Below are 113,888 nucleotides of genomic sequence, written 5' to 3'. Positions count from 1 at the left end.
CCGCGAGGTGTCGCGCCGCAAGGGCTACCTCCTGGACCCCGCCGACGACAATGTGCTCAGCTTCCTCACGCTGCCCCAGCTGCGTGAGCTGATGGTCCAGCACTGGCCGTGCTTCGAGCCCTACTTCGACGACCGCCGCGAGGTCGAGCTGGCCCTCGACGAGCTCGAGGTGACCCGGAACGTGGTCTCGCGCAACCGGGCGCTGTCGCGCACCGTGCTGGACCAGTCCGAGCGGGCCTCCGCCCGGCTGCTGGAGATCCTCGGCGGTGGCGGGGGCGTGCCCTCCGCGCACCGGCTGCCGGTCGACGCGGTGGAGGACCTGGTGGGGGACCGGTACGCCGACGTCGTCTCCGTCCACCCCGACCGGGTGCGGCTGCAACGGCAGTTGCCGGCCGAGGACCTCTTCGGCGGGGCGCGGCGCCTCGACGCCATCGGCATAGGGCTGAACCTCCTCGTGCAGAACTTCTCCGGGCGGCGGCTCGTGCGGCTCGCCGAGTCCGGCTGCCGGATACGCCTGCTGTTCCTGAACCCGGCGAGCAGTGCCGTCAAACGGCGCGAAAGGGAACTGGGGATCAAAAAGGGAGAATTGAGCCGTTCGGTGGAGATGAACATCCTCCACATGCGGCGGGTGCGCTCGAAACTGCGCGATCCGGGGGCCTTCCAGATCCAGGTCTTCGACGAGACGCCGCGCTTCACCGCCTACCTCGTCGACGGTGACGGACCCGACGGGGTGGGCGTCGTCCAGTCCTATCTGCGCCGGGCCCGCGGCATGGAGGTGCCGGTGCTGGTGCTGCGGGGCGGCAGACGACCGGTGGTCACGGCCGGGGCCGAGAGCGACCACGGCCTGTTCGAGACCTACCGCGAGGAGTTCGAGTCGGTCTGGGCCGACTCCCGTCCGGTGTCGTGAGAGCGGGATCCGAGCGGCGTTGTCAGTGGTGCGTGGGAGGGTGATAACCCACGGGGGGAGTGCACCGCACGGTGGTCGCACCATGGCATCGCGAGGAGGAGCAGCATGGGCTGGCACGGGGAGACGCTCGTCGGCTTCGATCTGGAGACGACGGGCACGGAGCCGCTGGAAGCGCGCATCGTGACGGCCGCGGTGGTGGAGGTGCGGGGCGGGGAGACGGTGGCGCGCCGCGACTGGCTGGCCGATCCCGGCATCAGGATCCCGGCGCAGGCCACGGCGATCCACGGGATCAGCAACGAGCGGGCCATGGCGGAGGGGCGCCCGGTCCGTGAGGTCGCCGACGAGCTCGCCGACACCCTCGTCGGCTACTGGAACCGCGGCGTGCCGGTCGTGGCGTACAACGCCGCCTTCGACCTGACGCTGCTCAGCGCCGAGTTGCGGCGGCACGGGCTGCCGGAGCTGAGCGAACGGCTGGGCGGCGCGCCGATCGGCCCGGTCGTCGACCCCTACACCATCGACCGCGCCGTCGACCGGTACCGCCGGGGCAAGCGGAACCTGGAGGCGGTCTGTGCGGAGTACGGCGTCGTGCTCGACGGCGCCCACCAGGCGGCCGCCGACGCGCTGGCTGCCGTGCTGGTCGCCTGCGCGATAGCGGAGCGGCACTCCGCGGTGGCGGCGCTGACCCCCGTGGAGCTGCACCAGCGCCAGGTGGTGTGGTACGCCCGGTGGGCGGCGGACTTCCAGAACTTCCTGCGCCGCAAGGGCACTCCGGACGCCGTCATAGACCCGGCCTGGCCGCTGCGGGGGCTCGCCCCGACGACCGCACCCGCGGCGGGCTGACCCCACCGCGCGCCGCCGGGCCCGGCGGCCGGCGCGGGAGGTCAGAAGGGGTACCAGCGGACCCGCGGGTCGCCGTCCCGCAGCGAGGCCACCCGGCGGCGGAACTCCACCAGCGCCTTGGGGTTCGACGGGGCGTGCTGGGCCACCCAGGCGCAGCTCGCCGTCTCCCGCGCGCCACGCAGCACTTCGCAGCCCTCCCACTCGCGCACGTCCCAGCCGTACGCCTCGGTGAACGCGTCATGGGCCGCCGGGTCCAGGCCGTAGCGGTCCCGGGAGAGCGCGAGCACCACCAGGTCGTGCTCGCGCAGGTCCGCCGAGAACGTCTCCAGGTCGACCAGCACCGGGCCGTCCGGCCCGACGTGCACGTTGCGCGGCAAAGCGTCGCCGTGCACCGGACCGGGCGTCAGGTGCGGGGTCAGGGCGCCCGCCGCCCGGGCGAACCCGTCGCGGCGCTCGCGCAGGAACGCCGCGTCCGCCGGGTCGATCGCCTCGCCCGCCAGCCGCAGCCACCGCTCCACACCGCCCAGCAGGTCGCGCGGCGGCAGCGGGAAGGGCGGCCGCGGCAGCGCGTGCACGCGGCGCAGCAGCGGGGCGAGGTCACGGGGTTCCGGCGGGCGCACGGCGTCGGGCAGCCGGTGCCACACGGTGAGCGGGTGGCCCTCCACCAACCGGGGCTCGGGCTCGGCCGCCCGTACGGCGGGGACCCCGGTCTCCTCCAGCCAGGAGGCCACGGCCACCTCCCGCTCGGCCCGCTCCAGCAGGTCGGCGTCCCGGCCAATCTTCACCACCAGGTCGCCGACGGCGAAGACGGCGTTCTCGCCGAGCGCCAGCAGGGCGGCGCCCCGCCCCGGTCCGCTCCCGGCCCCGCCCGTCAGGCCGGCGGCGTCCAGGACCTCCCGCGCCCGCGCCTCGTCCATCACGTCCGTCCTTCCGTACCCGTACCCGCGCCGATCCGTCGGCGTGCCGATCCGCTGTCCCGCTGTCCCGCTGTCCCGCTGTCCGCGCCGATCCGGTCCCGATCCCGGTCCCGTCCCGATCCCGGTCCCGTCCCGGTCCGGTCCCGTCCCGGTCCGCTCCCGTCCCGGGTCCGGCCAAGTCTCGCATCCGGGCGGGTGGCCTTGACGAACCGACGACCCGTCAGGACGATGACGCCAGGCCGGCCCGACGTCGCAAAGGGGACTGTCCGTGACATTGCTGACCACGGCGCGGCGGTCCGGTGAAAACGCCGGAGGACCGGCACACCGTCCGGCACACCGGCACCGGCCCACCGATCACGGGGCCTGGTTCCTCGTGCTGCCCGCGCTGATCCCGATCCTCCTGCTCAGCGTCGGCCCCCTGCTCTACGGCGTCGTCCTGGCCTTCACCGACGCGCAGTCGGGACGCACCAGGGCCACCCAGTGGGTGGGCACCCTCAACTTCCGGGACCTGCTGCACGACACGCTGTTCTGGGAGTCGTTCCGCATCGGCCTGGTGTGGGCGGTCGGTGTCACCGTCCCCCAGTTCCTCCTGGCCCTGGGCCTCGCCCTGCTGCTCGACCAGGGACTCCGCCTCCGCTGGCTCGCGCGCGCCCTGGCGATCATCCCCTGGGCGATGCCCGAGGTCGTCGTCGGCATCATGTGGCGGCTCGTCTACCACCCCGACGCCGGCATCCTCAACGAGACGCTGCGCGACCTGGGCCTCGGCGGCGGCCGTGACTGGCTCAGCGGCCTCGCCACCGCGCTGCCCGCCGTGGTCCTGGTCGGTGTGTGGGCCGGCATGCCCCAGACCACCGTCGCCCTCCTCGCCGGGCTGCAGAACACCCCGCGCGAGCTGCACGAGGCCGCAGCCCTCGACGGCGCCGGCGCCTGGCGCCGGTTCCGCACCGTCACCTGGCCCGCACTCCGGCCCGTCGCCCTCGCCATCACCGCGCTCAACTTCATCTGGAACATCAACGCCTTCGCGCTGGTGTACGTGCTCACCGGCGGCGGACCCGGCGGCCGCACCCGGCTGCCCATGCTGTTCGCGTACGAGGAGGCGTTCCGTTACGGGCAGTTCGGTTACGCGGCGGCGATGGGCTGCGTGCTGGTCGCCGTCATCTCCGTACTTCTCGCCGTCCACCTGGCGAGCCGGCTGAGGGGGGACGAATGAGCGGCCCGCGCACCCGGGGCGCGGTGCGGGCGGGACAGTACCTCGCGCTCCTCGCGTACCTGGCCTTCCTCGCCCTGCCCTTCCTGTGGCTGATCTCCACCGCCTTCAAACCGGCCCCGGAGCTCGGCTCCCTGCACCCCACCTGGATCCCCGAGGACCCCACCGTGGCCAACTTCCGGCAGGCCTTCGCGGAGCAGCCGCTGCTGCGGGCCGCCGCCAACAGCCTGGCCGCCGCCCTCGCCGCCGCGGTGACCGCCGTGGTCGTCGCCACCCCCATGGCCTATGTGACGGCCCGCCGGCGGGGCCGGCTGTCGGCCGCCACCACCGGCTGGGTGGTGGTCAGCCAGGCCTTCCCGTTCGTCCTGGTGATCATTCCACTCTTCCTCGTCCTGAAGAACCTCCAGCTGATCAACACCCTGACCGGCCTGGTCCTGGTGTACGTCGTCTGGTCGCTGCCGTTCGCGCTGTGGATGCTGACCGGTTACGTACGGGCCCTCCCGGCCGAACTGGAGGAGGCCGCCGCCGTCGACGGCGCCGGCCGGCTCCGTACGCTCCTCTCCGTGACCGCGCCGCTGCTGGCACCGGGCATCGTCGCCACCGCGCTCTTCGCGTTCATCACCGCCTGGAACGAGTTCTTCTTCGCGCTCGTCCTGCTCAAGACCCCGGAGAAGCAGACCTTGCCCGTCGTCCTCACCCACTTCCTCGGCGCGGAGGGCGTCGCGGACCTCGGCCCGCTGGCCGCCGCGGCCTTTCTCGCCACCCTCCCCTCGCTCGTCGTCTTCGCGCTCATCCAGAGGCGGATCACCGGCGGCATGCTCTCCGGGGCGGTGAAGTCCTGATGCGCGCCCGCCCGGCCGTCGTCCTGGCCGTCGTCCTCGCCCTGCTGGTGGCCGGCTGCGCCGGTGGTGGCGGAGGAGGCGGGGAGGGCGGGACCGTGCTGCGGTTCCAGTCCCTGGCCTGGCAGAAGGAGTCGGTCGACGCCAACAAGGAACTGGTCGCGGAGTGGAACGCCGCCCACCCCGGCATCCGGGTCGAATACGTGCAGGGCAGCTGGGACAGCGTCCACGACCAGCTCCTCACCTCCTTCGAGGGCGGCGAGGCGCCCGACATCATCCACGACGCCTCCGACGACCTCGCCGACTTCGCGTACGGCGGCTACCTCGCCGACCTGCGCCCGCTGCTGTCCGGCCGGCTCAGGGCCGACATCCCGGAAGCGAGCTGGCGGACGACCACCTTCGGCGAGGGCGTGTACGGCGTGCCCTTCCTCCAGGAACCGCGCGTCATCATCGCCAACAGGAAAATCCTCGAATCCTCCGGCGTCCGCGTGCCCACCCCGGCCCGCCCGTGGACCTGGCCCGAGTTCCGGCAGGTCGCCAAGGAGCTGACGGCGACGATGGGGGAGGGGAGGTACGGCGTTGCCTGGCCGTTGCGGGAACCGGTCTCCGTCTCCCTCAACCTGGGTCTGTCCGCGGGTGGCCGGCTCTTCCACCGGGGCGGCGACGGCAGGGTGGAGGTCCGGTTCGGGGACGGTGACGCGACCGTGCCCGCCACCGTCAACGCCCAGGTGAACACCGACCGCAGCGCCCCGCGCACCACCCTCGGCATGGGCGGTTCCGACACGCTCCCGGGATTCTTCGGAGGCATGTACGCGATGGTCCCGCTGGGGTTCTCCTACCGTCAGCAGATCGTGCGGCAGGCACCGGAGGGATTCGAGTGGGTGGTGCTGCCGGCCCCGGCGGGCGACGGGGGCCTGGCGCAGGGCGTCAGCCCGCAGACCCTGTCGATCGCCGAGGACAGCCCTCACAAGGAGGAGGCCGCCCGCTTCATCGACTTCCTCCTCCAGCCGGACAACATGGTGCGGCTCGCCCGCGGCGACTGGATGCTGCCGACCGGCACGGAGGCGCTGAAGGACCCGTCGCTGCGCACCACCGAGCACGGCTGGGCCACGGGTGCCGCGCTGGCGGCGAGCCTCCGGCCCGCCCCCGCGCAGTCGGTGCGCGGTTATCCGGAGTGGAAGGACAAGGTGGCCACACCGGCGTACCAGGAGTACTACAGCGGCGCCATCGACGCCGCGGAGCTGGAGAAACGCCTCGTCGAGGACGGCAACCTGGTGCTGGCGCGCTACCAGCGCTGACCCGCGCGCCGACCGGCCCCGGCCGGCACGTCCGGGACCGGCCCTGCGGGTCGAGCGGCGTGCCCTGGGACGCCCGCACCCCGACGTGCCACGCCGTCACGGCCCGCGTCCTGGCCGTACCGCGGATCGTCACATGGCATGGTCATTTGCGCCGTGCCACGCCGGGTTGCCGTGATCCTTCCGGCGTGAGCGATTTGTTATTAAGGAAGTTTGTTGAGTAAGTCATAGCTGTGTGAAGGCCTTGATCTGCGCGCATCAATCGACCAGGGTTTCGAACAGCCCCGGAGGATTTCCCGTCCGGAGGCGAACCCCCCACACAATTGATGACGAGGAGTCCCCTCTTCATGACAACTCACATGCGCACGGCCGCGGTTCGGCTCACCGCCGCCACGGCGGTCGTCGTCGGCCTCACCGCCTTCGGCACGGCCCACGCCGGAACCGCGCCCGCCCCGGCACCCGCCGAAGGGACGGTGTACGGCCTCGGTGCCGAAGGCGCCGTCTCCGGCAGCTACCTCGTCCTGCTGGACGAGAAGGCGGACAAGGCGAAGCTCGCCCGGGAGTACGGCGGCACGCTCAGGCGCACCTACACCTCGGCCCTCAACGGCTTCTCCGCGAGCGGTCTCTCGCATACCGAGGCCAAGCGCCTGGCGGCCGACCCGGCCGTCGCGAAGGTCGTGCAGAACAAGAAGTTCACCATCAACGCCACCCAGGACGACCCGCCCTCCTGGGGCCTCGACCGCGTCGACCAGGCCGACACCGCCGGCGACAGCGCGTACACCTACCCCGACAACGCGGGCGAGGGCGTGACCGCGTACGTCATCGACACCGGCGTACGCGTCGGGCACAAGGACTTCGAGGGCCGGGCCGTCTCCGGGTTCGACGCCATCGACAACGACGACGACGCGAGCGACGGCAACGGCCACGGCACCCACGTCGCCGGCACCATCGCCGGTGCCGCGCACGGCGTCGCCAAGAAGGCGAGGATCGTCGCCGTCCGCGTGCTGGACGACAACGGCTCCGGCACCACCGAGCAGGTCGTCGCGGGCATCGACTGGGTCACCAAGAACCACCGGGGCCCGTCCGTCGCCAACATGAGCCTGGGCGGCGGCGTCGACCCGGCCCTCGACGCGGCCGTCAGCAAGGCCATCGCCTCCGGGGTCACCTTCGCCGTCGCCGCCGGCAACGAGTCGAGCGACGCCGGACAGAGCTCCCCGGCCCGGGTCCCGGAGGCCCTCACCGTCGCCTCCTCCACCAAGGACGACCAGCAGTCCGGCTTCTCCAACCACGGCTCCGTGGTGGACCTCTACGCCCCCGGTTCGGACATCACCTCGGCGTGGAACGACAGCGACGAGGGCACCAAGACCATATCCGGCACCTCCATGGCCACGCCCCACGTCGCCGGCGCCGCTGCCGTCTACCTGGCCGGTCACCAGGACGCCACCCCGGAGCAGGTCGCCAGGGCCCTCACCGACGGCGCCACCGCCGACAAGATCTCCAACCCCACCCAGGGGACGGCGAACAAGCTGCTGAAGATCGTCGAGTAGGACGCGCGGCACCCCGACCGGCGACCGCCGTGCCCTCCCCCACGGGGCACGGCGGTCGTCATATGGTGTGACCATGACGACCAGGTACGCCGCCCTGCTGCGCGGCATCAACGTCGGCGGACACAAGAAGGTCCCGATGGCGCGGCTGCGCACGGTGCTGACCGAACTCGGCCACGGCGACGTCACGACGTACCTGCAGAGCGGCAACGCGGCCTTCACCAACGCGTCCGGCGCCGACGAGGACGTCCTGGCGGAGGAACTGGAGAAGGCGATCGAGCGGCACTTCGGCTTCCGCGTCGACTGCCTGGTGCGCGGCGGCCCCTACCTGCGCGCCGTCGCCGACGCCTGCCCGTTCCCCGCCGCCGGCCTGGAGGCCAGGCAGCTCCACGTCACCTACTTCTCCGAGCCCGTGACCCCCGACAGGTTCGCGGGTCTGGACCCGGCCGCCTTCCTCCCCGAGGAGTTCAGACTCGGCGACCGTGCCCTGTACCTGTACGCCCCCGAGGGCCTGGGACGCTCCAAGCTCGCCGAGGCCCTGGCACGCCCCGCCCTCACCAAGGGCGTCATCGCCACCACCCGCAACTGGAACACCGTCGTCAAGCTGGTGGAGATGACCCGCGACTGAGCGGACGGCGCGGACGGCGCGGACGGCCGCCACGCCTCGGCGCGGACGGCGCCAGGGCGCGGGCCGCTCAGGCCGCCGCGGACAGGGCGACGCCTGCCTCGTCGTACCGCGCCAGCAGCAGCCGCGCCAGCTCCGGCGCGGCTCCCAGCACGTCACCCAGGACGTCAGCGCCGGCCGCGCCCTCGGCTATGCGGTCCGGCAGGCGGCCCGGCGCGATGACGTACGGCGCGACCGCCACCCGGCGTACCCCGTCCTGACGAAGGGCGCGCACGGCGTCCTGCGTACGGGGAAGGGACGCGGAGGCGAACGCAGGCCGCACGGCGCACCAACCGGTGTGCCGCAGCTCCCGCGCCATTTCAGCGATCACTGCGATCGCCTCCGGGTCGGATGAGCCCGCCGAGGCCAGGACGACCCCGGTCGAGCGCTTGTCGGCGGGCGTCAGGCCCGCCTCGTACAACCGCCGCTCCAGCGCCGCGACCAGCAGCGGCGAGGGGCCCAGCACCGGTGCCTGCCGGACGCGCAGGCACGACGGGGCCTCCCTCAGGACGGCGGGGATGTCCGCCTTGGCGTGGAAGGCGCGGGTCAGCAGCAGCGGGAGGGCCACCACGTCACGCACGCCCTCCGCCGCCAGCCGCTCCAGGACGGCCGGCACCGACGGCACGTTGAAGTCCAGGAACGCCGTCTCCACCCGCACACCGGGGCGCACGCCCCCCGACCGCCGCACCAGGGCGTGCACGGTCGCGGCGTGCCGCGGGTCGCGGCTGCCGTGGGCGATCACGAGCAGGACAGGACGGGTCATGGCACGACGCTCAGCTCTTGACGAGGAGACCGCGACGGCGCAGCACCGCGCGCTCCAGGGGGCTGAAGATCAGCAGGTCGATGGCGATGCCGACGATCAGGATCAGCAGGATCGCCAGGAAGATGCCCGGCATGTCGATGTTGTTGCGGCCGTTCTCCAGCAACTGTCCGAGCCCAAGGCCGAGTTCGGGCGAGGACGCGATGATCTCGGCGGCCATCAGCGAGCGCCACGAGAACGCCCACCCCTGCTTCAGACCTGCCAGGTAGCCCGGCAGCGCGGCCGGCATCACGATGTGCCAGGCGCCCCGCAACCCGTTCGCGCCGAGCGTCCGGCCGGCCCGCAGGAACAGCGGCGGAACCTGGTCCACCCCGGACACCAGGCCGTTGGCGATCGACGGCACGGCACCCAGCAGGATCACCGCGTACATCATCGAGTCGTTGAGGCCAAGCCAGAGCACGGCCGGCGCCACCCAGGCCACCGACGGCAGCGACTGAAGACCCGACAGGATCGGGCCGATCGCCGCCCGGACGAACCGCACCCGGGCCACCAGCAGACCCAGCGGCGTACCGATGGCCAGCGCCATCACGAAGCCGAGCAGCGCCCGGGACACACTGGTCCACAGCACCCCCAGCAGCGTGCCCTCCAGCCACATGGTGGTCAGGCTGTCCCACACGGCGGCGGGCGGCGGAAGCTTGTACTCGTCGGTGATTTTCGCCCAGACGAGGACCTGCCACACCACCAGCACCAGCGCGACGGCGACCAGCGGCGGCAGGACCTTGCGGCCCAGCACCTCCCGCACCGGCGTCCTGCGCACCTGCACCGAGTCCAGCGCGTCCAGCCCCGCCTCCAGGCCGGCCAGGTCGTCCGTCTTCGCGACGGCCTCGGTCGTCGTATCAGTGCTGGCCATGACGGCGGATCTCCCCACGCAGTTCTTCGGTGATCTCGACGGACAGCTCCGCCACCGCGGCGTCCTCGATACGGCGCGGGTGGGGGATGCCGATCTCCCACTGGCGGGCGATCCGCCCCGGCCGGGAGGACAGCAGCACCACGCGCTCGGCCAGCCGCACCGCCTCGCGCACGTTGTGCGTCACGAACAGCACCGACAGCTTCGTCTCGCGCCAGATGCGCGTCAGCTCGTCGTGCAGCACGTCACGGGTGATCGCGTCCAGCGCCGCGAACGGCTCGTCCATCAGCAGCAGGTCGCTGTCCTGCGCCAGCGCCCGGGCCAGGGCGACGCGCTGGCGCATGCCGCCCGACAGCTCGTGCACCCGCTTGCCGTACGCGCCGCTGAGCCGCACCAGCTCCAGCAGCCGCTCCGCCTCGCCCCGCCGCTCGTTCTTCGCCACGCCCCGCAGCCGCAGCGCCAGCTCGATGTTCTTCCCGGCCGTCAGCCAGGGGAACAGGGCGTGCTCCTGGAACATCAGCGCCGGCCGGCCGCCGGGGGTCTCGATGGACCCCACGGTCGGCCGGTCGAGACCCGCGACCAGGTTCAGGAGCGTGGACTTGCCGCACCCCGAGGCCCCCAGGAGGGTGACGAACTCGCCCGGAGCGACATCGAGCGAGATGTCGTCGAGCACGAGTTGCTGTCCGGTCGGTCCGGCGAAGGACTTCGAGACGTGGTCGATCCGGGCCGCGTGGCTCACCGCGACGCGGTCCTCGGCCTCGGCGAAGGTCGTGGCCATGGTCGTCACCTCCTGGGAACGGGGAACTGGGCTGCTGCGCGGGTTACTTGACGCCGAGACCGGCGTCGGCGACCTCGGGCTTGCCCTCGGCCTTCAGGACCTTGTTGAGCGGCCCCAGGTCGTAGATGCCTTTCAGGTCCGGCTTCTCCAGGAGCCCGGCGGCCACCGCGTGGTCGGCCTGCGCCTGCAGCGTCGCGGCCAGTGGGTCGTCGATGAACTGGATCGACGGCCACGCCGGGTCGATGACCTTGTCACCCAGCGGCTTGCCGGTCAGCGCCTTCAGCTTGGCGTTGGCGGAGTCCTTGGCCTTGTCGGGGTTGGCGTTGATCCACGCGTTGGTCCGCACCGAACCGCGCAGCACCGCCTCGACGACGTCCGGGTGTTCCCTGAGGAACTTCTGCGACACGATGATGTTCGTGATCACGAACTTCTTGTCAGGCCACAGCGTCGACTCGTCGAGGAGTACCTTGGCGCCCTCGCTGACCAGCTTCGACGCCGTCGGCTCCGGAACCCAGGCGCCGTCGATCGACCCGGACTTGTAGGCGTCGGGAGCGATCTTGTTCTCGGTGCGGACCACCGAGACGTCGCCCTGGCCGCTCTCGGCGTCGACCTGCCAGCCCCGGTCCTTGATCCAGTTGAGGAACGCGACGTCCTGCGTGTTGCCGTGCTGCGGGGTGGCGATCCGCTTGCCCTTGAGGTCGTCCAGGGTCTTGATCTTCTCCGGGTTCACCACCAGCTTCACACCGCCGGAAGCGGAACCGCCGATGATCCGCAGGTTCTCGCCCTTGGACTTGACGTACCCGTTGATCGCCGGGGAGGGGCCGATGAAGCCGATGTCGATCGAGTCGGCGTTGAGCGCCTCGATCTCGGAGGGGCCGGCGTTGAAGGTCGACACCTGGAGCTCGGTGCCGCCCAGCTCCTTCTGGATGATGCCTTCCTGGTCGCCCACCAGGGCGGTGGCGTGGGTGAGGTTGGGGAAGTACCCGAGTCTCACCCGGTCGGCGGAGAGCTTCTCGCCCTGGGCCGCCACCTTCTTCTCGTCGTCGGTGGCCTTGGAGCCGTAGCCGCAGGAGGCGAGCGCGCCGATCAGCAGCGGCAGGGCCGCGGCGGCGGCGAGGGAGCGGCGCAGGGTGGAACGGGAGGCAGGCACGGAGGTGTTTCCCCTCGGTTCAGGGTCTTCGGAATCTTCGTCGGTGATGCGCGTGGCGCGGGTACGGCTCGGGGAGGGCGCACGTCAGGTGCGCGGGCGTCAGCCGGCACATCGCGCCACCCCTCCGGTCCCCGCGCCGAGGGCGCCGCTGCCGATCCGGCCGCCCTCCTTCGCGAAGGTCGCGTAGACATCGGTCGTCGTCATCAGAAGTCCCAGCCCTCGTCGTCCTGCTCGGCGGCGGGGGCCTTGGTGACGGAGGCGAAGGCGTCGCCCGCCATGCCGGCCGCCAGCGTGGTGCCGTCGGCCGGGTCGATCAGCAGGAAGGAGCCGGTGCGCCGCGAGTCGGCGTACGTGTCGAGGGCCAGCGGCTCGGCGGTGCGCACCACGACACGTCCTATGTCGTTGGCGACCAGCTGCCCGGGCGCCGGGTGCTGGGACAGGTCATCCAGCGTCAGCCGGGACGGGATGTCCTTCACGATCGCCTTGACCGTACGGGTGGTGTGCTTCAGCAGCACCCGCCGGCCCACCGCCAGCGGCTGGTCCGCCACGTGGCACACCGTCGCCACGACGTCCCGCGTCGTCGCCGGGGCGTCACCGGCCGGGGCGATCAGGTCGCCGCGCGAGATGTCGATGTCGTCGGCCAGCCGGATCGTCACCGACTGCGGCGCCCAGGCGATGTCCACGCTCGCACCGAGCGCGTCGATCGCCGTGATGGTGCTGGTCCGGCCGGACGGCAGCACGGTGACGGTCTCGCCGACACGGAAGGCGCCGGCGGCGATCTGGCCCGCGTACCCCCGGTAGTCCGGGTGCTCGGCGGTCTGGGGCCGGATCACGTACTGCACCGGGAAGCGGGCGTGGCACGCGGTCAGGTCGTGGCTGACCGGCACGGTCTCCAGGTGCTCCAGGACCGTGGGGCCGCCGTACCAGTCCATGTTGGCGGAGGGCTCCACCACGTTGTCGCCCGCCAGCGCCGAGATCGGGATGGCGGTGATCTCGGGGACGCCCAGCTCCGAGGCGTAGGTGGTGAACTCCTCGGCGATGGCGGCGAAGACCGGCTCCGCGTAGTCGACGAGGTCCATCTTGTTGACGGCCAGCACCACGTGCGGGACCCGCAGCAGCGCGGCCACCGCGGCGTGCCGGCGGGTCTGCTCGACCACGCCGTTGCGGGCGTCGACCAGGACCACGGCCAGCTCGGCGGTGGACGCGCCGGTGACCATGTTGCGGGTGTACTGCACATGGCCGGGCGTGTCGGCCAGGATGAACCGGCGCCGGGGCGTGGCGAAGTAGCGGTAGGCGACGTCGATGGTGATGCCCTGCTCCCGCTCGGCCCGCAGACCGTCGGTGAGCAGCGCCAGGTCGGGTGCGTCCTGGCCGCGGCTCAGGGACGCGGCCTCGACGGCCTCAAGCTGGTCGGCCAGCACCGACTTGGAGTCGTGCAGCAGCCGGCCCACCAGTGTGGACTTGCCGTCGTCGACGGAGCCGGCGGTCGCGAAACGCAGCAGGGTGGTGGCCGACGGGTCGGCGAGCTGCTCGCTCGTGGTGCTCATGTCTAGAAGTACCCTTCGCGCTTGCGGTCTTCCATCGCGGCCTCGGACAGCTTGTCGTCGGCGCGGGTGGCGCCCCGCTCGGTGAGCCGGGAGGCGGCGATCTCGGCGATCACGGCCTGGAGCGTGGTGGCCTCGGAGTCGACGGCGCCGGTGCAGGACATGTCGCCGACCGTGCGGTAGCGGATCAGCCGCTTCTCCACCGGCTCGGAGTCCTTCGGGCCGCCCCACTCGCCGGCCGTCAGCCACATGCCGTTGCGGGAGAACACCTCACGCTCGTGCGCGAAGTAGATCTGCGGCAGCTCGATGCCCTCGCGCTCGATGTACTGCCACACGTCCAGCTCGGTCCAGTTGGACAGCGGGAACACCCGCACGTGCTCACCGGGGGCGTGCCGGCCGTTGTACAGCTGCCACAGCTCGGGGCGCTGACGGCGCGGGTCCCACTGCGAGAACTCGTCGCGCAGCGAGAACACCCGCTCCTTCGCCCGCGCCTTCTCCTCGTCGCGCCGCCCGCCGCCGAACACGGCGTCGAAGCGGTGCTGCTGGATGGCCTCGGTCAGCGGCACGGTCTGCAGCGGGTTGCGGGTGCCGTCCGGGCGCTCCCGGAGGACCCCGCGGTCGATGTAGTCCTGCACGGACGCCACGCGCAGGCGCAGCCCGTACTTCTCGACCGTGCGGTCGCGGTACTCGATGACCTCGGGGAAGTTGTGCCCGGTGTCGACGTGCAGCAGGGAGAACGGCACCGCGGCCGGCGCGAACGCCTTCAGCGCCAGGTGCAGCATCACGATCGAGTCCTTGCCGCCGGAGAACAGGATCACCGGCCGCTCGAACTCGCCCGCCACCTCGCGGAAGATGTGCACCGCCTCGGACTCCAGCGAGTCCAGGTGCGACAGCGCGAACGGGGTGTCGGTGTCGTGGATGTCGGTGACGGTGGTCGTCATGCTGCATCCCCTTCGTGAGCTTCTCGGTCTGCGGGGCGGGAAGGCGCGGGCATCGTCGCTGTCTGCGGCACGGCGGCCGCCCGTGCGGCGCTCACAGGAGTCCCCTCTCGGCGAGCAGGGCGTGCACGGCCGCTGCGGACTCCCGCACGGTCTGGTTCTGGGACTCGATCCGCAGGTCCGGGCTCGCCGGCTCCTCGTACGGGTCGTCCACGCCGGTCAGCCCGCTGATCTCGCCCGCGGCCTGCTTGGCGTACAGCCCCTTCACGTCGCGTACGGAGCACACCTCCACCGGGGTGGCGACGTGCACCTCGATGTACGGGGTGCCTTCCCGCTGGTGACGCTTGCGCACGGCCTCCCGGCTGTCCGCGTACGGAGCGATGACCGGCACCAGGACATGCACCCCGTTGGACGCCAGCAGCTCGGCGACGAAGCCGATCCGCTGCACGTTGGTGTGGCGGTCCTCGCGGCTGAACCCGAGGCCCGCCGAGAGGAACTCGCGGATCTCGTCGCCGTCGAGCACCTCGGCCCGGCGGCCGTCGGCGCGCAGCAGGTCCGCCAGTTCGCGGGCGATCGTGGTCTTGCCGGCGCTCGGCAGCCCGGTGAGCCAGATGGTGGCCCCAGTCACGTTCTCTTCTCCCACAGTCGTCATCAGCCGTGCAGCCCGCACTCGGTCTTCGCCCGGCCCGCCCAGCGGCCGGCCCGTGCGTCCTCTCCCTCCAGCACCCGGCGGGTGCAGGGCGCGCAGCCGACGGAGGCGTACCCGTCCATCAGCAGCGGGTTGGTCAGGACGCCGTGCTCGGTGACGTACGCGTCGACGTCGTCCTGCGTCCAGCGGGCGATCGGCGAGACCTTGACCTTCCGCCGCTTCTCGTCCCAGCCGACCACCGGGGTGTTCGCCCGGGTCGGGGACTCGTCGCGGCGCAGCCCGGTCGCCCATGCGTCGTAGCCGGTCAGGCCCTCTTCCAGGGGCTTGACCTTGCGCAGCGCGCAGCACAGGTCGGGGTTGCGTTCGTGCAGCCTCGGGCCGTACTCGGCATCCTGCTCGGCCACCGTCCGCCGCGGGGTCAGCGTGATGACGTTGACGTCCATCACGGCGTCGACCGCGTCACGGGTTCCGATGGTCTCGGGGAAGTGGTAGCCGGTGTCGAGGAAGACGACGTCCACACCGGGCATGACCCGCGAGGCGAGGTGGGCGACCACCGCGTCCTCCATGGAGGAGGTGACGCAGAAGCGCGGGCCGAAGGTGTCGGTGGCCCACTTCAGGATCTCCAGGGCGGACGCCTCCTCGAGGTCCCGCCCGGCCCGCTCGGCGAGCGCCTTCAGCTCCTCCGTGCTCTGAACCGTCGTCATATCGCTTCCCCTCCACCGTCGTCGCGTCGGAGCCCGCGGGCCAGCAGCCCGAGGAACTTCAGCTGGAAGGCCCGGTTGCACGCCCCGCATTCCCAGGCGCCGTGACCCTGCTCCCCGGGACGCAGGTCCTCGTCGCCGCAGTACGGGCAGTGGAACGGCGCCGCACGCTCGCTCATGACAGCGCCTCCTCGGATGCGCGGGCCGCCCAGGAGGCGAAGCGCTCGCCGTCCTCACGCTGCTCCTGGAAGCGTGTGAGGACCCGCTCGATGTAGTCGGGCAGCTCGGTGGCGGTGACCTTCAGGCCGCGCACCTTGCGGCCGAAGCCCGCCTCCAGGCCGAGGGCGCCGCCCAGGTGCACCTGGTAGCCCTCCACCTGGTTGCCGGCGCCGTCGAGCACCAGCTGGCCCTTGAGACCGATGTCCGCCACCTGGATGCGCGCGCAGGCGTTGGGGCAGCCGTTGATGTTGATGGTGATCGGCTCGTCGAAGTCCGGGATGCGGCGCTCCAGCTCGTCGATGAGGGACGCGCCGCGCGCCTTGGTCTCCACGATCGCCAGCTTGCAGAACTCGATGCCGGTGCAGGCCATCGTGCCGCGCCGGAACGGCGACGGCCTGACCTGGAGGTCCAGCGCCTCCAGCCCCGCCACCAGCGATTCGACCTGGGCCTCGTCGACGTCCAGGACGAGCATCTTCTGCTCGGCGGTGGTCCGCAGCCGGCCGGAGCCGTGCGCCTCGGCCACCTCGGCGATCTTCGTGAGCGTGGCGCCGTCGACGCGGCCGACGCGCGGCGCGAAGCCGACGTAGAACCGGCCGTCCTTCTGCCGGTGCACGCCCACGTGGTCGCGCCACTGCTGTACGGGCTGCTCGGGCGCGGGGCCGTCGACCAGCGGGCGCTTGAGGTACTCGTCCTCCAGCACCTTGCGGAACTTCTCCGCGCCCCAGTCGGCCAGCAGGAACTTCAGCCGGGCGCGGTTGCGCAGCCGGCGGTAGCCGTAGTCGCGGAAGATCGAGATGACGCCCTCGTACACGTCCGCGACCTCGTCGAGCGGGACCCAGGCGCCGAGCCGCACACCGATCTTGGGGTTGGTGGACAGTCCGCCGCCGACCCACAGGTCGAAGCCGGGGCCGTGCTCCGGGTGGTTCACGCCGACGAAGGCGATGTCGTTGATCTCGTGCGCCACGTCGAGCAGCGGGGAGCCGGAGATGGCCGACTTGAACTTGCGGGGCAGGTTGGAGAATTCCTTGTTGCCGATGATCCGGCGGTGGATCTCCTCCAGGGCGGGGGTGCCGTCGATGATCTCGTCCTCGGCGATCCCGGCCACCGGGGAGCCGAGGATGACGCGCGGGGTGTCGCCGCACGCCTCGGTGGTGGACAGGCCCACGGCCTCCAGCCGGTTCCAGATCTCGGGCACGTCCTCGATCCGGATCCAGTGGTACTGCACGTTCTGCCGGTCGGTGATGTCCGCGGTGCCGCGCGCGAACTCCTGCGAGATCTCCCCGATGACCCGGAGCTGTCCGGTGGTCAGCCGGCCGCCGTCGATGCGGACGCGCAGCATGAAGAACTCGTCGTCCAGCTCCTCCGGCTCCAGGATCGCGGTCTTGCCGCCGTCGATCCCGGGCTTGCGCTGGGTGTAGAGGCCCCACCAGCGCATCCGGCCCCGGAGGTCGTTGGGGTCGATCGAGTCGAAGCCGGCCTTGGAGTAGATCGTCTCAATGCGTGTCCGTACGTTGAGACCGTCGTCGTCCTTCTTGAACTGCTCGTTGCCGTTGAGGGGCGTGAAGTGGCCCACGGCCCACTGGCCTTCGCCACGGTGACGCCCGGTCTTGCGACGGGCGGTGGCGGAGGCGGGCTTCTCAGGGGTGGCGGCCATGACGATACGTCCTTCGGGACTGCAGGAGGGCGGCTCTGACCTGCACACTCGCGCGCTGAGCAGGGGGTGGCGCGGCGGTGCGCTGGGGGTTCAGAAGTTCGGGGAATCGCGGTGGTGCTGGGCTGGTCAGCTCACCGGACAGATGGCGCTGGACATGCGGCCGAGGTCGACGTGCCGCCGACTCACCAAGGCAATTCCAGCTCGAGACATGACGGAAGCGTGCCATGGGACTTTGGACCCAGTCCAGGTTCGTCCGCGATATGGACATCGGTGTCCCGCATCGTGGACACTTGTGGCGTGGGTCACGTCAAAGGGCTCGTCCGTCCCCCGCCGGCCGCTCGGGCGGGGGCGGCGTGCGCGGGGCGTTCAGCGTACGTCCGCGCCGGGCCACGGGCCGGGGGCGGCCGTCTCCGGCTCCTCCGTCACCGCGGTGTCGAAGAGCCTGAAGCCGCGCCGCTGATAGTTCCCCATCGCGTGCTCCCCGTCCAGGGAGCAGGTGTGCAGCCACACCCGCTTCGTCGGGGCCCGTCCCGGCCAGCGCTCGGCCAGGTCCCAGGCGCGCGCCGTGCCGTACGCCAGCAGGTGCCCGCCGATGCCCCGCCCCCGGAACGCCGGTATCAGCCCGAAGTAGACGATCTCCACGACCCCGTCCTCCTGAGGGTCCAGCTCGACGTACCCCGCCGGCGTCCCCCGGTCGTACGCCACCCAGATCTCCGCCCCGGGCCGCTCGACGATCTCCCGCCACTGGGCGTACGTGAGCCCCAGCCGGTCCGTCCAGCGGATGTCGCCGCCCACCGCCGTATAGAGGAAGCGGCCGAACTCCGGGGAGGGCACCTCCGCGCGGACGATCCGCACGTCACCGGAGGGCGCGGCGGCGGGGCGCAGGTCGTCGGGGGAGGTCTGTTCGAGGGACCAGGTGGTCACGGTGATGCTCATACGCCCAAGCGAACCACGCGCCCGCTCGTGGCGATGGCCGGCCCACCCGACCCCGGCCGGCCCACCTGCCCGGTACCGCCCACCTGCCCGGCCGGCCCACCCGACCCCACCCCGCACCGGTGGCCGGCTACCCCGTCCGCCCCCCGCCCCGGGAGGCGCGCACCGCAGGGGCCGTGGAGTGGGGGAGCAGGTCGGCCGGGTCCCCGGGGCGGACCACCGTCACCTCCACCCCCTCGCGGAACCGGTAGGGGCGGTGCTCCAGCACCCCCGCCAGGGTGCGGCGCACGCGGGACATCTCAGCCCGGACCGTCACCGCCCGCGTCCGGTCCCCGAACACGTCGTACGCCAGCTCCGCCGCCGTCCGGCCGTCCCGGTGCAGCGCCAGCACGTACAGCAGCTCGGTGTGGCGCGGGCTCAGCTCCTGCGCCCAGCTGCCCGCCGCCCCCGACACCTCCAGCGACCAGCGGCGCGGCCGGCTCACGTCCAGCACCACCCGGCTCGACGCCGCCGCCGCCCGCGCCTCCTCGTCCACCACCCGCAACAGCCACCCGCCCGGCAGCGGCTCCGCCTCGCACATGCCCAGCGACGGCAGCCACGTCCGGCCCGCCCGGAACGACGCCGGCAGCGGCAGCCGGTCCACCGGCGGCATCCCGGTCACGCCGGCCAGCCAGCCGTGCGCGTCCACCGCCAGCGCCCGGCCCCCCACCCGGCACAGGATCGGCGCCGCGACGGCCCGCAACCGCGCCAGCTCCGCGAAGTGCCGGTTGCGCAACTCCGCCTCCGCCAGCCTCGCGACCGAGCGCACCAGCATCAGCGTCGCCGGGTGCATCGTGGCCAGCGGTCCGCTCACGTCCACCGCGCCGAGCAGCTTCCCGTCCCGTGGGTCGCTGATCGGAGCGCCCGCGCACGTCCAGGAGTGGTGCGTCGAGACGAAGTGCTCCGCCGAGTGCACCTGCACCGGGCGCCGCGCCACCAGCGCGGTGCCCACCCCGTTCGTCCCGACCGTGGCCTCCGCCCAGTCCGCCCCCGGCTCGAACCCGTGGCCGTCCGCCTTGCGCAGCACGCTCGCGCTGCCCTCCCGCCACAGCACACGCCCCTCGGCGTCCGCCACGACCATGATGTGGCGCACCGCGTCGGACGCGGCCGAGCACGACACCAGCCCCTCCCGCAGCACCGGCAGCAGCTCCAGCAGCGGCGAGGCGGCCCGGCGCCGCTCCAGCTCCCCGGGCGCCAGCAGCCCCGAACGGTGGTCCCTGTCCGGATCCACACCCTTGCGCAGCATCCGCTGCCACGACTCACCTATGTCGGCGCGCGGCGCCAGCGGTGACCGGCCGCCCTTCAGCGCCGCCTCCCGCACGCCCTTGAGCAGCAGCGCCGCCTCGCGCGTGTCCATGGCGGCGAGCCGCGTCATGTCCACTGTGGCCTGACGCACCGGTCCTCCCCGCTGCCGCCCCACCTGGTGGCTGGTACGTGTCACCCCATCCTCCCCTGCCCGCCGGCGACGCGCCGTCGGCATCGCCCACAACGGTGCAACCCTTTGCAACTCTCGCGAACGGCCCCGCCACCGTACGAAAGTGGTACGGCGACGGGATGGTGCCGTGTCGGCGCAGCACCATCCCAGCCGCTCCCGGGCGCGGGCCGATCGGACACACGGCCCGCGCCCACTCGCCTTCCGGGCCCGGTTCGCCCCCGGGGGGCCCCGGCCCGCCGGGCGAGTCCTGCCCGGCGGGCCCCCCGGCGAGCCCCCCCCGGGCGGGTCCTGCCGTGTCAGACGACCGCCCGCGCCCGCTCCACGATTCCCCCCAGGTCCAGGGTGTGCGGCAGCGTCCCGAACGCCGCCCCCCAGTCGCCGCCCAGCCGCGACGCGCAGAACGCGTCCGCCACCGCCGACGGTGCCCACCGCACCAGCAGCGACCCCTGGAGCACCAGCGCCATCCGCTCCACCAGCCGCCGCGCCCGCGCCTCGACCCCGTCCAGGTCGGCCAGCTCGGCCAGCAGGTCCTTGATCGCCCCGTCCAGCCGGTGGTCCGCGCCCCGCGCCTTGCCGACCTCCTCCAGGAAGGCGTTCAGCGCGAGCGGCTCCCGCTGGAGCGCCCGCAGCACGTCCAGCGCCTGGACGTTGCCCGAACCCTCCCAGATCGAGTTCAGCGGCGACTCGCGCAGCAGCCGGGGCATGCCGGACTCCTCCACGTACCCGTTGCCGCCCAGGCACTCCAGCGCCTCCGCCGTCACCGGCGTGCACCGCTTGGTCACCCAGTACTTCGCCGCCGGGACCGCCAGCCGCAGGAACGCCCGCTCCCGCTCGTCGTCGGTGTCGTACGCCGCCGCCAGCCGCATCGCCAGCGTCGTCGCCGCCTCCGACTCCAGCGCCAGGTCGGCCAGGACGTTGCGCATCAGCGGCTTGTCGATCAGCGCGCCGCCGAACGCGCGCCGGTACGCGGCGTGGTGCGCCGCCTGCGCCACCGCCTGCCGCATCAGCGCCGCCGAGCCGACCACGCAGTCCAGCCGGGTCGCCGCCACCATCCCGATGATGGTGCGCACCCCGCGGCCCTCGTCACCCACCCGGCGGGCCCACGTGCCGTCGAACTCGACCTCGCTCGACGCGTTCGACCGGTTGCCGAGCTTGTCCTTCAGCCGCTGGATCCGGAACACATTGCGGTCGCCGTCCTCCAGGACCCGTGGCACCAGGAAGCAGGTCAGTCCTCCGGGGGCCTGCGCCAGCACCAGGAAGGCGTCGGACATGGGCGCCGAGCAGAACCACTTGTGGCCCGTCAGGACGTACTCGCCGTCCGCCTCCAGGGGGGTCGCGGCCGTCGTGTTCGCCCGTACGTCACTGCCACCCTGCTTCTCCGTCATACCCATGCCGAAGAGCACACCGGTCTTGTCGGCGGCCGGGCGCGTCGTCTCCTCGCCCTCGTAGATCCGCGAGGTCAGCTTCGGCTCCCACTCGGCGGCGAGGGCGGGGTCGGTGCGCAGCGCCGGGACGGCGGCGTGCGTCATCGACAGCGGGCAGCCGTGCCCCGCCTCGGTCTGCGTCCACACCAGGAACCCGGCGGCGCGCCGCACATGGCCGCCCGGCCGGCCCCACGCGTCGGTCAGCCCGTTGGTCACCGCGTGGCCGAGCAGCCGGTGCCAGGCCGGGTGGAAGTCGACCTGGTCGATCCGGTGGCCGTACCGGTCGTGGGTGCGCAGCCCGGGCGGGTTCTCGTTGGCGAGGAACCCCCACTCCTGCGCCTGGACGGAGCCCGCCGTGGTGCCCAGCGAGGACAGCTCCCGGCGGGCCTCGTCGCGGAGATCGAGCGGAAGGTGACGCTCCACGGCCTCGGTCAGCGCATGATCGGCGGTGAAGACGTCGTACCCGACCAGGGGCGGAGGCTGGTTGGTCACTGTGTGGGTGGTGGTCGCCATGCGGATACGGTAAGGAGGTGCAGGCAGCAAATGAAACACCCCCGGGACCTCCTCGGTCACACGGCAGACTCCACCGGGCCCGGGCCCTCTATCGCAACGTGTCCAAGCGGAGGATGGCCTGGCTGCTCCTGAAGGACACCGTCAACTCGTGCATCGAGTACCGGATCCTCGGTCTCGCGGCCGAGGCGGCGTTCTTCACCCTCCTGTCGCTGCCGCCCCTGATGCTCGGCCTGCTGGGCCTCCTCGGCTACATCGACGACTGGACCGACACCACCACCGTCGCCTCCATCGAGCGCAACATCCTCGGGGCGGTCGGCACGGTCCTGTCGGACCGGGGCGTCAACGACATCGCGAGGCCGCTGCTGGCGGACGTCACCCACGGCGGCCGTCCCGACCTCATCTCGATCGGTTTCGCGATCGCGCTGTGGTCCGGTTCGCGGGCGGTGAACGTCTTCATCGACACCATCACGGTGATGTACGGGCTGGACGGCCACCGGGGGATCGTCGCCACCCGGCTGCTGGCCTTCCTGCTCTACATCGTCGCCCTGCTCATCGGCGCGGTCGTGCTGCCCTTGGCGGTGGTCGGTCCCGACCGGGTGGTCGAGTTCGTGCCCTGGGGCACCGAGGTCGTCTCCGTCCTGTACTGGCCGGTCGTGATCCTGCTGTCGATCGCCTTCCTGACGACCCTGTACCACGTGTCGGTCCCGGTGCGCTCCCCATGGGTCGAGGACGTCCCCGGCGCGCTGGTCGCCCTCGCCATGTGGGTGCTCGGCAGCTTCCTGCTGCGCATCTACCTCACCAGTACCGTCGAGGGCCCGACGATCTACGGCTCGCTCGCCGCGCCCATCGCGGTCCTGCTCTGGATCGGTATCTCGGCGTTCGCGGTGCTGGTGGGCGCGGCGGTCAACGCCGCGATCGACCGCGTCTGGCCGTCGGTCGCCACCGCCGCCGCCCGCGCCGAGAACGAGCGCGCCCGCACCGCCGAGGCGGCGGCCCTGGTCGCACGGGCGAAGGCGGCGGTCGAGGGCCTGGACGACCTGGACCCGGACATGCCCTCGGAGTTCCCGGAGCGCTGGTCGCGGTTCCTGCCCCCGGACGACGTGAAGTCGCGGCTGCACTCAGCGAAGGACAAGGAACGCGAGAAGGAGCGCGAGCGCGCCAGGGACCGGGAGAAGGACCGTGAGCGCGCCGAGGACCGGGACGGGCAGCGGGACCGGGACGGCGGGGGCCAAGGGCGGAACGGGGACCGGGGCGGCGGGGGCCCGGTGTAGACGGGGCGCCGCGCGGCCGGTTCTCCCCGGGGCGCCGCCCGCGCCGTGGGCGACACCGACGGCATGCGGAACATCCCGGTCGTCGACGGCCCCACGGTCCGCGAGGTCCTCGACGTCTCGTTCGGCGCCGCGCGTACGGGACGATGCCCCCGTTCCATACGGCTCGGGGGCACCGCCGCCGGCCACCGAGGAGCGATCCCGGGCGCCGTGCGGCCCGCCCCGCCCTCCCGGCGTGGGCGTCCCGGCGGCGCGCCGCACCGGCGTCCCGGCGGCGCGGTCGGCGAACCGCGATAAATCATTGGCGCGTTCGCCGGGTGCCCCCCTAGAGTGGGGTCGTTCCGCGGGGACCGCGGAGCCGTGAGACGTCGAACCACGAGTGCAGGAGAGGGAGGTGTGACCGATGGCTGTCATTGCGATGGGCGCTGCCCGCGTCACGACGATCCTCCACTCCACCTCCGTGGCCACCGGCTGACACATCGCCCGTAGCGGGCGCCGTCCGGGGCCACCCTCGGAAGGGTTCCCCCTTGTCTCTCGCTTCTTCTTCCTCGTCCTCCCCGTTCACCTCGTCCGTCCCGTCCTCCTCGTCCCACGCGCACGTCCTGTCCGCGTACGGCTGGGACGGCGGCTGGGAGGCGGAGTTCGCCGCGTACGCGGACCAGGGCCTCGTCCCCGGGCGGGTCGTCCGCGTCGACCGCGGCCAGTGCGACGTCGTCACCGCGGACGGCGTCGTCCGCGCCGACACCGCGTTCGTGACCCCGCACGACCCGCTGCGGGTCATCTGCACCGGCGACTGGGCCGCCGTCGAGACCGTCGGCACGCCCCGCTACGTCCGGGCGTACCTGCCACGCCGGACCGCTTTCGTACGGTCCACCTCCTCCACGCGCTCCGAAGGCCAGATCCTCGCCGCCAACGTCGACCACGCGATCATCGCCGTCCCGCTCGCCGTCGAGCTGGACCTCGGACGGATCGAACGGTTCCTCGCCCTCGCCTGGGAGTCGGGCGCCCAGCCGCTCGTCGTCCTCACCAAGGCGGACCTCGTGCCCGACCCGGTCGGCCTGTCCTACCTGGTCCAGGACGTCGAGACGGCCGCGCCCGGCGTGCAGGTGCTGCCGGTGAGCGCCACCGGCGGCGAAGGAGTCGACGTGCTCGCCGCCGTCGTCTCCGGTGGTACGAGCGTGCTGCTCGGCACCTCGGGCGCCGGCAAGTCGACCCTCGCCAACGCCCTGCTCGGCGAGGAGGTCATGGCCGTCCAGGCCACCCGCGACGTCGACGGCAAGGGCCGGCACACCACCACCACCCGCAACCTCCTCGTCCTGCCGGGCGGCGGCGTCCTGATCGACACTCCCGGGCTGCGGGGAGTCGGCCTGTGGGACGCCGAAGCCGGAGTCGGCCAGGTCTTCTCCGAGATCGAGGCGCTGGCGGAGGACTGCCGCTTCCACGACTGCGCCCACCTCGCGGAGCCCGGCTGCGCGGTGCTCGCCGCCATCGAGGACGGCTCACTGCCGCAGCGGCGCCTCGACAGCTACCGCAAGCTGCTGCGCGAGAACCAGCGGATCGTCGCCAAGACCGACGCCCGCCTGCGGTCCGAGATCCTCAAGGACTGGAAGCGCAAGTCCGCCGCGGGCCGCGCGGCCCTGGAGGCCAAGCGCGGCGGACGCAACCGCTGAGCGGCACGCGGACCCGCCCCCGGCCGGTGCGCCCCCGCCCTGCGGAGCGGGGGCGCACCGGCCGGGGGCCCGCCGTGCGGGACGGATCCGCGCGAGCGCGGGCGCGGGGGAGGCGCCCCTGCCGTCGCGGTCGCCGGGCGAGTGCGGTCGCCGGCCCCCGGCGCCCGGCTCTCCAGGCGACACCGCGCGCCGGGTCGTGGTCGGCGGGTGGGCGCTGCAGGGGGCCGGAACCGCGGTGTCCGAAAACCGCCAGCAGCGCGACCGCCCGAGCGCCGAGACTGGTGCCGTGATGGACGAGGACACCAGGTACCGCGCGGTCAGCAGCCGGGACGCGCGGTTCGACGGCGAATTCTTCTTCGCCGTCGGTACCACCGGCATCTACTGCCGGCCCAGCTGCCCGGCGGTCACGCCCAAGCGGTGCAACGTGACGTTCTTCGCCACCGCGGCGGCGGCCCAGCGGCACGGCTACCGGGCCTGCCGGCGGTGCAGGCCGGACGCGGTGCCCGGCTCCGCGGCCTGGAACGTCCGCGCCGACGTCGTCGCCCGCGCGATGCGCATGATCGGCGACGGGGTGGTGGACCGCGAGGGCGTGCCGGGGCTGGCTCGACGGCTCGGCTACAGCGCACGGCAGGTGCAGCGGCAGCTCACCGCGGAACTCGGCGCCGGTCCTGTCGCGCTGGCCCGCGCGCAGCGCGCCCACACCGCGCGGGTGCTGCTCCAGACGACCCGGCTGCCGGTCACGGAGATCGCCTTCGCCGCCGGGTTCGCCAGCGTCCGACAGTTCAACGACACCATCCGGCGGATCTACGCGCGGACGCCGAGCGGACTGCGCGCCGAGGCGGGGGGGCGCACGGGCGGTGGCGTCGGAGGGATCGCGCTGCGGCTGGCCTACCGGGGCGCGTACGCGCGGCGCGAGGTCTTCGACCTGCTGGCCGGCGAGGCCGTCGCGCGGATCGAGGAGGTCGCCGGGCCGACCGGCGCCCGTACCTACCGCCGCACGCTGCGGCTGCCGCACGGACCCGGCATCGTCGCCGTCGGCGAGCGGTCGCCGGGACCGTGGCTGGAGGCCCGGCTGCACCTGGGCGACCTGCGGGACCTCACCACCGCCGTCCAGCGGCTGCGGCGCCTGTTCGACCTGGACGCCGACCCGTACGCCGTCGCCGAGCGCCTCGGCGTCGACCCCGCCCTCGGGCCGCGGTCGCCCGGCGCGGCGGAGCCGGAGGAGTACGCGGTACGGGCCCTGGTGGGCCGGGCCGAGGCGGCGCGGCTGGTCGAGGAGCACGGCACGGCGCTGGCGGTGCCCTGCGGCGGGCTCACGCACCTGTTCCCCGAGCCGGGCGCGCTGCGGCACCACGCGGCGGCCGGGCCCCTCGCGACGGCGCTCGCGACCGGCGAGGTGCGGCTCGACCCGGGGGCCGACCGCGCCGCGGCCGAGCGGGCGCTGCGCGCCGTGCCGGGGGTGGACGCCCGGACCGCCGCCCTCATCCGGATGCGGGCGCTCGGCGACCCGGACGTGGCGCCCGACGCCGGGGCGGACCGGGACGAGTGGCGCCCCTGGCGCTCGTACGCCGCGCGCCTGCTGGTCTGAGAGGCCGTCAGCCGGCCAGTACGACGCCCGTCCAGGCGCCGACGATCAGCAGGCACGCGAACAGCTCCACCAGCACGCTCGTCCCGACGGCCCGCATCACGCCCCGCGTGGACGCCATGGCGGGTCCGTGCCCGCCGAGGCGGAGCCGCTCGCTCAGGTAGATGCCCCCGACGTAGCCGGGCACGGCCCCCACGACCGGCAGCAGCAGGAAGCCGAGCAGGGCGCCGGCACCGGCGTACGCCACCATCCGCCGGGTCAGGCCGACGCCGCGCAGCCGGCGCGCCGGAAGCTGCCAGACGACCACCTGCGTCACCAGCAGCAGCGCGCTGGAGCCCACCAGCAGCCACCACGCCGCACCCGTCCGCACGTGCAGGGACCACCACATCACCGCGGCCCACACCAGCCACGCGCCCGGCACCCCCGGGACGAGCACGCCGAACAGGCCGAGCAGCATCACCAGCCCGGCCAGGAGGAGCTGCCACGCACCCATACGGCCAGCCTGCCGGACCGCCCCGGCTCCCGCAGGTCAGGCCGGGACGACGCCCGGGACGACGCCCAGGTCGGCCCCGCGCCGGTCACGGAAGCGGTCACGGAACCGGCCACGGAACCGGCCCACCGCGGCCCGGGCGCCGCTCGGCGCGCATCGGGTCGTGTCCGGGCGGACACGGGCGGCAGGCGCGGGTCAGACGCGGGTCACCCAGCCCCGCTCGTGGGCGTACCAGCCCAGTTGGAGACGGGTCGTCACGCCCGCCAGCTCCATCAGCCCCTTCACCCGGCGCTGGACGGTCCGCAGCCCCAGGTCCAGCTGCTTGGCGACGCTCGCGTCCGTCAGGCCCGCCAGCAGCAGCGACAGCACCTCCAGGTCGGTCGTGTCCGGACCGGCCGGAGCGTCCTCGGCGGCCTCGCCGCCCTGGCCCAGGCGCAGCGGCAGCGCGTCCCGCCACACCGCCTCGAACAGCGCGGTCAGCGTCTCCAGCAGCCCGCTCGCCCGCGCCACCAGCGCCACCGGCTCCGCCCCCGGGCCGGTCAGCGGCACCATGCCCACCGCCCGGTCCGCGACCAGCAGCCGCGCCGGCACCCGGTCGGCCACCCGCAGCCGCACCTCACCGCCGAGCGCCGCCGCCAGCGCGGCGGCGCCGCCCGGCCGCGACAGCACCTCCCGCTCCACCACCACCCGGCACGCCACACCCCGCGCCGGCACGGCGAGCGGGCCCCGGGCGACGAGGGCGCACACCTCCTCCCGCGCGCCCAGCAGCAGCTGGTCCCGCCGGCGCTCCACCGCCGCCGCGCCCGTCACCACCTCCACCAGATCGGGCACGGCGGTCTCGGCCGCCTCCGCCCGGTACTCCTCGGCCAGCCGGGTCGCCGCCTCCTCCGCCCGCTCCAGCTCGTCCCGCTGCCGCGTCAGCAGCGCGCCCAGAGCCACCTCCGGGGGCGCGGCCACCCACCGCCCGGCCCGCGCGGACGACCCCGCCGCGAGCCCGCGCGACTCCAGCCGGCGCAGCACCCGCTCGGTGTCCGCCTCCGGCAGGCCGAGCCGGTGCGCGAGGTCCGCCACGTCGGCCGCACCCAGCGCGACCAGCGCCCGGTACGCCGCCTCCTGCCGCTCGTCCAGCCCTATCGCCGCCAGCACCACTGGGACCCCCTCTCACTCCGTGGACGTGTTGTTCACGATTGGACCAAAGCGGTCTACTCTCGAACTCCGCCCATCCCCAAGAACCGTGGTCCGCGCCTACGACGCGCGTCGATCACGCCGGTCCGCCGGGCGTCCTTCCCGTGGGGGGTGGGGCCGCCCGGCGGACCACTTTTTCCGCTCGCCCGTTTTCGCGCGCCCCGCGCGGTCGACAATTATGGGCATGAGCCCACAGGGGGAGACGCCCACCACCGGCGGGGACGACTGGTGGGACAAGCTGTACGACCCGAAGGCGGCGGACGCCGCCCCCACCGGTCAGCCCGGCCGGGGCCGCGCCCCCTGGGAACCCGAGGACCCGGACGGACCGCCGAGCGCCCCGCGCACCTTCCCCGGCGGCCCGCGCCTGCCCCGGCCGCGCGTCGAGTACGTCGGCGACGGCCCGCCCACCTACGAGCCCGTACCGACCGCCCTGCCCCCGGCCCGGGCGGACGAGCTGGACGAACTCGTCGCGGACACCGTCCTGGACGGCGCCCGGTACGGGACGTACACGCTGCGGGCCGCGTCCGTACGGGGCGACTCCGCGCGTCACCGGGGCGAACCCCGCCGCGACGCGCTGCTCACCGCCCGCTTCGGCACCGGCGAATCCGCCCTCGTACTGGCCGCCGTCGCCACCGGCGGCCGCTCCGCGCCGGGCGCGCACCTCGCCGCGGCCGACGCGTGCCGCTGGATCGGCGAGGCCGTCGGGCGCAGCCACGCGCGGCTCGCCGAGGACATCCGGGCCGGCCGCCGCCGCGACCTCAAGTCCGGACTGCACCGGCTCACCGACCGCTCCTACGGCCGCCTGCGCGCCCGCGCCGCCGACCTCGGCGTGGCGCCCGAGGAGTACACCGCAGGGCTGCGCTGCCTGCTGCTGACCGCCGACCCCGCCTGCCGCACCCGGGTGTTCTTCGGCGTCGGAGAGGGCGGGCTGTTCCGCCTCCGCGACGGCGTCTGGCAGGACATCGAACCGGCCGTCCCCGAGCCGTCCGCCCTCAGCGGGGAGCCCGTGATCGGCTACGGCTCGCCGCCGGCCGAGACCGAGCAGGGCGACCGGCTGACCATGGACCTCGGCATCACGACGCCCCCCGCCCCGTACGTCGAGGGTCCCGTCCCGCCGCCCGCCGAACCCTTCCGCTTCCGGGCCTCCGTCGCCCGGCCCGGCGACACGCTGCTCCTCGCCGGCCGCGGTCTCGCCGAGCCGCTGCGCGACGAGCCCGCCCTCGCCGGGGAGCTCGCCGGACGCTGGGCCACGGGCGAACCGCCCGGCCTGGCGCAGTTCCTGGTGGACACCCAGCTGAGGGTGAAGGGATACGCCGATGACCGTACGGGCGTGGCGATCTGGGAGGCGTAACCGCGTACGCCATGACTTGATGGACGCATGGCCAAACAGAATGTGGCAGAACAGTTCGTCGACATCCTGGTCCGCGCCGGCGTGCAACGGATGTACGGAGTCGTCGGGGACAGCCTGAACCCCGTGGTCGACGCCATCCGGCGCACCCGAGGCATCGACTGGATCCAGGTCCGGCACGAGGAGACCGCCGCCTTCGCGGCCGGCGCCGAGGCCCAGATCACCGGGACCCTCGCCGCCTGCGCCGGCTCCTGCGGGCCCGGGAACCTCCACCTGATCAACGGTCTCTACGACGCGCACCGGTCCATGGCGCCCGTCCTGGCCCTCGCCTCCCACATCCCCTCCAGTGAGATCGGGCTCGGCTACTTCCAGGAGACGCACCCCGACCGGCTGTTCCAGGAGTGCAGCCACTACAGCGAACTGATCTCCAGCCCCAAGCAGATGCCCCGGCTGCTCCAGACCGCCATCCAGCACGCCGTCGGCCGCAGCGGTGTCAGCGTGGTGTCCCTGCCCGGCGACATCGCCTCCGAGCAGGCCCCGGAGAAGGCGGTCGAGCACGCGCTCGTCACCTCACGCCCCACCGTCCGCCCCGGTGACGCGGAGATCGACGCCCTGGTCCGCCTCATCGACGACGCCGACAAGATCACGCTGTTCTGCGGCAGCGGCACCAAGGGCGCGCACGCGGAGGTCATGCGGTTCGCGGAGCGGATCAAGTCGCCCGTGGGGCACGCCCTGCGCGGCAAGGAGTGGATCCAGTACGACAACCCCTACGACGTGGGGATGAGCGGGCTCCTCGGCTACGGCGCCGCCTACGAGGCCACCCACGAGTGCGACCTGCTGATCCTGCTGGGCACCGACTTCCCGTACAACGCCTTCCTGCCCGACGACGTGAAGATCGTCCAGGTGGACGTGCGGCCCGAGCATCTCGGCCGCCGCTCCAAGCTCGACCTGGCCGTCTGGGGCGACGTGCGCGAGACCCTGCGGTGTCTCACCCCGCGCGTGCGGCCCAAGACGGACCGCCGGTTCCTCGACAAGATGCTGAAGAAGCACGCCGACGCCCTGGAGGGGGTCGTCAAGGCGTACACCCGCAAGGTGGAGAAGCACCGGCCGATCCACCCCGAGTACGTGGCCTCCGTCCTCGACGGGATCGCCGACGACGACGCGGTGTTCACCGTCGACACCGGCATGTGCAACGTGTGGGCGGCCCGCTACCTCACCCCCAACGGCCGGCGGCGGATCATCGGGTCGTTCAGCCACGGCTCGATGGCCAACGCGCTGCCGCAGGCGATCGGCGCGCAGTTCACCGACCGGGGGCGGCAGGTCGTGTCCCTGTCCGGAGACGGCGGGTTCTCGATGCTCATGGGCGACTTCCTCACCCTCGTCCAGTACGACCTGCCGGTGAAGGTGGTGCTGTTCGACAACTCGTCGCTCGGCATGGTCGAGCTGGAGATGCTGGTGGCGGGCCTGCCCTCGTACGGCACCACCAACCACAACCCCGACTTCGCGGCCATCGCCCGGGCCGCCGGAGCGTACGGCGTGCGGGTGGAGAAGCCCAAGGAGCTGGCGGGCGCCCTCAAGGACGCGTTCAGGCACAAGGGTCCCGCGCTCGTCGACGTCGTCACCGACCCCAACGCGCTGTCCATCCCGCCCAGGATCAAGGCGGAGATGGTGACGGGTTTCGCCCTGTCCGCCAGCAAGATCGTGCTGGACGGGGGAGTGGGCCGGATGCTCCAGATGGCCCGCTCCAACCTGCGCAACGTCCCCAGGCCCTGACCGGTCACCGCCGGCCGTCCGCGCAGTCGCCGGGCGGGAGGACCTGGAAGGGCCGAGCGCGCGGGACCCGGAGCCGTCGCGCCAGGACCCGGGACGGCCGCCGGGCCGGGACCCGGGACGGCCGCCGGGCCGGGACCCGGGACGGCCGCCGGGCCGGGACCGGGGACGGCCGTCGCCGCGTCACCGGTCCGCTCCGGTGCCTCGCGGGTCGGTCGTCCGGGCGGTGTGCGCCGCGCCGGGTCCCGTACGGGGCGCGTGCTGGCGCACGGCCCGCACGGGGTGCCCCGGTGGCCGCCGGCGGTCGTCATGCGCCCGGCCCCTCCTCCGCCCGGGCCGCCGAGCGGCCCCCGCCCGCGTGGCCTGCCGGCGACTTACCCCGATGCGCCCCCCGGGCGCCCCCCGGACCGTTGATTCCCAGGCGTGACGGCGTGTAGGCGGGGGCATGCATCCCGTGAACCTGTTCGAGGGGAAGGGCCGACGACGTGCGGGTGGGGGAGATGATGGGACGTCAGGGAGGTGCTGGATCCGTCACCGACGGGCTGGTTCCCGGGGCCGAGCGGCACGGCCGGTCGGTGCAGTGGCGCCGCCATGTGGCGGGTGCGGACCTGTCGGCGGTACCGGAGGTGCGGCGCGCGCTCCGCGTGCTGCTGCGCCACTTGGGGGAACCGGACGTGCCCGACGTCGCGGAGCTGCTGACCAGTGAGCTGGTCACCAACGCGCTCATACACACCGAACAGGGCGCGGTGATCACGGCCACCCTGACCCCCAGGACGCTCCGGGTGGAGGTGCGGGACTTCGCCACCGACCTGCCCACCCCGTGCGCCCCCGCGATCGACGACGGTACGCACGGCAGGGGCCTCGTCCTGGTGCAGGCGCTCGCCGACGCGTGGGGGGTGCTCACGCACGGGGTGGGGAAGGTCGTCTGGTTCGAGTTGTCCCACGTTCCGGCCGCGTCCGCCGGGGTGTAGGGCGGCGAGCCCGTCACGACCGGGCCCGTTCTTCGGGGCCGGTCAGCCGAACTGCTGCTCCAGGTCCTTGAGTTTCCGCTCCAGCGAGTCGAGCCGGGGCAGCGTCTGCGTGTCGTCCTCGGCCGTGAGGTCGACCGTACGGGGCGGGTCGGTGCCCTTCACGGCCTGGAGGGAGGGCCGGGAGGGTCGCGCCGGCTGGTGTCCCGGGTCGGATATGGCGGGCTCCGCGACGGGCGCTCCCACGGTGGCCGGGGCGGAACCCCCTAGCGAACCGGCGGAGTTGACGGCCTGGACGTCGACCTGGGCGGTCCCCATGGCCTGGACGTCGACCTGGCGCCCGCCCCGTCCCCAGGCGCGGTGCTGACGGTTGAACGCCTTCAGGCGCGCCCGCTCCATCTTGTGGTGCTCGCGCTGCCGCTGCCGGTCCTGCTCCTTGCGGCGCCGGTCCTCGCGCACCTCGTCGACCGCCTCGTCCAGGGTGCGGACGCCCTCCAGGAGCATCAGCGACCAGGCGCCGAACGTCTCGCGGGGAGCCCTGAGCCACCGGACGATCCGGATCTGCGGCAGCGGCCGGGGCACCAGGCCCTGCTCGCGCAGCGCGGACCGGCGGGTCTGCTTCAGCGCCCGGTCGAACAGCACGGCCGCCGACAGGGACATGCCCGCGAAGAAGTGCGGGGCACCCGCGTGCCCCATACCGCGCGGCGCGTGCACCCAGTTGAACCAGGCCGCCGCGCCCGCGAACGTCCACACCAGCAGGCGGGAACCGAGTGCCGCGTCGCCGTGGCTGGCCTCGCGCACCGCGAGGACCGAGCAGAACATGGCGGCGCCGTCGAGGCCGAAGGGGACCAGGTACTCCCAGCCCCCCGACAGGCTGAGGTTTTGTCGGCCGAAGCCGACCAGGCCGTGGAAGGAGAGGGCGGCGGCGACCGCCGCGCAGCAGAAGAGCAGCAGGTAGGAGGCGGTGCCGTAGACCGCTTCCTTGCGGCGGCGGCGCTCCTCGCTGCGCTCCCAGGAGTCGTCGGACGCGGCCTTGTCGCCGACGCGCCTGCCGCGCGTCACCACCGCCACCGCCGCGAGGACTCCCACCAGCATCACGCCGCCCGGGAGCAGCCAGTTCAGCGATATGTCGGTCAGTCTCATGCGGTGTCCCTTGCATCGCTCGCGGTAGGGCGTTCGGGCGCCATAGTGGCCGACCGCCGCGGAGCCCCGGCGTGGTTTCGGGGCAAGAGAACGCCATTGGGGCCGCAGGGCATACGAATAGGTGCGATCTGTTCGAACGATCGTCCGTATGCAAGGGATTGGGTTCGATTCGCGCCACTCGGGAGAGTGGCGTGGACTCAGCCGGAGGTTACGCGGATGCGCTCAACCTGGCGACGCGGTCGGCGTCGCAGGTACGCGGACAGGTGACACAGGTGTCCTCGGGGCGCAGGGTGTAGAAGAGGCAGCAGCTCGCCCGGTCGCGGGTCGGCAGCGGCGTGCCGTCCGGGCCCGTCAGCTCGCGGAACCCGGCCGTACCTACGTACGGCCTGGCCGCGCCCGACCCCGGCAGCAGCAGTCCCAGCTCCGCCATGGCGCGCGGCTCCTCGCCCAGCAGGTGACCGACGTACCACAGGCCCTCGACGATCTCGTCGGTCGCCATTCCCCACAGCGCCCGCTTGCCGCGCCGCATCCTCGGGCCGAAACCCTCCAGCACCGGCCCCAGGTGTTCGGCCGCGGCCGCCCGCACCTCGCCGCGCAGCGCCTCCTCGTCCGGCACCACCCGGGCGCCGGGCAGCGCGGCGGCGGGGTCGCCGGGGAGGCAGGCGAATTCCCGCACCCGTACCGTCATCCGGCCGAGCGCCCGCTGGAAGGCCACGTCCCCCGCCGGCAGGCGCGGCACCCGGCGGTGCAGGAACCAGGGCACGGTGATCAGGAGACAGGCCGGCCACGCGTACCGGTGCAGACCGAAGCTGGCCACCACGTCCGGGCGGGCCCGCTGCCCGTAGTCCCGCAGCACCTGAGCGTCGTCCCAGGAGAGAAAGGCGTCCAGCGCGGGGCCGCCCGCCGCCAGCTCGTCCGCCCCCACCCAGCCGGAGCCCCGCGGGGCCGGTTCGCCGTCCGCCAGCTCACGCACGCGCAGCCCGGGGAAGACCTCCGCCAGGCGGTCGTACGCCTCCGTGACGGGCGAGGTCAGGGCGGGAAGGAGAGCGGAAGCGGACATGCGGGGGACCACCGAATCGCGATCGTCAGCAGGTAAGCCTTACCTTACCCGAAATGATCGATGTGTGAACGGCGACCCCGTGCGCCTATCGTGCACAGGGGTCCCGTCCGCCGCGAGCCGGGCCCTCGGTACGCATCGCCAGGAGGACCCGAGTGGAGCAGGGCAGAACGCGCGACACCGCGCCGCCGGACCCGGAGCCGCACGGCCCCTCCCGGGTACCCGGGCAGACCCGCGGCGAACACCCCCACGGCGAACCCCCCGCCCCCCGGCTCGTCCGGCGCCACTCCGTACGCGGCCAGATCCTCGACGCCCTGCGCACCGCCCTCGTCGGCGGTGAACTGGTCCCCGGCGAGGTGTACTCCGCGCCCGCCCTCGGCGCCCGCTTCGGCGTCTCCGCCACCCCCGTGCGCGAGGCCATGCAGCAGCTCGCCGTGGAGGGGGCCGTCGAGGTCGTACCGAACCGGGGCTTCCGCGTCGTCGAACGGACCCCGCGCGAGCTGACCGAACTCGCGGAGGTCCGCGCGCTGATCGAGGTCCCCGTGATGCTGCGCCTCGCCCGCACCGTCCCGGCCGGCCGCTGGAGCGAGCTGCGGCCCCTGGCCGAGGCCACCTCCGCCGCCGCCGCGCGGGGCGACCGCGCCCACTACGCGGAGTCGGACCGCGCCTTCCACCGCGCCGTCCTCGCGCTGGCCGGCAACCAGCAGCTGGTCGACGTCGCGGACGATCTGCACCGCCGCTCGCAGTGGCCCCTCGTGGCCGGCCCGGTCGTCCGGCGGGCCGACCTGGTCGCCGACGCGGCCGAGCACTCGGCGCTGCTCGACGCGCTGATCGCCCAGGACCTGCCGGTCGTCCAGTCGCTCGTGCGCGAGCACTTCACCAGCGCGAAATGAGCACACGGGAGGCCGTCTGGGAGGTGGCGAACCGGCTCGGCGTGGTCGCCGGAACGCCCGCCGAACTGTTCTCCGCGCTGCTGGCCGGCCCGCGCCGGACGGTACGGGTGCCGCTGCCGCCCGACCACGCCCTCGTGCGGGCCCTGCGCCCCCTCGGGCAGGTGGACCTGGTCGCCGACAGGCCCCCGGAGCTCCCGCCCGCGGCGCCCGTCGACCTCGGTGACCCGGCCGCCGTCTGCGCGGCCGACCCCGTGCGCGTCACCCGGGGGTACGAGGCCGACCCCGATCCGCGCGGCGGCCTGCGCCCCGCGTGGCTGCGCGCGGGCCAGTCGCTCCTGCGGGACCAGGACCCCGCCGAGCGCGCGCTCGTGCTGCTCGCCGCCCTGGACGGGGCCGCCGACCCACGGCTGGCCCCGGCGCTCGCGCGGCGCGCCGCCGGGTCGGCGTGGCGCCTCGCGTCGGCGTCCCGCGAACCGTGCACCGCGCTGACGACCACGCCCGACGGGCGGCTGGTGGTGCGGGCCGACCGCGTGGCGGCGGTCGCCTGCCTCCCGGACGGCACGCAGGCGGCGCTGGACGAACGGGGCCGCCTGCGCGTCCGGGGCGGACCGGGCGGCCGGCTGACCGACGCGGTCGCGGCGACCCTGGACGGCCACCCCGCCACCGCGCTCGCGGCCGCCGGCGGCGCCCTGCTGACCGGTGACCGGATGGGCACCGTCCACGCGTTCGCCCTGGCGGGGCTGGAGCAGGCGGGGCTGCACTCCGGCCGCGTCACCGCGCTGACGGCGACGGCGACTGCCACGGCGACGACGGTGTACAGCGGTGGGGCGGACGGCACGGTGCGGGCCTGGCGCCCGGGCCTGGCGCCCCGCCGGACGCCGGTGACGCACCGTCCGTACCCGGTCGTCGCCCTGCACGCGCACGCCGGGGGGCGGCTCCTCGCGGTCGCCTGGGCGGACGGTCTCGCCGAGCTCCACCACCTGCCCGGCCGCCGCGCCGTGCCCTTCCGCCCCGGCCCCCGGGTCCGGGCGGTGGCCGTGACGGACGACGGCTCCCTGGCGGTCGGACTGGACGACGCGGTGCTGCGCCTGACCGAAGCCGAAGCCGAAGCCGTGGCGGGGTCGGGGTCGGGGGCCGGGTCGGGGCGCGGCGCGCCGCCCGGCGCGGGGGTCTCCCCGCAATAGGGCGGCGGCCCCCGCGGGGTGGTTCCAGGTGGTGGTCCCGCGGGTGGTGGCGGCCCCCGCGGGTGGTCTCAGGCGGCGGCCGGTGGCGCCAGCCGGGCGGCCAGCCACGTCGGTACGCCGCCGAGCAGCTGGAACAGCCGCCGGGCCTCCGCCCGCAGCCGCGTCGCCTCCGGTTCGGGTTCGGTGTCGGCCAGGGCCACCAGCGCCGGAGCCGTACCGACGAGGTAGCCGAGCTCCTCGCGCAGCCGCAGCGACTCGGCGAAGCCGTGCCGGGCCTGCGCCGTGTCACCGTCGTGCAGGGCCAGCCCGGCCAGGTGCCGCCAGGTGGCGGACAGCAGCAGGGCGTCCCCCTGGGCGGTGGCGCCCGCGTGGGCGCGGTGGTACGCGGCGCGGGCGGCCTGCGGGGAGTCGCCGAGGTTCTGGGCGACCAGCCCCCGCCGGTAGTCCAGCAGCGGGCGGCCGGGCGCGGACGGGGCGATGAGCGCGGCGGCCCGGCCGAGCGCCGCCCGCGCCTCGTCGGCCCGGTCCCGCACGCCCAGCAGGGTCGACGCGTAGGCGAGGTGGCCGCGTTCACAGGCGGCGGCGCCGCGCTCGTCGTCCTCCTGGGCGATCGCCTCGGCCGCGCGCAGGGCGTCCTCGGCCTCGGCCCAGCCCTGCTCGGTGTAGAGGCACCGCTCGATCAGCAGGGACGCGCGTTGCAGGGCGACCGCCGGGTCGGCCGCGCCGGGCGCGAGCAGGGCCGCCGCGTCGCTCCAGCAGCCGCGTGAGCGCAGCCGCCATACCGCGGTCTGGAGGGGATCGTCGCTTGCGGTCGTTCCGGAACCAGACATGGCGGTATGCGCCACATTGCCCTCCCCGAGCGCGCCATCGAGCTGTTGAGTCCGATGCATCTCAGCACGGAACCGACTCCCGGCCAAGAGGGCCAGGTGAATTGATTCACAATCACCCGCCGTGGGGCGGCGGGGCACGGGGGCCCCGGGCGGCCTCCGGCGCCCGCCACCGCTCCACACGAACGAGTGAAGGCCCACGTCCCGGCCGCGGTGGTACCGGGTGCCGGGGCCAACGGCCGATGACGACACGGGAGTTCGCGCGGGCGCTCGCCGGGCGGGGGTGAGGCACGGTGAGGGCGTGCGGCCGGCGCCGGTCACGCCGGGCGCCGACGCAACCCGCGGTCGAGCGGTTTTCCGGAACGGTGAATCCACGCACCGGGAAGAGCGCTGATGGAAACGTTTCGCTGCCCGCCACCGGGCGAGGGCGTCGTTTTGGGGACCGGCGAAACCGGCCTTCTGTTAACCGGTCGGTCGGCATGGAATTCCATAGAAAGTCATACGGTATGAGCAGCCGATCACCTGTTGCGGTATCCCCCTCGACCGCGTCTACCTTCCGAAGCACGGTCACCCGCCAACACAGGGCGAGTGGCGAACCAAGCGAAGGAGACGTCATGAAGAAGGCCTACGAGGCGCCGACGCTCGTCCGGCTCGGATCGTTCCGCAAGCACACCGGGCTCCTGCGGTTCTCCGGCAACGACCGCCTCATCCTGAGCAAGAACTGACGGCCGGCGGGGATCCATCGGTCTCATGACTGAAGCGCACGCAAGTGCGGGGCCGGGCCCCGGTGACGCGCATGTCGCGGTCTTCCCAGACCTCGACGCCGCGGCCACCGTGGCCCGGTTCTTCGCCCGCCCCGGTACCCGCACGCTTCCGCACCCCTCGGGCCGACCCTGGCTGGTCGGCCACTGGCGGGACGACGAGATGGTGACCGCCCGCGCGGGCTCCACCGTCCTCGCCCTCATCGGCTGCCACACCGTCGACCACGACGAACTGCACCGCCACGCCGCGCGGCTGCGGGACATCGCCCAGCTCGACGCGCCGGCCCGCACCCTCCCCGGCAGCTTCCACCTCCTGGCCACGCTCGACGGCCGGCTCAGGGCGCAGGGCACCGCGTCCGGGCTCCGGCTGGTCTTCCACACCCTGATCGACGGCGTGCCGGTGGCCGCCACCCGCGCCGACGTGCTCGCCGAGGCGCTGGGCCTCGCGCCGGACGAGGAGCAGCTCGCCGTACGGCTGTTGTGGCCCGTGCCCCACCCGCTGGGCGAGGCGCCGATGTGGCGCGGCGTCACCGCCGTACCGCCCGGCGAGGCTCTCGTCGTCGGCCCCGACGGGCGCACCGTGCGTCACTCGCGGTGGTGGACGCCCCCGGAGCCGGACCGGACGCTCGCCGCGGGGGCGCCGCGGGTCCGCGAAACCCTGATCCAGGCCGTCGACGCCCGTACCCGCGCGGGCGGCACGGTCAGCTGCGACCTGTCCGGCGGACTGGACTCCACGACGATCTGCTTCCTCGCCGACCGCTCACCCGCCCGCGTGGTGGCCAGCACCTGGCCCGGGCGCGACCCCGCCGACACCGACCTCCAGTGGGCCGAACAGGCCGCCCGCTTCCTGCCCGACACCGAACACGTCGTGTGGGACGCCGACGCCTCACCGCTCGTCTACACGGGACTGCTGTCCATCGACGACCTGCTGGACGAACCCACCATCGGCGTCATGGACCGCTCGCGGGTCCTGCACCACCTGCCCGCGATGGCCGAACGGGGCAGCCGCCTGCACCTGACCGGGATCGGCGGCGACCACGTCGCCTGGTGCTCCGAGGCCTACTATCACCGGCTGGCCCGCCGGCGCCCGCTGTTCGCCCTCCGGCAGCTGCGCGGGTTCCGCGCCCTGTGGCAGTGGCCGCTCGGCGGAACCCTCGGCGCGCTGGCCGACTCCCGCCCCTACGGGAGGTGGCTCGCCGACGAGGCCGGGCACCTGCACGACCCGCTGCCGAAGTCGGTCACCTGCGGCCTGGGCTGGGGCGTCCCCCCGCGGCTGTTCGACTGGGTGACCCCCGACGCGGCCCGGACGGCGCGGCGGGCCCTGCGGGAGGCGGCGGCGAGCGCGGAACCGCTGCACCCGGACCGGGGCATGCACGCCGACCTGGAACAGATCCGCTCCTGCACCAGGATCATCCGGCAGTGGGACCGGATGGCCGCCCGGGCCGGGGTGCCGATGGCCTCGCCGTTCCTCGACGACCGGGTGATCGAGGCGTGTCTCGCGGTCCGCCCCGAGGAACGCGTCACGCCCTGGGCGTACAAACCGCTGCTCGGCGCCGCCATGCGCGGCATCGTGCCGGACGTCTGCCTGCGCCGCACCAACAAGGCCGCCGCCTCCATGGACGCCGCCGACGGGCTGCGGCAGCACCGCGCGGACCTGGCCGAACTGTGGGAGGACTCCCACCTGGCACGGCTCGGCCTGGTGGACGGCGAGGCGCTGCGCCGGCTCGCCCGCCGGCCGTCCGCGCCGGGGCTGCGCGACGCCATCCTCTACTCGACGATCTCCTGCGAGGTCTGGCTGCGCGGCCTCGCGCTCCGCACGGCGCCCACGACGGAAGGGAAAGCACCATGGCACTGCGATTCGGAGCCGACGTCTCCACCGCGGAAACCGGATACGGCACCGTCCTCCTCGACCAGCGCAACGGGCAGTACTGGGAGCTGAACCCCACCGCCACACTGATCGTCCGCGTGCTCATGGAGAGCGGTGACGAGACGGCCGCCGCCGACGCGCTCACCGGCGCGTACGACATCGACCGGGCCGCGGCCGAGGCGGACGTCGCCGCGCTGGTGGCCGAACTGCGCGCCTCGGGGCTGGCCGCGTGACCACGCCCAGCGCCCTGGACATCCCCACGGGCGTGCCCTTCCCCCGCCGGCTCGCCGCCAGGCTGGTCCTGGTGCCCGCCGTCCTGCTGTCGCTGCTCCCGCCGCGCCGCATCCGGGCCGTGCTGGAGTTCGTCCGGCGCGGCGCGCGCCCCGCCACCGCCGGCCGGGCGCAGGCCGCCCGCGACGCCGTGTGCGCGGTGAGCCTGCGCTGCGCCGGGCCGCGCGGCTGCCTGCCCCGCTCGCTGGGCGCGGCGCTGCTGTGCCGGCTCACCGGCACATGGCCGACGTGGTGCACGGGGGTGAGCGTGGTGCCGCCCTTCAACGCGCACGCCTGGATCGAGGCGGAGGGCCGCCCGGTCGGCGAACCGCTGCCCGACTCCTACTTCGCGCGCCTGGTCGCCGTGGGCCCGGTGACGCCGGCCGGCCGGCGGGCCCGCTGACGGGCCGGGGCGGCGGCCGCCCAGTGCGCGGGGCGGGTGAGGCGCGCGGGCAGGACCGTGCGGGTGTCGCCGCGGGCGGCGTTCAGCTGCGGCTGGGTGAGGAACAGCGCCCCGGTGAGGTCGGCGCCCGCGAGCCGCGCGTCGCGCAGGTCGGCACCGAGCAGGTCCGCCTCGCGCAGGTCCGCGCCGGTGAGGTCGGCCGCGATGAGGTACGCGCCGCGCAGGCTCGCCCCCCGCAGGTCCGCACCGGTCAGGCGGGCCCCCATGAGATCGGCGCCGCGGCGGTTCTTCTTCCCGCCCCGGGCGCCGGGAACGCCCGCCCGGACCAGCTCGCCCGCCCGTGACAGCAGCTCGCCGACGAGCCGGCGGTGCGCGTCCAGGTCCAGGGTCCCGAGCTCCTCCGGGGGCAGGAGGGTGAGCCGTTCGGTCTCGTCGAGGACGCGCCGCGCCTCGCCGTGCAGCGGGCGCGCGGGCTCCAGCTCCAGTACCTCGGTGAGGTACGCGAGCAGTTCGTGCAGGTGTCGTACGACCGGGAACGCGGCGAACATCCGCCGCGCCGTCCGCGGGTCGCGGCGCCAGTCCCGGCCGCCGAAGGTGACCTGCGAGACCTTCTGGCCGGCGCCGAAGCAGTCGTACACGGTGCAGCCGTTGAAGCCCCGGTCGCGCAGCCTTTCGTGGATGCCGCAGCGGAAGTCGGCGGCCAGGTTGCCGCACGGCGTGCCGGCGGGCTTGTCGACCGCGAAGTCCGCGGAGGCGGCGAAGGGCAGGGCGACGCAGCACAGGCCGAAGCAGTTGGCGCAGTCGCCGCGCAGGGGGTCCGCGGGGGCGTCCGCGCGCGGTCCCGGCTCCGAGCCCGCGGAGGGGTCGGTCCGGGTGCCGGCCCGGTCGCCCGCCCGGTTGGCCGCCCGGCCGTCGGACCGGCCGTCGGACCGGCCGTCGGACCGGCCGTCGGAACCGGTGTCGGACCGGCCGTCGGACCGGCCGTCGGACCGGCTGTCCATTTGTCCGGACATCACGTGGTGCTCACTCTCGTCGAATACGGTGACGTTACGTCAGGACATGCGCAGGGCCAGGAAGAAGTCCAGCTTGTCCTCCAGCCGCGACAGGTCACGCCCCGTCAGCTGCTCGATCCGGCCCACCCGGTACCGCAGTGTGTTGACGTGCAGGTGCAGCCGGCCGGCGCAGCGGGTCCAGGAGCCGTCGCAGTCGAGGAACGCCTCCAGCGTCGGGATCAGCTCCGCCCGGTGCCGCCGGTCGTAGTCGCGCAGCGGGTCCAGCAGCCGGGCCGTGAACGCCCGCCGGACGTCGTCCGGCACGAACGGCAGCAGCAGCACGTGCGACGCCAGCTCGTGGTGCCCCGCCGCGCACACCCGCCCCGGCCGCGCCGCCGCCACCCGCCGGGCGTGCCGCGCCTCCTCCAGGGCGCCGCGCAGCCCCTCGGCCGAATGCACGGCGGCGCTCACGCCCAGGGTGAGGCGCCCGTCGTCCGCGAGCCCCGCCGACAAGGGGCCCCGCACGGCGGACAGCAGGGCGTCCGCGTGCAGTCCGGCGACGGCACCGTCCGCGGCGGGCCCCGCCTCGCCGTCCTCCGCCGCACCGTCCTCGTCCGCGTCCGGCACCGCCGGCAGCGGCACCAGGGCGATGGCCTCGTCCCCGGTGTGGGCCACCGCGATACGGTCGGCCGAGTCGGGCCCGGCCGTCGCGGGGTCGACCAGGATCTCCTCCAGCAGCGACTGCGCCACCGGTCCGGCCTCGATGCCCGGCGCGCCCGTACCGCCCTCGCCCCACTCGACCCGCGCCACCACGACCTGCCAGTGCGGCGCCGTGCCGAGCCCCGGCAACAGCACCGGGGCGGCCACCCGCAGACGCGCGGCGATCTCGGCGGGGGCGGCGCCCGTCTGCACCAGCTCCAGGACCTCCTGGGCCAGCCGGCGCCGCACCGTGCGCGCCGCGTCCCGCCGGTCCCGCTCCACCGCGATCAGCTGGGTGACGCCCTGGAGCAGGTCCAGCCGGGCGGCCGGCCAGTCGCCGGCGTCCGCCTCGACGGCCAGCAGCCAGTCGGACAGCACGCTCTCGCGGACGTCCCGCGCGGCGGGGGCGGCTCCGCGCCCGGTGTTACGGATCGGGAAGAGCGAGTACGTCAGGCCCCGGACGACCGCCCGGTGCGGCCCGCGCCGCCCGGAGCGCGTGGCCGCCAGGTGTTCACCGGCCAGGGCGGCACCGATCTCGGGGGGCAGCGGCGTACCCGACCCGGCGACCCGGCGTCCGGTCGGTGACAGCACCCAGGCACGAAGGTCCAGGTCGGAGCCGAGGAGGTCGAGGACCACCTCCGGTCCGCCGCCGGCCGGGCCGGAGGTCATCAGCCGTCTGTGCCGATCCACGACCGCCGCGAGGTCGCCCGCCCGCTCACCCGACACCTGTCGAACGACGTGCTCGGTGATCGTTGCGAACGCAACAGATTCGTGCACTGCGAACAGCGGGAGCCGGTGGCGCAAACACGCCTGGACCAGATCGTCCGGGATCGCCCCCAGCTCCGCCTCACCGGCCGCCAGCCCCGCCACCCCGGCGCTCGCCAGGATGCGGACGAAGGGCTCGGAGTCGTCCGAGTCCCGCCGCCAGGCGAGGCCGGTGAGCACCAGCTCTCCGCCGGACAGGTACCTGCTCGGGTCCCGCAGGTCCGTAGTCATGACGCCGCGGACCGTACGGTCGAGCTCGTCCTCGCCGCCGAGCAGCCGCAGCCCCAGCGCATCGGTTTCCAGCAGTGCGCGCAGCCGCATGTGATCGCCGCCGATCTGTCTCGTGGGTGTCTCGTTGTTGCCGGTGAGCTGTGGCCACCGTTTCCAGGGGGAAACGGCGAGGTTACTGCTCCACCTCTTTCGTTCGAATCTACAAGACTCGGCGGGCGACCGGCCAACTCCTTCATGGTTTCGGTGACTGCACCGGGCGGAGCACCGCTGGGTGTACTTGGGCCACGACGCGTTAACAGCACATGAACATGAAGACGTGGGCCGGCCGTCCCCCGAGCCCCAGCGAACCAACTGATCACGCGGCACCCGGAACGAGTCGATCTCCACGATCACCCACCGCCGGACCAGTGATCACCGGATCACGTAGAAGAGAGCCACTCATGGACTTCCTTCGCCCCGCTAGCTGGGAGGAGGCGCTCGCCGCGAAGGCCGAGCACCCCACGGCTGTGCCCATCGCGGGTGGCACCGATGTCATGGTCGAGATCAACTTCGACCACCGGCGGCCGGAGTACCTGCTGGACCTGAACCGCATCGAGCTGCTCCGCGAGTGGGAGGTCGGCGAGGAGAACGTCCGGCTGGGCGCCTCCGTCCCGTACACCCAGATCATGGAGCACCTGCGGGCCGAGCTGCCCGGCCTGGCGCTCGCCTCCCACACCGTGGCCTCGCCGCAGATCCGCAACCGCGGCGGTGTCGGCGGCAACCTGGGCACGGCGTCCCCGGCCGGCGACGCGCACCCCGCCCTGCTGGCGGCCGGTGCCGAGGTGGAGGTGGAGTCCGTGCGCGGCTCCCGCTTCATCCCGATCGACGCGTTCTACACGGGCGTGAAGCGCAACGCGCTCCAGCCGGACGAGCTGATCAAGACCGTCCACATCAAGAAGGCCGACGGGCCGCAGCAGTACTCGAAGGTGGGTACCCGCAACGCGATGGTGATCGCGGTGTGCGCGTTCGGTCTGGCGCTGCACCCGGAGACCCGGACCGTTCGGACCGGCATCGGCTCGGCCGCTCCGACGCCCGTACGGGCGAGGGAGGCCGAGGAGTTCCTGAACGCCGCGCTCGAAGAGGGCGGGTTCTGGGAGAGCGGCAAGATCATCACCCCCTCGATCGCCAAGCAGTTCGCGGAGCTCGCCTCCGGGGCCTGCAACCCGATCGACGACGTACGCGGCACCGCGAAGTACCGGCGGCACGCCGTCGGCATCATGGCCCGCCGCACGCTCGGCTGGACCTGGGAGCAGTACCGCGGCACCGGCCGCACCCTTGAAGGAGCTGCATAACGATGCGCGTCAATTTCACGGTCAACGGACGGCCGCAGGAGGCCGACGACGTCTGGGAGGGCGAGTCCCTCCTCTACGTCCTGCGTGAGCGCCTGGGCCTGCCCGGCTCCAAGAACGCCTGCGAGCAGGGCGAGTGCGGCTCCTGCACGGTCCGCCTGGACGGCGTCCCGGTCTGTTCCTGCCTCGTGGCCGCCGGCCAGGTGGAGGGCCGCGAGGTCGTCACCGTCGAGGGTCTCGCCGAGTACGCCAAGCAGCGTGCCGAGCACGGTGGCGCGTGCGGCACCGGCGCCTGCGGCGACAACGGCACCTCCCTCCAGGCCGCCCAGCAGTGGTCCGCCCGTCCTTCCGGCGGGGCCGCCGACTCCCGGACCGGCGAGGGCGCCGAGCTCTCCCCGATCCAGCAGGCCTTCATCGACGCGGGCGCCGTGCAGTGCGGCTTCTGCACCCCCGGTCTCCTGGTCGCGGCCGACGAGATGCTGGAGCGCAACCCCTCCCCGTCCGACGAGGACATCCGCGAGGCGCTCTCCGGCAACCTCTGCCGCTGCACCGGGTACGAGAAGATCCTCGACGCCGTCCGCCTCGCGGCCGCCCGTCAGGAACGTCAGGGAGAGGCGGTCTGATCCCGATGGCCAACGACACCCGCGTCGCCGCCGCCCCGGCCGGCACGCCCACCAAGGTCACCCAGGGCTCCCGGACCAAGGGCGGCATCGGCGAGTCCACGCTCCGCCCCGACGGCACCCTCAAGGTCACCGGCGAGTTCGCCTACTCCTCGGACATGTGGCACGAGGACATGCTGTGGGGCCAGATCCTGCGGTCCACCGTCGCGCACGCCGAGATCGTCTCCATCGACACCTCCGAGGCCCTCGCCCAGGCCGGCGTCTACGCCGTCCTGACCTACGAGGACCTCCCCACCGAGGTGAAGAACTACGGCCTGGAGATCCAGGACACCCCCGTCCTCGCCAACGGCCGGGTGCGCCACCACGGCGAGCCGGTCGCCCTGGTCGCCGCCGACCACCCGGAGACCGCCCGCCGCGCCGCCGCGAAGATCAAGGTCGAGTACAAGGAGCTGCCCGTCGTCACCGACGAGGCCTCCGCGACCGCCCCCGACGCGCCGCTGCTGCATCCGGGCCGCGACGACCACCACGCCGGTCATGTCCCGCACCCCAACATCGTGCACCGCCAGCCGATCGTCCGCGGCGACGCCGACGAGGCCGCGAAGAAGGCCGACGTCATCGTCTCCGGCGAGTACGTCTTCGGCATGCAGGACCAGGCGTTCCTCGGCCCCGAGTCCGGCCTGGCGGTCCCCGCCGAGGACGGCGGCGTCGACCTGTACGTCGCCACCCAGTGGCTGCACTCCGACCTCCGCCAGATCGCCCCCGTCCTCGGCCTGCCCGAGGAGAAGGTCCGCATGACGCTCTCCGGCGTCGGCGGCGCCTTCGGTGGCCGCGAGGACCTGTCGATGCAGATCCACGCCTGCCTGCTGGCGCTCCGCACCGGCAAGCCGGTCAAGATCGTCTACAACCGGTTCGAGTCGTTCTTCGGCCACGTGCACCGCCACCCGGCGAAGCTCTGGTACGAGCACGGCGCCACCAAGGACGGCAAGATCACGCACATGAGGTGCCGGATCGTGCTGGACGGCGGCGCCTACGCCTCGGCCTCCCCGGCCGTGGTCGGCAACGCCTCCTCGCTCGCCGTCGGCCCGTACGTCGTCGACGACGTCGACATCGAGGCCATCGCGCTCTACACCAACAACCCGCCCTGCGGCGCCATGCGCGGCTTCGGCGCGGTGCAGGCGTGCTTCGCGTACGAGGCCCAGATGGACAAGCTGGCGAAGAAGCTGGGCATGGACCCGGTGGAGTTCCGCCGGCTCAACGCCATGGAGCAGGGCACCCTGATGCCGACCGGCCAGCCGGTCGACTCGCCCGCCCCGGTCGCCGAGCTGTTGCGCCGCATCAAGGCCCGCCCGCTGCCGCCGGAGCGCCAGTGGGAGTCCACCGAGGGCGCCGACGTGCGCGCGCTGCCCGGCGGACTGTCCAACACCACCCACGGCGAGGGCGTCGTCCGCGGTGTCGGCTACGCGGTCGGCATCAAGAACGTCGGCTTCTCCGAGGGCTTCGACGACTACTCCACCGCCAAGGTGCGCATGGAGGTCATCAACGGTGAGGCGGTCGCCACCGTCCACACCGCGATGGCGGAGGTCGGCCAGGGCGGCATCACCGTCCACGCGCAGATCGCCCGCACCGAGCTGGGCGTCACCCAGGTGACCATCAACCCGGCCGACACCCAGGTCGGCTCGGCCGGCTCCACCTCCGCCTCCCGCCAGACCTACGTCACCGGCGGCGCGGTCAAGAACTCCTGCGAGCTCGTCCGCGAGAAGGTCCTGGAGATCGGCCGCCGCAAGCTCGGCACCCACCACCCCGCGTGGGCCACCGCCGAGCTGCTCCTCGAAGGCGGCAAGGTCGTCACCGACGGCGGCGAGGTCCTCGCCGACCTGGTCGACGTGCTGGAGGACGAGGTCGTCGAGATCGAGGCCGAGTGGCGCCACCGTCCCACCGAGCCCTTCGACCTGCGCACCGGCCAGGGCAACGGCCACGTCCAGTACTCGTTCGCCGCGCACCGCGCGGTCGTCGAGGTGGACACCGAGCTGGGCCTGGTCAAGGTCATCGAGCTGGCCTGCGCCCAGGACGTCGGCAAGGCTCTCAACCCGCTGTCCGTCATCGGCCAGATCCAGGGTGGCACCACCCAGGGCCTGGGCGTCGCGGTCATGGAGGAGATCATCGTCGACCCCAAGACCGCGAAGGTGAAGAACCCCTCCTTCACGGACTACCTGATCCCCACCATCCTCGACACCCCGACCATCCCGGTCGACGTGCTCGAACTCGCCGACGACCACGCGCCCTACGGCCTGCGCGGCATCGGCGAGGCCCCGACCCTGTCGTCCACCCCGGCCGTCCTCGCGGCGATCCGGAACGCGACGGGCCTGGAGCTCAACAAGACGCCGGTACGCCCCGAGCACCTCACCGGCACCCTGTAGACCCTCCGGGCGGTGCGTGCCTCCCGGGAACGTCACACTTCCACGCCCGTACCGCCCGGAGCATCCCCCACACCTTCCCCACCCGTCCCCGAGCCCCCACCGCAGTACCGCTCCACACCGCATCACCCCGTTCGTCTCGGGCCGTCCCCCGGGTCGTGCAGCCCACGCACCATCCCAAATCCCGCAGTCTTTGCCCCCGGGCATGCGGGTGCCCCTTTGAACCTTGGGAGTAGGCACCATGACCCAATCGTCAGTGGAGCCGAAGACCGTCGCCGAAGACGCGGGACCCGGTTCCCGCGTCCCCGCCGGGCGGTCTTGGCTCGACCGGTACTTTCACATAACCCACAGAGGATCGACGGTCGCGCAGGAAGTGCGCGGCGGCATCACCACCTTCATGGCGATGGCCTACATCCTCCTGCTCAACCCGCTGCTGCTCGGCGGTCCGGACGCGGCCGGTGACAAGCTCAGCCAGCCCGCCCTCATCACCGCCACCGCTCTCGCCGCGGCGGTCACCACTCTGGCGATGGGTTTCATCGGCAAGGTCCCGCTCGCCCTCGCGGCGGGCCTGAGCGTCGCGGGCGTCATCTCCACCCAGGTCGCCCCGGACATGACCTGGCCGCAGGCCATGGGCATGTGTGTCATCTACGGCGTCGTGATCTGCCTCCTGGTGGTCACCGGCGTCCGCGAGATCATCATGAACGCGATCCCGCTCGCCCTGAAGCACGGCATCACCATGGGCATCGGGCTCTTCATCGCGATGATCGGCTTCGTCAACGCCGGCTTCGTCGGCAAGGGCGAGGGCGGCGGTCCCGTCACCCTCGGGGTCGGCGGCTCGCTCGCCGGCTGGCCGGTCGCCATCTTCTCCTTCACCCTGCTGCTGATCTTCATGCTGCAGGCCCGCAGGATCCCCGGAGCGATCCTCCTGGGCATCGTCGTCGGCACCATCGTCTCCGTCACCGCCACCGCGACCGGACTCATCGACGAGGCGGCATGGGCCGGCAAGGCCCCCGTCCTGCACGGCAGCGTCGTCTCCATGCCGGACTTCTCGCTCTTCGGGATGGTGGAGTTCGGCGGCTGGGAGAAGCTCGGCTACACCACCGTCTCGATGATCGTCTTCACGCTGGTGCTGGCCGGCTTCTTCGACGCCATGGCGACGATCATCGCCGTCGGCCAGGAGGCCAAGCTCGCCGACGCGCAGGGCCGTATGCCGGGCCTGAGCAAGGCCCTGTTCATCGACGGCGCCGGCGGCGCGATCGGCGGTGTCTCCGGGGCCTCCGGGCAGACCGTCTTCATCGAGTCCGCCACGGGTGTCGGCGAGGGCGCGCGCACCGGCCTGTCGGCCTCGGTCACCGGCCTGTTCTTCGCCGCGTGCCTGTTCTTCACCCCGCTCACCCAGCTCGTGCCGGGCCAGGTGGCCTCGGCCGCCCTGGTCGTCATCGGCGCGATGATGCTGCAGAACGCCCGGCACGTGGACTGGACCGACTGGTCCGTCGCCGTCCCGGTCTTCCTGACGGTCGTGCTGATGCCGTTCACCTACACCATCACCACCGGTGTCGGCGCGGGTGTCATCGCGTACTGCGCCATCAAGGCCGCACAGGGCAAGTGGCGCGAGCCGAGCGTCCTGATGTGGGTGCTCTCCGCGGTGTTCATCTTCTACTTCGCCTCGGGTACCGCGCACTGACGGGACCCCTCACACATTCGTCGTCTGCAAGGAGGCCGACATGCTGGACATCGCCGAGGAGCTGCACCGGTGGGTCGAGCAGGGACGTGACTTCGCCGTCGCCACCGTGGTGGCGGTCGGTGGCAGCGCGCCCCGGCAACCGGGTGCCGCGCTCGCCGTCGACAGCGAGGGCACGGCCATCGGGTCGGTCTCCGGCGGATGTGTCGAGGGGGCCGTGTACGACCTCTGCCGACAGGCGCTCCAGGACGGCGGGACCGTCCTGGAGCGCTTCGGCTACAGCGACGAGGACGCCTTCGCGGTCGGCCTGACCTGCGGCGGCATCATCGACATCCTCGTCACCCCGGTCCGCGGCGGGGTGATCCCCGCCGCGCTCGAAGCCGCCGCCGGAGACCGGGCGGCGGCTCTGGCCAGGATCACCGACGGCCCGGCCGACCTGATGGGCCGCGCCCTGCTGGTCCACCCCGACGGCTCCTACGAGGGCGGTCTGGGCGGCCACCCGGAGCTGGACCGCACGGCCGCGGGCGAGGCCCGCGCCATGCTCGACGCCGGCCGCACCGGCACGGTGGCCATCGGCGAGGACGGCTCGCGCTGCGGGCAGCCGCTCACCCTGCTGGTGGAGTCCAGCGTGCCCGCCCCCCGCATGATCGTCTTCGGGGCGATCGACTTCGCGGCGGCGCTGGTACGGGTGGGCAGGTTCCTCGGCTACCACGTGACCGTCTGCGACGCCCGCCCCGTGTTCGCGACGCCCGCCCGCTTCCCCGAGGCGGACGAGGTGGTCGTCCGGTGGCCGCACGAGTACCTGGCCGACACCGAGGTGGACGGCCGCACCGTGTTGTGCGTCCTCACCCACGACGCCAAGTTCGACGTCCCGCTGCTCGAACTGGCCCTCAAACTCCCCGTCGCGTACATCGGCGCGATGGGATCCCGCCGCACCCACCAGGACCGCAACCGGCGCCTGCGCGAGGTCGGAGTGACGGAACTCGAACTGGCCCGGCTGCGCTCCCCGATCGGCCTCGACCTCGGCGCCCGCACGCCGGAGGAGACCGCCCTGTCCATCGGCGCGGAGATCGTGGCGGCCCGGCGCGGTGGCAGCGGCGTGTCCCTGACGGGCGCCCACACCCCGATCCACCACGACGGCCCCGACGCCGCCCCGGCGGGACGCATCGGCTCGGTCGCCTGACCCGCCCGCGCCCACCGCCCGTACACCGGCGACGAGTTCCGGCCCGCGGGGGAAAAGGCGCCGGAGCGGATCCGGCCGGTGGCGTCGGGAACCCGCCAGATCCCGGGCACGGGCCCCGCGGACCGGTGCGCGCGGACCGCCCAGCCGGGATGATGGTGCGTCCCGCGCGGTCCCCGCCGGACGCGATCGGAAGGGTGGTTTCCGTTGCGCACTGTCGGAGTGGAAGAGGAACTCCTCCTGGTGGACCCGCGGAGCGGTGAGCCACGCGCCCTGTCCACCGCCGTGCTGGCCGCCGCCACCAGGGAGAGCCGGGGCAGGGCCCACGCCTTCACCAAGGAGCTCCACGGACAGCAGGTCGAGTTCGCCACGCACCCGCAGACCGGCATGAAGGAGCTCGCCGCCGAGATCGAACGCCGGCGCGCCGAGGCCGCACGGCACGCGGCCGGCGCCGGCGCCGCCGTGGTGGCCCTCGCCACCTCGCCGCTGCCCGCCGGCCCGGCCATCACCGAGGGCCGGCGCTACCGGTGGATACGCGAGCGGTTCGGCCTCACCGCCCTGGAGCAGCTCACCTCCGGGTGCCACGTCCACGTCGCGGTCGAGTCCGACGAGGAGGGCGTGGCGGTCCTGGACCGGATGCGGCCCTGGCTGTCCGTCCTGCTCGCGCTGAGCGCCAACTCCCCCTTCTGGCAGGGCTGCGACAGCGGATACAGCAGCTACCGCAACCGGGTCTGGGGACGCTGGCCCTCGGCCGGGCCCGTCGAGGTCTTCGGCTCGGCCCGCCGCTACCACCAGCAGGTGCGCGACCTGCTGGACACCGGCATCCTCCACGACGAGGGGATGGTGTACTTCGACGCCCGGCTCTCCCGCACCTACCCCACCGTCGAGGTCCGCGCCGCCGACGTCTGCCTCGACGCCTCCACCACCGTGCTGCTCGCCGGCCTGACGCGCGCCCTGGTGGACACCGCCGCCCGCGAGTGGCGCGAGGGCGAGCCCCCCGCCCGCCACGGCGTCGGCGTCCTGCGGGCCGCGACCTGGCAGGCCGCCCGCTCCGGCCTGGACGGCGACCTGGTCCACCCCCTCACCATGCGCCCCGCCCCCGCCGACCGGGTCGTGCACGCCCTCTTCTGCCACGTCGAGAAGGCCCTCGACGAGAACGGGGACCACGCGCTCGCCCGTCAGGGCATCGCCGACCTCCTCCACGGTGGCAACGGCGCCCGCGTCCAGCGGGACCTGCTGCGCCGCACCGGCAGCCTCCGCGAGGTCGTCGCCGCCTGCGTACGCCGCACCCAGGAAGGCCGGTGACCACCGCCGGACCGGCCCGACACCCCGGGTCTGGGCCCCGCCCCGGCGGGGTACCCGGTGCTCCCCGACACGGAAGGAGCCGGTGTGGCGATCGACAAGCGGGCCTTCGACGTGGCGCGCCGCCTGGCCCGGCGGCGCTCCGCACCCGCCCTCCACCCGCGGGGCCTGGTCTGCGCCGGGGTACTCGACGTGCCGGGTACCGGCGGCGGTGCCCGGTGGGGCGTACCGTTCCTCGACCAGGTGGGGGAGTACGCCGTGACCCTGCGCTGGTCGCGGGCCGCCGGTCTGCCGGCGCGGTGGCCGGACGGCCTGGGCCTGGCGCTCCGGGTGCGGGACGCGGGCGGGCCGGACATCCCGCTGGACCTGCTGATGACCTCCAGCGGCACCGGCCGGCTGCTGCGCCACCTGCCCCTGCCCCGGCGTGACGCCCTGGGCGGGCCCTACTCCACCCTGCTGGCCTACCGGACCGGCGACCGGGAGCGGGTGATCGCGGCGTTCCCCGCCCGCGAGGGCCGTACCGGAGTGCCCGGCCACCCCGACGCGCTGCGCCGCGCGCTGGACCGCGGCCCCCTCCGCCTCCGGCTGTGCGCGGCCGCCCCGCACGAGCCCTGGCGCACCTTCGCGACCCTGACCGTACGGGGCCCGGAGTCGCACCCGAGGGCCGCCGTGCCCGCCTACGACCCGTACCTCCACGCACTGCCCGGGCTGCGCCCCACCCACCGGCTGCGCGACCTGCGCACCGCCGCCTACAGCGGGTCACGTCACGGACGGGACGCGGTCCTCGCGGACGGGCATGATCCGGCGTCGCCGGGGCAGATGCCCGGGCGCCGGGACCGCCCCGGCGCCCCGTAGCAGCCCGCGCCCAAGGAGACCCCTCGTGATGCCGCACCGCTCCGCCGCCTCGCCGATATACGACCGCCTCGTCGACGAGCACGGGGACGTGCTCGGCGAGGCGAGAAAGCTCGCCGAACTCACCCACCGGGAGGCCGAGCGGCTCCTGGCCTGGGACCTGTCCGCCACCGGGGCGGACCGGCCGGAGTAACCCTCCGGCGGCCCTCGCGATCCGGCCGCCCGGAATGCCGGGATGTGTGACCTGATCCAGGCTGGATACGCGATCAGCAGACGAGATCACGGAACAGCAAACGGGAGCGAGGCCATGGACACCGAGAGCGCGATGGGGGACAACGTCTACCAGCCCGACGACACCGAGGGCCGGGAGGACGACGGCATCCTCGACGCCGAGGACACGCTGACGGACCGGGAGGCCGACCCCTACGACGAGGGCTGGTCCCCGCCCGAGCGCCCCCTCGCCGTCGAGCACGTCGGCACCACCGCCCGCGAGCAGCGCGAGGGCGAGACCCTCGACCAGCGGCTCGCCGAGGAGGTGCCCGACCCGGCCCTGGCGGAGCCCGACGACTCCAACGGCATCGGCGACCTGCCGGGCGGTGACGGCGAGCCCATCGACGACCAGGTCGGCCGTGAGCGCTCCGGCCGTCTCGTCGCCCCGGACGAGGGCGTCCGGGAGGACGACGAGAAGGACGTCGTCGCCCGGGACGTCGGCATCGCGGGTGCCGCCGCCTCCGCGGAGGAGGCCGCCATGCACACCGTCCCCGACGAGGCCGACGAGACCCTTTGATGAGCACCGCGCACCCGCCCCAGGACCGCGCCGGTACCCCGGACGCCGGCGACGGGCACCCCGACGGAGCCGCCCCGACCCGGTCCCGCGTCACCTTCCGGGTGAACGGCGAGCCGGCGGACCTCACCGTCGACCACCGGGCCACCCTGCTCGACGTGCTGCGCGAGGACCTCGGGCTGACCGGGGCCAAGAAGGGCTGCGACCACGGGCAGTGCGGGGCGTGCACCGTGCTCGTCGACGGGCGGCGCGCCAACAGCTGCCTGCTCCTTGCGGTCGCCCAGGACGGGGCCGAGGTCATCACCATCGAGGGCCTGGCTGCAGGGGACGAACTGCACCCGCTCCAGCAGGCGTTCCTCGACCGGGACGCCTTCCAGTGCGGCTACTGCACCTCCGGCCAGCTCTGCTCGGCCGTGGGCATGTTCGCCGAGGCCGCCGCCGGGCACCCCTCCCACGTCACCGACCCCGCCCGGCCCGCCGGCCGGGGCCCGGTGGAACTCACGCCCGCGGAGATCCGCGAGCGGCTGAGCGGCAACCTGTGCCGCTGCGGTGCCTACCCCCACATCGTCGCCGCCGTCGAGGACGTGACCCGGTGAAGCCCTACGGATACGTGCGGGCGCGAAGCGTCGAGGAGGCCACCGCCGCCCACGCGGCCCACCCGGGGGCGCGCTACCTCGCCGGCGGCACCAACCTCGTCGACCTGATGAAGCACGGCGTCGAGACCCCCGGCACCCTCGTCGACGTCAGCCGCCTGCCGCTCGACACCGTCGAGGAACCACCCGGCGGGGGGCTGCGCGTCGGAGCGACCGTACGCAACAGCGACCTGGCCGCCCACCCCCTGGTACGCGAGCGCTACCCCGTCCTGTCGCAGGCGCTGCTCGCCGGGGCGTCGGGCCAGCTGCGCAACATCGCCACCACCGGCGGGAACCTGCTCCAGCGCACCCGGTGCCCCTACTTCCAGGACACCGGGACGCCCTGCAACAAACGCGCCCCCGGCACCGGCTGCGCCGCCCGCGAGGGCGTCCACCGCGACCACGCCGTCCTCGGCCACTCCCCGCACTGCGTGGCCACGCACCCCTCCGACATGGCCGTCGCCCTCGCCGCGCTCGACGCCACCGTCGAACTGCGCGGCCCCGACGGCGAGCGCACCGTCCCGGTGACCGAGTTCCACCGGCTGCCCGGCGACCACCCCGAGCGGGACACCGTCGTCCGGCCCGGCGAGCTGATCACCGCGGTCGTCCTGCCGCCCGGCACGGCCGGCCTGCCGTCCGCGTACCGCAAGGCACGCGACCGAGCCTCCTACGCCTTCGCGCTCGCCTCCGTCGCCGCCGTCCTGGACGTGGCCGGGGACGGGACCGTACGCCATGTGGCGCTGGCCTTCGGCGGCCTCGCCCACCGGCCGTGGCGCGCCCGGCTCGCCGAGACCGCGCTCCTCGGCGCCGCACCCACCGAAGACGCCCTCGCCCACGCGGTGGAGGCCGAGCTCGGCCTCGCCCAGCCGCTGCGGGACAACGCCTTCAAGGTGCCGCTCGCCCGCAACCTGGCCCACCGGGTCCTGTCCGAACTGGCGGCCGACCGCCCCTGAACCGAAGGTCCAGCGATGCACTCCACCCGCGCCCGGGTGCCCGCCGCGCCCGCCCCAGCCCTCGGCGTCGCCACCGAGCGGATCGAAGGACGCGACAAGGTCACCGGCACCGCCCGCTACGCCGGCGAGCACGCCCGCACGCCGCCCGACTGCGCCTACGCCTGGCCCGTTCCCGCCACCGTGGCCCGCGGCCGGGTGACCGCCGTCGACACGGCCGGGGCCCTCGCCCTGCCCGGCACCCTCGCCGTCCTCACCCCCGGCACGGCACCGCGCCTGGGCGAGTCCGACGACCCGACGCTCGCCGTCCTCCAGGACGACGCCGTACCCCACCGCGGCTGGTACGTCGCGCTCGCCGTGGCCGAGACCCTGGAGGACGCCCGGGCCGCGGCGCAAGCCGTCCGCGTCACCTACGCCACCGAACCCCACGACGTCACCCTCACCGAGGACCACCCGGACGCCTACCGGCCAGAACAGGCCGGCGGCCGGCCCGCCCTCCGGGAGCGCGGCGACGCCGGAGGCGCGTTCACCGCCGCGCCCGTCCGCGTGGACGTCACGTACCGCGTCCCGCCGCTGCACAACCACCCCATGGAGCCGCACGCCGCGTTCGCGCGCTGGGACGGCGAGGGCGACGGGGCCCATCTGACGGTGTACGACTCCAGCCAGGGCGCCGACCCCGTCCGCACGGCCCTCGCCGCCCTCTTCCGGCTGCCCGAGGACCGGATCACGGTGGTGTCCGAGCACGTGGGCGGAGGCTTCGGCTCCAAGGGCACCCCGCGCCCGCACGTGGTGCTCGCCGCGATGGCCGCCCGCCACACCGGCCGCCCCGTCAAGCTCGCCCTGCCGCGAGGCCACCTCGCGGCGGTCGTCGGCCACCGCGCGCCGACGATCCAGCGGGTCCGGCTGGGCGCCGAACACGACGGCACCCTCACCAGCCTCAGCCACGAGGTCACCACCCACACCTCCCGCGTCAAGGAGTTCGTCGAGCAGGCCGGCCTGCCCGCCCGGGTGATGTACGCGTCGCCGCACAGCCTCACCGACCACCACGTGGTGCCCCTCGACGTGCCGACCCCGTCCTGGATGCGCGCCCCGGGCGAGGCCCCCGGCATGTACGCGCTGGAGTCGGCCATGGACGAACTCGCCGGTGCCCTCGGCATGGACCCGATCGAGCTGCGCGTCCGCAACGAGCCCGCCACCGAACCGGACAGCGGCCTGCCCTTCAGCAGCCGCGGCCTCCTGGCGTGCCTGCGCGAGGGTGCCCACCGGTTCGGCTGGGCCGACCGCGACCCGCGCCCCGCCGCGCGCCGCGAGGGCAGGTGGCTCACCGGCACGGGGGTCGCCGCCGCCACCTACCCGGTGCTGGTCTCCCCGTCCACGGCCGCCGCCACCGCCCGCCACGACGGCGGCTACGACATCACCGTCAACGCCACCGACATCGGCACCGGTGCGCGGACCGTCCTCGCCCAGATCGCCGCCGACGCGCTCGGCGTCGCCGTCGGGTCCGTGTCGATCGGCATCGGCAGCACCCGCCTGCCGCGCGCCCCGCTGGCCGGCGGGTCCTCCGGCACCGCCTCCTGGGGCTGGGCCGTGCACCGCGCCTGCACGCGCCTGGCCGAGCGGCTGGCCCGGCACACCGGACCGCTGCCGGCCGAGGGCGTCACCGCCGTCGCCGACACCGCCGAGGAGGCCGGACGGACGCCGCCGTTCGCCCGGCACGCCTTCGGCGCCCACTTCGCGGAGGTCCAGGTCGACACCGGCACCGGGGAGGTGCGGGTGCGGCGACTGCTCGGCGTGTACGCCGCCGGGCGGATCCTCAACCCGCGCACGGCACGCTCCCAGTTCATCGGCGGCATGGTGATGGGACTCGGGATGGCGCTGACCGAACACAGCACCGCGGACCCGGCCTTCGGCGGCTTCGCCGAGCGGGACCTCGCCTCCTACCACGTACCGAGCAACGCCGACGTGCCGGACGTCGACGCCCACTGGATCGACGAGGACGACCCCCACCTCAACCCCATGGGCAGCAAGGGCATCGGCGAGATCGGCATCGTCGGCACCCCCGCCGCCATCGGCAACGCCGTGCACCACGCCACCGGCGTCCGCTTCCGCGAGCTGCCGCTCACCCCCGACCGCGTACTGCCGGCCCTCGCCTAGGGCCTGTCTTTCGGATCATGCCGGGCTCGCGGGGGTCTGGCACGCACGCTCGCCGCGTTGTCGTCGGTCGCCAACGCTCCGCGTTGGCTCCCTCCTCCGCCTTGCGATCGCGCGCCAGACTCCGCTCCCTGGTCCGGCCTGACCGAAAGACAGACCCTAGGGCGTGTCTTCTGGGTCACGCCGCGGATGCGCCGGCCAGGGCACCCGAGCCCGGCAAGATCCGAAAGACACGCCCCAGCCCTTAGGGTGGGCCACCGTGTCACCTTCCTTCCAGCCCGTCACCGACTTCCGGCCGGTCCTCGACCGCATCGCCGCCGACATCGCCGACACCCCCGGCCGGGGCCGGCCCGCCGACTACATCCCGCTGCTCGCCGAGGCCGACCCGGGCCGCTTCGGGATGGCCGTCGCCGAGCTGGACGGCACGGTGTACGGGGTGGGGGACTGGCGGCAGCCGTTCTCGGCCCAGTCCATCACCAAGGTGTTCACCCTGGCGCTCGTCCTCTCCATGGACGGCGGGGCGCTGTGGGAGGGCGTCGGCCGCGAACCGTCCGGCAACCCGTTCAACTCCCTGGTCCAGCTGGAGTACGAGAACGGCATCCCCCGCAACCCGTTCATCAACGCGGGCGCCCTCGTCGTCACCGACCGGCTCCAGACCCTGACCGGCGACGCCTCCGGGACGCTGCGGGACTTCCTCCGCGCCGAGAGCGGCAACGCGGCGCTGGACTTCGACGAGCGGGTGGCCGCCTCGGAGTCCGCGCACGGCGACCGCAACGCCGCTCTGGCGCACTTCATGGCGTCGTACGGCAACATCGCCAATCCCGTGCCCGACCTGCTCGGCCAGTACTTCCGCCAGTGCTCGGTGGAGGCGTCCTGCGCCGACCTGGCCCTGGCGGCCGGGTTCCTGGCCCGCCACGGCATCAGGGCCGACGGCTCGACGCTGCTCACCCGCAGCCAGGCGAAGCAGATCAACGCGGTGATGCTGACGTGCGGGACGTACGACGCCGCCGGCGACTTCGCCTACCGCGTCGGCCTGCCCGGCAAGAGCGGCGTCGGCGGCGGCATCATCGCCGTCGTGCCAGGCCGCTGCACCCTGTGCGTCTGGAGCCCGGGCCTGGACCGGCGCGGGAACTCGGTGGCGGGCGTGGCGGCCCTGGACCGCTTCACGACCCTGACGGGGCTGTCCGTCTTCTGACCACGGCCTCGCCTCCGGTCACGCCGTGGCGATCCGGGTGAAGCGGCCCGCGACCCGCAGGTCGGCCTCCACGCGGTCCGCCGCCGCCCGCAGCTCCGGGAGCAGTTCGTCCACGCACTGCGCGGGGGTGCGGCGGACGCTGTGCATGGCGACGTTGACCGCCGCGACGACCGTCCCGGCACGGTCGCGAACCGGCACGGCGAGGGAGCGCAGCCCCTCCTCCAGCTCCTCGTCGACCAGGGCGTACCCCGACCGGGCGACGGTGTCCAGGACGGCGGCGAGCTCGCCGGGATCGGTGACGGTGTGCGGGGTCAGCGGGCGCAGACCGGTGCGGGCCAGCCGCTCCGCCCGCTGCGCCGCGGGGAGGGCGGCGAGCATCACCCGGCCCATCGAGGTCGCGTACGCCGGGAAGCGCGTCCCGACGGTGATGTTGACGCTCATGATGCGGCTGGTGGCGACCCGGGCGGTGTACTGGATGTCGTCGCCCGCCAGCACGGCCAGCGACGCCGAGTCGTGCACCCGGGTGGCCAGCGCCGCCAGGTGGGGCGCGGCGACGGCGGCCAGGGTGGTGCGGGACAGCGGGGGATAGCCGAGGTCCAGGACGCGCGGGGCCGGGCGGAACGTCCGCTCGTGGGCCGTGACGTACCCGAGGTGCTTTAGGGTGATCAGCGCGCGGCGCGCGGTGGCCCGGGCCAGGCCCGTCGCCTCGGCGACCTGGGTGAGCGTCAGGGCGTCCCGGCCCTCGCCGAACGCGGTCAGCACGGTCAGCCCGCAGGCCAGTGACTCGATGAAGCCCCGGCCCAGTTCCTGCTTGGACGCCCCGGTCCAGGCGGCCAGCGCGCCGGGCGGCGCGGCCGGGGCGGCCGGCCGGGCGTCGCGCAGCTCGCGCTCCATGTCGAGGACGGCCGCTCGCAGCCGGGGCAGCGCCGTGTCCCGCAGCGACGCGGCGCCGTGGCGGCTGGTGTGGCTCACCGCGCTCACCGCGCACGCCACCCGCCCGTCCGGCCCGTGCACCGGTACGGCCAGGGCGACCAGGCCGGGCTCGATGCGCTGGTCGTCCAGCGCCCAGCCGCGCTCGCGCGCCTCGGCGGCCCGTCCCCCGAACCCCTCGCCGTACGGCTCGGCCGGCGGCGGTACGGAGGGGAAGTCCCGGCCCTCGGGGTCGGCGGCCCGGTGCTCGCGCCACCGCGTCCACTCCGCCGCCGTCCAGTCGGCGGCGAACAGCGTCCCGGGGGCGGTGCGTTCGGCGGGCAGCAGGTCACCGATGCGGAAGCTGAGGGACATCGCGCGGCGCCGGGTCGCCTGGTGGACGAAGCGGATGCCGTCCCGGTCGGCGACCGCGAGGGACACCGACTCGTCCAGTTCGTCGGCGAGCGCGTCGGCGCGGGCGCCGAGCAGGTCGGGGAGACGGATCGCGGCCAGGTAGGCGTTGCCCAGCTCCATCAGGCGCGGGGCGAGGGTGGCGTCGTGGCCGTCGAGGCGGACGTACCCCATGCGCGCCAGGGTGGCGGTGACGCGGTCGACGGTGGCGCGGGCCAGGCCGGTCGAGCGTTCCAGCTCGCTGAGGCGACGCGTCCCGCCGGCACGGGTGAGCGCGCGCAGGACCGCGACGCCGCGCATGAGGGGGGCGACGGCCTCGGGCGGCGGCTGCGCGGGACTGGTGGCGGTCATCGGATCTCCGTCGCTCGGGTCGGGCCGTGGGGCGTGAACAGGACGGGCGCCGGGCGCACTCCCGCCCAATGTGAAGTTTACTTCGCTGGACGAACAGGACCGCCGCCGAGGCCCCACCGCACCGGCCTGCCGTTCGTGGGCGCCGGCCGGCGCCTCCGCCCCGGCCGGCGCTGGCCAATACGAGTGACGTGACGAGCGCCGTACGGGTGCAAACGGGGTGGCGCCGGGGCCGGACTGCGTAGCGTTTCGGCAGGCGGCAAGGGGGTGCTTTGCCGCGTGTCCTGCCCGTGCGTGTACGAGGACGAGGATTCGTATGGTGACGACGACGGAGCCGGTCACCCCGGTACCGGTGGCACGACGAGGCCGGGGGCACGTCGTGGTGACGTGGCTGACCACCACCGACCACAAGAAGATCGGGCACCTCTACCTGGCCACGTCGTTCGCGTTCTTCCTCGTCGCCGGCGCGCTCGCCCTGCTGATGCGGGCCGAACTCGCGCGTCCGGGCCTGCAGCTGATCTCGATGGAGCAGTACAACCAGGCGTTCACCCTGCACGGGACCCTGATGCTGCTGCTCTTCGCCACCCCCACCTTCGCGGGGTTCGCCAACGCCGTGATGCCGCTGCAGATCGGCTCGCCGGACGTCGCGTTCCCACGGCTCAACATGTTCTCGTACTGGCTCTTCCTCTTCGGCGGCCTCATCGTCATCGGCAGCCTGCTGACGCCCGAGGGGAGCGCCGACTTCGGCTGGACGGCCTACACGCCGCTCAGCCGCGAGGAGCGCTCCCCGAGCCTCGGCGCCGACCTGTGGATCATGGGGCTGGCGCTCTCCGGCTTCGGCACGATCCTCGGCGCGGTCAACTTCGTCACCACGATCATGTGCATGCGCGCCCCCGGCATGACGATGTTCCGCATGCCCATCTTCACCTGGAACGTCCTGCTCACCTCGGTCCTGGTGCTGCTGGCCTTCCCGGTGCTCGCCGCCGCCCTGCTGTGCCTGGAGTCCGACCGGCGCTTCGGCTCCCACATCTTCGACCCGTCCAACGGCGGAGCCCTGCTGTGGCAGCACCTCTTCTGGTTCTTCGGCCACCCCGAGGTGTACATCCTGGCGCTGCCGTTCTTCGGCGTGGTGACCGAGATCCTGCCCGTCTTCTCCCGCAAGCCGCTCTTCGGCTACATCGGGCTGATCGGCGCCACCATCGCCATCACCGGCCTGTCCGTGGTGGTGTGGGCGCACCACATGTTCGCCACCGGCGCCGTTCTCCTGCCGTTCTTCTCCTTCATGAGCTTCCTCATCGCCGTGCCCACCGGGGTGAAGTTCTTCAACTGGGCGGGCACGCTGTGGAAGGGCTCCCTGACGTTCGAGACCCCGATGCTGTGGGCCATCGGGTTCCTCGTCACCTTCCTCTTCGGTGGCCTGACCGGCGTCATCCTCGCCTCACCGCCGATGGACTTCCACGTCACCGACTCGTACTTCGTCGTCGCCCACTTCCACTACGTGCTCTTCGGCACGATCGTCTTCGCGATGTTCGCCGGATTCCACTTCTGGTGGCCCAAGATGACCGGCACCATGCTCGACGAGCGCCTCGGGAAGATCCACTTCTGGACCCTCTTCGCCGGCTTCCACACCACCTTCCTGGTGCAGCACTGGCTCGGCGCGGAAGGCATGCCCCGCCGCTACGCCGACTACCTCGACGCCGACGGGTTCACCGCCCTCAACACCGTCTCGTCCCTCGGCTCGTTCCTGCTCGGTCTGTCCACGCTGCCGTTCCTCTACAACGTCTGGCGGACCGCCCGGTACGGCGAGCGCGTCGACGTCGACGACCCCTGGGGATACGGCCGCTCACTGGAATGGGCGACCTCCTGTCCGCCGCCCCGCCACAACTTCACGACCCTGCCCCGCATCCGCTCCGAGTCGCCCGCCTTCGACCTGCACCATCCGGAGATCGCCGAGGTGGAGAAGGCGCAGACCGGCGGCCGGCGCGACGTCCTCGAACCCGGCCGGGGCATCGCCTCCCCGCCCGGCGGGCCCGACGAACGCGGGGAGGGGCACGCCTGACCGGCGTCAGCCGCCGTGCGCGGCCCGCAGGGTCCGCAACACCTCGTCATCGGTGAGCTGGGCGAAGTCGTCGTACCACTGCCCCACCGCCTCGAAGCGCGGCGGCCGGTACACGTACACGATCTCGTCGGCCTCCCCGGCCAGCGCCTCCGTCGCCTGCGACGAACACACCGGCACCGCCAGCAGCAGACGGGCCGGGGAGGCGGCCCGCACGGCCCGCAGCGCGGCCCGCGCCGTCACCCCGGTCGCCAGTCCGTCGTCCACCACCACGACGCTCCGCCCGCCGAGCGCGGGGGCCGGCCGGCCGCCCCGGTACAGCTCCTCACGGCGGCGCGCCTCCCGCCGCTCGGCGTCCACCCGGTCGCTCAGCCGCCCGGGGGTCAGGCCGAGCACGGTGAGCGCCCGCTCGTCGAAGACCGGCGGCTCCTCGCCCACCAGCGCCCCGATCCCGACCTCCCGGTTGAACGGCGCGCCGATCTTGCGGACGACGAGCACGTCCAGCGGCGCCCCCAGCGCCCGGGCGACCTCGTCGGCCACGGGTACGCCCCCGCGCGGCAGCGCCAGCACCACCGGGTCCGCCAGCAGGCCCAGCCGCTGCCGCTCGACAAGTGGGGCGGCCAGTTCCCGCCCGGCCTCCCTGCGGTCCTGGAAACGCATCGCGCCGCCTCGCCTCCGTCTCGCGGACTTCCCCGGACGGACGGGTACCGCCGGAGCGGGCCGTGACACCCCCGCCGCGGGGCCGGCCACCGGGAGACCGGCCCCCGGCCGGGTCCCGGCGGCGGAGGCGCTCGCCACGCCCCGGGGGGTACGGAGGCGTCGCCGGGGCCGGAACCCGCGTCGGCCGCCCGGACCCCGCGACAAGCGGTGTCCGGACCCGGCGACGAGGCAGGGCGTGGGGGTCACCGCGCCCCGCCGGCCGCCGGGACACCGGTGAGCCGGCGGCCGGCTACGGCCACCGGCGGGACCGGCTCGCCGTCACCGCGGGGAAGCGGCGGCTCCGGCGCGGAAGCGGGCCGTCGTCCCGTCCTCGTTCCAGCGCTCCAGCCCCGCCTTCTCCAGGACCCGCACCGATGCGGGGTTCGTCAGCTCGACCGACGCGCACACCGTGTGCACGCCCGGAGCGGTCAGGCCGTGCGCGACCATCGCCCGGGTGGCCTCGGAGGCGTAGCCCCGGCCGCGGCGGGAGGCGACGACGCCGTACCCGACCTCCAGCACGCCGTCGGACGGCGGCCAGAACAGGCCGATGGAGCCGACGACGAGGCCGCCGGCCCGTTCGGTGATCAGGCGCTGGCCGTACGCGCCGAGGCTTTCGGGGTGCTCGGCGGTGAAGCCCGCGATGACGCGGTCGCCCTCGGCGGGGAAGTCCCGCGCCCAGTGCGGGAGCCGGGTGCCGCCGAGCACGGCGCCCAGGTCGTCGGGGGACCACGTCCGCAGCACGAGGCGGTCGGTGAACAGATCGGTGGTGGGAAGGGAAGACACGCGACACTCCTGGTCGGGGTGGGAGGACCGGGTCGCGTTTCCGCGAGGCTACCGCCGCGCGGCGACCCGGACGTGGGCATGCTGATGAGGCGTCTGGCGGGCCATATTCATCAACCTCCCTCGCCGGTGCCGGTGTGCCGATGATCGTACCAACGTGCCCGCCGGACCGGAGGGCGGTCCGGCGGGCACGGGCTCACGACACCGCCCTCGGTACGTCGAAGCTGGTGAACGCGCTCCGCTGCGGCAGGCGGTAGGTCTCCCGTCCGGTGATCGCGTTCAGGATCGTGGCGTTGCGGACGGCGCCGATGTCCAGGTTCGGTGCCGACACACCGTGGCTGTGGATCTCCGCGTTGGCCACGAAGACGCGGCCGGTGACGCCGTCGGCGAGCTCGACCGAGTGGTCGGCGCGGACGCGCGGGCGGCCCCGTTCGTCCCGCAGCAGCAGGTCGTCCACCGGCGCCAGGAAGGCGGGCGTCCGGTTGCGGTAGCCGGTGGCGGCCACCACCAGGTCGGTGGTGTGCGTGAAGCACTCACCCGTGTCGCGGTGACGGCAGGTCAGCACCGCGCGGCCCGACTCCTCGTCGACGGCCGCCGACTCCACCGCGATGCCGAAGCGCAGCTCCACCTCGGCGAGGCCGTGCTCCAGCTGGCGCCGGTAGAGCAGCTCGTGGATCTCCTCCAAAGTGTCGGTGGAGATGCCCTTGTAGAACTGCCACTGCTCCTTCACCAGCCGGTCGCGCACGCCCTCGGGCAGGGAGTGGAAGTACCGCATGTACGCCGGGGTCGTCAGCTCCAGGTTCATCTTGGTGTAGTCGAGCGGCGCGAACGACGAGGTGCGGGTCAGCCAGCTCACCGCCGGTCCGCCCTCGACGTTCCGCCCCAGCAGGTCCACCACCACCTCGGCGCCCGACTGGCCGGAGCCGACGACCGTGACCTTCCCGGCGGCCGCCACGTCGGACGCGCGGTACAGGTAGTCGGAGGTGTGCAGCAACACCGGTTCGGGCAGGCCCGCCAGGGCGTCCGGGACGTACGGCGCGGTGCCGATGCCCAGCACCAGGTCGCGGGCGCGCATCCGCAGCCGGGTGCCGTCACCGCGTACCGCGTCCACCGTGAACCGCTGTCCGGCGGCGTCCCACCGCACCTGGTCCACCCGGTGCGAGAAGCGGACCGAGGGCAGCCTCGCCGCCGCCCAGCGCAGGTAGTCCTCGTACTCGCGGCGCGAGGGGAAGAAGTTCTCCCGCACGGTGAACGTGTACAGCCGGTCCATGTCGTGCAGGTAGGCGAGGAACGACAGGGGGTGCCAGGGGGCGACGAGGGTGACGAGATCGGCGAGGAAGTTCACCTGCATCGAGGCGTCGCCGAACATCATCCCCCGGTGCCAGGTGAGTTCGGGCCGCTCCTCCAGGACGACCAGGTCGACGTCGTCGACGGTGGAGGCCAGCGCGGCCAGGCCCAGGTTGAAGGGGCCGCAGCCGATGGCCACCACGTCGTGGTCACCGGTCGGGACGGTCGCGGTCATCGCGGCATGTCCTCCTCGCGACGCGGACGGACCATCAGGGCGGCGGTCTTGTCGGGGAAGGAGACCTCCCCGGCGGGGCGGAAGCCCGCCGCCTCGAACGCCCTCAGCGAGGGCGCGTTGGTCACGTCCGGCTCGGCGACCACCCGGGTGCACCGGGGGTCGGCGGCCAGCAGGCCCTCCGCCAGGTCCCGCAGCAGGGCCCGGCCGAGCCCCTTGCCGGTGCGGCCCTCCTCGCCGATGGCGATGTGGACGCCCAGGTCGTGCGGCAGCCGCGCGTAGTGGTCGGCGAGCCGGTCCCGCACCACCCGGTACACCTCGATGTACGCGAACGGCCGGCCGTCCAGGTCGACCAGCACCGGCAGGATCGCGTCGCCCGCGAGGTGCCCGGCGATCTCCTCGTACCAGCGCTCGCGCGGCCACGCCTGGTGCCAGAAGGCGTCGATGTGCGCCGACTGCATCCAGCCGTGCACCAGGTCCAGGTCGGCGCCCTCCGCCCGGGCCGGCCGGGCCGACCAGGGGGCGCGCAGTAAGGGCAGCGGCGGGCCCGGGACGGTGGACGGCGCGGCAGGCTGTGCCGAGGTCATGCGCTGGCCTCCTGAAGGGGGTTGGGGGCGTCGAGGTAGACGGACTGGGCGTCGAGCGGGGCGAGGACCTCGTCGATGCCGTGCAGCCGGGTCAGCAGGTTCCCCTTGCACGGCAGGGTGGGGGCCTCCAGCCAGCGGCGCGCCAGCCGGTCGCCGTCCGGCCCGGCGGCTGCCAGCGCGGGCAGCGCGGCCCGCAGCCGGCCGGCGAGCACCGCGAGCAGGTCCCGCTCGTCCGCCAGCCCGTCGACGGCGAGGCAGCCCACGACCGACAGCGCCTGGTTGCGCAGCAGGTAGTACGAGAGCCGGTCGTCGACGAGGGCGTCGTCGACCACCGCGAGCGTCGAGGAGTCCGCGCCCAGCCGCTTCAGCAGCCCCGGCAGGTGCGACGCCGCCAGGTAGTAGCCCTGGTTGTCGCGGAACGTGGAGCCGGTGACCCGGCCCGCCGCGTCCAGCCGGACCAGGGTGTTCTGCTGGTGCGCCTCCAGGCCGATGCCGGTCGCGGCGTACAGGTGCAGCATCGGCACCAGCACCTTGTCCGTGTAGTCGGCCGTCCACCGCTCGGCCGCCCCGGGCCCGAGCGCGGCGACGAGTTCGCCCAGCGCGCTCCGGCCGAGGCCGGGGCGCGGGGCCACCAGTCCCACCAGGCAGCGCAGGTCGGCGATGCCGTCCGGGACCTCGCGCACGGCCACGTCCAGGCCGGTCACCTCCGGCCCTCCGGGGCGGCCCGGCTCGTCCACCGCGAGCCAGGCGGGATCGCGGGTGATGGCGAAGCCGGGGTGCGCGCGGAAGGTGCTGCCGGCGTACCCGGCGTCGAGGAGCCGGTTGATCTCCAGGCCGCGCCTCAGCTCCGTACGGGTCGACTCGCGGCGGGAGTTGGTCAGCCGCAGCCCGAGCGAGAGCTTCAGCATCACCTCCGCGTCCGGCCGGTACACCGTCCGCACGCTGGAGGTGGGCCACCACTCGGGCCCCAGCTCACCGAGCGGCTCCAGCGCGCCCGAGGCGACGAGCGCCCTGATCCGGGGCCGGTGCAGCAGGTCCCGGGCCTGCCAGGGGTGGGCGGGCACCAGCACCCGCCCGTCGCCGGGGCGGCGTCCGGCCAGATCGGCGAGGAGGGCCACGGTGTCGCGGCCCGCCAGCGAGGGGGCGCCGTCGACGGCGTCGTGGGAGACCACCGACTCGTCGGCGGCGAACCAGTGCAGCCGGAACGAACCGCGCAGCTCGGGCGAGAAGGCGGCGGCGTCCCGGTCGGAGATGCCGTCCCGGCTCTTGGGCGCCGGGTGGTTCAAGTGGCCCAGCAGCAGTGCCTGTTCCGCGTCGAGGAAGCCGTCCGTGCCGGGCGGCGGTTCCGGCCGCGCCCGCCGCTCGGAGAGGAACGTGGCGACCCGGCGCACGGACTCGGCGGTGCGCTCCACGAGGTCGGCGACCTCCCCGGCCGGGACGCCGCCGGGACGGCCGCCGCCGCGCGCCGCCGCCTCGGTGGCCAGCAGCGCGACCGCCGTCACGGGGTCGGCCGACGGGCCCAGCGGCCCGCCGGGTCCCTCCAGGCGGGCGGGGGCGAACCGGTGCCAGCCGGTGGGGGAGCGGTGCGTCACCTCGGTGACGAGGGTCAGGCCGGTCGTGGGCAGCTCCACCCGGAGCGGGCCGGGCGCGACGGGCGTGCCGGTCTCCCGCAGCCAGCACCGCAGCAGGGCTTCGATGTGGGCGTGCTCGGCGGCGCCGCGGGCGTCCGCCGCGTGCAAGGGGTCCTGGCGGGTGGTGGTTGCCGCCGTGGTGGTGATGCTCATGCGGCGCCCTCCTCGATGAGTCGTTCACAGGTCCGGCCGGCGTCGAGGACGGTGTCCACGAGACCGTCGATGTCGGCGGTGGTGGCGGTGGGGTTGAGCAGGGTGAACTTCAGGCACACCCGCTTGGGGGAGCCCGGTCCGCCCGCCCTCGCCTCGGTGCGCCCGATGAGGGCGGTGCCGGACTCCAGCAGCAGGCGGCGCAGCGCGCCGTTGAGCTCGTCGGAGGCGGCCGGGTCCGCGCCGCGGTAGCGGAACAGCACCGTGGTCAGCTCGGCCGGGGCGACCAGCTCCAGCGCGGGTTCGGCGGCGATGCGCCGCTCGGCGTGGCGGGCGAGGTCGTGGCACGCGTCGACCATGCGGCCCATGCCGCCGCGGCCGTACGCCAGCAGCGTGGCGGCGGCCTTCACCGCGTCGGGGCGGCGGGTGGTCTGGAGACTGCGGCCGAGGAGCCCGTCGTACCCCGCCTCGGTGTCGTCCACCGGATTGAGGTAGGCGACCTCGCGGTCCAGTGAGGTGAACGCGGTCGTGTCGGAGACCAGCAGCACGCTGGTGGCGGCCGGCTGCCAGCCGATCTTGTGGAGGTCCAGCGTGACGGAGTCGGCCAGTTCGAGACCGGCCAGGCGGCCGGCCAGCCGCCGCGAGAACAGCGCGCCGAACCCGTACGCCGCGTCGACGTGCATCCACACGCCGTGCCCGGCCGCGATCTCGGCGATCTCCGGCAGCGGGTCGACCGAGCCGAAGTCGGTGGTCCCGGCGGTGGCGACCACCGCGACGGGCGTGCGGTCCGGGCCGAGCGCGTCCAGGGCGGCGGCCAGCGCGTCCGGCCGCATGCGCCGGCGCTCGTCGACCGGTACGGGGCGCACGGCGGCCTCGCCCAGCCCGAGGGCGGCGCAGGCGCGGTGGGTGGAGAAGTGGGCCAGCTCGGAGCAGAACACCACCGGACCGGGCAGCGCCGCGACCCCCTGTGCGCGGGCGTCGACACCCCGCCGCAGCGCGGCGGCGTCGCGGGCCAGCAGCAGGCCCATCAGGTTGGACAGCGATCCGCCGGGCGTGAGGACGCCGTCGGCGCGCTCGCCGAGACCGGCGAGCCGGATCAGCACGCCGATGAGCCAGCGCTCCACGGCCAGGGCGGAGGCCCCGGAGTCGTAGGTGTCCAGGGAGGCGTTCTGGGCGCTCGCCAGGGTGTCGGCGGCGACGGCGACCGCCAGCGACGGCGGCTGGAGGTGGGCGGCGGCCCGGGGGTGGGACAGGTCGATGCCGCCCTCGACCAGCAGGGTCGTCAGCAGCTGGAGCGCCGCTTTGGGGCCGAGCCCCTCGGCGGGCAGTTCCTCGGGGCCCAGCGCCCGGGAGGCGGCGGCGAGGACCTCGGCGGGGGTGCCCGCCGGGACGGGGCCGCCGGGCCTGCGGGCGGCCGACGCGGTGTCGACCGCCTCGGCGAGCGTGGCGAGGACCTCGGCGAGCCCCTCGTGGGAGCCGGCGAGCAGGGTCGGGGGAAAGGGGGACAGCGGGGGCCGTGTCCCGGTCAGCGGTGTCACGCCCGGTCTCCTCAGTGCTCGGCCAGCGGGTTGGGGTGCGTGCCGTTCGGGTACAGCGCGTGGCGCAGTGCGCGGTCGGTGTACCGGGTGACCACGATCCGGTCGCGGTTAAGGCCGTAGCGGGGGATCTCCGGGGTGAGCAGGTCGTACTCGGCGAACCGCTCGGACAGCTCGGGGAACCGCCGCTGGAAGTCGAGGATCGTCTGCCGGACCAGCCGCCAGAACGTCTTCTCCGGTACGCCGAGCTGGTCGGCGCAGAGCGGCGCGAGATAGCGGAAGTGGCCGACGAAGACCTGGTCGACGACGTGCTGCTTGATGATCGACGGGTGCTTGCGGGGAAGCACGTGGTCGTGCCCGTCCGGCTCGGGTCCGCGCTCGGGTACGTCGGTGAACGACACGCACACGTCGTCCACGAAGTCCTTCAGGTACAGGCGGGCCGGCACATCGTTCTCGTCGTACCCGATCAGGGTGTTCTGCCCGTGCGGGTTGAAGGTGACGCCGTACCGGTACAGCACGTGCATGATCGGTACGAGCAGGGTGTCGAACAGGCGCCGCAGCCACTCCTGCGGGTCGAGCCCCGAGGAGCGGACGAGTTCGGCGACGAACGCGTCGCCCGCGCTGTCGACGTGCAGCAGCGAGGCGAAGGTGCGCACCCGCTCGCCGGGGTCCCTGCGCGCCGACACCGAGTCCCGCCAGATGCAGCCGAGCGTCTCCAGGTGCTGGTAGGGCGCGTCGTCGAGCTTGGTGAGGTAGGGGTGCCTGACGGTCACCGACGCGACCTCGCCGAGGAACACGGTGCGGCACTCCTCGGTCAGGAACGCGTCGCGCTCGACGAGACCGCGCAGCCACTGGGTGACGACCGGCGCGCCCATGGTGCAGTGCGGCGGGATGCCGCGCCAGACGAGGGTGTTGAGGATCTTCAGGGGGAGTTTGACGTCCCACCGCTCGGGGGTGGTGACGTTGGCCATGGTCCGGATGGACTGCCCGGGCAGGTACGCGTCGGGGCTCTCGCCCAGCGGGATGACGCGGCGCTGCGCCACGTCGGCGGCGTGCAGGATCTGGACGGCGTGGTCCCACTGCCAGGGGTGGACCGGCAGCCAGACGTAGCCCCCGGGGTCGACCCCGGCCTCCCGGAGGACGGCGGTGAACCGCTCGCGCGTCGCGTCGTCCAGCTCCCGGGCGAGGACCTGCCTCTCGGACAGCTCGGAGGTGCCGCGGAACTCGGCCAGACCGCGGTGGACGGCCACCCAGCGGAGCGTCAGGGTCTGCGCGGATTCGGGCGCGTACCGGCGGACGTCGGTGGCGGAGAAGCCGATGCGTCCCTTGTTGGCCACGAGGAGGTTGTGCCCGGTCATGCGGCACTCCAGCTCGGTGTGGTCCAGGGCGCGCAGCTCGGCCACGGTCTCACCGCCGTGGGTGATGCGGGCGGCGTCGACGGCCAGGGTGGCGGACAGCTCGGTGAAGTACGTGGCGATGGTCGAGGGGTCGCTGCCGATCGTCGACGCCGCCTCGATCAGGAACTCCTGCGCGTCCCAGGCGGGCTGGGCTATGGAGTTGCCGAGCATGCTGGTGGCGGTGCGGGTGATCGAGGCGGGATCGACGCGCAGCCAGCCGAACGCGCCGGGAGTGGCGGTGAAGGCGTACGTGGTGCCGCTGTCGAGGTCGACGCGGTAGCCGCCGTCGCCGGTCCCGACCGCCTTGAGCATGTCCTCGAAACACCACTCGCCCAGCGCTTTGGCGAGCAGCCGTCGGTTGGCCTCCCGCCATGCCGCGGGGGTCACGTCCGGCAGCGCGGGCACGGGGTGGTCGGCGGGGGTGGGCATCAGGCGGCTCCGATGTCTGTCCGGATCATTGCGCTCGAACACCTGGACGTCCAAGCGGAGTTACATTAGGTTAGGCTTACCTAATGGACAAGGTCAACTTTCGGCCAACAGGCCCCAGTTGACGACTGACGCCACGTCAGTTGCCCTGTCTCGTCAGGGGCCGAACCCCCCATCTCCTGGAGGTGATCAGCGGTGCCTTCCCGCCGTCGCACCCCGCGCTGGACATTCGCCCTGGTCAGCGCCGGTGGCGTGATGATGACCCTGGACGTGACCGTGGTGAACGTCGCCCTGTCCGACATCGCCCGGGATGTCGGAGCCGGACTCGGCAGGGTGCAGTGGACCGTGTCGGCCTACTCGCTGGCGTTCGGCGCGCTGCTGCTGACCGCGGGCGCCCTCTCCGACCGCGTGGGGCGCCGCACCGTGTTCACCGCCGGCATGGCGCTGTTCACCCTCGCGTCCGCCGCGTGCGGGCTGGCGCCGGACGCCGGCACCCTCGTCGCCGCCCGCGCGGCCCAGGGGCTGGGCGGCGCGCTCGTGTTCGCGCCGACCTTGGCGCTGCTGGCCGCCGCGTACGAAGGCGCCCGACGCCAGGCCGCGATAGCCGCCTTCGCCGCCATCGCCTCCGCGGCCGGCGCGCTCGGCCCCATCGTCGGCGGCCTGTTCGTCCAGGTCCTGGGATGGCGCTGGATCTTCCTGGTCAACGTACCCATCGGCATCCTGGTGGTGGCCGGCGCGCTCACCCGCATGCCCGAGTCGGTGGCGCCGGGGGACGCCCGGCGCCGGCTGGACCCGGCCGGCGCGGCCCTCGGCGTCGGCGCGCTCCTGGCGCTGCACTACCCACTGGTCACCGGCCCCGAATCCGGCTGGGCGGCGCCCGAGGTGCTGCTCTCGGCGGCCCTCGGCGTTCTCCTCGCCGCCGCCCTCGTGGCCAGCCAGCGGCGCGGCGACGGCCTGCTCGACATGACCCTGCTGAGGATCCGGGCGTTCTCCGGCGCCGCCGTGCTGGGCTTCCTGGCCCGGCTGACGAGCCTCGGCGTGCTCGCCTTCGTCACCCTGTGGCTCCAGAGCACCCACGCGTACTCCCCGCTCGAAGTCGGGCTGCACCTCCTGCCGCTCACCGGCAGTCTGCTCGTCGCCGGGCTCTTCGTGGCGCGCCTGCAACGGGCCTTCCCGCCCGACCTGCTGGTCGCCGCCGGCTTCGCGGCCCAGGGGCTGGGGCTGACCGGGCTCGCCGTCGCCTCCACCGGCGTCGGCGGCGCAGGCCGGGCCGTCACCGTCGCCGCGCTGGTGCTCCTCGGCATCGGAGGGGCCGTCATCTTCCCGCCGCTCATGGGCGTCGCGGTCGGTGCCGCGCCCGCCGACCGGGCGGGGATGGCCTCCGGGCTGACCAACGCCTGCTACCCGCTCGGCACGGCGACCGGCGTCGCGGTCTTCGGCGCCGTCTTCTCCGCCCGGCTGAGCGACGGCCTCGGGACCGTCCCGGGCGTCACCGGTCCGGTGCGCGAGGCCGTCGAGACCGGGCGGCTCGACCTGCTCGACCCCGCGCTCCAGCCGCTCGCCCGCACGGCCTTCTCCGGCGCCTTCACCGCCGTGTGCCTGGCCTCCGCGCTCGTCTGCCTGCTCGGAGTCCTGGCCGCCCGGACGCTCCGGGCCGGGGCGGAGGCCGCCGGGGGCACCGCGAAGCGCCCCCGGTCCCGTATCGCTCAGACCTCCTGAACCCCGACCGTCACAACCGACGCAGCAACCACACCAGGTACGGGGCGCCCACCAGCGCCGTGACGATGCCCACCGGGATCTCCGTCGGGGCCAGCAGCCAACGCCCCAGGGCGTCCGACGACACCACCAGCACCGCCCCCAGGACGGCGGCCATCGGCACCGCCCGGGCCGTGTCGTTGCCGACGATCCGCCGGGCCAGATGCGGGGCGACCAGCCCGACGAAACCGACCGCGCCCACCGCCGCCGCCGTACCCGCCGCCAGCACCGCGCCCGCGCCGAGCACCAGCAGCCGGGCGCGGCCCAGCTCCAGCCCGAGGGCGCGGGGCAGGTCGTCACCGAGCGAGAGCAGGTTCACCGGCCGTGCCGCGGCCACCAGGGCCACCGCCACCAGCGCCGGCAGCGCCAGCCAGCCCAGCGCGGAGAAGTCCCGGGCGTACGTGCTGCCCGCGAGCCAGCCGAGCGCGGAGGACACGTTCATCTGCACGCTGACGACCATGATGTTGACCAGTGCCATCGAGGTGGCGGCGGCTCCCAGGCCCACCAGCACCACCCGGGTCGGGTCCAGGCCGGCCCGCCCGTCCGTGCGGCTCCCGCGCGCGACCAGCACCACCAGGGCGAGCATGGCGACGCCCCCGACGCCCGCCGCGGCCGGCAGGGCCACCAGCGGCGCCGACGGCACGGCGACGATGACCGCGATCGCGCCGAGCGACGCACCGCCGGTCACCCCCACCAGCCCCGGCTCGGCCAGCGGGTTGCGTACGACCGCCTGCACCGCCGCCCCGGCCACCGCCAGGCACGCCCCGGCCAGCGCGGCCACCAGGACGCGGGGCAGCCGGTAGTCGACCACCGCCTCGGTGATCTGCTCGGCGGAACCGAACAGCGCCGCGACGAGCTGGCTCCAGGTGATCTCCACATCGCCCACGCGCAGCGAGACGGCGATCGCGACGGCCAGGGCCACCAGCCCGCCGCCCAGCACCACCGCGAAAGCGGGGGCGCGCCGCCGGCCGGACACCACCACCGCGGCGCCCGTGTCGGCGTCACCCGTGCTCACCCGGCGCGCCAGAGCCATGAACACCGGACCGCCGATCAGCGCCGTCACCACACCGACCGGGATCTCGGCGGGCTGCGTGGCGGACGGCGTCACGACCAGCTGGGCCGCCGCGTCGGCGCCCAGGACCAGGGTGGACGCCAGCAGCGCCGCCATCGGGATGAGCAGCGCGTGGGTGCGGACACCCAGCTGCCGTACGACCACCGGGCCGATCAGCCCGACGAAGCCGATCGGGCCGGCCAGCGACACGGCCGCCGCCGACAGCAGCACGGCGACCAGGAAGGCCGCCGGGCGCACCCGTTCCACCCGTACGCCCATGGCCTCGGCCGTCTCGTCCCCGAGGGCCAGCAGGTCCAGCGGGCGCGCCAGCAGCGGGGCGAGCAGCGCGCCGGCCGCGACGACCGCGCCGAGTGTCAGCGGCCGCTCCAGGCCGGACTGCATCAGCGTGCCGTTGCCCCAGAAGAACAGCCCCCGGGTCGCCTGCACGTCGAGCATCTGGAGGAACTCGGCGCCCGCGGTGCCCGCGAGCGCCACGGTCGCACCGGCGAGCAGCACCCGGCCGGGCGTCATCACCCCGTTGCGGCTGAGCAGGTACACGACGGCGACCGCGACGAGGCCGCCGAGGAACGCCGCGCCGCCGGCCGGGACGGGGCCGAGGCTGATCCCGGTGAAGGCCACCAGCACCACGGCGAAGTACGCCCCGGCGTTCACGCCCAGGGTGTCGGGCGCCGCCAGGGGGTTGCGGGTCGCGCCCTGCACGAGGACGCCGGAGACGCCGAGCGCGACTCCGACGACCAGCCCGGTCAGGGTGCGCGGCAGGCGGCTGCCGAGCAGGACGTCCTCGGTGCGGGCGTCGCCGTGGCCGAGGAGCAGGTCCAGGATGTCGCCGATGCCGACTCCGGACACCCCGAGACCCAGGTGGAGCACGCCGACCACGCACAGGGCCAGGGACAGGCCGCCGCCCACGAGCAGGGCCCGCGGGCGGTGGCCGGGCAGACGGGCGGCGGGTGCGGCCGTCGTCAGTCCTTCCGGAACCATCAGACCTTCAGAGCCTTGCCGGTCTCGTCGAGGAGGTGCATCGCCGACAGCGGACCGCCGAAGAGCCAGGTGCCCGGGTCGAGCGGGAGGGCCTTGTCCTTCTTGACGAACTCCAGGCCCTTCCAGACCGCGTTGCCGGCGAGGTCACCGGTGAACGGGTCGTCGTCGTCGGCGGCGACGTACAGGAACGTCGCGTCCTTCTCGACCTTCGTCAGCCCCTCGACACCGACGGTGGTCATGCCCCAGGCGTCGGACTGGCCCTTCCAGCCGTTCTTCAGCCCGGCCAGGTTCAGCACCTGGGGGGCGATCGCGTCGTCGGTGAGCATACGGATGGAGGCGGCTCCGTTGGCGGTGAAGCCCTGCGCGAGGGCGTACTTCAGGCCGCCCTTGCCCGCCTTGTCCAGCCGGCCCTTGAGGTCGGCGGCCTTGGCGTCGATCCGCCCGGTCACCTCGGCGGCCTTGTCCTCCTTGCCGACCGCCTTCGCCAGCTCGCCGAAGTTCTTCTTCATCGTCTCCAGCTGCGGCTTGGTGGTGTACGTGAACGACAGCACCGGAGCGATGGCCTGGAGCTGCTTCAGGTTGGCCTTGGACCGGTCGTTGTCGATCACGATGAGGTCGGGCCGGAGCGCGCGGATCTTCTCCAGGCTGGGCTCGTTGCGGTCGCCCACGTCGGTCACCTTGCCCGGCAGGTCCGCGCCCTCGGCGGTGATCCAGGTGCCGTAGCCCTTGTTGTCGGCGTTGCCCGCCGGAGTGACACCGAGCGCGACCAGCTCCTCGGTGTACGTCCACTCCAGCGCCACGACCCTGGTCGCGGGCTTGTCCAGGCTGACCTTGCCCTGGGCGGTGTCGACGGTGATGCTCCCGCTCCCGGCCTTGGCCCCGCCGGACCTGTCGTCCGTCGTCCCGCCCACCGTGCCGGACCCGCAGCCCGCGGCGGTGAGTATCAGGGCCACAGCGGTTCCGCCGGTCGCGAGGGCGCGCAGCGTTCTCTGCATGGTGAGTCTCTCCTTGTGTGCTGGTGATGCGGGCGGGACCGCCGGGGCCCTCGGGTTCAGGACGCGGCGGGAGCCTGGGACCGCTGGGGGAAGCAGGCGAGATGGCCGGTGGCCGGATCGCGGACGACGCTCACGCGCAGCCCGAAGGCTCGCTCGATGACGTCCGGCGTGAGGACGTCGTCGGCCGTCCCCGCGGCGGCGATCCCGCCGTCCGCGACGACCACGACGTCGTCGGCGTAGGCCGCGGCCTGCATCAGGTCGTGCAGGACCACGCCGACGGCGATGCCGTGCTCCCGGGCCAGGCGCCGCACGACGTCGAGCACCTCGAACTGGTGGCGCATGTCGAGGTACGTGGTGGGCTCGTCCAGCAGGAGCACCCCGGCGCGCTGCGCCAGCACCATGGCCAGCCAGGCGCGCTGGCGTTCGCCGCCGGACAGTTCGTCGAGCCGCCGCTCCACGAGGGGGGCCGCGTCCGTGACCTCCAGCGCCCAGTCGATCGCCTCGGTGTCCTCGCCGGTGTGCCGGGCGAGCGCGCCCCGGTGGGCGTACCGGCCGTGCCGGACCAACTCACGGACCGTCACTCCGGCCGGGGCCTGCGAGGTCTGGGGAAGGAAGGCCAGGCGCTGGGACAGCGTGCGGCGGGCGAACGAGGCGAGGGGCGTGTCGTCGACGCGCACCTCTCCCGCGAGCGGCGGCAGGAGGCCCGCCACGGTGCGCAACAGGGTGGACTTCCCACAGCCGTTGGGCCCGACGAGCACGGTGACCGCCCCGGCCCGGAGGGACAGGTCCACCCGCTTCAGCACGGGACGGCCGCCGTGCCCGACCTCGAGGTCCTTCGCCACCAGGCGGACGTCGCCCATGGACACCACGTTCCTTCCCCCGTTGCCGGTCCGACCGCGCCACCATACAACTTAGGTAAGGCACACCTTATGGATGCTGCAGAGATCGTCCGGCTTGTGACCAGGTCGAGATCTATTGCACCACCCCACGCCCCTGCCGCACACACTCAAGCCCCCTCTGCCACACCCCCGTCGCGGTGCGTGGGCACCTCTCACGGCCACCGCCCCGCCCCCGTCCGCGCGCCGCCCCTCCGTGGCGCCTCCCGCCTCCGCCCTGACCGTCAAGTCCCCTACGCGCAAAGGCCGTTCGCGGCGGGGTCCTCCGGTGCGGTCACGGGCACCGGAGGGGGGCGCCCCCGACGAGCCGGGCGGGCCGCCGGGTTAGTGTGCGGGGGTGAACCTTCATGTCGTCATAGGTTTCGGGCCCGCCGGCGCGGCCACCGCGCGGCTGCTGGCAGCACAGGGCCACTCCGTACGCGTCATCACCCGGTCGGGCCGCAGCCCGGAACCGGGCATCGAGCACCTCGCGCTGGACGCGAGGAACAGCGGACCGCTGATCGACGCCGTCAAGGGCGCCACCGCCCTCTACAGTTGCGCCGCACCGCCCTACCACCGCTGGGTGAGCGAATGGCCGGCGCTGGCCTCGGCCACCTTCGAGGCGGCCGAGTCGACCGGGGCCGTCCTCGTCATGCTGGGCAACCTCTACGGCTACGGCCCGGTGGACCGCCCGCTGACCGAGGACCTGCCGCTCGCGGCGACCGGCCCCAAGGGGCGGGTCCGCGCAGACCTGTGGAAGCAGGCGCGGGAACGGCACGAACAGGGCCGCATCCGGGCGGTCGAGGTACGGGCCTCCGACTTCTTCGGGCCCGGCGTGACCGACGGCGGGCACCTGGCCGCCCGGGTGATGCCCCGGCTGCTGCGCGGCAAGCCGGTCACCACCCTCGGGAACCCCGACGCCCCGCACAGCTGGACCTACCTCCCCGACGTCGCCGGGGCACTGGCCGAGGTGGCCGCCGAGGAGCGGGCCTGGGGGCGCGCCTGGCACGTCCCCACCGCGCCCGCCCTCTCCACCCGGGCCATGGTCGACCGTCTGGCGGCCCGGGCGGGAACCGCGCCGGTCGCGGTCCGCGGCATGCCGCGGGCCGTTCTCGGCGTCGCCTCGCTGCTGTCCCCGCTGGTGCGGGAACTCAAGGAGGTGCGCTACCAGTTCGACCGCCCGTTCGTCGTCGACTCGAGCGCCTACGAGTCCGCGTTCACGGTGCGGGCCACCCCCGTCGACGAACAGGTCGGCGCGACGGTGGACTGGTGGCGCGACCATACGGCGGCCACCGGGTCACGGCGATGAAGGGGACCGGCGACACCCCCATGGACCCGGGGGCGACCCGGCGGGACGACATCGCGATCGTGGGGATGTCCTGCCGTTTCCCCGGTGCGCGCGACCTCCACCAGTACTGGCGCCTGCTGATGGACCCCAGGGCCCAGTTCTCGGCCGTCCCCGACACGCGCTGGCGCGGCGCCGCCTTCCTCAGCGACAACTTCCGCGACCCGTCATCCGTCTACACCAACACCATGGCGCTGCTGCCGGACGTGGGCCACTTCGACGCGGCGCACTACAACATCCCGCCGCGGCGGGCCGCCGCGATGGACCCGCAGGGCCGGCTGCTGATCGACCTCGCCCGCGAGGCGATCCAGGACGCGGGCTGGGAGGCCGAGGGCTTCGACCGCGAGGAGACCTCGGTGATCACATCGCTCACCGAGGGCGGGTACCGCGAGATCAGCACACTCCAGATCCGTATGCGCCAGCTGGCGGGCGGCGAGTTCGGAGCCCGGGTGGCCGACCCGCGGTGGCGCGAGTCGGCGCGTGCCGTGGACGGACTGCACGGCTCGTCCGCGGCCGGACTGCTGCTCAACATGGGTCCCAACACCATCAGTTCGGTCTTCGACCTGCACGGTGAGAGCTACGCGCTGGACTCCGCCTGCTCCGGCGGGCTGATGGCGGTGGCCAACGCCGTGTTCGCCCTGCGGGCGGGCCGGTGCCGCATCGCCCTCGCGGGCGGCGCGCAGCTCCAGCTCACCCCGGACCTGCTGGTGGGACTCTGCCGGATCGGCGCCATCTCGCGCAGCGGCCGGTGCCTGCCGTTCGGCGCCGAGGCCGACGGGTTCGTCCTCGGCGAGGGCGCCGGGGTGCTGGTCCTGCGCCCCCTGTCCGACGCCCTGGCGGCCGGCGACCGGGTGTACGCGGTGATACGCGGCGTCGGCACGGCCAACGACGGGACCGTGCACGGCGGAATGCACCCCCAGGCGGCCGGCCAGCTGCGCGCCCTGCGCCGCGCCTACCGCGACGCGGGCCTGAGCCCCGGCACGGTGGGCTACCTGGAGGCCCACGGCACCGGCACCACGGTCGGCGACCCCGTGGAGACCGCCGTCCTGCGCGAGCTGCGCGACGAGGCGGACGCGGCACCCGCCCTCCTCGGAGCGGTGAAGGCCGTCGTCGGGCACTCCCTGAACGCCGCGGGCGTGGCCGGCCTCATCAAGACCGTCCTGGCCGTGCACCGGGGAGTGGTGCCGCCACAGCCGGAATTCGACCTGGCCGACCGCTCCGTGCTCGACGCCGCGCGGCTGACCGTGCCGGCGGTGCCCACGCCCTGGCCGGACGCCGGCTCCGGCCTGCCGCGCCGCGCGGGTGTGAGCGCCTTCGGCTTCGGCGGCACCGGTGTCCATCTGGTCGTCGAGGAGTGCGCCCGGACACCGGCCGGCCCCGCGACACCGGACGACGGGCCACACCTGTTGCTCCTCAGCGCCCGCGACCGCGCCGGCCTGGCCCGGCACGCCCGGGAACTGGCGGAGGCCCTCGACGCCGACCGGCCGCCGACGGCCCGGGTGGCGGACACCCTCGCCCGCCGCGCCCTCCTCGCGGAGCGCCTCGCTCTGGTGGTGGACGACGCCTCCGACGCCGTTGCCAAGCTGACGGCGGCGGCAGAGGAGGTGGCGACCGGCCGTACCGGGCGGCTGGGCCCGGGACGGGTGGCCGGCACGGTGCCGCCCGGCGAGCCGCCCGAGGCGGCCGTACCGGTGCCCGGGGAGCTGACCACCGAGGCGCGTACGGCCGTGCTGACCCGCCTCGCGGAGCGCGCGGTCACCGGTGCGGGGCTGCGCCCCGTGACGGGACGCACGCCTCCCTGCACCCTGCCGCCCAGTCCGCTCGCCCCCCGGCGCCACTGGGTGGTGGACGAGTCGGCCCGCGAGGCGGCGGAGGACGCCCCCGCCCCGGCCCCCGCTTCCGTACCGCCGTCCGTGTCCGTACCGGCGCAGCGCGCGTCCGGCCGGTCCGGCGGCCCGTCCGGCGCCTCCGTCGTGCTCGGCGAGGTGTCGCGGATCGGGGTGTTCCCCCTCGCCGACCTGGACGAGGGGATGGTGCTCGTCGACGACCTGGGTTTCGACTCGCTGATGCTCCACGAGCTGGAGGCCGCTATCGGCAAGCGCGTACCGGGCTTCCGCACGGAGGAGATGTACGCGCCGGGCCTCACCATCGGACGGCTGATCGCCCTGGTCGATCCGCACCGCGACGAGCCGCCCGCCCCCGCCGCACCACCCCCGGTCGCCCCGCCGCCTGCGGCGGGCCGGGAGCCCGGGACCGGGCGCATCGAGGACTTCCCCGAGGTACGGCGGTTCGAACAGCGCCTCGAAGCCGTCACCGCCGGTGGCGCGGCCTACCCGTACTTCCGCGTCCACCAGGGCACCATCCGCGACACGACCGTGGTCGGCGACCGCTCGTACCTGTCCTTCGGCAGCTACAACTACCTGGGACTCTCCGGCCACCCGGCGGTCAACGAGGCCGCCCGCGCGGCGGTGGAGCGGTACGGCACCTCCGTCTCCGCCAGCCGGCCCCTGTCCGGCGAACGGGACCTGACGGTACGGCTGGAGCGGGCGCTCGCCGACTTCCTCGGCGTCGGCGACTGCCTGACGCTGGTGAGCGGCCACGCCACCAACGTCACGGCGATCGGGCACCTCGTGGGCCCCGACGACCTGGTGCTGCACGACGCGCTCGCGCACGACAGCATCCTCCAGGGCTGCGCGCTGTCCGGCGCGGCCCGGCGCCCCTTCCCGCACAACGACACCGGCCGGCTGGAGCACCTGCTGCGGCTCAACCGGTCCCGGTTCCGGCGGGTGCTGATCGCCGTCGAGGGCGCGTACAGCATGGACGGCGACCTGGTCGACCTGCCGGCCGTGATCGAGCTGAAGAAGCGCCACGGCGCCCTGCTGATGGTCGACGAGGCCCACAGCATCGGCACGGTGGGGGAGACCGGCCGGGGCGTGGGGGAGTTCTTCGGCGTCGAGCGCTCCGACGTCGACCTGTGGATGGGCACCCTGTCCAAGGCGTTCGCCAGCTGCGGAGGGTACCTGGGCGGCTCCGCCCGGACGGTGCGGTGGCTGCGCCACACACTGCCGGGCTTCGTCTACAGCGTGGGCCTCACCCCGGCGAACGCGGCCGCCGCGCTGGCCGCGACCGAGCTGATCGTCGCCGAGCCGCACCGGGTGCGGTCCCTGCGGCGGAACGCGGAGCTGTTCCTCGGGCTGGCGGCCTCGGCCGGCCTGGCGACGGGCTCCAGCGCCGGCACCCCCATCGTCCCGTGTCTCCTGGGCGACTCGGCGCGGACGCTGCGCGTCGCGGACCGGTTGTTCGACCGCGGGGTCATCGCCGACCCGATCCTGCACCCGGCGGTGGAGGAGGGGCTCGCCCGGCTGCGGTTCTTCGTCACCAGCGACCACCGTGAGGACGACATCCGACGGACCGTGGCCGTCCTGGCCGAGGAGGTGGCGTCCACCGCGGAAGGCGCGCGCCACGTCAGATGAGGGTGCGTTCTATCCGGCTGAGCGTGGCGTTCTTGCCCGGCTCGGCCGGTGCCGCGCCGTGCCGCCCCTCGGTGCTGCCGACCCGCTGGGAGAGCAGGTAGGCGATGATCTCCGCCTCCTGCTCCTGGACGTCGTCGTAGGTCGCGCGCAGGAGCATGTCGCGTACGAGGTCGGGGTCGAGGTCGGGGAAGAGGAGGCGGGCGCTCGCCTCGTCCAGCCAGCCGGCCCCGCGGTGGCAGCAGATGATGTGGCCCAGCTCGTGCAAGATGATGTGCTCCTGATGCGCGCTGGTCGTGTTGGCGTCGTAGAAGATCAGGTCCTCGTCGCGTGCGGCGACCCACATGCCGCACGGGTGCGACGCGGGCATCTGCATCGGGACCAGCGTGATCGGGCGGCCCCGGACCTCGCTCAGGTGGCGGCACAGCTCGGCCACGTCGGCGACGCGCGGCAGGTCGAGGTCGGCGATCCGCTGCGCGCCGGCCTTCCGGAGCCTCTTGAGGCGGCTGCGGCGGTCCTGGTCGGCCGACCGGCCCCTCCGGCCGCTCCTCACTCCTGCTCCGCGGGGTCGGTGACGGGAGGGAGGCCCTGCATCTGCCGGTACTGGTCCATGATGGCCGTGATGGCCTGAAGGTTCTCCTTCTTCATCCCGGCGGCCCGCATCGCCACCGAGCGGACGCCGGCCTGCCGCAGCGCCTCGATGGCGGCGACCTGGCTCAGGACGGACTCGGCGACGTCGTCGTCGAAGAAGTAGGCGACCGACACCCCGAAGAAGCGCGCCAGGGCGGCCAGTAGGTCGGGTGAGGGGTTGGAGCGCTTGCCGGTCCGCAGCTGCGACAGGTACACACCGCCGACCCGGAGGTCGGGATTGGCCTGCTTCAGCTCCTCGGCCACCTCGGCGTTGGTCCAGTGCCTGCCCTTGGGACGAACCGTCTTGAAGAGGTTGTCCAGACGCACTGCCAGCACGGGCCGGTCATCAGTCCCGGACATTCGCGATCTCCCTCCCGTCACCTCCTCGGCATTAGCCCTTGGCTAATCGTCAGTTTCGCAGATTAGCCGCCAGTTGACAATTGAGCGCGTCTCAGACAACGTTGGAGCTCGCCGATAGCTGGCAGCTAACTTGGTTCACGGGGGTGGCCGAGTCGGATGCCGGTGATCTCGGCTGGTCCGGCCCTCGGGGGATGGGTCGGGCCAGGACCGGGCGGGCACCACGCCCGCCCGGTCCCCACCGGCCTGGTGCGAGGGGGCCCCGCGGGGGAGACGAACGACGGGGCCCACGGGGGACGGGGGGCCCGCCCGGTCCGACGGGGGACGTCCGGACCGGGCGGGGTGCGTCACCCGTGCACGGGATGGGATGGGATGTACGGCCGGGGTGTCAGCCGTTCTTGCCCAGCCTGCGGTAGGCGGAGGCGACCTTGGTGAGCCACTCGACCTCCGCGGTGAAGTTGTCCGTGTCGCGGTCGTCGAAGTCGCCGGCGTCCTTGTTGTCGGCGGGAATCGTGCCGGCCCGCTTGGCGTGCAGGGCCTGCCGGATCTGCGCCGCCTCGGTGAACGCCTGGCGTGACTCCTCGCCGCCCGCCGCGTCCGCCCCGGTGGCGCTGCCGGCCGTGCGGTCGATGTACGGGCGCAGGTCGCGCCAGCCGTCGCGTATCTCCACCACCCGGCGGTGCAGGCGGTAGTCGAGGTCCGACACCGACGCGCCGGGCGGCTCCAGGACGATGTCGGGCGAGGACTCGTACAGGTCCCGCCAGAGCGGATAGAGCGCCCGGTACGAACGGTACCTGCGCGCCCAGTCGACCACGCCGGTGACCGACGCCCACCAGGAGGACATGGTGAGGCTGAGCGAGAGCATCACGATGCCCAGGGCACTGAAGACGGACGCGGCGACCTTCCACACGCCGATGTCGACGCCGGCGGCGGCGGTGAGGATGTTGACCGTCCGCGCCGCGCAGTAGAGGAAGAGGACGACCGCGGCGACCGAGAGCAACCGCAGCGCCTGGCGCAGCGAGGCGTTGTCCGTCATGCGCGCGTACGGGCCGCACTGGCGGAAGATGGTGACGCACGGAACCGCCTGCGAGACGATGAACAGCAGGAGGTACGTGAGGATCAGCGGCCGGCCGCTGCCGGTGTCGAAGTCCGAGGACGGCCGGTCCGGACCGTCGGCGACGAAGAAGAGGACCGCCAGCACCACGTCCAGGACGACGCCGGTGACCAGCCAGTGGCGGGACTTGCGCGCGGCCTCCTCCTCGGGCGTCGCCCACCGCAACAGGATGATCTGCGCGCTGACGCAGAACGCGACGGCCGCCAGGTGCATCACCAGGATGGCGAGGTTCCCGACGCCCAGGAAGCCGCCGCCCCCCATGGCGACGGCGCCCATCGTGAAGGTGAGGCACTGGAACAGCAGGGTGACGACGAGGGCGCGGTAGGCGTTCTCCCGCCAGCTGCGCCGCACCTGGCAGAGCCGGTAGACCAGCGCGGCGTACGACGAGAGCGCCGCGATGACGAAGCAGATGGTTCTGGTGGTGTTCAACGGCCTGGTTCCCTGCGGATGACCCGCGCGCGGCGGACGGTCAGTCGGTCGTCTCGCCCGAGGGGACCTCGAGCCCGATGCTCTCGGCCGCCACGGCGATGGCGTAGTCGAAGAACGCGGATTCGTCCCGGACGCTGTCGTGGGTGCGGCTGAAGACCTGGAACACCAGCAGCCCGATCAGGTTGCTCCACAGGACGATGCCGCGCTCGATGATGTCCGAGAACGGCGCCTCGGGCACGCCCCCGAACAGCTCCACTGCCTCCGGCAGGAGCAGCGGCGGACCGGGCACCGCGCGCCGCGGCGGCGTGAGTTCACCGGCCTCCAGCGCCGACCGCACGATGCCCGCCAGCACGGCGGGGGTGCGCGAGGCGGGCGGAACCGTGTCCTGCGGGGCGTGGTACCCCGGGACGGGGGAGCCGTAGATCAGCGTGAACTCGGCCGTGTTGTCGAAGGACCACCGCCGCAGCGCGCGCGTGACCGCGAGGAGTCGCGCGCCCGCCGGCGCGCCGGCGTCCCTGGCGGCCTGGTCGGCCCGCTCCATAGCCGCGCCCGACTCGTTGTAGGCGTCGATGACCAGGGCGGTCAACAGGGCGTCCCGGTCGGGGAAGTGGGCCTCGACGTCGGCGACGGGCACACCGCTGTCACGGGCGACCGCGTCCGGGGACACCCCCGAGGCGCCCTCCTTCGCCAGCAGTTGGCGCGCGGTGGACTTGAAGTTCTCGTCGGCGGAACCGATTCCGGATGCGTCCATGGTCAAACCGTACCCGTCGGCTACGACAGCACAGGTGTTCCACGGCCGGAGCCCTCCGGTCAGGCGCGTGATCCGGCCACCCCCGCTCACACTGGCGGGGCCGGTCCGGTGGCTGTCGACCACCGACCGGCCCCGCGGATGCGGCACCGCGCCCGCCGCAGTGATCCGTCCCGGCCTCGCGCCGGCGGGCGGTTCGATCCCTGGAGTCGCGGGTGCGGGCCGGGGTTTCGGGTCCGGGTTCGGTCCGGGTCCGGGTTCGGTACGTTCGGCGGCCAGACCCGGTTCGTGCCCGGCCCGGGCCGGGCACGCCTGCGCCCGCCGTGCGCGGGAGTCAGCGACCCGTCTGGTCGCGTACCTCGGCGACGGTGTCCTGGCCGGTGCGCCGCAGGCCCTCCGCGGTGTCCTGGCCGGCGCTCCGCGCCTGTTCCCTGGTCGTGTCCACCGCGTCCTGCGCCGTGGACTTCACCGACTCGACCGCCTGCGCGGCCGGTTCGCGCAGCTCCTCCTTGACCTCCTGCGCGGCCTGGACCGCCTGCTGCTTCACGGGCTCCAGCAGTTCGTCGGAGTGCTCCCGGAGCCGCTGCCCCGCCCGCTCCTCCGCGCTGGTGGTGGGCAGCAGGGCGGCGGTGAGCATCCCGGCGCCGAAGGCGATGAGCCCGGCGGCCAGCGGGCTGCCCTGCGTCTGCCGCTTGATCTGCCCCGGCGCCTGCTGCAGGGCCTCTCCGGCCTGGCCGGCGGTCTCCTGGACCGTCTGCGCCGCACTGCTCGCCGTGTCACCGGCGCTGCCGGCGACTCCGTGCGCCGACTGCGTCAGGCTGTCGGCGGCGTCCCGCGTCGTACCCATCACGCGCTCCTTCACTCCGCTGAGCCGGCTGCGGGCCGACCCCGCCTTGCGCCGTACCACCCTGCCGGGCGTCACCTTGTCCGCGAGGAGATCGACGTTGCGGGCGAGATGAGCGCGCCGGTATTCCACGTCGCTCCTCAGCTCCTGGGGTGTCGCGCCCATCGGGCGTCCTCCTTCAAGGTCTCCATGGTCTGTTCGGGCTTGAGGTTGACGGTGCGCAGCCGCTTGCGGCCGGTCGTGTAGAGCACCGCTCCGACGACGGCCCACACGGCCGTCACGATGAGGGCCGCCCAGGCGATGTCCATGACGTTGCCGAGCGCGAAGATCACGGTGAAGCTGCCGAGCAGCAGGACCAGATGGCCGGCGTATCCGGCTCCACCCAGCATGCCCATGGCCTTGCCGGCCTTCGTGGTCTCTTCCTTGATCTCCGCCTTCGCCAGCTCGATCTCGTCACGGACCAGCTGGGACAGGTCCGTGCTGATGTCGCTGATCAGGTCGCCGATCGACGTGTCCTGCGGGGCGGCGGGCGGCGGTGTCCGGTAGGCCACCCCGTCGTGCTCGGGCACGTGTGTCGTCACAGCCGGCCCCCTTCGCCCGGCTGGGGAGTGGTGGGGTAGGTGGGCGGTGGCGGGGCCACCACGGGCGGCGGCGACGTGGGCGGCGCGACCGGTGGGACCGTGGGCGGCGTGACCGGGGGGGCCGGGGGCAGCCCCGTCGGTGCCTCGACGCCGGTGCCGGCCCCGGCGCCGACGCCGGCCGACGGCGTCGTGTACCGCGGTCCGTCGTCCCGCTGCCCGGAGGCCACCGGGGACGAGGAGTCGGACGACCCCGCCGCGCTGACGCCCTTCCCGGCCCGCGCGACGACGAATCCCGCCAGTGCCGCGCCCGCCAGGAAGACACCGGGCCGCCGCCGGGCGAAGTCCTGCAGGTCGCTGACGAGGCCGTCGGGGCCCCGCTGCTCCAGCCGGTCGGCCACCTGGCGCCCGCCGTCCGATATCTGCCGGACCACACCGCCGACACCGGAGTCCGGCTTGCCGTTCTCGCTCATCTCCCGCAGCTCGTCGGAGAGCTGGCGGACGTTCTCCGCCAGCCGCTGCGTCTGGCTGTGCGCCTGGTCGCGGAGCTGGCCGCGTAGCTCGCCCACGAGGTCACGTGCCTGTGCCGTGGCCTCCTGGGTCAGACCTGCCACCTGCTCCTTGGCGGTGCCGGCAACCTCGGCGGCCTTGTCGCCGACCATCCCCGCGCTCTCGGCCGCCTTCTCCTGCGCTGTGCGCGCCACCGCGCCGGGCGTGCTCTGATCGCGGCGCCCTGGCTCCTCGAAGCCGCTCATGGATCCTCCAGAAATGGAAGGGAGTGCTCGTCTGCCGCTTCCGCGTACCCGCATTCGGGTCGGGCATTTACCTGAATTCCGGAAACCGCCGTGATCGGGCGATTCCGGCCGCGAAAACGGGCATGGCGTCCATGACCAGGAGGGACGCGAGCGGGGTACCGGCGTACCGGCCACGTGTGCCGGCGGCCCCCGCCACGGCCCGGCCTTGATCACGAAGTGCCGGGTACCCGCTCGGCGGGCGTGTTCACGTCCCCGGACGACCTCAGAGAGGCAGGACCAGATGAGCCGGTCGGCGCCCACCCCGGATCCCCTCGGCAAGCTCCCCCGACCGCGCGGGTCGCTGGTCGTGAGCGCGGTCATCGGGGCGGCCGTCATGGCGGCCGCCGACGAGATCGTCTTCCACCAGATTCTCGGCTGGCACCACTTCTACGACCGCTCGACGACCGCCGTCGGCCTGCTGTCCGACGGGCTGCTGCACACCGCCGAACTGCTCGCCCTGGTCGCCGGATTCTTCGCCTACGCGGACCTGCGCCGCCGCCACGCCCTGGCTCCCGCCCACGCCCGGGCCGGTTTCCTCCTGGGTCTCGGGGCCTTCCAGCTGTTCGACGGGATCGTCGACCACAAGCTGCTGCGCCTGCACCAGATCCGCTACGGGGTCGACGTCACGCCGTACGACTGGGCGTGGAACGCCGCCGGCCTCCTGCTGCTCCTCGTGGGTCTCGGCCTGACCGTGCGGGCGACCCGGCGCACCCCCGGCCCGGCCGCGTGACGGCAATACACGTCCACCCCGCCCCGGCCGACGTGCCCGCCGGCCTCGCGGGTCTCGCCGGGCCGCTGACCGCCGCCGTCGCCGTGCTCGCGGTCGGCGCCTACCTGCTGGCCGCGGCCCGGCTGCGCCGCCGGGGCGACGCCTGGCCCCCGTACCGGGACGTGTCCTTCGCCTGCGGCGGCGGCGCGCTGGCATGGGCGGCTGCGGGCGGGATGGCGGGCACGCCGGTGGGGGCCCCGTTCACCACCCATATGGCCCAGCACCTGGTCGTCGGTATGGCGGCGCCCCTGCTGTTCGTTCTCGCCCGGCCGCTCACCCTGGTCCTGCGCGTCACACCGCCCGGCCCCGTACGCCGGGGGCTCACGGCGGTGCTGCGGTCACGCCCCGCCGGTGTGCTCGCCTTCCCGCCGGTGGCGGCGCTGCTGGACCTCGGGGGCCTGTGGCTGCTGTACCGCACCGGCCTGTTCGCCGCCACCCGGGAGCACGCCTGGGTCCACGCCGCCGTGCACGCGCACGTGCTGCTCGCCGGACTGCTGTTCACGCTCGCCGTCTGCCAGACCGAACCGGTCCGCCACCGCAGGGGTCTCGTCCTGCGCGGCGGCACGCTGCTCGCCGCCGGCGCCGCCCACGCCGTCCTGGCCAAGACCCTTTACGCGGCTCCGCCCCCCGGCACCTCCTTCGCCGCGGCGGACCTGAGCGCCGGGGCGCAGCTCATGTACTACGGCGGCGACCTGGTCGAACTCGCCCTGGCGGTCGTGCTGGCCGTCCAGTGGTACGCCAGGACGGGCCGCGCCCGCGCCCGCCGCCTCGCGCGTCCGCCGGCCGGCCGCCGCGCACGGGCTTCGGGGGCGTTTCCCGGCTGAGCGCCGCCCCGGGTGCGAGGGCCACGCCCCCGGCCTCCACCGATCGGCGGACCGGCCCCTCGCCCCCCGGCGGGCCGCCCTCCATGACCGCCGTACCCCCGGGGACGCGTCCCGCCGCCGGCGGCCGGCGAACGGAAAGCGCACTGGTCACCCGCCCGACCGGGGCGGACACCGACGTCCCGTTTGCCGTTTGCGCCGGGCGCCCTGTCGGGGGTCCGCCGTCGCGGGGGCGCTGATCCGCAGCTTCTCCTCCGCCGACTACCGGTCCCAGCCGCACCGACCTGTACGGCGAGGACGCCCTGCACGCCTTCGCCACCGGCCTCGCCCCCGCCACGCCCGACGAGACGGTGGGGCGTTCACCCGTCTGCTGAGGAGTTTCGACGACGGCCCGGACGACGACACCGCGGTGCTCGCCCTCGGAGTCCCCGCCGCCCGAGCCCCCGCCCCCGGTGAGCACCTCGGGGCGGGCGGGACAGGCGGCGGCTCAAGACGGCTGCGGGACGGGGCGGTGGGGAGGCGGTTCGACGTTCCGGTGACGGGGCTTGGCCTTGCGGGGCGGCCGGGTGAGGGTGATGAAGCGGACCAACTGCTGGAAGCAGGCCAGTGAGGCCACGGTGGGCAGGGCCGCCGCCGCCATGTCCGTGTAACTCCTCGGCGCCTGCGCCATGCACAGCAGCATGGCCGTGCCGGAGAAGAGCAGGACGACCGCCCAGGAATGCGCGGCGCGACGCTGGTGCAGGGCGGCTCGCAGGATCGACAGGGACGCCACCGTCCAGGGCCCGTAGACGAGCAGCGGCCACCACCCGACCGTGCTCGCGGGGGAGTGGACCTCGGCGATGTGCCGCAGCGGGTCGTAGGCGACGATGCCGCTGAAGACGCTGACCATGGACACCAGGCCGACGGAGAGCGCGGAGAGCAGGAAGCTGCCGACGCGCGCCCAGGTGAGTACCGGCGGGCGAGCCTTGCGGCGGCCGTGACCGGCCGGGTGCGCCGGCGGCGGACCCGGAGCCACGTCGGGACGGCCCGTGACCTCCGGTTCGAGGAGGCGGTCCGTACTCTCCGGAGCCGGCCGGACCGGAGTGCGGACCCGGTCCTCCTCCATGGCCTCGTGCAGCAGGAAGGCGAGTTCCTCGGCCGGGTCCCACACCATCCCGTGCCCGTCCGTCGGCGCCTCCGGATCGAAGCGCTCGTGGAGGGTGGCCTGGTACGGCGTCGCCGGTCCCCAGGGCTGGTCGGCGTCCGGGACGGGTCCGTGGGGATGGAGCGTGTCCTCGAAGCGATAGTCACGCATGTTTGTGGAACCCCGCTCGTCCTCCGTCGGCTCCGCCGGGCAGTCCGGCTCCTCTCCAGCCGTCCAGGAACGCGTTTTCGAGATCTTCCATTGTCGCCGCGAGTTCCTGCAGCGCCGGAGCCGACCAGGTGAGGGAAACGACCATGCCGTGTCCGTGCAGCGTTCCGTTGATGCCCGAAGCGGGCGCCGACGCGGGAACGAACAGGAAATCGCCCATGGATACGGAGCTGTGGACCGGGGAAGGGCCGTCGGATTGCTCGATGGCGTGACCATCGCTGAGTGCCGCTGTCATAACCCAGCTAACGCGCGTACGAAACGCTCCGGACCTGAGCCGTCCGGGTGGCGGCAGACCCTCTTCCGGGCGACCTCTTGACGTCTAATCGGTTCTGCAAGTGTGCCCAAAGGAGAAATAAGAACACTGCGCGGGAGACAACCCCCGGCAAATCGACCACCCCGTTGGCGACTTAACAGCTTTTCAGCCCGACCCCTGCGAATGGTGACGGCTGTGGCCTGTGGGCCTGATCTCCGCACGAATGATCATCGCGGAGTCCGTGGCCGGCGTTCCGGCCGCGCGCACGGCGTGCGTCCTTCACCGAGGCGCCGGGCGGTCCGTCGCCGATCCGTACGCGGCCGGCGGCGGCCACCGCGCGGGTGGGAGGGGAGCGGTGCGATGCGCCCGCCCGCGGAGGGCGCCCATGACCACGCCCGGCGTACCTTTCGCCCTGTGTCGGTCGTTGAGCGAGGTGCTGGTGTGTCCGCTCAAGTGGTCCGCAGTGTCGTGGTGGGTGCCTCGCCGGCTGAGCCGCGGCCGGAGGTTCACGGGAAGCCACCGGGCGGGCCGTTGGGTCCCGGGCTGCGCAGGGTGCTGATCGGCCGTCGCATGCGGTGGGTCCTCCGGGAGCCGTTGTGGAACGGCCGCTCGACGCCGTCGTGCGCCGGGCGGTACGGGCCGGGCGCGCGTCGCCGGAGGGGCTCTTCCGCGCGGACGGTTTCCACCCGTCGGGCCGTGGACGCGCCGACGTACCCCGCAGCCGCCAGCGCCCGCAGGCGCCGCGCCGACGTCACCTCATGGGTCGCGAGCGACATCCACGCGCCGGGTCCCACCAGCAGCGGATGGGCGCCGGGACGCTCGGGGCGGTAGACCTCGCCGGCGAGTTCCACCCCGTCCGAGGTGGTGAGGCATACCTCTTCCGGTACGACGGACTGCGGAGCGGGCTCGGCCGGCCGGCCACCGGCGGCCGGCCGCCGGACACGGACACGAGGCGATCCGGCGCGATGACCCGGGCCGGACGGCCGGTTACGGGCGTGGCCGCCATCAGGAGAGCGCCGCACAACGCCAGGCGCCGCGGAACCTTTCGCCACCCGGCCCCGTCGGAGCGCGCGGGTGACACTCAGCGCACCGGAGCCGCGACGGCGGACAGGACCCGCTCCAGCCGAACTCATCCCGGCAGCGGCCACCTTCCCGGCCAGCCGGGAGAACCCCGGGGATCTCCGAGATGTCCCCGAGCCCGAAGAACTCCTCGACGATCCCCCGATAGGGCACGTGCGGTGCCAGCTGCACCAGAGGGACTCCCCACCGGTTGGCGAGCAGCGGCCCGCCCACGCGTACACGTCGTACAGCACGACGTCCGGACGGTCCGCTCCGCAGGCGGCGGCCAGCTCGTCGAGCGCACCGAGGTTCACCGGGATCGCCTGACGGACGCCCTGGGACAGGTCCTCGGGGGCCTCGCCCGGATCGGGCGCGGAGTAGACGACCGGCTCGGCCCCGACCGCCCGTGCGCACGCCTCGAACGGGGCGGTCACCGCATGGCTCACGCGGTATCCGCGGGCCACGAGCTGCTCGACGACCGCCAGGGTCGGCAGGATGTGCCCGTGCCGCGGCGCGTTGAACACAGCCACATGCCCCCGCCGCTCGGCGGGTGCCGATCCGGCGGCTTGGGCGGGAAGGGATCAAGTGGCCATGGATGACCTCCCCTTGCACATCTGTCACCGGACCCACGACCCGGCAGCGACGACTGCCGTTGTTAGGCCGCGGCGGCCGCCGATGCCGTCGGACGTGGGTGAACATCACTCCCATGGGATCGTGGACATGGTGCCGGCCGGCGGAGTAGGGGTCGCTCGGGCCGGGTGCGTGCGCGACGCGTCCGGGTGGTGGACGGGGCTGTGACGTCGTACGGCCGGAATCAACACCCCGGCTGCCGCCGGCATCGCCGGCGCAGGACCCGGGGCAATCGGCGCCGGATCGGTCACCACGTACCGAAACGGCCGGCCTGGGGGAGACCACCGGGCCGCCGCCCACCGCTGTCACAACCAGAACGCAGCTCGGGACACGATCCGCTGCCGGAGTACCAGCGACCAGCGATCAAGCCAGCAGGATGTCGCCGAAGATTGTCGCGGCCAACACCACATAGACGGTGCACGCACCGTAGTTCAGAACCGCGGTTGCTTTGGTCGAGTCGACAAGACGTGCGTGAAAAAATCCCGCGAGAACCCCGATGCATCCATAAAGAATTAGCTCCATCAGAACGTCGATCGCGCCAAGCATCGCCATCTGCAGTCCGGGATTGTCCGCGCTTCCGATGAACTGCGGGAGCACTGCAAGAAAAAAGAGAATGATCTTCGGATTCGTGATGCTGACGAGGATTCCTCGCAGATACCAGCGACCTGCCGGGACGTCACTGTGCCCGCTGATCGCGCGACGCGCATGACGCATCGTCACGTATGCCAGCCACAGGAGATACACTGCACCGAAAATCCTGACCGCATCCAGTAGTAATGGGTGCGATCGGGCAATCTCCCCTATGCCGGCGACGACGGCGGCGGCGTAGATACTCATGCCGGTCGCGATACCGAGGATGGCTTTCACAGCGGCCCGGCGGCCGCCCTCGAGGCCGACTGCGAGCATGTAGGCCATATCGGGCCCCGGGGGGGCGAGGAAGAGCAGGATCACTGCCACGTAGCCCGGCAGCACCGTCAGATCCACCATCGTCAGCGACCTCCAAACCTGGCGTGACGTGCGAGAACCCCGCAGTGCCGGTAGCGATCACTCCATGCCGGGTTACCGCCGGCGGTGGACGGGCACCCGATGCTGACCTTGGAGGGTGTCATGAGATCTCCCAGTCGAGGTAGAACCACCTAAGGGGGTTCTACCATACATGCGAAGCTCCTGATGGGCATGGGTTCTCTTGCATGTGGACCCACCCACCAGGAGCTTCGCCATTCGCAGAAGTCAGGAACGCGGGGTGAATGTGATCGGCAACTTACTCGCGCCCGTGTTTCCGGAGTCAGGCAACCACTCAGCGCCGTCCCCGACACGCAGATCAGTCATCCGCGTAGCCATCGCCGAAAGAGCCACATTCATGTCCGTCCTTGCGACGAAGTGCCCCAGGCAATGATGAAGGCCACCGCCGAACGTGAAATGAGGCGAGCGGTCGGCGTCGAGGTCGATACGGTCCGGGTTGTCGAATTCTGCGGGATCAGTTCCTGATGAAAGGGTGAACAGGTGCACTGTTGTACCCTTCTCGATCCTGCGCTCCTTGTGTTGGAAAGTTTCTGCCGCTTCGCGCGTGGTCCATCGGTTGATCGGATTGACGCGAAGCACTTCTTCGACTGCCTTGGCAGCGTAGCGGTCCGGGTCCGCGGCCAGCTTCTCCCACTGATCCGGCTGCCTGGAGAACGATTCGACAGCCAGCGCCAGTTGGTTCCGAGTCGTGTCGATCCCGGCGAATATGAGCAGGATGATGAGATTGATCAGTTCCTGATCCGAGAGCCTGCCGTCATTCTCGTCCCGCGTTTCCACCAGGGCGCTGAGGATGTCGTTCCGAGGTGACTCCCTCCTGCTCCTCACCAAGGACTCCGCATACCGGGTGAGTTCGACGACAGCCTCGTCGATCTGTGCGATGTTCTCCTGGATGGTGATGCCGATACCGAGCCCGATCGTGGATGCCAGCTGATTGATCTTCTTCCAGTCACGCTCATCGATGCCCAGCATCATGCACAGGACCCTGGTCGAAAACGGCGCTGCGAAGCGACTGGCGAATTCTGTCTGCCCGTCTTCGATCCACTCGTCTATGAGACTGTCCGCCAGGGATCGGAAACGGGCCCGCAACGGCTCTATCCGGCGCGGAGAGAACGCGGGGTTCACCAGGCGTCGGATCCTGTTGTGCTCGTCACCCTCCAGCACCAGCAGGGTCTTCTTCCACCAGCTGTCGAAGTGCCCCTCGACCACTCCGTGATGAGCCGGCCACTTGGCCGACCCCTGCGTCAGACGGGGGTTCTTCAGCAGGAAACTGCTGTCCTCGTACGAGAGGACGGCAATTCCCCAGTCGGTTTCTGCGTACCAGTGTGCAGCTCGCGCCTTCCGCACCTCTTCCGAGTCCATGCGAAAGTACTTGTCACTGATGTCGAGGTGCAGAGGTGATGGTTGCTGCGCCATGGGAAACGACTCCTGATCTTCGAACACTGCGGAATCAACCGGCGGTCAGCGGACCGATGCGGTAGAGGACCTCGTCGTGGTGGCCGTCGGGGAACAGGCTGCTGGGGAACAGCACGCGAGTCTCGATGTGAGCCGAGTGCTTCTTGGCGAACTGCTTCAGGACCATGAGGATCGCCTTGTTCTCGACGGAGACCGTGGCCTCGACGTACCGGGCGCCCTGGGCCAGCTGCTGTTCGGCCGCGGCCTGGAAGAGCTTCACCCCGAGGAAGGGGATGCCGTGGCGGGGGTTGACGGCGGTTTGCCAGACGAAGTAGGTCTCGGGCTCGTCGGGGCGCCGGTAGCCGGTGAGGAAGCCGACGACTTCGTCGTCCACGGTCGCGATCATCGAACCATCGGCGAAATCCCGGAACCACAGCGTGTAGTAGTAGATGCTGTTGGAGTCCAGGCCGGGGGTGTTCTCGACCAGTTTCCACACGGCGGGGCCGTCCTGCGGCACCGGTGCCCGGAAGACCGCCTGCTTTTTCGCGACGGTGCTCTGTTCTGCGCCGGCTGCGGGGGTAGCGCTGATCGTCATGGTCAGACCGCCTCGGTCTCTGTCAGCAGCGGGTGGGCCGTCATGGCGGGGTGGATCCTTTCTCCGTCGGGGGTACCGGGCGCGGTCATGCCGTCTCGTAGACGGCGCGCTGGACGATGCGCAGCCCTTGGTCGAGTTCGTCGCCGGTGATGGTCAGCGGCGGCAGCAGCTTGACGACCTGGCCATGTGCTCCGGAGGTCTCCATGAGCAGTCCGAGTTCGAAGGCTCGGCGTGCGGCGCGGCCGGCGTGCCGGGGGTCGGCGAGCTCCAGGCCCCACACCATCCCGCGGCCGCGGTAGGCGGATCCACTGTGGTGCGCGGCGGTGTCGCGCAGCGCCGCTTCGATGGTCTGGGCGTGTGCCAGGGTCTGCTGCTTCAGCTTGTCGTCGGCCCAGTAGGTGTTGAGGGCGGCGGTCGCGGTGACGAAGGCCGGATTGTTGCCGCGGAATGTGCCGTTGTGCTCGCCCGGCTCCCAGACGTCCAGCTCCGGTCGGAACAGGCAGAGGGACATGGGCTGTCCGTACCCGCTGATGGATTTGGAGACGGTGACGATGTCCGGGGTGATGCCGGCCTCCTCGAAGGAGAAGAACGCCCCGGTGCGGCCGCAGCCCATCTGGATGTCGTCGACGATCAGCAGCATGTCGTGCTGCTGGCAGAGCCGGGCGAGGCCACGCAGCCACTGCGGACGAGCCACGTTGATGCCACCCTCGCCCTGGATCGTCTCCACGATCACCGCGGCCGGCTTGTCCAGCCCCGACCCGTGGTCCCGGAGCAACTGCTCGAACCACAGGAAGTCGGGCACCTTCCCGCCCATGTAGTGGTCGAAGGGCATGGGAGTGGTGTGCACGAGCGGTACGCCGGCTCCGGCCCGCTTGAAGGCGTTGCCGGTCACCGCAAGGGAACCCAGCGACATGCCGTGGAAGGCGTTGGTGAAGGAGACGACCGTCTCGCGCCCCTTGACCTTGCGGGCCAGCTTGAGGGCGGCTTCGACGGCGTTGGTCCCGGTCGGCCCCGGGAACATGACCTTGTAGGGCAGGTCCCGCGGGCGCAGGATCATGTTCTGGAAGTACTCGAGGAACGCGCGCTTGGCCGTGGTCGACATGTCCAGGCCCTGGGTGACGCCGTCGCGCTCCAGATAGTCGAGCAGGGCGCGCTTCAACACCGGGTTGTTGTGCCCGTAGTTGAGGGACCCGGCGCCGGCGAAGAAGTCCAGGTACTCGTGTCCGTCCTCGTCGTACAGCCGGCTGCCCTGCGCCCGGTCGAACACGGTGGGCCAGCTGCGGCAGTAGCTGCGCACCTCCGACTCCAGGGTCGTGAAGACGCTCAGGTCGGGCTGGATGAGCGTCATGCCGAGACCTGCTCGAGCTGCGTGCGGAGGACGAAGTCGGTGAAGGTGTCCACCGAGACGAAGTCGTCCGCGTCCAGGTCCTCCGGGTCGACGACCAGGCCTATGGAGTCCTCCAGGGCCATCAGCATCTCGAGCATGGTGGTCGAGTCGAGGTGCAGGTCGTCGAAGAGCTTCACGTCGCCGGTGAGGCCGGTGACGGGGCGCTCGAGGACGTCGGTGAGGGCGTTCTCGAGGGCGGTGACAACGTTCTGGCGATCCATGGTCATGTCCTTTGGTGGAGGGTGGAGTTGCCGCGGTCGGGCGGGAAGAGGATCAGTGGGCGAGGCCGGCCCGCGGAGCCTCGGCGGTGACCGGGGTGGCCGGGGTCCCTTCGATCAGAGCGGCGAGCTTCTTGCGGTCGACCTTGCCGTTGCCGTTGGTGGGCAGGGCGTCGAGGCGCACGCAGCGCCGTGGGATCTTGAAGGGCTCGATGTGGTCGCGCATGCGCTCGCGCACCTCGTCCGCCGTGATGTCGGCGACCACCGCGAGGAGCGCTCCCCGCTTGCCCTCGGGCGGCAGTACGGCGGCCGAGGTCACCCCGTCGACACGGGTCGCGGCGGCTTCCACCTCGGTGGCGCTGAGACGGAATCCCCGCTCCTTGTAGAGGTCGTCCCGGCGGCCGGAGAAGTAGAGGTAGCCCTCCTCGTCCAGCCAGCCGTAGTCGCCGGTGCGCAGCTCGGGGAAGAGCCCCTCCGCACGGGGGAAACGCTCGGCGGTCAGCTCGGGGCGCTTCCAGTAGCCCGCCATGACGTTCGGTCCGCGCACCACGAACTGGCCGATCTGTCCGGGAGGCAGCCGGTTCCCGTCGTCGTCGATGACGAAGACCTCGGTGCCCGGCAGCGGCAGTCCGCAGGATCCCGGATGGTCGAGGTCTCCGTCCGGCGGCATGATCGCCGTGCGCTTGCACTCCGTGAGGCCGTACATGACCTGGATCCTCAGCTGGGGCAGTGCGGCGCGCAGCGCGGACATGGTGGCTTCGGACAGGGCCGCTCCGGTGTTGGTCAGCAGCCGCAGCCGGCTCGGTCCTCCGCTGCTGCGGCGTAGCAGCCAGGCGAGCCGATCGGCGATGGAGGGCACGGCGGGCAGCACGGTCGCCCCGGCTTCCTCCAGGCTGCGCAGCAGCGGGGGACCGACCTCGGCGACCGTGCCCAGGTGCAGCCGGGCGCCGCTCAGTGCCGCGAGGTAGACCTGGTAGAGGCCATAGTCGAAGGAGAGCGGCAGCGGGCAGTACACGACGTCGTCGCTGCGATAGCGCAGGCACTCCTGGATCGCGGAGACGGCGAAGAGCACCTGCTGGTGGGTGCTGACCACGGCCTTGGGCAGCGAGGTGGTGCCCGAGGTGTAGATCAGGCTGACCGGGTCCACGGCCAGGGCGCTTCGGCCGCTGGGGGTGAGCGACACGTCGGTGCCCGCGTCGAGCGCGCTCCGGACAAGCTCCTCGAGCCGGACGAACCGTACATCGTGCTCGGCGGCGGTCCGTCCCGCGTCGGGATCGTCGGAGACCAGCAGCCTGGGTTCGCAGTCCCGCAGCACATGTTCCAGGGGCCCGCCGCGCACCTGTTCGTGCAGCACGCTGAAGACGGCGCCCAGGCGTGAGGCCGCATAGAGCAGCACGGCCACGCCGATCCCGTCGGCTGCGGTGACGACGACCCGGTCACCGCGCCGCACTCCTTCGCGTTGCAGAAGAGCGGCCATCCTGGTGCTGGCGGCGGCGAGTTCTCCGTAGGTCAGGCTGCGGCTCTGTGAACTCAGTGCCGCGGACCGAGGGCTGCGGTCAGCGGCCGCCTCCAGCAGTTCGTGCAACAGCTGCGCTGTGCGGGCCATCAGGTCTCCTCGGTGACGGGGTTGAGGGCGGCGGTCGCCGTGTCCGTCCTGCGGTAGGGGACGACGGTGGTGGCGGTGGCGGAGCAGACGAGCTGGGGGGATTCGAGTACCGCGGCGGCGCTCTCTCCCGTCCCCGGGCGGGCGCTGAGGACCTTGTGCGCCTCGAGTTCGACCACCCGGCGCAGCCTGGTCTGCCGTACCAGTCGCCCGCGTGCCTCGATGTAGTCGCCCGGCTTCACCGGCGCGGCGAAGCGGACGTCGCTGTACTGGGCCAGCAGCCCCTCGTCGCCGTCCGTGCGGATGGTGATCTCGGTGACCAGATCGCCGAACAGTCGCAGGATGCGGGCGCCGTCCACCAGGTCACCCCCGTAGTGGGCTTCCTCCTGGCCGACTCGTACGCGGAGGAAGGCCGTGGTCTCCGGGGTCTGTGCACCGCGGGCACTCTGCTGGGCGGGGGCTGTCGTGTTGATGCTGGGCGGCGACACGGCGTCAGGCTCCTTCAGTTCTGTGGATGCTGTTCTTCCGTCTTCGGCTGCCGCACCGCCGGCGCCGGGGATGCCGATGGCGACTGCGGCTACGACAGACTGTTTGTGGGTGATGGACACGGAGACGGAGGGCGGGGCAAGTCGGGCGGCTCTCCCGCGGAAGCGGACGACGGGGGCGCCATGCGGTGTGTGCTCCACGCATATCTCCCGGGGCGCCACGCCTTGGAGGAAGCCCCTGCCCAAGACCTTGAGAATGGCCTCCTTGGCGGCGAAGCGGCCCGCGAGGAACTCCAGGCGCCGGTGGCCGCCGAGGGTCTCGGCATGGACCAGTTCCTCCGGGGCGAAGCTGAAGCGCAGGAACCAGGGTCGCTCGACCAGGCGGCGGAGCTCCGAGCAGTCGAGGACATCCACCCCGATCCGGGCGGCCAGGCCTGCCTGGGCGGTCATCCGGACGCTGCGCGGAAGTCGACGAGGTGCTGCTTGGACAGCAGGTCCTCCGTGGTGTCGCGTTCCCGGATCAGATGGGCTTGCCCGCCGTGCACCATCACCTCGGCCGGGAAGCCGTGACTGAGGAAGAGACCGGGTGAGGCGGTGGGACCGTAGGCCCCGGACCGCTCCACTGCCAGCAGATCCCCCGGCCGTACCTCCGGCAGCCGTACCTTCTTGGCGATGACGTCGTTGGGCGTGCACAGCGGCCCGGTCACGCTGTAGGGCCGCAGCGCTCCAGCGGCGCCGTTCCCCACGTGGCGGATCGGGAAGTTGCGCTTGACGAAGCTCCCGACACCGACGGCGGCCATGTGGTGGTTGGTGCCGCCATCGGCGACCACGAAGCTCTCGCCCATGGAGTCCTTCACATAGCGGGCACGGATGAGATACGTGCCGGCCATGGCCGTCAGGAACCGGCCCAGCTCAATGATCATCCGGCAGTGCGGGTTGCGTGCGGAGAAGGAGGAGAGCACGTCCACCAGTCCCGTTCCCAGCGCGGCGAGGTCCAGGTCCTCCTCGTTCTCGAAGTAGGCGACGCCGAGCCCCCCGCCGAAGTCCACGGTCTCCAGGGGGAAGCCCAGCCGTCCGGCCAGGTCCTCCGCGGTGGCGAGGATCTGCCGGGTGTTGTGGACGACGTCTTCGTGGTTCAGGAACCGTGTCCCCATGTAGACGTGCACCCCCTTCACCCGGATGTGGCGCAGCGCTGCGAGTCGGTGCTTGGAGTCACGCAGTTCGGCCTCGTCGATGCCGAACTGGCGGGGCTTGCCGCCCATGGCCAGCCCGGACCCCTTGCTGCCGAAGGCGGGGTTTACTCGCAAAAGGACCGGGAACTCGTTGCGGCCGGAGCTTGTCAGCAGCGAGTCCAGCAGGTCGAGTTCGTCCAGTGATTCGCAGACAACCGCGTGGATTCCGGCTTCGATGCACGCGGTGAGTTCTCGTTCGTCCTTACCGGGGCCGAGGAAGATGATGTCCTGGGGCGCGACCCCGGCTCGCAGGGCGGTGACCAGTTCGGCATAGGAGGAAACCTCGGCGCCGGCACCGAACGAGTTCAGCAGTGCGCAGACACTGACGTTCGGGTTGGCCTTGAGTGAGTAGAAGACATCGACACCGGCGGGGAGCAGGCCGCGCAGCTTGCGATACGTGCCCTCCAGGATGTCCGCGTCGTAGACGTACAACGGCGTGCCGAACTCCTCGGCGAGTGCCGCCATCGTATTGCCCTGGATGTGGCCGTTCGGGGTAGCCATACAATCACTGCCATCCGCCGTCGTCGAGCCGGCGGCTTACGGCCTGCTCGTTCGCGAGTGAGCTGCCTGGGGTGGGTGTCCGTTCTTTCATCGCTCGCCTCTCTCACTGGTTGGTTCTCCAGCGATCACGATTCTGCGAGCTGTCGCGCGGTTAAGGAAGAACTTAGGGGTGGACTGAATCGGTCCTGACCTATTCAGGCCCCCAGTCGGACTCGGTATCCGCCCCATGGGTTGAAGGCGGTCGCGATATTCCCCGTGCACACTGAATCAAACATATGAAAAGGCCGGCTTCCCGCAGTTGGCCGACGGGCGCGGCGGCACCCTCCGAGCGTTTGTGAGGGCATGCCGGCAAAGGCCGTCGAGGGCAATGACACGGGGGCACGGCGCACAGGGCCTTGCGCCCCGGCGCCCGCACGGCACGCCTGCGCCCCGCAGAAGCTCATCGAGCGGGGCGGCGTGGTCATCCCGCTCGCCGGCAGGGACACCCTGATACGGATCGGAGCAGGGGGAGGGGATCTCAGTCCAACTCGTAGTGCATGAGTGGCGCTTCAGCGCGTCTTAGGCACCACTCAGCCAGCTGAGGACATGCCGCGGCTGCGCGCACCCAGATCTGCTCCGCGGTCGATTCGGCCTCGTTCAGCGAGGCGACGCGGAGGAAGAGACCGATCACGGGATCAGGTCGTGACCGGAGATGCACGCTGACGTGTTCAAGGACGTCCGGTGCGGTGGCCTCCAGCATCTGCTTGATCTCAGCAGGCAGGAGGGCATCTCCTGGACGGGAGACAACGAGATGGACGAGGTACATGAGGCAACTGTCCTATCGGATCGTCAATCCCTTCCACTGCTTGTCGACGAGCGACTATACGGAACGTCATGGGCGAATGAGCCCCCGCGCGACCGCGTGAACACCAGCCTGGAAGCGGCTTCGCGCGCCGAGGTGGTCCATGAGTTTCGTGGCGATGCGGCGTGCCGTGCGAGCCGACACACCCAACCGCGCCGCGACGGATTCGTCGGTGTGCCCTTGGGACAACAGCCGCAGGACTTCCGTCTGCTGCGGACTCAGCTGCTGCGCATCCGCGGGTAAGGAGGTCGCGCCCATCGGCTGGGCGGACTGCCAGACGCAGTCGAACAGGGCGTACAGGGACGAGACCACTCCCGGCGTCTGCAGGACCACTGCCCCGGCAGCGGTGTCATCACAGTCGGCGGCGACCACGGCGATCCTCCGGTCACAGATGATCAGGCGGTTCGGTAAGGAGGGGACGGTCCGTACGCGCGCGCCCAGCGCGGCCAGCCACTCCGCGTGCGCCACCGTGGCGGGGTCGTTGCGAGCGCTGTCCAGGTAGACGGTGCGCATCCGCACACCGCGCTCGAGCAGGTTCTCGGCGTGCGGCCGCGAGCTGCGCACGTTGGCCGAGGTCTGGGCGCCGCCCGGAGCGAATGTCAGCAGCTCGTCCTCGACCCTGTCGTACAGAGTCGCCAGGTAGTCGCGGACGCAGTCGACCCCGTTCAGGCGGAGTGACTCCTCCCTGTCCTTGGCGAACTCCGATTTGAGACGTACGGCGGCAGCCTGAGCCTCCTGCACACGTTTCTGTTGCGCGGCGAGCTCGGCTCGTTGCCTCGCCAGCAGAATGTCCGCGGCCAGGTACGGGTCAACTGCGTGGAAATTGCGGGGATCTTCGGAGGAACTGCGTATCAGGGCCAGTTCGCTGAGGGTGTCGAGTGCTGTCAGTACCGCCTGCTCGGTCAGCTGGAGGCGGCGCATCAGACCGGCCACACCGTCCTGCGGGTGCGCCAGCATCTCGCGGTAGACCACCTCGGCCGTGGCGTCCATTCCCAGGACGTCGAACATGCGATTCCCCCTTATGAGCAGCGTGCGGTAGCGAGACCAGGGTGCGTCGCAGCCTCGCCACTACGAAATCAGGATGACCAGCGACCGGACGGCACGGTCAGTCAGCAAGGCTCGACTTCTTGCGCTTGTTGGCGAGGAAGCGTGCCCTCTTCTCGCGATTCCCACAGGTGTTCATGTCGCACCATTTGCGGGTGTAGCCGCGGCTGGTGTCGACGAACGCGGCTCGGCACGTCGGCGACGCACACAGCGAGATCTTTCCTTCTCGTTCTCCCGCGAGGAGGCCGATCGCATCGGCGGCGATCACGCTGAGCGCGTCTTCCGCGGAAGCGGAACCCAGCAGCCACTCCCGGCCGCCTTCGGGCGTCAAAATCGCCGAGGCCCGGCCGTGAGTACTGCAGTCATTGATGACTTGGACGGCTGAGGAGGGGAGCGGGTTCTGATTCGCGACGGCGGTGGCTGCCGCGTGGATTGATTCCCGTAGCTCACGGGCGTGGTCGAGCTGGGCTTGGCTGCAGGAGTCGACGGCGAGTCCGTTGACCGCCAGCCAGTCCGCGAGCCGGGATGGCACAGGAATGCGCTCCAGCGCCTCGCCGTAGCGCTCCGACAGGGTCCCCGTGAAGCTGGTCGCCAGCACCTTGCCCAGACGGAACTCGGGAAAATACACCAACGCCATGAAAACCACCTTAGCCGGTTGCCTCCTGCGGTGCAAGCATAAGAGAACCACCACAGGTGGTTCTGCGCATCTGGGATCCCGCAGACCCTCCAAGGTCAACATCGAGTGCCCGGCCGCCGGTTGAGCAAACCCGACGTGGTGCGCCGGCTGCGCCGACCCGGTCCGTGGACCGTCCGCTACGGGCCTGAACAGGCCAGGACCGCTTCAGGCCACCCGTCGCTCCTTCCTGCGCCGCGCGGAGGCTCGTAGGGTCGTGGTCACCGGAGAATGGACCGGCAAAAGGGACGAGCGACGGAAAGCCAAGGACCATGAAGATTTTTGTCGACAGGGTCAAGTGCCAGAACCATGGGCAGTGCGCGATCTCGGCCCCGACCAACTTCGAGCTCGACGCCAATGGGGAGCTTCAATACCAGGAAGCGTTCTCTGAGGAGAACATCAGCGATATCGAGGACGCTGTCGACTCCTGCCCCCTGCAGGCGATCTTGCTGAAGTCGTGATGCCGCCGCTGGCTGGTAGCCGGCCGCGTATCGGCATAGTCGGCTCAGGCATAGCCGGACTCCGAGCGGCCAAGGCGATACTCAAGTGCAAGGTCGACGCCAGGATCGTCCTCTTCGGAGACGAGGCCCACCGTACCTACAACCGGCCAGGTCTGACGAAGAAGCGGTATCCCTTGTCGGATGCCCTCGACATGATGATCGCCGAGGATGTGAAGGTCAATGGAGCCGAGAATGATGCGCTGACCTGGCGCCTCGGCACCAGGGTCGAGACTGCGGACCTGCGCGACAGGATTCTGCACCTGAGCACAGGGGAAACATTCGAGTACGACGGTCTGGTGATCGCTTCGGGTGTACGCCCGCGTACCTCGGTCTGGGGCAACGGGGAGTGCGGGCTGCATGCGCATCGAACCCTGCGTGGGCTAGACGATGCGCGATACATCCACCATCGGCTCCAGGCAGGCGAAAAGATCACGATAGTAGGTGCCGGATTCGTTGCCTGTGAGCTCGCTTCGCTGGCCAAGGAGTACGGCTGCGAAGTCCTCATGCTGGAGGCGCTGCGAAGCGGACCGTTCGAGAACATCCTGGGTGAGCGTGTTTCCGTGGCGCTCGGCCGCTGGCTCGCTCAGCACGACATCACGTTCCTGACGGGCGATTCCGCAAGGGAACTGCTCTGCGATCTGCAACCGTCACACCCGGGGCCCCCGTCCGATGGAGCTCTCTTCATCGAGGCGATCGGAAGTGTTCCCAATGTGGAATGGTTGCATGGGAACGGCCTTGATCTGTCCGACGGGGTGCGCGTCGACGAATACATGCGTGTGGCGCCGTGGGCGAATGTGTTCGCGGCCGGGGATGTCGCTTGTTACCCCGACCCGTGGACGCCCGGGAACCTCACGCGCATGGAGTTCTGGAAAAACGCGATCGACACCGGTGATCTTGCGGGCAGGTCCCTGGCGTCGTCCATGGGGCACGGGCCGGTGACCTCCCGGATCGGATACTTCCCCAGCATGTCCACGGAAGTGCTCGGACTGCGCATCCAGATCGCCGGCAACCCGAGGATGTCGGATGCGATGGAGATCGTCTGCGGGGATCTGGATCAACTGGATCAGGGAGTGCTCGTCGCGTACCTCAGGGAAGGCGCCATGATCGGGGCTGCCTACATGGACAAAGGTGCTCGGTTCAATAGTGCCTATATAAAACTCCTGAAGTCGCTGAGAGAGCGTTGAACGGGCGGGCGCCGGGACCTTCTCGCCGGCGTCCCAGACCACCGCGACCAGGTGCGGAGGAGTCGCCTGACCGGTCCGGCCGCCGCTGGCGACACGGCGCTGCCGGCGCCAGGCGGCGGGCGACACCGGCGACGCCGTGGTGGCCCGGCTCCGGCCGACCGCTGTGCAGGCCGTCACCCCGTCCGTCAACGGGAGTGCACGCACGCCGAGCGGCACGGCATTCGTGGCGGTATCCGGACCGGTGCCGGCCGAGGGGTGCCTCCTCCCACCGTTCACCGGAGCCGGTACCGCGGCCACGAGGCCCTGCCGGTGTGGCGCCGGCGCGACGGCTCGCAGCTCGCCGACGGCGACCGCGTCGCGGAGATCCGGCACGGAGCAAACCGATCGCCCTCGCGCAGCACAACGACCGCGAGGCGGTGGCGCGCCGCAGGCCCTGGGAAGGCGTTCCGCCGCGGAACGCAGCCAGTGGAGAGTGCCGCGCCGTCGCGAACGCCCGCGCATTCTCCCCGGATTCTCCCGCCGGGCCGGAGGAGCCTCTCCAGGCGCCATCGGCGACGGTGAATCCATGTCGCTTCTGTGGTCAGCGCCTACAGCCACTCCCGCCGCGAGAAGGGCAGGATTTCCGACAACGAGCCGCCGGCGGCCGAGCGTCACGATGCCAGCGGACTGCGGCGGCGAAGACGCATCCCGGGACTGCCGCGGACAGCGTGCGCAGCCATCACGACACCCGTGCGGGGGCGTACTGCGGTCACGGTCGCCGAGCCCGGCCGTCGAGTGGCACGGTCATTTCGCCGAGGGCTTCGCCGGGGCCGCTGAGCAGAGCAATGGTCAAGGCCTGTGGATGCGTTGAGTTGCGGCAGAGCGCCGGCTCGATTGCGTGAGGTTGATTCTGGCCGTGTTGCGAATCCGCTTGGTGCGACCGTGCTCGACGAGGACCTCAACGGCTTCGGTGTTCGGACCCGCGGCGGTTTTGAGTTGGAGCCAGTCGGAGGACTCGAGCAAGGCGTCGCGGCGCCAGGACTGCCCGAGCGCGATGGCGCGGAAGAGAGACCATTCCTGCAGGCGACGGGTTAGGACCGGATGGCGGGCGGTGACCTGGGTCATCCACTCGGCCCATGGCTCGTAGGCAGGGCCGGGGTGGATGTCGGTGGCCCGGCGGTCCAGGTGCCGCAGGACGGCGGATTGGGCCATCGTCTGGTCCGGATCAGTGAGGACTTCACTGACCAGGTCGGCCTCGTCGGCGTCGGAGACCTGCTCCAGGTCGCTCAGGTGGGCCGCGAAGCGGAGGTGTTCGGCCGGTTCATCCTGCGGAGCGTTGTGGTGGTTCATGCGGCCTGCTCCTGTCGCTCGGCCAGGACGCCGTTTGTGAGCCTGGCCCCCGCGCGGACCAGGGCGACGAGGTGGGCTTCGGCGACTGCGCGCCGACGGGCCCGGGCGGACTCGACGAGCTTGAACACCATCGCGAGGGCTGCGGCCGGGCTGCCGGCACCGCGAGTGACCTTGGTGCGGAGCTTGACCGTGGAGAAGGTCGACTCGATCGGGTTCGTGGTCCGCAGGTGGATCCAGTGCTCGGCCGGGAAGTCGTAGAACGCCGGCAGTCCCTCCCGGTCCTCGGTGATCTCCGCGGCGGCCTTAAGCCACTTGGCGCCGTAGGTCTTCGCGAACGCCTCGATCGCCCTCTCTGCGTGTGTCCGGTACTCGGCGTTGTAGATCTCCTGCATCGCTTTCGTCGCGCCCGGCTGTGCGGACTTCGGCAGGGCGTTCGCGATATTCCGGGCCTTTTGGAGCCAGCACCGCTGGTGGCGGGCAGCCAGGAAGACGTCGGCGAGTGCTTTCCACAGGCCCACCGCGCCGTCGCCGACGACCAGCTCGGAATCGCGCATGCCGCGCCTGCGGCAGTCGCCTAGCAGGTCGGCCCAGGACGCGGTCGACTCGCGCAGTCCCTCGGCCAGGGCGATCAGTTCCTTGGTGCCGTCCAGGCGCACACCCATCAGCACCAGGACGCAGGAGTGCGCCTGTCCGAGCCGGATCTTGGGGCGCAGCCCGTCCGCCCACACGTACACGTAGACGAACTCGGTGAGGTCGCGCTGCTGGAAGACGGTGTGGTCGTCGCTCCACTGCTTCGTCAGCCGGGTCACGGTGGCCGGCGACAGGCCGGCCGCCGAGCCGGGGAACTGCTCCAGCGCGGGGACGAAGTCCCCCGAGGACAGTCCGTGCAGGTGGAGCAGCGGCAGCACCTCGCCGACCTTGGGCGACTTGCGGCACCCAGGCGGGAGAACATTCGAGAAGAGCATCCTCTCGCCCGTGGCCGCGTCCACCCGCTTGTCGTTCACGCGCGAAGCCGTGACCTTGACGGGGCCTGCGGCGGTGGTCACGGTGCGGGACCGGTGGTGGCCGTTGCGGACCACCAGGCGGCGCACGGCCTCGTCCGTCTCGGCGGCCAACTCGGCTATGCAGTGGTTGGCTTCGAGCTCCAATGCCGCGGCGAGCATCCACCGGGCGCCCTGGCGGACGGTCTCGTCGATCAGGGAGCCGGACTCGGTGGAGCCGTCGGCGTTCACTTGGCTGAGCACGGGCGTGCCTTCCCGACCCGCGCTGCGAACGCGGGCCCCCTCGGTGACCATCACAGGACCAATCGGGAAGGTACGCCCTCCGCTTCCCTTCCCAGGGCTGATGCGCAAGTCCTGAGCATTGCTCTCCCCCGGGGTGCGGCGAGTAGCACTCACTGGTGCTGCGCTGAAGGCTGCGCAGGCGCGGCCGTCCGAAACGTACGGCGGGGATCTTGGCCTGAACACGTGGGGAATCGGGCGAACCCTGTGGGCCTGTCGTAAGCGAACGCCCCTGCCCCGCCTGCCCGAAGTGGGACGTGAAGTCGAACGCCTCGTACCGGGCACTGTGGTCCAGCAGACTCACTTCCGCGGCCTGGCGTATGCGTGCGGTTGCACGACGGAACGCATGCGTCCGCGAGCGCCGTCCGCCTGTCCGGTGAACTGCCCACCGGGCGCCGATGTACGGGTCACTGTTCGAGGCCGTGGCTGAAGGACGGTTCAGCCGGCTGCCACTACTTCGGCCAGGCTCACAGCGGGGCAGCCGATCATCTCCGTCAGGACGCGACGCTGGCGCTCGGTCAGGGTGGACAGGAAGAGCGCCGCGTCGGCGTCGGTCCGCTCGCGGAGCGCGGCTACTTCACGGACCTTTCCATAGCTCAGGAGAGTCCGCGAGGAATAGGGCAGAGCCATCTTCCTGGCCCCGCCGGCCGAGACACCACGGCGTTGAACGATACGGCCCACGACGCGCGCACCGTGCTTCGTCGCCTGCTGGGCCGCCGTGTCCATCAACACGGCGAAGTCCTTCTGCTTGCCGCAGAAGTAGCCGACGAGCACCACATCAGCTCCCTCGGCCACGGCCGGAGCCTGCTGCCAGGCTGTCACCGGCCGCACGTGGCGGTCTGGCCTTCGATCGCGCCTTCGATCCTGATGCATGGCTTGCAGGCTAGAGGCGCTGCCGCCTGCATCGACACAGATTTTCCCCGATCGGCACAACCAACGTGATCATTCCGCTGAGGGGCGACCGAGGTTACATGCCAAGCTGGGCTGAACCGCTGACGGGGTGGTTCCGGAATGCGCCCGAGACCTGCCTTCTGCCAGCGGCAGAACACCGGCCCGACCGGGCTCGACGATCACTACAGTCCAGGCTCATGACGACAGTTACAACGCGCACGGTCGAATACGCGGCCGACGGCCTGACGATGATCGGGCACCTCGCGCTCCCCGCCGGTGTCGACCGCCGGCCCGCGGTCCTGGTCGGGCCCGAGGGGGTGGGGCTCAGCGATGTCGAGCGCCGGCGGGCCGAGGCTCTGGCCGAGCTGGGGTACGTGGCGCTGGCCTTCGACCTGCACGGCGGGCGCTATCTGGGCGACCCTGAGGAGATGCTGGCCCGTTGCATGCCCCTGCTCGCCGATCCCGAACGGATGCGGGGAATCGGCCACGCGGCGCTCGACGTGCTCCGCGCCGAGCCGCGGACCGATCCGGACCGGATCGCCGCCGTAGGCTACGGCACCGGGGGCGCAATCGCGCTGGAACTCGGGCGCGACGGCGTCGACCTGCGCGCGATCGCGACGATCAACGCACTGACCACGGGCCGACCGGGCGAGGCGGCGCGCATTCGCTGCCCGGTATGGGCCGGGGTCGGGTCGGAGGACCCGATCATGCCGCCCGCGCAACGGGAGGCGTTCACCGCCGAGATGCGGACCGCGGGCGTCGACTGGCGCCTCGTGGTCTACGGCGGCGCCCTTCACGCCTTCCACCACCCGCCGGTCGACCACATCGTGCGTCCCGGGGTCGGCTATCACCCTCAGCACGCGCAGCGAGCTTGGCGGGACGTCGTCGACCTGCTCGCCGAGTGCCTGCCCATAACGGAGTGATCCGGGCAGACTCGGGTTTGTTCACGGGCACTGACGGCTCGTTGCTTCGAGGCGTCGCTCTGAGGAGCGTCATCCGGACTCCTGCGGACGGCGGCGTGCGGGGATGCAGAGGTGGACGGCTGGTCGCTGAGCTAGGCGTTGGGTCTCGTCGCGCTCCGCGCGGAGGAAGGTGAGGGTGAGGTCGATGTCCTCGATCTCACCGATCCAGCCTTCGGCCTCGGCCTGCGTCCTGCCGCGGGCGTGGTTGCACTGCCCGGCGAACATCGACTGGCCGGCCGGGACCGTACGACCCTGCTTGAACACCCAGGTGTGGACGACATAGCCGTCCTTCTCGATGATCGTCAGCGTGAAGTCGGTCTCGGGCAGCGACCGACCGCCACGCACCGACCGAGGCGACCCCACCGGTCTGGGCGATCCGCCACTCGTCGGTGCGCGGTCAGTTCCTCGCGCGTCTTGAGGGTGACGTTGCTCTGTGCCCAGAAGTCGCTGCTGTGCGGGTCCACGGACTCGTCCGGCCACAGCGGCGCGTCCTGCTCACCGGCAACGGGCGCGCCGGCATCGGGCGTACGCGACGGGGAGATGCTCGGCTCGCGGGGGACGCGCCGGAGGTGTTCGGCGTCGGGTCCACCGGTGAGGGAGCCCGGCAGGCCCTCCTGCGCCATGCCGCGTTCGAGCCGCGCCAGGTCCGCGTGCGGTCGGGCCGGTGCGCCCCGGCCGCCTCGTGCAGCCGGGCGCGCAGCTCGCCGCGCACGTCCCGCCGCATGGTCATCGGTCCCTTCCGCCGGCAGTCCCGGGACGCGTCATCGCCGCGTGCACCTTACGCGGAGCGTCCTGCGTGCCGAGCAGCCGCTGCAGCTCGGCCATCCCCTTCGACGTCTGGCTCTTCACCGTACCGACCGACACGCCCAGGGCCAGCGCGGTGTCCTTCTCGGACAGGTCGAACGCATGGCGCAGCACGACACACGCCCGCTTCCGGAACGGCAGCCTGCGCAGCGCCCCCTGCACGTCGACCACCCCGGCCACATCCGGATTCTCGGTCTTCTCCTCCCACCGCCCCCAGAACAGCGCGATGCGCCGCCGCTCGCGCACCGCGCTGCGTATCCGCGTCCGGGCCAGATTGGCGACCACGCCCCGCGCGTACGCCACCGGATGCTCGCTCGCCCGCATCCGGTCCCAGCGGTGCCACAGCGCGAGCAGCGCATCCGCGGCCAGGTCGTCGGCGGCATCCGCCTCGCCGGTCAACAGGTGTGCGAGCCGGGCCAGTTCGGCGTAGTGGCGCTCGAAGAAGGCGTGGAACTCCGCGGCGTCGTCGACGACTGTGCCCACGGGCGATGTCTCCTTGCAGCGACCTCGGGGCCCCCGGAACCGGGCGCCTGTGCGTGTCATGTGTGCGACAAATGAATGTCCGGACGAGATCCGGAAGAGTAGTAGTGAGCAAGCGCCTGGTTTTCGTCTGTTACCTAACGGCGCTCCCGGTCTCGGTTGGCGCGCCGAGGCCCCAGAGCGGACGGGTGGGGGTGTCCCGCGGCCGGCAAGGACGATCGGCCAGGCCGGAGGGGACGGGTCGTTCCTCGTTCTGTGTGGTTGCGAGGCGGGCTCTTCGGTCACGGTCTCCTCCTCGCCTCTCATGGTAGAGCGTGTGTGATTCCGTGAGAAATGGAGTCATCTCATGGATTGTTCGTGTCCATTCGTGAGGTTCTTTCTGTGTCTGCTCCTTCCGCAGCATTCGCCCGGTTTCCGGTCCGCGTCTTCGGCGGCCTGACCGCCCTCTTCGCGTGCGGGAATCCTCACTTCCCGACCGACCCCGCTTCGAAGCTCCCGGCGACCATCGGGTGCCCGAGTGGTTCCGACCAGGACCGTCCCCTCTGCAGGTGACCCCGCCGACCTCGGCCCCATCGAGTGGCGCTCTCGCGCGACGAGCGCGCAGACAACCTCCACTCCTCCGGCCGGGCCCTGCTCGCCGCTGGCGTTACCCGGTTCCTCGGGGCCCGCTGCGTGGTGCCCGCCCACCAAGACAGCCGGTCCCGCTTCACCGAGGGCCGCAAGGGGCTGGCAGCCGCATTCGCCTCCGTCGGCCTGGCCGACCGGTCGTCTGGACCAGGACCAGTGCCCCTGAGCCGAATGACAGCGACCACTACGACGCCCACGGCTCGCTTTTCCCCGGCCCGGCCCCTTCGGGAGGGCAGTGGAGCAGCCATGAGCGCTCAGTGCGTGGTCTTGAACGCGCAGCGGGTCCCGGTGTGATGCCGGGCCCAGCTCGATCCCGCTGTCGGCAATCCGCTGTGCGGAAGCCCGGTCACTTTCTGCTACCCGTCGCAGTCCACCCGTACTGGTCCGCCGGGTGTTCGCTCCACCGCGCCCGCCGCGGGTTTGGCCCCAGTCATACGACTGGCCTTTCGAAGGGATGCAAGATGCATGATGTCGGCGTTGTCGCAGTGGGCGCCGGCTCGGCAGGACGAGCGCCGCTCGCAAGCTGGTCGCCGCCGGCAAGTCGTGACGGTGCGGGACGGCATCGCGCACCGGTTCTCCCGACACTTGGTACCGGCATTGTTCTCCGCGGAGCCCCCCGAACTCTCGCTCCTCCGCTTCCTCTTCTCCATCAGGTCCGGCACCAGCCTGCGGACACTCCTGGCCATCACTGGCGGCGCCCAGGAGACCCGCATAGTCGGCGGCACCCACCAGACCTCCGAGCGGATGGGCGCGGAGCCGGGCGACAGACTTCGTCTCAACACCGTGGTCCGGACCATCCGCCAGGATGAGAACGGTGTGGTGGTCGAGTACGAGTACGAGTGCGGTGGCGTCACCAGGCCGGGTGTCGATGACCGTGGCCACCCCGTGCGGTGAGGCGCCCCGTGGTGCGCCGGACTTCAGGCCGCAGGTGGTCGCGGAGCTCGTTCAGGGCCCCGGACTCCCTCCCCTTGCGCGCGGAAGCCCGTCGCCACCACACCCTCGTCCAGCAGGAGGGTGAACTGCGCGGCGGTCCCGGGGCCATCGGCCGCCCCACTCACGAAGGGACGGAGGGATCAGTGCAGGTCCCGATGACTGTCACAAGGTGCGGACGAGGGACGCCCATTGCCTCGGGCGGCCGTGTCCGTGCGGATGACCTCCGTAACGCGGAGGGGCAGGCCGGGGAGTGGTGCCCAGGTAGGCGCTCTGTCCGTTCGGGGTGCCCCGTTCCGGCTGAGCCGGAACGGGCCGGGCGAGCATGGGCTCAGGAGGTGTGCGGGCAGTTGCCGCGGTACTCCCGGATGGCAAGGCTCGGACGCGGCAGGGGGCACAGGAACTGCTCGTAGCGAGTGTCGTCGTCGATGAACCGCTTGAGCCAGGCGATGCTGTACTTGGCGATGGTGGTGTTGGAGAGGTTGGGCGTGAGGTGCGTGGCGCCGTTCAGCTCCAGGTAGGCCCGGTCCAGCGAGGACGGCAGGCTCTGGTAGAACGGCTCCGAGTGCGAGGACACCGGGGCTATGGTGTCGCCGTCCGCTCCGACGACCAGCGTCGGAGTCCGCAGCTCGGGCCAGGTCTTGTCGAGGTTCCATCCGGTCAGCGGGATCGCGGCCTTCAAGGAAGGCCGGCTCTTGGCGGCCTCCAGCGTTCCACCGCCGCCCATCGAGTGACCCATCACGCCGAGCCGGGTGGCGTCGACCCGGCCGCGGACACTGCTGCGCTGCGTCAGATAGTCCAGCGCCGCCAGCAACTGGCGGCCGCGGCTGGCCGGCTGGTCGTAGGTGGTGTGGGTGTCGATGGTGAAGACGACGAAGCCCTGAGACGCCAGGCGCGGGCCGAGCCAGGCGATCGAGGATTGCCGTGCGGTGTAGCCGGGGGAGATGGCCACCGCCCCGAAGGTGCCCTCTTCCGTAGTGCTCGGGTAATAGATGGTGCCGCCGCCGAAGCCGGTGACGGAGAAGGAGGGGACGGAGGCGCGCGAGACGGCGTACGGGCCGCTCGCCGCCTCGATCCTCGCGGCGGTAGGGGCGGGGCCGCGCTCGTAGGGGTTCCCCACCGCGCTGGCGCCCGGTGACAGCAGGGCGGCGAATCCAACAATAGCCACCACGCCGGCCAGAGGGACCGTCAGCACGCCGAACCGGCGTCGCCGGTGCCGATGGCGCTGGGGGGCTTCCGGGATCGGCGCGGTCACGGATCTGCGGGCGAAGAGCTTCACGGGTATTCCTTTCGTCGCGGTGGACGGCAGCAGCGGTCGCATCGAGGGGAAGCGCAGGGCGGCGCCTCCACGTGCCTGACGTGTTTCACCAGCAGGCCGCCGTTCACCGGACCGGGAATATAGGCGGAGGAGGCAAGGCGGGTCGCGGCCCCCGGATTTCCGCTCACCGATTGATACGAGTACGTGCCGCGTTGTGTGACCGTAAGGCCACCGAACGTGAACCAGTAGGCGGACTGGGTGCTGAGAGGTACCGATTCACTCTGAATTCACCCTCGACTCCTGATGGAGTTCGTTGGATTCTGTGTGTTTCATTTCATATGCCGCGTCTCACGTGCTGGACATCGCGAGGTCAGTGCGGCGCCGTCCGCTGACGGTTCTTATAGGGGGACGTGTTCGGCGTGCGACGCTCCACGAAGTCCTTCGAGGGGCGCCTTGGGTGGCGACGCGTCTGCCGTCGGGTCACCGCCGGGGCCGAGGTCCAGGACGCGGTCGGCGCTCCGGATCAGGTCGGCGTCGTGGTCGACGACGATGAGGGTGGCACCGGTGCCCACGCAGCGCGTCGCGTGCGCCGGTGCAAGTGGCTGTCGTGAAGCGCGAGGTGGCGCCCATCGGCGTGGCGTCGATACGGCTCTGCCGGCGACCCGCTGCCCGATTACGTCACCCGCCTCACCACCGACGCCCCGCTCACTTCGCTGCCTGCCGGATCCGCTGTAAGCCCGGCTCTTCCCGCAGTGAGCCGAAGCTGACCGATCGGGTAAGGCGAGTCGACGTGGAGGCGGTCCCGGGTGACATCGAGTGGCGGGACAGGCGGAGGGAAAACGCTTCGCACGCGGCAACCATTCGCGGGTCAGCGGCCACTGACAGGGTGTAACCCCGTTCTTCTCCCTGTAAGGAAGCCCCGTGGCTGCTCGCTCCCACCGCCGGTCCCTCCGTTCACGTCGTGCCGCCGTCATCTGCACGGCTGCCGTGGCCGCAGGAGTCGGCGCTGGTG

The 113,888-nt window shown here is 72.6% G+C and carries 103 protein-coding genes and 1 pseudogene (2 of these 104 running past the window's edge); 43 read left to right on the top strand and 61 right to left on the bottom strand.

The window, feature by feature from the left end; translation table 11 throughout:
- Both IE109_RS04970 and IE109_RS04965 read left to right on the top strand, forming a co-directional pair.
- A protein-coding gene (locus tag IE109_RS04970; RefSeq protein ID WP_189549429.1) for a DUF5919 domain-containing protein crosses the window boundary here: on the top strand, nt 1-907 show its 3' portion. 335 nt of this gene lie to the left of the window's left edge; 907 of the gene's 1,242 nt are visible here — the last part of the coding sequence; its start codon lies beyond the left edge, outside the window; it ends in the stop codon at nt 905-907.
- A gap of 105 nt (nt 908-1,012) precedes the next feature.
- Nucleotides 1,013-1,747, top strand: a complete 735-nt coding sequence (locus IE109_RS04965) for a 3'-5' exonuclease (protein WP_189549427.1) — start codon at nt 1,013-1,015, stop codon at nt 1,745-1,747.
- Between the two features lie 41 nt (nt 1,748-1,788).
- Here IE109_RS04965 and IE109_RS04960 read toward each other — a convergent pair whose 3' ends face one another.
- Nucleotides 1,789-2,664, bottom strand: coding sequence for a phosphotransferase enzyme family protein (locus tag IE109_RS04960; RefSeq protein WP_189549425.1), 876 nt, complete (start codon nt 2,662-2,664; stop codon nt 1,789-1,791).
- A gap of 268 nt (nt 2,665-2,932) precedes the next feature.
- On the opposite strand from IE109_RS04960, the gene IE109_RS04955 reads away from it, so the two are divergent.
- The 5 genes from IE109_RS04955 (at nt 2,933) to IE109_RS04935 (ending at nt 8,177) form a co-directional block, all read left to right on the top strand.
- Entirely contained in the window at nt 2,933-3,874 is a 942-nt protein-coding gene (locus IE109_RS04955; protein WP_189549423.1) for a carbohydrate ABC transporter permease, read from the top strand.
- Complete coding sequence (locus IE109_RS04950) at nt 3,871-4,713, top strand: carbohydrate ABC transporter permease (RefSeq protein ID WP_189549421.1); 843 nt, start codon at nt 3,871-3,873, stop codon at nt 4,711-4,713. Before IE109_RS04955 ends, IE109_RS04950 begins: the two co-directional genes overlap by 4 nt.
- A complete protein-coding gene (locus tag IE109_RS04945; RefSeq protein WP_189549419.1) occupies nt 4,713-6,008 on the top strand; it encodes an ABC transporter substrate-binding protein in 1,296 nt (431 codons plus the stop codon). Before IE109_RS04950 ends, IE109_RS04945 begins: the two co-directional genes overlap by 1 nt.
- Before the next feature lie 344 nt (nt 6,009-6,352).
- Nucleotides 6,353-7,552: a S8 family peptidase gene (locus tag IE109_RS04940; protein ID WP_189549417.1), complete on the top strand. Its 1,200-nt coding sequence runs from the start codon at nt 6,353-6,355 to the stop codon at nt 7,550-7,552.
- 73 nt (nt 7,553-7,625) lie between these two features.
- On the top strand, nt 7,626-8,177 hold the full coding sequence (locus IE109_RS04935) for a DUF1697 domain-containing protein (RefSeq protein WP_189549415.1): 552 nt from the start codon (nt 7,626-7,628) through the stop codon (nt 8,175-8,177).
- A gap of 67 nt (nt 8,178-8,244) precedes the next feature.
- Here IE109_RS04935 and IE109_RS04930 read toward each other — a convergent pair whose 3' ends face one another.
- From IE109_RS04930 to IE109_RS04870, 14 genes are all read right to left on the bottom strand, one after another.
- Nucleotides 8,245-8,976 carry a sirohydrochlorin chelatase gene (locus tag IE109_RS04930; protein WP_189549413.1) on the bottom strand — a complete coding sequence of 244 codons (732 nt, stop codon included), beginning with the start codon at nt 8,974-8,976 and terminating at the stop codon, nt 8,245-8,247.
- A 10-nt stretch (nt 8,977-8,986) separates the two neighbouring features.
- Entirely contained in the window at nt 8,987-9,883 is an 897-nt protein-coding gene (locus IE109_RS04925) for an ABC transporter permease (protein ID WP_189549411.1), read from the bottom strand.
- A complete protein-coding gene (locus tag IE109_RS04920; RefSeq protein ID WP_189549409.1) occupies nt 9,870-10,658 on the bottom strand; it encodes an ABC transporter ATP-binding protein in 789 nt (262 codons plus the stop codon). The genes IE109_RS04925 and IE109_RS04920 overlap by 14 nt, the downstream gene beginning before the upstream one ends.
- 43 nt (nt 10,659-10,701) lie before the next feature.
- Complete coding sequence (locus tag IE109_RS04915; protein ID WP_189549407.1) at nt 10,702-11,808, bottom strand: aliphatic sulfonate ABC transporter substrate-binding protein; 1,107 nt, start codon at nt 11,806-11,808, stop codon at nt 10,702-10,704.
- A gap of 203 nt (nt 11,809-12,011) precedes the next feature.
- Nucleotides 12,012-13,355: a sulfate adenylyltransferase subunit 1 gene (locus IE109_RS04910; protein ID WP_189549405.1), complete on the bottom strand. Its 1,344-nt coding sequence runs from the start codon at nt 13,353-13,355 to the stop codon at nt 12,012-12,014.
- 2 nt (nt 13,356-13,357) lie between these two features.
- Complete coding sequence (cysD, locus tag IE109_RS04905) at nt 13,358-14,293, bottom strand: sulfate adenylyltransferase subunit CysD (RefSeq protein WP_189549403.1); 936 nt, start codon at nt 14,291-14,293, stop codon at nt 13,358-13,360.
- 91 nt (nt 14,294-14,384) lie between these two features.
- Nucleotides 14,385-14,918, bottom strand: a complete 534-nt coding sequence (gene cysC / locus IE109_RS04900) for an adenylyl-sulfate kinase (protein ID WP_229890556.1) — start codon at nt 14,916-14,918, stop codon at nt 14,385-14,387.
- A 23-nt stretch (nt 14,919-14,941) separates the two neighbouring features.
- Complete coding sequence (locus IE109_RS04895; protein ID WP_189549399.1) at nt 14,942-15,643, bottom strand: phosphoadenylyl-sulfate reductase; 702 nt, start codon at nt 15,641-15,643, stop codon at nt 14,942-14,944.
- Nucleotides 15,640-15,819, bottom strand: a complete 180-nt coding sequence (locus IE109_RS04890) for a hypothetical protein (RefSeq protein WP_189549397.1) — start codon at nt 15,817-15,819, stop codon at nt 15,640-15,642. Before IE109_RS04890 ends, IE109_RS04895 begins: the two co-directional genes overlap by 4 nt.
- Nucleotides 15,816-17,513, bottom strand: a complete 1,698-nt coding sequence (locus IE109_RS04885; protein ID WP_189549396.1) for a nitrite/sulfite reductase — start codon at nt 17,511-17,513, stop codon at nt 15,816-15,818. Before IE109_RS04885 ends, IE109_RS04890 begins: the two co-directional genes overlap by 4 nt.
- Before the next feature lie 126 nt (nt 17,514-17,639).
- Nucleotides 17,640-17,723 carry a putative leader peptide gene (locus IE109_RS33980; RefSeq protein WP_312846103.1) on the bottom strand — a complete coding sequence of 28 codons (84 nt, stop codon included), beginning with the start codon at nt 17,721-17,723 and terminating at the stop codon, nt 17,640-17,642.
- A 156-nt stretch (nt 17,724-17,879) separates the two neighbouring features.
- Nucleotides 17,880-18,449, bottom strand: coding sequence for a GNAT family N-acetyltransferase (locus IE109_RS04880; RefSeq protein WP_189549394.1), 570 nt, complete (start codon nt 18,447-18,449; stop codon nt 17,880-17,882).
- Nucleotides 18,450-18,576: 127 nt separating this feature from the next.
- Nucleotides 18,577-19,881 (bottom strand): GAF domain-containing protein, encoded by a 1,305-nt coding sequence (locus IE109_RS04875; RefSeq protein ID WP_229890554.1) that lies wholly within the window; start codon nt 19,879-19,881, stop codon nt 18,577-18,579.
- A gap of 335 nt (nt 19,882-20,216) precedes the next feature.
- Entirely contained in the window at nt 20,217-21,857 is a 1,641-nt protein-coding gene (locus IE109_RS04870; protein WP_189549390.1) for an acyl-CoA dehydrogenase family protein, read from the bottom strand.
- Nucleotides 21,858-21,874: 17 nt separating this feature from the next.
- Between IE109_RS04870 and IE109_RS04865 the strand changes: the two genes are divergently transcribed.
- The 3 genes and pseudogenes from IE109_RS04865 to IE109_RS04855 form a co-directional block, all read left to right on the top strand.
- Nucleotides 21,875-23,128: a YihY/virulence factor BrkB family protein gene (locus IE109_RS04865; RefSeq protein WP_189549388.1), complete on the top strand. Its 1,254-nt coding sequence runs from the start codon at nt 21,875-21,877 to the stop codon at nt 23,126-23,128.
- A gap of 524 nt (nt 23,129-23,652) precedes the next feature.
- The gene (gene rsgA / locus IE109_RS04860; protein WP_189549385.1) at nt 23,653-24,795 is read left to right on the top strand and encodes a ribosome small subunit-dependent GTPase A; all 1,143 of its coding nucleotides are present in this window, start codon (nt 23,653-23,655) and stop codon (nt 24,793-24,795) included.
- Nucleotides 24,796-25,084: 289 nt separating this feature from the next.
- A pseudogene (locus IE109_RS04855) lies at nt 25,085-26,460 on the top strand (bifunctional transcriptional activator/DNA repair enzyme AdaA); the annotation flags it as partial.
- Here IE109_RS04855 and IE109_RS04850 read toward each other — a convergent pair.
- Both IE109_RS04850 and IE109_RS04845 read right to left on the bottom strand, forming a co-directional pair.
- Nucleotides 26,391-26,873, bottom strand: a complete 483-nt coding sequence (locus IE109_RS04850; RefSeq protein WP_189549383.1) for a DUF456 domain-containing protein — start codon at nt 26,871-26,873, stop codon at nt 26,391-26,393. The pseudogene IE109_RS04855 and the gene IE109_RS04850 sit on opposite strands and share 70 nt — an antisense overlap.
- A 192-nt stretch (nt 26,874-27,065) precedes the next feature.
- A complete protein-coding gene (locus IE109_RS04845) occupies nt 27,066-28,016 on the bottom strand; it encodes a helix-turn-helix domain-containing protein (RefSeq protein WP_189549618.1) in 951 nt (316 codons plus the stop codon).
- Nucleotides 28,017-28,239: 223 nt separating this feature from the next.
- Between IE109_RS04845 and IE109_RS04840 the strand changes: the two genes are divergently transcribed.
- The 3 genes from IE109_RS04840 to IE109_RS04830 all read left to right on the top strand — a co-directional run bounded on the left by IE109_RS04840 (nt 28,240) and on the right by IE109_RS04830 (nt 32,144).
- A complete protein-coding gene (locus tag IE109_RS04840) occupies nt 28,240-29,406 on the top strand; it encodes a protein phosphatase 2C domain-containing protein (RefSeq protein WP_189549382.1) in 1,167 nt (388 codons plus the stop codon).
- Between the two features lie 27 nt (nt 29,407-29,433).
- Nucleotides 29,434-31,176, top strand: coding sequence for a pyruvate dehydrogenase (locus IE109_RS04835; protein WP_189549380.1), 1,743 nt, complete (start codon nt 29,434-29,436; stop codon nt 31,174-31,176).
- Nucleotides 31,177-31,676: 500 nt separating this feature from the next.
- Entirely contained in the window at nt 31,677-32,144 is a 468-nt protein-coding gene (locus IE109_RS04830; RefSeq protein ID WP_189549378.1) for an ATP-binding protein, read from the top strand.
- Between the two features lie 42 nt (nt 32,145-32,186).
- Here IE109_RS04830 and IE109_RS04825 read toward each other — a convergent pair whose 3' ends face one another.
- Both IE109_RS04825 and IE109_RS04820 read right to left on the bottom strand, forming a co-directional pair.
- A complete protein-coding gene (locus tag IE109_RS04825) occupies nt 32,187-33,284 on the bottom strand; it encodes a DUF2637 domain-containing protein (protein WP_189549377.1) in 1,098 nt (365 codons plus the stop codon).
- A 208-nt stretch (nt 33,285-33,492) separates the two neighbouring features.
- Nucleotides 33,493-34,344, bottom strand: coding sequence for a (2Fe-2S)-binding protein (locus tag IE109_RS04820; RefSeq protein WP_189549375.1), 852 nt, complete (start codon nt 34,342-34,344; stop codon nt 33,493-33,495).
- Nucleotides 34,345-34,496: 152 nt separating this feature from the next.
- Between IE109_RS04820 and IE109_RS04815 the strand changes: the two genes are divergently transcribed.
- Together IE109_RS04815 and IE109_RS04810 are read left to right on the top strand one after the other, a co-directional pair.
- Nucleotides 34,497-35,234 carry a GntR family transcriptional regulator gene (locus IE109_RS04815; protein WP_189549373.1) on the top strand — a complete coding sequence of 246 codons (738 nt, stop codon included), beginning with the start codon at nt 34,497-34,499 and terminating at the stop codon, nt 35,232-35,234.
- Nucleotides 35,231-36,418, top strand: coding sequence for a WD40 repeat domain-containing protein (locus tag IE109_RS04810; protein ID WP_189549371.1), 1,188 nt, complete (start codon nt 35,231-35,233; stop codon nt 36,416-36,418). Before IE109_RS04815 ends, IE109_RS04810 begins: the two co-directional genes overlap by 4 nt.
- Nucleotides 36,419-36,486: 68 nt before the next feature.
- Here IE109_RS04810 and IE109_RS04805 read toward each other — a convergent pair whose 3' ends face one another.
- On the bottom strand, nt 36,487-37,263 hold the full coding sequence (locus tag IE109_RS04805; protein WP_189549617.1) for a hypothetical protein: 777 nt from the start codon (nt 37,261-37,263) through the stop codon (nt 36,487-36,489).
- Between the two features lie 596 nt (nt 37,264-37,859).
- Here IE109_RS04805 and IE109_RS04800 point away from each other — a divergent pair.
- From IE109_RS04800 to IE109_RS04785, 4 genes are read left to right on the top strand one after another with little or no spacing between them, the layout of a single operon-like run.
- Nucleotides 37,860-37,970 carry a keywimysin-related RiPP gene (locus IE109_RS04800; RefSeq protein ID WP_189549369.1) on the top strand — a complete coding sequence of 37 codons (111 nt, stop codon included), beginning with the start codon at nt 37,860-37,862 and terminating at the stop codon, nt 37,968-37,970.
- Between the two features lie 25 nt (nt 37,971-37,995).
- Nucleotides 37,996-39,945 (top strand): lasso peptide isopeptide bond-forming cyclase, encoded by a 1,950-nt coding sequence (locus IE109_RS04795; protein WP_189549367.1) that lies wholly within the window; start codon nt 37,996-37,998, stop codon nt 39,943-39,945.
- Nucleotides 39,852-40,106, top strand: coding sequence for a lasso peptide biosynthesis PqqD family chaperone (locus tag IE109_RS04790; RefSeq protein WP_189549365.1), 255 nt, complete (start codon nt 39,852-39,854; stop codon nt 40,104-40,106). Before IE109_RS04795 ends, IE109_RS04790 begins: the two co-directional genes overlap by 94 nt.
- A complete protein-coding gene (locus IE109_RS04785; RefSeq protein ID WP_189549362.1) occupies nt 40,103-40,546 on the top strand; it encodes a lasso peptide biosynthesis B2 protein in 444 nt (147 codons plus the stop codon). Before IE109_RS04790 ends, IE109_RS04785 begins: the two co-directional genes overlap by 4 nt.
- Here the strand turns inward: IE109_RS04785 and IE109_RS04780 are convergent.
- Together IE109_RS04780 and IE109_RS04775 are read right to left on the bottom strand one after the other, a co-directional pair.
- On the bottom strand, nt 40,486-41,358 hold the full coding sequence (locus tag IE109_RS04780) for a pentapeptide repeat-containing protein (RefSeq protein ID WP_229890613.1): 873 nt from the start codon (nt 41,356-41,358) through the stop codon (nt 40,486-40,488). The two genes, IE109_RS04785 and IE109_RS04780, sit on opposite strands and share 61 nt — an antisense overlap.
- A gap of 240 nt (nt 41,359-41,598) precedes the next feature.
- The gene (locus IE109_RS04775) at nt 41,599-43,323 is read right to left on the bottom strand and encodes a PucR family transcriptional regulator (protein WP_189549358.1); all 1,725 of its coding nucleotides are present in this window, start codon (nt 43,321-43,323) and stop codon (nt 41,599-41,601) included.
- 350 nt (nt 43,324-43,673) lie between these two features.
- Here IE109_RS04775 and IE109_RS04770 point away from each other — a divergent pair, with 350 nt between their 5' ends.
- From IE109_RS04770 to IE109_RS04710, 13 genes are all read left to right on the top strand, one after another.
- On the top strand, nt 43,674-44,564 hold the full coding sequence (locus IE109_RS04770) for an FAD binding domain-containing protein (RefSeq protein WP_189549356.1): 891 nt from the start codon (nt 43,674-43,676) through the stop codon (nt 44,562-44,564).
- A 2-nt stretch (nt 44,565-44,566) separates the two neighbouring features.
- Complete coding sequence (locus IE109_RS04765; protein WP_189549354.1) at nt 44,567-45,184, top strand: (2Fe-2S)-binding protein; 618 nt, start codon at nt 44,567-44,569, stop codon at nt 45,182-45,184.
- A 5-nt stretch (nt 45,185-45,189) separates the two neighbouring features.
- The gene (gene pucD / locus IE109_RS04760) at nt 45,190-47,598 is read left to right on the top strand and encodes a xanthine dehydrogenase subunit D (RefSeq protein WP_189549352.1); all 2,409 of its coding nucleotides are present in this window, start codon (nt 45,190-45,192) and stop codon (nt 47,596-47,598) included.
- A 238-nt stretch (nt 47,599-47,836) separates the two neighbouring features.
- Nucleotides 47,837-49,279, top strand: a complete 1,443-nt coding sequence (locus IE109_RS04755; protein WP_189549350.1) for an NCS2 family permease — start codon at nt 47,837-47,839, stop codon at nt 49,277-49,279.
- A gap of 40 nt (nt 49,280-49,319) precedes the next feature.
- Complete coding sequence (locus IE109_RS04750; RefSeq protein WP_189549348.1) at nt 49,320-50,459, top strand: XdhC family protein; 1,140 nt, start codon at nt 49,320-49,322, stop codon at nt 50,457-50,459.
- 204 nt (nt 50,460-50,663) lie between these two features.
- A complete protein-coding gene (locus IE109_RS04745; protein ID WP_189549347.1) occupies nt 50,664-51,761 on the top strand; it encodes a glutamate--cysteine ligase 2 in 1,098 nt (365 codons plus the stop codon).
- A gap of 84 nt (nt 51,762-51,845) precedes the next feature.
- On the top strand, nt 51,846-52,613 hold the full coding sequence (locus IE109_RS04740) for a phosphodiesterase (RefSeq protein WP_189549344.1): 768 nt from the start codon (nt 51,846-51,848) through the stop codon (nt 52,611-52,613).
- A gap of 28 nt (nt 52,614-52,641) precedes the next feature.
- Nucleotides 52,642-52,803: a hypothetical protein gene (locus IE109_RS04735; protein ID WP_189549343.1), complete on the top strand. Its 162-nt coding sequence runs from the start codon at nt 52,642-52,644 to the stop codon at nt 52,801-52,803.
- Nucleotides 52,804-52,917: 114 nt separating this feature from the next.
- The gene (locus tag IE109_RS04730; protein WP_189549341.1) at nt 52,918-53,397 is read left to right on the top strand and encodes a DUF5709 domain-containing protein; all 480 of its coding nucleotides are present in this window, start codon (nt 52,918-52,920) and stop codon (nt 53,395-53,397) included.
- Complete coding sequence (locus IE109_RS04725; RefSeq protein WP_189549339.1) at nt 53,397-53,990, top strand: 2Fe-2S iron-sulfur cluster-binding protein; 594 nt, start codon at nt 53,397-53,399, stop codon at nt 53,988-53,990. Before IE109_RS04730 ends, IE109_RS04725 begins: the two co-directional genes overlap by 1 nt.
- Nucleotides 53,987-54,979 (top strand): FAD binding domain-containing protein, encoded by a 993-nt coding sequence (locus IE109_RS04720; protein ID WP_189549337.1) that lies wholly within the window; start codon nt 53,987-53,989, stop codon nt 54,977-54,979. The genes IE109_RS04725 and IE109_RS04720 overlap by 4 nt, the downstream gene beginning before the upstream one ends.
- 15 nt (nt 54,980-54,994) lie before the next feature.
- The gene (locus tag IE109_RS04715; RefSeq protein WP_189549335.1) at nt 54,995-57,130 is read left to right on the top strand and encodes a xanthine dehydrogenase family protein molybdopterin-binding subunit; all 2,136 of its coding nucleotides are present in this window, start codon (nt 54,995-54,997) and stop codon (nt 57,128-57,130) included.
- Between the two features lie 256 nt (nt 57,131-57,386).
- Complete coding sequence (locus tag IE109_RS04710) at nt 57,387-58,322, top strand: glutaminase (protein ID WP_189549333.1); 936 nt, start codon at nt 57,387-57,389, stop codon at nt 58,320-58,322.
- Between the two features lie 18 nt (nt 58,323-58,340).
- On the opposite strand, the gene IE109_RS04705 is transcribed toward IE109_RS04710, so the two are convergent.
- Nucleotides 58,341-59,993, bottom strand: coding sequence for an IclR family transcriptional regulator domain-containing protein (locus IE109_RS04705; RefSeq protein WP_189549331.1), 1,653 nt, complete (start codon nt 59,991-59,993; stop codon nt 58,341-58,343).
- A 313-nt stretch (nt 59,994-60,306) separates the two neighbouring features.
- On the opposite strand from IE109_RS04705, the gene ctaD reads away from it, so the two are divergent.
- Entirely contained in the window at nt 60,307-62,049 is a 1,743-nt protein-coding gene (gene ctaD / locus IE109_RS04700; protein WP_189549329.1) for an aa3-type cytochrome oxidase subunit I, read from the top strand.
- 6 nt (nt 62,050-62,055) lie between these two features.
- Here ctaD and IE109_RS04695 read toward each other — a convergent pair whose 3' ends face one another.
- The 7 genes from IE109_RS04695 to IE109_RS04665 all read right to left on the bottom strand — a co-directional run bounded on the left by IE109_RS04695 (nt 62,056) and on the right by IE109_RS04665 (nt 70,773).
- A complete protein-coding gene (locus IE109_RS04695; protein WP_189549327.1) occupies nt 62,056-62,706 on the bottom strand; it encodes a phosphoribosyltransferase in 651 nt (216 codons plus the stop codon).
- A 318-nt stretch (nt 62,707-63,024) separates the two neighbouring features.
- Complete coding sequence (locus tag IE109_RS04690; RefSeq protein WP_229890552.1) at nt 63,025-63,528, bottom strand: GNAT family N-acetyltransferase; 504 nt, start codon at nt 63,526-63,528, stop codon at nt 63,025-63,027.
- A gap of 193 nt (nt 63,529-63,721) precedes the next feature.
- Nucleotides 63,722-65,047 carry a lysine N(6)-hydroxylase/L-ornithine N(5)-oxygenase family protein gene (locus IE109_RS04685; protein WP_189549325.1) on the bottom strand — a complete coding sequence of 442 codons (1,326 nt, stop codon included), beginning with the start codon at nt 65,045-65,047 and terminating at the stop codon, nt 63,722-63,724.
- A complete protein-coding gene (locus IE109_RS04680; RefSeq protein WP_189549323.1) occupies nt 65,044-65,631 on the bottom strand; it encodes a GNAT family N-acetyltransferase in 588 nt (195 codons plus the stop codon). Before IE109_RS04680 ends, IE109_RS04685 begins: the two co-directional genes overlap by 4 nt.
- Complete coding sequence (locus IE109_RS04675; RefSeq protein ID WP_189549321.1) at nt 65,628-67,415, bottom strand: IucA/IucC family protein; 1,788 nt, start codon at nt 67,413-67,415, stop codon at nt 65,628-65,630. The genes IE109_RS04680 and IE109_RS04675 overlap by 4 nt, the downstream gene beginning before the upstream one ends.
- Nucleotides 67,412-68,950: a pyridoxal phosphate-dependent decarboxylase family protein gene (locus tag IE109_RS04670; RefSeq protein WP_229890550.1), complete on the bottom strand. Its 1,539-nt coding sequence runs from the start codon at nt 68,948-68,950 to the stop codon at nt 67,412-67,414. The genes IE109_RS04675 and IE109_RS04670 overlap by 4 nt, the downstream gene beginning before the upstream one ends.
- A gap of 11 nt (nt 68,951-68,961) precedes the next feature.
- A complete protein-coding gene (locus IE109_RS04665; RefSeq protein ID WP_189549319.1) occupies nt 68,962-70,773 on the bottom strand; it encodes an IucA/IucC family protein in 1,812 nt (603 codons plus the stop codon).
- A 192-nt stretch (nt 70,774-70,965) separates the two neighbouring features.
- On the opposite strand from IE109_RS04665, the gene IE109_RS04660 reads away from it, so the two are divergent.
- Nucleotides 70,966-72,489 carry an MFS transporter gene (locus IE109_RS04660; RefSeq protein ID WP_189549317.1) on the top strand — a complete coding sequence of 508 codons (1,524 nt, stop codon included), beginning with the start codon at nt 70,966-70,968 and terminating at the stop codon, nt 72,487-72,489.
- 10 nt (nt 72,490-72,499) lie between these two features.
- Here the strand turns inward: IE109_RS04660 and IE109_RS04655 are convergent, their stop codons facing one another.
- The 3 genes from IE109_RS04655 to IE109_RS04645 are packed head-to-tail and all read right to left on the bottom strand — an operon-like array spanning nt 72,500 to nt 76,430.
- Nucleotides 72,500-74,575, bottom strand: coding sequence for an iron ABC transporter permease (locus IE109_RS04655; RefSeq protein ID WP_189549315.1), 2,076 nt, complete (start codon nt 74,573-74,575; stop codon nt 72,500-72,502).
- Nucleotides 74,575-75,570: an ABC transporter substrate-binding protein gene (locus tag IE109_RS04650; protein ID WP_189549314.1), complete on the bottom strand. Its 996-nt coding sequence runs from the start codon at nt 75,568-75,570 to the stop codon at nt 74,575-74,577. Before IE109_RS04650 ends, IE109_RS04655 begins: the two co-directional genes overlap by 1 nt.
- Nucleotides 75,571-75,626: 56 nt before the next feature.
- Nucleotides 75,627-76,430 (bottom strand): ABC transporter ATP-binding protein, encoded by an 804-nt coding sequence (locus IE109_RS04645; RefSeq protein ID WP_189549312.1) that lies wholly within the window; start codon nt 76,428-76,430, stop codon nt 75,627-75,629.
- Between the two features lie 373 nt (nt 76,431-76,803).
- Here IE109_RS04645 and IE109_RS04640 point away from each other — a divergent pair, with 373 nt between their 5' ends.
- Nucleotides 76,804-77,754, top strand: coding sequence for an NAD-dependent epimerase/dehydratase family protein (locus tag IE109_RS04640; RefSeq protein ID WP_189549310.1), 951 nt, complete (start codon nt 76,804-76,806; stop codon nt 77,752-77,754).
- A 65-nt stretch (nt 77,755-77,819) separates the two neighbouring features.
- On the top strand, nt 77,820-81,263 hold the full coding sequence (locus IE109_RS04635) for an aminotransferase class I/II-fold pyridoxal phosphate-dependent enzyme (protein ID WP_229890608.1): 3,444 nt from the start codon (nt 77,820-77,822) through the stop codon (nt 81,261-81,263).
- Here IE109_RS04635 and IE109_RS04630 read toward each other — a convergent pair.
- The 7 genes from IE109_RS04630 to IE109_RS04600 form a co-directional block, all read right to left on the bottom strand.
- Nucleotides 81,256-81,813, bottom strand: a complete 558-nt coding sequence (locus tag IE109_RS04630; RefSeq protein WP_189549308.1) for a toxin — start codon at nt 81,811-81,813, stop codon at nt 81,256-81,258. The genes IE109_RS04635 and IE109_RS04630 overlap by 8 nt on opposite strands.
- Nucleotides 81,810-82,250: a helix-turn-helix domain-containing protein gene (locus tag IE109_RS04625; RefSeq protein ID WP_189549307.1), complete on the bottom strand. Its 441-nt coding sequence runs from the start codon at nt 82,248-82,250 to the stop codon at nt 81,810-81,812. Before IE109_RS04625 ends, IE109_RS04630 begins: the two co-directional genes overlap by 4 nt.
- A gap of 385 nt (nt 82,251-82,635) precedes the next feature.
- Nucleotides 82,636-83,790 (bottom strand): MAB_1171c family putative transporter, encoded by a 1,155-nt coding sequence (locus IE109_RS04620; RefSeq protein WP_189549305.1) that lies wholly within the window; start codon nt 83,788-83,790, stop codon nt 82,636-82,638.
- A 40-nt stretch (nt 83,791-83,830) separates the two neighbouring features.
- Entirely contained in the window at nt 83,831-84,541 is a 711-nt protein-coding gene (locus IE109_RS04615) for a TetR/AcrR family transcriptional regulator (RefSeq protein WP_189549303.1), read from the bottom strand.
- 331 nt (nt 84,542-84,872) lie between these two features.
- Nucleotides 84,873-85,547 (bottom strand): DUF3618 domain-containing protein, encoded by a 675-nt coding sequence (locus IE109_RS04610; protein ID WP_189549301.1) that lies wholly within the window; start codon nt 85,545-85,547, stop codon nt 84,873-84,875.
- Nucleotides 85,523-85,963, bottom strand: a complete 441-nt coding sequence (locus IE109_RS04605; RefSeq protein WP_229890548.1) for a phage holin family protein — start codon at nt 85,961-85,963, stop codon at nt 85,523-85,525. The genes IE109_RS04610 and IE109_RS04605 overlap by 25 nt, the downstream gene beginning before the upstream one ends.
- Nucleotides 85,960-86,715 carry a hypothetical protein gene (locus tag IE109_RS04600; protein WP_189549299.1) on the bottom strand — a complete coding sequence of 252 codons (756 nt, stop codon included), beginning with the start codon at nt 86,713-86,715 and terminating at the stop codon, nt 85,960-85,962. The genes IE109_RS04605 and IE109_RS04600 overlap by 4 nt, the downstream gene beginning before the upstream one ends.
- Nucleotides 86,716-86,995: 280 nt before the next feature.
- Here IE109_RS04600 and IE109_RS04595 point away from each other — a divergent pair, with 280 nt between their 5' ends.
- Both IE109_RS04595 and IE109_RS04590 read left to right on the top strand, forming a co-directional pair.
- On the top strand, nt 86,996-87,484 hold the full coding sequence (locus IE109_RS04595; RefSeq protein ID WP_189549297.1) for a DUF2243 domain-containing protein: 489 nt from the start codon (nt 86,996-86,998) through the stop codon (nt 87,482-87,484).
- Entirely contained in the window at nt 87,481-88,347 is an 867-nt protein-coding gene (locus tag IE109_RS04590) for a cytochrome c oxidase assembly protein (protein ID WP_229890546.1), read from the top strand. Before IE109_RS04595 ends, IE109_RS04590 begins: the two co-directional genes overlap by 4 nt.
- A gap of 484 nt (nt 88,348-88,831) precedes the next feature.
- Here the strand turns inward: IE109_RS04590 and IE109_RS04585 are convergent, their stop codons facing one another.
- From IE109_RS04585 to IE109_RS04520, 14 genes are all read right to left on the bottom strand, one after another.
- Nucleotides 88,832-89,638, bottom strand: coding sequence for a DUF2637 domain-containing protein (locus IE109_RS04585; protein ID WP_189549295.1), 807 nt, complete (start codon nt 89,636-89,638; stop codon nt 88,832-88,834).
- Nucleotides 89,631-89,855 carry a hypothetical protein gene (locus IE109_RS04580; protein WP_189549293.1) on the bottom strand — a complete coding sequence of 75 codons (225 nt, stop codon included), beginning with the start codon at nt 89,853-89,855 and terminating at the stop codon, nt 89,631-89,633. The genes IE109_RS04585 and IE109_RS04580 overlap by 8 nt, the downstream gene beginning before the upstream one ends.
- 599 nt (nt 89,856-90,454) lie before the next feature.
- Nucleotides 90,455-90,799: a hypothetical protein gene (locus IE109_RS04575; protein ID WP_189549291.1), complete on the bottom strand. Its 345-nt coding sequence runs from the start codon at nt 90,797-90,799 to the stop codon at nt 90,455-90,457.
- Between the two features lie 1,201 nt (nt 90,800-92,000).
- On the bottom strand, nt 92,001-92,624 hold the full coding sequence (locus tag IE109_RS04570) for a LysE family translocator (RefSeq protein WP_189549290.1): 624 nt from the start codon (nt 92,622-92,624) through the stop codon (nt 92,001-92,003).
- A 243-nt stretch (nt 92,625-92,867) separates the two neighbouring features.
- On the bottom strand, nt 92,868-94,073 hold the full coding sequence (locus IE109_RS04565; protein WP_189549288.1) for a cytochrome P450: 1,206 nt from the start codon (nt 94,071-94,073) through the stop codon (nt 92,868-92,870).
- 34 nt (nt 94,074-94,107) lie between these two features.
- The gene (gene ectA, locus IE109_RS04560; RefSeq protein WP_189549286.1) at nt 94,108-94,647 is read right to left on the bottom strand and encodes a diaminobutyrate acetyltransferase; all 540 of its coding nucleotides are present in this window, start codon (nt 94,645-94,647) and stop codon (nt 94,108-94,110) included.
- 85 nt (nt 94,648-94,732) lie between these two features.
- The gene (ectB, locus tag IE109_RS04555) at nt 94,733-95,995 is read right to left on the bottom strand and encodes a diaminobutyrate--2-oxoglutarate transaminase (protein WP_189549284.1); all 1,263 of its coding nucleotides are present in this window, start codon (nt 95,993-95,995) and stop codon (nt 94,733-94,735) included.
- Complete coding sequence (locus IE109_RS04550; RefSeq protein ID WP_189549282.1) at nt 95,992-96,255, bottom strand: acyl carrier protein; 264 nt, start codon at nt 96,253-96,255, stop codon at nt 95,992-95,994. Before IE109_RS04550 ends, ectB begins: the two co-directional genes overlap by 4 nt.
- Nucleotides 96,256-96,307: 52 nt before the next feature.
- Nucleotides 96,308-97,858, bottom strand: coding sequence for a class I adenylate-forming enzyme family protein (locus IE109_RS04545; RefSeq protein WP_189549280.1), 1,551 nt, complete (start codon nt 97,856-97,858; stop codon nt 96,308-96,310).
- Nucleotides 97,858-98,790 carry a holo-ACP synthase gene (locus IE109_RS33845; RefSeq protein WP_189549278.1) on the bottom strand — a complete coding sequence of 311 codons (933 nt, stop codon included), beginning with the start codon at nt 98,788-98,790 and terminating at the stop codon, nt 97,858-97,860. Before IE109_RS33845 ends, IE109_RS04545 begins: the two co-directional genes overlap by 1 nt.
- A complete protein-coding gene (locus IE109_RS04535; RefSeq protein WP_229890543.1) occupies nt 98,787-100,073 on the bottom strand; it encodes a type III PLP-dependent enzyme domain-containing protein in 1,287 nt (428 codons plus the stop codon). The genes IE109_RS33845 and IE109_RS04535 overlap by 4 nt, the downstream gene beginning before the upstream one ends.
- Before the next feature lie 517 nt (nt 100,074-100,590).
- On the bottom strand, nt 100,591-100,878 hold the full coding sequence (locus tag IE109_RS04530) for a hypothetical protein (protein WP_189549276.1): 288 nt from the start codon (nt 100,876-100,878) through the stop codon (nt 100,591-100,593).
- A gap of 66 nt (nt 100,879-100,944) precedes the next feature.
- Entirely contained in the window at nt 100,945-101,922 is a 978-nt protein-coding gene (locus tag IE109_RS04525) for a helix-turn-helix transcriptional regulator (protein ID WP_189549274.1), read from the bottom strand.
- 97 nt (nt 101,923-102,019) lie between these two features.
- Nucleotides 102,020-102,595 carry a CGNR zinc finger domain-containing protein gene (locus IE109_RS04520; protein ID WP_189549272.1) on the bottom strand — a complete coding sequence of 192 codons (576 nt, stop codon included), beginning with the start codon at nt 102,593-102,595 and terminating at the stop codon, nt 102,020-102,022.
- A 308-nt stretch (nt 102,596-102,903) separates the two neighbouring features.
- Between IE109_RS04520 and IE109_RS04515 the strand changes: the two genes are divergently transcribed.
- Together IE109_RS04515 and IE109_RS04510 are read left to right on the top strand one after the other, a co-directional pair.
- Entirely contained in the window at nt 102,904-103,092 is a 189-nt protein-coding gene (locus IE109_RS04515; protein WP_189549270.1) for a ferredoxin, read from the top strand.
- Nucleotides 103,092-104,315, top strand: a complete 1,224-nt coding sequence (locus IE109_RS04510; protein WP_229890606.1) for an NAD(P)/FAD-dependent oxidoreductase — start codon at nt 103,092-103,094, stop codon at nt 104,313-104,315. The genes IE109_RS04515 and IE109_RS04510 overlap by 1 nt, the downstream gene beginning before the upstream one ends.
- An 828-nt stretch (nt 104,316-105,143) precedes the next feature.
- Here IE109_RS04510 and IE109_RS04505 read toward each other — a convergent pair.
- From IE109_RS04505 to IE109_RS04495, 3 genes are all read right to left on the bottom strand, one after another.
- On the bottom strand, nt 105,144-105,644 hold the full coding sequence (locus IE109_RS04505) for a hypothetical protein (protein WP_189549266.1): 501 nt from the start codon (nt 105,642-105,644) through the stop codon (nt 105,144-105,146).
- On the bottom strand, nt 105,641-106,888 hold the full coding sequence (locus tag IE109_RS04500; protein ID WP_189549265.1) for an IS256 family transposase: 1,248 nt from the start codon (nt 106,886-106,888) through the stop codon (nt 105,641-105,643). Before IE109_RS04500 ends, IE109_RS04505 begins: the two co-directional genes overlap by 4 nt.
- A gap of 474 nt (nt 106,889-107,362) precedes the next feature.
- A complete protein-coding gene (locus tag IE109_RS04495) occupies nt 107,363-107,797 on the bottom strand; it encodes a hypothetical protein (protein ID WP_229890541.1) in 435 nt (144 codons plus the stop codon).
- Nucleotides 107,798-108,012: 215 nt separating this feature from the next.
- On the opposite strand from IE109_RS04495, the gene IE109_RS04490 reads away from it, so the two are divergent.
- Nucleotides 108,013-108,738 (top strand): dienelactone hydrolase family protein, encoded by a 726-nt coding sequence (locus IE109_RS04490; protein WP_189549263.1) that lies wholly within the window; start codon nt 108,013-108,015, stop codon nt 108,736-108,738.
- Between the two features lie 69 nt (nt 108,739-108,807).
- On the opposite strand, the gene IE109_RS33840 is transcribed toward IE109_RS04490, so the two are convergent.
- Both IE109_RS33840 and IE109_RS04480 read right to left on the bottom strand, forming a co-directional pair.
- Entirely contained in the window at nt 108,808-109,122 is a 315-nt protein-coding gene (locus IE109_RS33840; RefSeq protein WP_308431328.1) for a hypothetical protein, read from the bottom strand.
- A 381-nt stretch (nt 109,123-109,503) separates the two neighbouring features.
- Nucleotides 109,504-110,064 carry a SigE family RNA polymerase sigma factor gene (locus IE109_RS04480; protein WP_189549261.1) on the bottom strand — a complete coding sequence of 187 codons (561 nt, stop codon included), beginning with the start codon at nt 110,062-110,064 and terminating at the stop codon, nt 109,504-109,506.
- Nucleotides 110,065-111,285: 1,221 nt separating this feature from the next.
- On the opposite strand from IE109_RS04480, the gene IE109_RS04475 reads away from it, so the two are divergent.
- A complete protein-coding gene (locus IE109_RS04475) occupies nt 111,286-111,582 on the top strand; it encodes an FAD-dependent oxidoreductase (protein WP_229890539.1) in 297 nt (98 codons plus the stop codon).
- A gap of 367 nt (nt 111,583-111,949) precedes the next feature.
- Here IE109_RS04475 and bdeA read toward each other — a convergent pair whose 3' ends face one another.
- Together bdeA and IE109_RS04465 are read right to left on the bottom strand one after the other, a co-directional pair.
- Nucleotides 111,950-112,813, bottom strand: a complete 864-nt coding sequence (gene bdeA, locus IE109_RS04470; protein ID WP_373297634.1) for a bis(hydroxyethyl) terephthalate hydrolase — start codon at nt 112,811-112,813, stop codon at nt 111,950-111,952.
- A 461-nt stretch (nt 112,814-113,274) separates the two neighbouring features.
- Nucleotides 113,275-113,448, bottom strand: a complete 174-nt coding sequence (locus IE109_RS04465) for a hypothetical protein (protein ID WP_189549257.1) — start codon at nt 113,446-113,448, stop codon at nt 113,275-113,277.
- A 349-nt stretch (nt 113,449-113,797) separates the two neighbouring features.
- Here IE109_RS04465 and IE109_RS04460 point away from each other — a divergent pair, with 349 nt between their 5' ends.
- A protein-coding gene (locus IE109_RS04460) for a pectate lyase family protein (RefSeq protein ID WP_189549256.1) crosses the window boundary here: on the top strand, nt 113,798-113,888 show its start. The gene runs 1,253 nt beyond the window's last position; only the first 91 of its 1,344 coding nucleotides appear in the window; it begins with the start codon at nt 113,798-113,800; its stop codon lies beyond the right edge, outside the window.

Source organism: Streptomyces lavendofoliae, assembly GCF_014649735.1.
Classification (GTDB): Bacteria; Actinomycetota; Actinomycetes; order Streptomycetales; family Streptomycetaceae; genus Streptomyces; species Streptomyces lavendofoliae.
The sequence above is the reverse complement of the archived record's forward strand: the minus strand, read 5'-3'. Positions and strand labels throughout refer to the sequence as shown.

Excerpts from the sequence above, each read along its gene's own strand:
- IE109_RS04950 (WP_189549421.1), top strand. The coding sequence starts at position 3,871 with ATGAGCGGCCCGCGCACCCGGGGCGCGGTGCGGGCGGGACAGTACCTC.
- IE109_RS04750 (WP_189549348.1), top strand. The coding sequence starts at position 49,320 with ATGCTGGACATCGCCGAGGAGCTGCACCGGTGGGTCGAGCAGGGACGT.
- IE109_RS04730 (WP_189549341.1), top strand. The coding sequence starts at position 52,918 with ATGGACACCGAGAGCGCGATGGGGGACAACGTCTACCAGCCCGACGAC.
- pucD (WP_189549352.1), top strand. The coding sequence starts at position 45,190 with ATGGCCAACGACACCCGCGTCGCCGCCGCCCCGGCCGGCACGCCCACC.
- IE109_RS04520 (WP_189549272.1), bottom strand. The coding sequence starts at position 102,595 with ATGGCGTTGGTGTATTTTCCCGAGTTCCGTCTGGGCAAGGTGCTGGCG.
- IE109_RS04870 (WP_189549390.1), bottom strand. The coding sequence starts at position 21,857 with ATGGCGACCACCACCCACACAGTGACCAACCAGCCTCCGCCCCTGGTC.
- IE109_RS04665 (WP_189549319.1), bottom strand. The coding sequence starts at position 70,773 with ATGCCCACCCCCGCCGACCACCCCGTGCCCGCGCTGCCGGACGTGACC.
- cysD (WP_189549403.1), bottom strand. The coding sequence starts at position 14,293 with ATGACGACCACCGTCACCGACATCCACGACACCGACACCCCGTTCGCG.
- IE109_RS04925 (WP_189549411.1), bottom strand. The coding sequence starts at position 9,883 with ATGGCCAGCACTGATACGACGACCGAGGCCGTCGCGAAGACGGACGAC.
- IE109_RS04930 (WP_189549413.1), bottom strand. The coding sequence starts at position 8,976 with ATGACCCGTCCTGTCCTGCTCGTGATCGCCCACGGCAGCCGCGACCCG.
- IE109_RS04510 (WP_229890606.1), top strand. The coding sequence starts at position 103,092 with ATGCCGCCGCTGGCTGGTAGCCGGCCGCGTATCGGCATAGTCGGCTCA.
- IE109_RS04910 (WP_189549405.1), bottom strand. The coding sequence starts at position 13,355 with ATGAGCACCACGAGCGAGCAGCTCGCCGACCCGTCGGCCACCACCCTG.
- IE109_RS04545 (WP_189549280.1), bottom strand. The coding sequence starts at position 97,858 with ATGGCCCGCACAGCGCAGCTGTTGCACGAACTGCTGGAGGCGGCCGCT.
- IE109_RS04595 (WP_189549297.1), top strand. The coding sequence starts at position 86,996 with ATGAGCCGGTCGGCGCCCACCCCGGATCCCCTCGGCAAGCTCCCCCGA.
- IE109_RS04655 (WP_189549315.1), bottom strand. The coding sequence starts at position 74,575 with ATGGTTCCGGAAGGACTGACGACGGCCGCACCCGCCGCCCGTCTGCCC.
- IE109_RS04535 (WP_229890543.1), bottom strand. The coding sequence starts at position 100,073 with ATGGCTACCCCGAACGGCCACATCCAGGGCAATACGATGGCGGCACTC.
- IE109_RS04530 (WP_189549276.1), bottom strand. The coding sequence starts at position 100,878 with ATGTACCTCGTCCATCTCGTTGTCTCCCGTCCAGGAGATGCCCTCCTG.
- IE109_RS04810 (WP_189549371.1), top strand. The coding sequence starts at position 35,231 with ATGAGCACACGGGAGGCCGTCTGGGAGGTGGCGAACCGGCTCGGCGTG.
- IE109_RS04825 (WP_189549377.1), bottom strand. The coding sequence starts at position 33,284 with ATGAGACTGACCGACATATCGCTGAACTGGCTGCTCCCGGGCGGCGTG.
- IE109_RS04940 (WP_189549417.1), top strand. The coding sequence starts at position 6,353 with ATGACAACTCACATGCGCACGGCCGCGGTTCGGCTCACCGCCGCCACG.
- IE109_RS33845 (WP_189549278.1), bottom strand. The coding sequence starts at position 98,790 with ATGACCGCCCAGGCAGGCCTGGCCGCCCGGATCGGGGTGGATGTCCTC.
- IE109_RS04800 (WP_189549369.1), top strand. The coding sequence starts at position 37,860 with ATGAAGAAGGCCTACGAGGCGCCGACGCTCGTCCGGCTCGGATCGTTC.
- IE109_RS04850 (WP_189549383.1), bottom strand. The coding sequence starts at position 26,873 with ATGGGTGCGTGGCAGCTCCTCCTGGCCGGGCTGGTGATGCTGCTCGGC.
- IE109_RS04715 (WP_189549335.1), top strand. The coding sequence starts at position 54,995 with ATGCACTCCACCCGCGCCCGGGTGCCCGCCGCGCCCGCCCCAGCCCTC.
- ectA (WP_189549286.1), bottom strand. The coding sequence starts at position 94,647 with ATGACGATCAGCGCTACCCCCGCAGCCGGCGCAGAACAGAGCACCGTC.
- ectB (WP_189549284.1), bottom strand. The coding sequence starts at position 95,995 with ATGACGCTCATCCAGCCCGACCTGAGCGTCTTCACGACCCTGGAGTCG.
- IE109_RS04960 (WP_189549425.1), bottom strand. The coding sequence starts at position 2,664 with ATGGACGAGGCGCGGGCGCGGGAGGTCCTGGACGCCGCCGGCCTGACG.
- IE109_RS04770 (WP_189549356.1), top strand. The coding sequence starts at position 43,674 with ATGGACTTCCTTCGCCCCGCTAGCTGGGAGGAGGCGCTCGCCGCGAAG.
- IE109_RS04795 (WP_189549367.1), top strand. The coding sequence starts at position 37,996 with ATGACTGAAGCGCACGCAAGTGCGGGGCCGGGCCCCGGTGACGCGCAT.
- IE109_RS04525 (WP_189549274.1), bottom strand. The coding sequence starts at position 101,922 with ATGTTCGACGTCCTGGGAATGGACGCCACGGCCGAGGTGGTCTACCGC.
- IE109_RS04680 (WP_189549323.1), bottom strand. The coding sequence starts at position 65,631 with ATGACCTCGGCACAGCCTGCCGCGCCGTCCACCGTCCCGGGCCCGCCG.
- IE109_RS04920 (WP_189549409.1), bottom strand. The coding sequence starts at position 10,658 with ATGGCCACGACCTTCGCCGAGGCCGAGGACCGCGTCGCGGTGAGCCAC.
- IE109_RS04570 (WP_189549290.1), bottom strand. The coding sequence starts at position 92,624 with ATGGTGGATCTGACGGTGCTGCCGGGCTACGTGGCAGTGATCCTGCTC.
- IE109_RS04725 (WP_189549339.1), top strand. The coding sequence starts at position 53,397 with ATGAGCACCGCGCACCCGCCCCAGGACCGCGCCGGTACCCCGGACGCC.
- IE109_RS04790 (WP_189549365.1), top strand. The coding sequence starts at position 39,852 with ATGGCACTGCGATTCGGAGCCGACGTCTCCACCGCGGAAACCGGATAC.
- IE109_RS04705 (WP_189549331.1), bottom strand. The coding sequence starts at position 59,993 with ATGACCGCCACCAGTCCCGCGCAGCCGCCGCCCGAGGCCGTCGCCCCC.
- IE109_RS04495 (WP_229890541.1), bottom strand. The coding sequence starts at position 107,797 with ATGCATCAGGATCGAAGGCGCGATCGAAGGCCAGACCGCCACGTGCGG.
- IE109_RS04615 (WP_189549303.1), bottom strand. The coding sequence starts at position 84,541 with ATGGACGCATCCGGAATCGGTTCCGCCGACGAGAACTTCAAGTCCACC.
- IE109_RS04550 (WP_189549282.1), bottom strand. The coding sequence starts at position 96,255 with ATGGATCGCCAGAACGTTGTCACCGCCCTCGAGAACGCCCTCACCGAC.
- IE109_RS04840 (WP_189549382.1), top strand. The coding sequence starts at position 28,240 with ATGAGCCCACAGGGGGAGACGCCCACCACCGGCGGGGACGACTGGTGG.
- IE109_RS04585 (WP_189549295.1), bottom strand. The coding sequence starts at position 89,638 with ATGCGTGACTATCGCTTCGAGGACACGCTCCATCCCCACGGACCCGTC.
- IE109_RS04600 (WP_189549299.1), bottom strand. The coding sequence starts at position 86,715 with ATGAGCGGCTTCGAGGAGCCAGGGCGCCGCGATCAGAGCACGCCCGGC.
- IE109_RS04580 (WP_189549293.1), bottom strand. The coding sequence starts at position 89,855 with ATGGGCGATTTCCTGTTCGTTCCCGCGTCGGCGCCCGCTTCGGGCATC.
- IE109_RS04755 (WP_189549350.1), top strand. The coding sequence starts at position 47,837 with ATGACCCAATCGTCAGTGGAGCCGAAGACCGTCGCCGAAGACGCGGGA.
- IE109_RS04880 (WP_189549394.1), bottom strand. The coding sequence starts at position 18,449 with ATGAGCATCACCGTGACCACCTGGTCCCTCGAACAGACCTCCCCCGAC.
- IE109_RS04645 (WP_189549312.1), bottom strand. The coding sequence starts at position 76,430 with ATGGGCGACGTCCGCCTGGTGGCGAAGGACCTCGAGGTCGGGCACGGC.
- IE109_RS04935 (WP_189549415.1), top strand. The coding sequence starts at position 7,626 with ATGACGACCAGGTACGCCGCCCTGCTGCGCGGCATCAACGTCGGCGGA.
- IE109_RS04675 (WP_189549321.1), bottom strand. The coding sequence starts at position 67,415 with ATGAGCATCACCACCACGGCGGCAACCACCACCCGCCAGGACCCCTTG.
- IE109_RS04945 (WP_189549419.1), top strand. The coding sequence starts at position 4,713 with ATGCGCGCCCGCCCGGCCGTCGTCCTGGCCGTCGTCCTCGCCCTGCTG.
- IE109_RS04820 (WP_189549375.1), bottom strand. The coding sequence starts at position 34,344 with ATGTCCGCTTCCGCTCTCCTTCCCGCCCTGACCTCGCCCGTCACGGAG.
- IE109_RS33980 (WP_312846103.1), bottom strand. The coding sequence starts at position 17,723 with ATGTCTCGAGCTGGAATTGCCTTGGTGAGTCGGCGGCACGTCGACCTC.
- IE109_RS04885 (WP_189549396.1), bottom strand. The coding sequence starts at position 17,513 with ATGGCCGCCACCCCTGAGAAGCCCGCCTCCGCCACCGCCCGTCGCAAG.
- IE109_RS04735 (WP_189549343.1), top strand. The coding sequence starts at position 52,642 with ATGCCGCACCGCTCCGCCGCCTCGCCGATATACGACCGCCTCGTCGAC.
- IE109_RS04775 (WP_189549358.1), bottom strand. The coding sequence starts at position 43,323 with ATGCGGCTGCGCGCACTGCTGGAAACCGATGCGCTGGGGCTGCGGCTG.
- IE109_RS04965 (WP_189549427.1), top strand. The coding sequence starts at position 1,013 with ATGGGCTGGCACGGGGAGACGCTCGTCGGCTTCGATCTGGAGACGACG.
- IE109_RS04610 (WP_189549301.1), bottom strand. The coding sequence starts at position 85,547 with ATGGGCGCGACACCCCAGGAGCTGAGGAGCGACGTGGAATACCGGCGC.
- IE109_RS04765 (WP_189549354.1), top strand. The coding sequence starts at position 44,567 with ATGCGCGTCAATTTCACGGTCAACGGACGGCCGCAGGAGGCCGACGAC.
- IE109_RS04505 (WP_189549266.1), bottom strand. The coding sequence starts at position 105,644 with ATGAACCACCACAACGCTCCGCAGGATGAACCGGCCGAACACCTCCGC.
- ctaD (WP_189549329.1), top strand. The coding sequence starts at position 60,307 with ATGGTGACGACGACGGAGCCGGTCACCCCGGTACCGGTGGCACGACGA.
- IE109_RS04685 (WP_189549325.1), bottom strand. The coding sequence starts at position 65,047 with ATGACCGCGACCGTCCCGACCGGTGACCACGACGTGGTGGCCATCGGC.
- IE109_RS04515 (WP_189549270.1), top strand. The coding sequence starts at position 102,904 with ATGAAGATTTTTGTCGACAGGGTCAAGTGCCAGAACCATGGGCAGTGC.
- IE109_RS04695 (WP_189549327.1), bottom strand. The coding sequence starts at position 62,706 with ATGCGTTTCCAGGACCGCAGGGAGGCCGGGCGGGAACTGGCCGCCCCA.
- IE109_RS04490 (WP_189549263.1), top strand. The coding sequence starts at position 108,013 with ATGACGACAGTTACAACGCGCACGGTCGAATACGCGGCCGACGGCCTG.
- IE109_RS04895 (WP_189549399.1), bottom strand. The coding sequence starts at position 15,643 with ATGACGACGGTTCAGAGCACGGAGGAGCTGAAGGCGCTCGCCGAGCGG.
- IE109_RS04830 (WP_189549378.1), top strand. The coding sequence starts at position 31,677 with ATGGGACGTCAGGGAGGTGCTGGATCCGTCACCGACGGGCTGGTTCCC.
- IE109_RS04650 (WP_189549314.1), bottom strand. The coding sequence starts at position 75,570 with ATGCAGAGAACGCTGCGCGCCCTCGCGACCGGCGGAACCGCTGTGGCC.
- IE109_RS04625 (WP_189549307.1), bottom strand. The coding sequence starts at position 82,250 with ATGTCCGGGACTGATGACCGGCCCGTGCTGGCAGTGCGTCTGGACAAC.
- IE109_RS04890 (WP_189549397.1), bottom strand. The coding sequence starts at position 15,819 with ATGAGCGAGCGTGCGGCGCCGTTCCACTGCCCGTACTGCGGCGACGAG.
- IE109_RS04565 (WP_189549288.1), bottom strand. The coding sequence starts at position 94,073 with ATGGCGCAGCAACCATCACCTCTGCACCTCGACATCAGTGACAAGTAC.
- IE109_RS04635 (WP_229890608.1), top strand. The coding sequence starts at position 77,820 with ATGTCCTGCCGTTTCCCCGGTGCGCGCGACCTCCACCAGTACTGGCGC.
- IE109_RS04835 (WP_189549380.1), top strand. The coding sequence starts at position 29,434 with ATGGCCAAACAGAATGTGGCAGAACAGTTCGTCGACATCCTGGTCCGC.